We start from the raw sequence: 115,343 nt of genomic DNA on the forward strand, positions 1-115,343 counted from the left end.
AACTAGTGCAGGTATTCCTTATCCAGTTTATCGCCCTGTTTGTAATAGGGGCTGGCATTGGTCTGGCTGCTGGGTGGGCAGGGCAACTGATTATTTCATCCATGCTGGCGGGGCTAATGTCGACCGCTTTGCCCGAGCCTTCATTAAGTCGATTATGGCTGGGTGTGGCGACAGGGCTGGTTTCTATGCTGGCATTTTGTTTTCCATTGATACAGCGTCTGATTAAGGTGTCACCGATGTCAGTGTTGCAGCCAGGTTTTAAAGTAGAACAAAACACGGTCATTATTTATAGCATTGGTTTTGTCGGTATGTTTGGTTTGATGTGCCTGTATACAGGCGGATTAATTCTACCGAGCATTATGATGTTAGCCATTGTTGGCATTGGTCTTTTAGTCGCCTTACTGGGTTATGGCGTATTTAGCTTCGGCCGTTCACTGACCACAGGAGCGACCAGTGGCTGGCAGATAGGCTTTGCTGCTTTATATCGTCGATTGTTTCCCAACTTATTTCAGTTATTGGTGTTTACGCTGATTATTATGCTGGGGCTGATATTAGTCGGTGTGAAATCGAACCTGATTTCAGATTGGCAACAGCAGTTACCGGCAGATGCACCTAATCACTATTTGTTTAATGTTCAGGCCGATCAGATTGACCAAATCGATAAGGTTACAGACTCGCTGAATATCAAACGCTCTGACTGGTTCCCAATGGTTCGGGGGCGAGTTATCAACATCAATGGCACATCGGTACAGACTCTTTACCCTGAAGATAAACCCGAGCCCGAATTGTTTTCACGTGAATTGAATCTGACCTGGTCTGAGGAAATAGGTAAGGGTAGTAAGTTGATTGACGGTGACTTTAATGCGAATGGCCTGTCTATCGAGCAACGGGTGATGCAAGAAGCGAATTTGAAAATAGGTGACAAGCTCACCATTAATATTGGTGGTAATGACATTACCTTACCCATTACCTCAGTACGAGAGGTTGACTGGGGTTCAATGCAGCCAAATTTCTATCTGATTTTGCCCAAACAAGCTTTAGCAGATTATCCGGCTAACTTTGTCAGTAGTGTCTTTATCAGCCAGCAAAATGCACAACCTTTTTATAAGGCTATGTCTCAATTCCCTACGGTCTCGATGTTGAATGTCGGTGATTTATTAAAACAAGTGCAGACCGTAATCGGGCAGTTATCACAGGCGATTCAGCTGGTGTTGCTGTGCATATTAAGTGCTGGTGCGTTGGTATTACTGGCAAGCGTACGCTCAACATTAGAAGAGCGCCTGGAAGAGGGGGCTTTATTACGCGTGCTGGGTGCTAAAAAATCCTTGGTACAACAAGCCTTATTTGTCGAGTTTGGCGCACTGGGATTATTCTCAGGACTGATTGCCGCTGCTGGAGCCGAAGCCTGCCTGTATGGTTTACAGGTATTTGTCTTTAAAGCAGAAGCGAGTTGGCATCCTTTGTTGTGGAGTTTAGGACCACTAATTGGTGTCGTCGTTATTTCCGCAATCGGTTTATTTGCCAGCAGAAAAGTATCCAGCGTGCCACCGATGCATTTATTACGGGAAGTGTAATTAAGACCTAAGCAAAGTTAGATTGGTGATAGCGATACTAACGAGTTCATGCGTATAAACCAGTATCTAAAGATACTAAAGGGCTGGCACTATTTTTCATCATCAGTTCATGACTTTGGCCCCATAATTCCATGAGTAATAAATTACTTCCATTAATAATCAATGTGTTAAAGTCCTTGAAAAGGAATTATAAGGCGGCCTGTTTAATATTTATTATGAGGCCGGTGGCCTTATAAAATAGATTGTTAGATTTAGGAGATGGTCATGCACCTCGACTGTGTTTATCCCAAAGAAGAAATAGAGCAAAAATTTGAAAAGCCAGTCAGTATCGAGATGTACGGCATGAATCAGATTGATGCTATTGCGGAACTTGAACCAGGTTGCTTGCATGAAATTGGTGCCAACGCATGGATGCACTACGTTGAGTCCGGTGCGAAAGTCGATCCTCAGAAACTGTCACAGTATTTTGACAACAGCGATCCGTATCTATTCCGGCATGTTGAAAAGGTAATCAAGAGGAAGGTAATTCAGGATATTATTTTGGTTCATGCAAAAGTCGATGATGCTGAGTTAGAAAACAACATCTGCGGCAAGCTTCTTTTGGCCCGAACCTATCCCAATAATATGCATATTTCGGATGTAGAGTTCAGCAACATCTATGAGCCCGTGCCAGAGTCAGAGCAGCAATATACCTATCATGAGTATCGTAGTTTAGGACTGTTCTCGACTCTTCTGGATAATGTGTGTCGATTTAGTCGGGAAAACAAAATTTCAAGAATTACTCTCTCTGCTGCATCGTCTGATCAAGTGCACTACTTTGAAACCCATGGGTTTAAAGTCGAAGACACGGAATTCGCCCGGCAGGCTCAGGAGTATGGGATGAGCATACCGATGAGCCGGAAACCAATTTAACAATTCGCGTAAGGCGGATGTCCCTGACGGGCTGCCGCTTCGCTCCGTGTTAAGCATATGGAGAGACAATGGCTCAAGGAGTAGTTTCAGACAACTGGTCGCTACAGGATATAACAACGTTATTTACTGAGGGGTTTGAGAATTACGACGCCGGTGAAATTGTTTTTAATGGCGAAGTGCATTCTTATCAGCCAATATCTAGTGCCATCATCCAAACAGAGGCTCTATTTGATTTTATTTCGGACCTCATTCTTCGCGATGAAATTTTAGTCGAAGAAAAATTCACCTACTCATGGGAAAGAGTTCATAGCCCAATACTAGAAGCAAAGAATCTAGGTGTTGTACGAGCATATCCATTTTTGTCTGAGCCTGAAAAAATTGCAGCCCCCCGTGATCGTATTCTTGACCATATATGCTCTACGGAATCTTTGCGGCTTTCTCATCAGGAAAATGTTGATGGCTGGAATACTAATAGACAAATACCAGATCCTCTTTTATCAGCAACTTTATGGGGTGGAGCCGGCATGTGTGCCAGAAGCTTCGTATATGAAAAAGGTTATACACCCCACCCTTTGCGAAAAAGACTATTTTTAAACTCAGGTTTTTTGCTTCCTGCAGCTGATGCTCTTCATCAAATGACTACCTTTTTAGAAGACCAGAAAGTAAAAGTAACAAAGAAAATATATGGAAATGACTCACTATTTTCTGCATACGTTAATATCCCAGCATTGCCTATTAGAGTAATTCAAGAGGCGAGTTCAGCTGATCAACTGATCGTTACAGCATTACAAATGAGAGATGATTTTCAATCACTTCGTGATTGGTTAAAAATGTTCCAGAATGCAATGAGTGCAGACGACACAAAAAGTCTTTTGAATTACAGAAAGCAGCTTGACTCGGTAAACCAATATGTAGATAAAAAAATTGGGTTTGGTGCAAAAAATAAACCTGTAAAAATGGAAGCAGGGATGGGAATCTTCAAGATAGCCATGCAGGGCAACCCACTTGAAAACCTAAAAAATCAATTTGGAGTAAGAGCTACTCTTAATAAGTTAGTCTTTGGTGGTGCGGGAGCTGCCGAGTTAAAAAAATATGTCAGCATGTTTGGTGAGCGTGAATCAGGGGTAGGCTATGAAATTGAACGCTATTTCACTAAAAAAGCTTAACAATCGCATGTTGTCGGACTGGGTTTGCGCTTGAAGGCTCCCCCATAAAGTAGACACCTATTTTTAATAGAGGTACGTGATATATGCCCAAGATATTGAGCGATGAACGAGTTATTGAATACTCAATGGAATTCAAAATCAGAGTTGTCAGGCTAACATTTGAACTTGATGCCAAAGCCATTGATATTGCAAAAATCCTTAATCTTCACCCAGTGATGATTTATAGGTGGCGACAAGAATATAGAGAAGGTAAATTCATAGACAAACCTTCAAGAAGAATAAGCATGACAAAAGATTCTGAGCAACGAAAAGATGAGCAAGTTAAAGACGATGAAATCAATAGGGGCAGACTGTTTGATTTAACTTAATCAAGGGAGCCGTCAGTGCCTGACTCCTTGATTACCCTTTGTTTTCAGGACTGATAGCAGCCGCAGGCGCCTAAGACAGCCTTTTATATAGTTGGCTAATTAAACACACCACTTAACACAATAAACAAGAGAAAGAGAGTTGTCGCTAATGTCTAAAAACACATTTTCAGCCTTGCTAGTAGAGGATAAGGAGTCTCAAGCAAACCTCATCGAACTGGAAAATGTGGATGCTTTACCGAATCAAGGTGGGGATCTACTCATTCGTGTTACCCATTCTAGTTTGAATTACAAAGATGGGCTTGCTGTGACAGGTAAAGGCAAAGTCTTGAGGTCGTTTCCTATCGTGCCAGGAATCGATCTGGCTGGTGTAGTTGAAGACGCCGGTGAGAGCACAAAATTCAAAGCAGGTGACCAGGTTTTTGTCACTGGATGGGGTGTGGGTGAGCAGGTTTCCGGTGGCTATGCCGGATTTGCCAAGGTTAAGCCCGAATGGGCAGAGTTAATACCTGAAGGACTCAGCGCCATGCATTGCATGGCTTTAGGTACCGCTGGTTTTACGGCCATGCTAGCGACATTGTCGCTTGAAGATCACAAGGTACTTCCCGACTCTGGACCAGTATTAGTGACAGGTGCCTCTGGCGGGGTGGGGTCCATCGCTATTTCGTTACTCGCTAAACGCCAGTATAACGTTGTCGCATCGACTGGCAGAATCGAAGAACAGGGAGACTATCTAAAGCGTCTTGGCGCGTCTGAGATCATTCACAGAGAAGAATTATCGTCGCCAAGTGGCAGACCTCTGGACTCCGAACGTTGGGCTGGTGCGATTGATTCAGTGGGTGGGGAAACCCTCGCCAGTATTCTTCGTCAAACTCAGTACCGGGGCAGCGTTGCCGCCTGTGGTTTAGCCGGTGGAGCCAGTCTGCCGAGTACCGTGCTGCCATTCATACTGCGTGGTGTGAACCTGTTAGGCATTGATTCCGTAATGTGTCCGTCTTGGTTGCGGAAAAGAGCATGGAGTCGCATGTCAGAAGACATCGATCTGAAGACCTTAGAACAACTGATTCAAGTAATTCCGCTTGATGCAGTTCCCGATGCTGCTCAGCAGATTCTTGCCGGAAAAATTCGTGGCAGAATCGTAGTGGATATGAGCTTGTGAATGCGATGATGCATGCAATAAAACAGTGATACCAAAGGCTAACAGCCTGGTTGTTAGCCGCCGTTAAGTTCAGTGTTTCCAGGCCAGGATAAACCAAATTTCATAGCGAAATGAGGTCGTTTTCTAATTAACTCCAATGTCGGTTATTAAGCAGTGATGCTTCGTTTGTAGTCATAAATGCGTCAATGTATTTAAGGCTAACATCGTCAACAAATTTTAATGAGATAACGCTACACTTAGCTAGATTAGTGGTGTGCAAGCAGTTTAAATATTTGTAATACATTGGAGGTATTTCTATGCTTACTGAACAACAACGGGCTGTTATCCCTCATCAATTATTAGTCTTTAACCTATTGGTTTTTAACCTGCTTATCCCAATAGGTTCGTTGTTACTGGGGATGGAATTTTTATTGCTACCCATAGCCAGTGTCTGTTCCTTATCGGTCATTTTTTATATTTGGTATCGGTCGAAACATGTTCATCAAACACCGCTGATTAATGCTCACTGGTATATCGTGTGGAAACGCTGTCGTATTGTTTTAATTGCCTACTGTATTTCAATTTCTATCGGTTTGGTGTGTGGACTGATGGCGTCATTTCAACATGACACACAATTACGTTCCATCATGATGATCGCGTTTATACGCATCGCGATTGTGCCTTCATTGCTGGTGGTGACGCCATTACTGATATCATCAACCATTGCGATGAATAAGGTGAGAAGAGGTAAGCTGAAAGTCGCCGGTGTGGTGCCACAAGAAAGTGGTGTCTAACGTGAGAATCGTAAGATAGAGCCTTTATATTTCTCGCTGAGATAGTCTGTGTGTTCAGGCTTTATGTAATCGCTGGTGAAACCATAAGCTATCATTTCACGATCGAGTTTGTTTTTCCGGCCTCTGTCGGGATCTACCAAAATAACATCACAGTGCTGATTTGCATGGTTATGAATAAAGCTGGCTAAAAGCAGAACGTGCTCATCTTCATAAAGCAGATCGCTACCGATAATTAAATCAAACTTGCCGAGCTGACTGGTGTCATTTGCCCAGTCGACTTGTTCGAAAGCGATGCTCTTACCACTGTTCAGTTCTGTATTGCGATCAAGAAAGTGGCTGACTTGCGGGTGGTAGTCAGTGGCGGTGATATCTGCCAGGCGTTCATTGAGTAATAAACTTGATAATGCCATACCGCAGCCAATCTCAAGAATACGTTTATTTTTAATGTCGTAGTTCAGCATATGATTGGCAAGCACTATGCTCGAAGGCCAGACAACACCAAACAAAGGCCAGGTAGCTGAAGATATCCCCATGTCATTGGCTTCACCTTCTGGATCACTAAACTGCTGCTTATCCCGAAGCGTACAAAGGTGGATATCCATATCACCGACCTCAATGGTCTGGTAACGAACACGAATAGGCTTGGTCATCATTTATCCTGAAAAGCAATGGGTGCTTGGTCAGTTATGTGTGATAAATGACAAAACGAGAATGACTCAGAATATAGTATTTTCCGGTAACTGCAAGTTTCTTATTTTAATTCAGTGATCTATCGGTTTTTCTTGTAAGACGATTACTGCATATTAGGGGAAAGTGAGGAGACAATAAAAACAAACCCCATGACGCTATGTATTACGCGTACACAGGGTTTGTTTGACTGGATTAATGTTGGGCTTCGATAAGGTGTGACTCTGCATGTTCCAGTGCCAGGTCGTAATCAAATTTCGCACCGGCTTCGATCAGATCGTCTAATTGAGATTTTGCATGTTCTTTGTTGATATGGTCTGAATCAATGACAGCGAGATAGGCATAGGTGCCTGCCACTTCTTCTGGCGAGTCATGATGAGTGCCGCCACTATCAATCAGTTGAACCACATCGTGTATTGACCGAGCTTCTTTAATTTCAGTTGAAATCATCTCAACCTCCTATTTAATTAGCTGGTCTTTTAGTGAAACGCGATAGCGTTTATGAGTCAAGTTTACGCACTTGGGTTTACCCTTTTTTACAATGCGTGTGTATGAAAATACTGTTCTCAATCTGAAGTGAACTCGAGGTAGAGTGTGCAATTTACTGGTGGTGATTTATGTCGTTAGACGATATGGTTGAGACCTGTTTTTTTAGTATGAGTGCATGAGCGATTTGATATGTCCTATTTAGATGATCCCAGAGTATTATTTGCGGCAGAACGTACCTTGCTTGCCTGGAACCGTACCAGTCTGGCTTTGATTGCCTTTGGCTTTGTTGTCGAGAGAGCAGGGCTGCTACTCGCTGTCATCCAGGGACAGCAAACACCACACACCACCTCATCAACATTTATTCTGGGGCTGGCGTTTATTCTTCTCGGGGCTGTATGTGCGCTCGTTTCTTCCTATCAATACGGGATCGTGCTGAAACAATTAAGCGAATCAGAAATCCCTGAAGGTTACAAAGCACGTTGGGGGATCTTAGCCAATCTTATTGTGGCAATACTCAGCTTGGCTTTAGCCGTGTCCTTATTTAACGTGGCCGGCTCATGAAACAAGCTGCTTTTTATTGGCCGGGCACAATCCTCGGTCTCATGTTACTGCTTTTTTTATGTGGCGAGCTCAGTGCTGAGAATGACTGTGGTGAACAGGAGACGGTTTCCTTTAGCTGCGATATTAGAGCTAAATCAGTTTCAGTGTGTGTCACTAAACAGGACACATTAGTTTATCGTTATGGCAAACCAAATCAGATTGAGCTGGAACTTCACGCACCAGTGCAATTTAATTCAACAGCCTATAGTGGTGGTGGCGAAGGACGTTTACGATTCTCAAATGGACGTTATGACTATATTGTCTATTCCGGCATTACCAATGGCGAATGGTTAGATGCTGAGGCGGGTATCAGAGAGAAGGTGGAGTTAGGCGGTATTTATGTGGTGAAAGACCAGCGTCTTCTGGCTGACCTCAAGTGCACAGCTTATTCAGATGAGCATTATATTCATAACTTGCCTGAGCATGAAACAGAGCCCTTTATCTATTACGATTAGTTTTATTTGATCATTGTGTGCCTGGCGTAGTGGTATTAAAAAAGCCCTGCTCAGAGCGAGCAGGGCTTTTTTTATATGGCAGAAAAGTCGTGAGATTAGAGACCGATTTTTTTATGTTCACCCATCATGTCTGGCTCCACTTTGCCATCGGTGAATAGTTTAAATAGGCCTTTAATGCTTGGATCTGAAATCCAGACTTCCGCATCATCTAATTCAAAACGCATCATAAGTAGAGATGGATCCTCACGTCCTTGGTCATACCAGGATGCGGCCATTTTTGACCAGTATTTATCAATCACCGCCTCATCCGTTTCTGGCTTTAATACGCCACGGATGGATGCAAACACTTTGTTATCTTTACTCACAAAAGTCGCTTTCGCTGCTCCACCTTCTGCTATTCGATTAGTTTTAGTCGTGTAAAACCAGAACTCACTATCGGCATTTTCATCTAATTGCGCTGTCATGGGTTCACTGTGTTGCAGCGAGTGATCCAGCCCGATCATCAGAAAAGGACTGTCACTCATCGCTTTCCACATGGTTTTTCGAATATCGTTACTCATCTATATCTCCTTGACAGTGGTAAATTCAAATTCAACTAAAGATAGCAATGCACATGTTTGTATAGTGTGAAATGCTTTTTATTCATGTCATTTGATTTGCACACAGCTTATCTTTTTGATGAAAAAACGCATTGATCAGTGCGACAACTGACTACGGCTTTGATTCCAAGGAATGCTCAAATTTTTCAGAGAAGTAACTCACATGAGAAATGGCATTGTTTATGTGAGCTTAATTCTGGCTGCTATGAACAAATAATGCGTTCTGATGATGGAAAATGATATAGAGCCCCAGCGCGATATTGCTTGTCAGTCAGCATTCAAACTATTCAGTCTCGAACGTTTTCTATTACACGTATCAACACCAAGCTATAGGCCACGATTGAGTAGTTCTCTGGGAATTCATCGATGAAATACGTTACCAGTCTCAATATTTTTTAATCATTAAAGCTAGGACCACCTATCCATATATTCAGTAATGTATATAAGAATACGAATATTGATATGCAATATTGCATATGAAAGTCATGACGTATATCAGAGTGGCTCTAATATTACTGTTGATTTTTAGCCGTATTTATTGGGTTTTATCATGTATTTTTGGTATGTCATATTTTTTAAATATATATCGATTACCATATATTAAAAATTCGTTTATTGACCTTAATTAGGTCCAAGTTTGGAATAGAGTGATGAGCCCAGTAGATTTTTATAAATGTCTCTCCGATGAAACACGTTTACGTTGTATCTTATTGATTTTAAAACAGGAAGAATTATGTGTTTGTGAGTTAACGGAAGCATTAAATGAAATTCAACCTAAAATCTCCAGGCATTTAGCTCAACTCAGAAAATGTGGGCTTATACAGGATAGACGTCAGGGACAGTGGGTCTTTTATCGTATCAGTACTGACCTTCCTCTCTGGATGGTATCTGTCATTTCAAGCACCCAAATACATAATCAGCAACTTATCGATGAGGATCTGCAACGATTTCAACAAATGTCTGATCGTCCAGATAATCAAAAAAATTGCTGCGGATAACTTTTAAGAACGTTGTTAAATCATGAATACACATCCTATTACTTTTCTTCCCCTGCCAAGCGGCGGGCAATTTATTTTTACGCCATGTCCAGGCACTAAAGAGACTGACATAGAACAGGCTTTAGACGTTTTATATGATGCGGGAGCAACATCTGTCATAACGGCTTTACCCGATCATGAGATTGTGGATTTAGGTGTGCCTGACTTGGGAATGTTTATCCAGAAGAAGGGGGTGCACTGGTTTCAGTTACCCATCGAAGATGATATGTCTCCAGATGCACTTTTCTTAACGAGATTTTCTCAGGTCAAAACTGAGCTACTTAAACTGTTAGAGAATGCATCGACCATTGCTATTCATTGTCGTGGTGGTTCGGGTAGAACAGGACTGATCGCCGCCATACTTTTACTGGAAATGGGTATGGAGTGGAAAGAGGTTAAGGAGCTTGTTCAGTCTGTAAGACCCTGTGCTTTAACAGCAACGGCACATCTGAATTTCTTAGAAAAATACTACGCAATTAAGGATTAAATATGACAATCAAAGTCGGTATTAATGGGTTTGGTCGAATCGGTCGCTTAGCTTTAAGAGCTGCATTTGATTGGGATGATATTGAGTTTGTTCAGATTAATGATCCTGCTGCAAATGCAGACACATTGGCTCACTTACTCAACTTCGACTCAGTTCAAGGTACTTGGCATCATGAGGCGATGTCTGAAGATAATGTCATTCACATCAATGGTAAAAACATCATCTGCAGTCAGAATAAAAGCATCGCTGAGACTGACTGGTCATCCTGTGATGTTGTGATTGAAGCCAGTGGCAAAATGAAAAGCAAGGCCATCCTGCAAGATTATTTGAAACAAGGTGTAAAGCGTGTCGTTGTGACGGCGCCCGTGAAGGAAGAGGGCGTCTTAAATGTCGTGATGGGTGTCAATGATGATGGTTATGACAAAAACCAACATCAAATTGTGACAGCCGCTTCCTGCACAACAAACTCTCTTGCGCCTGTGGTAAAAGTTATTCACGATAAGTTAGGTATTAAACATGGTTCTATAACGACCATTCATAACATTACCAATACCCAGACGATCATTGATGCACCACATAAAGACTTACGTCGCGCACGGTCATGTGGCACTAGCTTGATTCCAACAACAACAGGTTCAGCAATGGCGATTACAGAAATTTTTCCTGAGTTAAAAGGGCGTCTTAATGGGCATGCTGTACGGGTGCCGCTAACCAATGCCTCGCTAACGGACTGCGTGTTTGAGGTTGAGCGTGCAACAACAGCTGATGAAGTCAACCGTTTATTAAAAGAAGCGGCTGATGGAGAGTTGAACGGTATTTTAGGTTTTGAACAGCGCCCTCTGGTATCGATAGATTACAAAGGTGACCCGCGTTCAAGCATTGTTGATGCCTTATCCACCATGGTCGTCAATCACACGCAGGTAAAGATTTACGCCTGGTATGACAACGAGTGGGGCTATGCTAACCGTACTGCTGAGTTAGTGCGTTTGGTCGGTCTACAGGATTCGGAGTAATCATCAATGACAGCCTTGGCTAAGCTATCTGACGAGATTCGCCAGTATCTTATTATCACCACAAACTACTGGGCTTTTACCTTAACTGACGGTGCATTACGCATGTTAGTGGTATTGCATTTTTATAGTTTGGGTTACAGCCCGTTGCAGATCGCCATGCTCTTCTTGTTCTACGAGATTTTTGGGGTGATCACTAATCTTGTTGGAGGCTGGCTAGGTGCACATATTGGCCTGAATAAAACCATGAATATCGGGCTGCTGCTGCAAGTTGTCGCCTTATCTATGCTACTTGTGCCGAGTGAATGGTTAACTGTTATCTGGGTCATGGCGGCACAGGCCTTATCCGGTGTCGCCAAAGACTTAAATAAAATGAGTGCCAAAAGTGCCATCAAGTTACTGGTGCCAAAAGAGGAAAATGGTCAGCTCTATAAATGGGTTGCCGCGTTAACCGGGTCAAAAAATGCATTAAAAGGGGTGGGCTTTTTTCTCGGAGGCGGTCTGCTCACGCTGATTGGATTTAAAGGGGCGGTCTTAGTGATGGCCCTTGGATTAATGATGGTTTGGATATTTAGTCTGTTTTCTCTTAAACAAGAGCTTGGTAGAGCTAAAAATAAGCCTAAATTTAGTCATGTTTTTTCTAAAAGCCAGTCAGTTAATGTGCTTTCTGCCGCCAGAATGTTTTTATTTGGTTCACGAGATGTCTGGTTTGTTGTGGCTTTACCTGTTTATTTATCCACCAGCTTTGGTTGGGATCACTGGTATGTAGGCGGTTTTTTGGCTTTATGGGTGATAGGTTACGGCGCGGTACAAGGTTTTACGCCTAGATTAACTACCCGCTCTAAAAAGAGACTTCCAGATGGCAAAGATGCCTTATTTTGGGCGCTCGCCTTAAGTTTAATTCCAGTAGTGATCGCAGTCGCATTGACCTATAACTGGCATAAAGAGCTGGTACTGATAGTGGGGCTGATGATTTTTGGTGTTTTATTTGCCATTAATTCAGCGTTGCATAGTTATCTGATTGTCAGTTATGCAGGTGAAGACGGCGTATCACTTGATGTCGGCTTTTATTACATGGCAAATGCCATGGGCAGGCTCATAGGTACGGTGCTTTCAGGCTGGCTCTACCAGTCTTATGGTTTAGGGTTTTGTTTATGGGTGTCTGCTTTATTTATCGTCATAACAGCCGTGATATCGCTGTATTTACCCAAACATAAACGAGCAAATGCCAGTATTTAACATCAGAGAACGCAAATCAGAATGTAGTAGTGTCATCGGGTAAGGATTACAAAGGACTTTTATTTCAGAGTGTCGTTTTATAGACGCTCAAGCTTATCTCTTCACATAGAAAAGACAGTTTCTCTCCTATAGTTAGCCAGCGAACTATTTGATGACTTTGTTATCAAACTGATCATCTGGACAACAAAGGAGGAAGTATATGAATGACTTATTCAGTCCTATGAAGATGGGCTCAGTGGAACTCAAAAACGGCATTTTTATGGCCCCACTAACACGAAACAGAGCCCATGATGATACGGATATCCCCAATGATCTCGCCATCACATACTATTCACAACGTGCCAGTGCTGGTCTCATCATTGCTGAAGGCACGCAAATCAGCAAGATGGGGAAAGGTTATATCAAGACCCCTGGTATTTACTCTGACGAACAAGTAGCTAAATGGAAAGAAATCACGGATGCCGTTCACGACAAAGGTGGAAAGATTTTCTTACAACTCTGGCATGTTGGCCGAATCAGTTATCAATCGGTACTCCCTGAAGGAGAGCAACCTCTAGCCCCATCAGCTATTCGCGCTGAAGCGCAAACATTTGTCGATGGGCAGATGGTGGATGTATCTGAGCCACGAGCCATGACCGCTGATGATATTGATAATCTGATTGAAGAATACAAAACAGCTGCTCGTAATGCAGACAAAGCAGGCTTTGATGGCGTGGAAATTCATGCTGCCAACGGATATCTGTTAAACCAGTTCATCTGTGACAGCAGTAACCAGCGTACCGATAATTATGGTGGTTCCGTCGAGAACCGTATTCGTCTGGTTAATCAGGTGGTTGAGGCTGTGCTTGAAGTGATGGATGCTGGCCGTGTTGGTATTCGATTGTCACCCACTGGTACTTTCAACGATGTTAGTGACAGTGAGCCACTCACTACATACAGTGCGCTGATCAAACAGCTTAACGAGCATAAGTTAGCTTATGTCCATATCGTTGAGCGTTTTCCCGGCATTGATGTGAGTAATGAGGACTTATACATCGTTGAACAGATAATCAAACAATGGCAAGGCTTTTACATTGCCAATGGTGACTACAATCTGCTGACAGCACAGGATGCGGTCAAAAGCCAACGTGCTAATGCCGTAGCATTTGGTCGTCAATATATTGCTAACCCGGATCTGGTGGAACGCCTCAAAGCCGGGGCTGCACTGAACACGCCCGATCAAAATACTTTCTATGGTGGTGGTGCCGAAGGCTACACCGATTACCCATTTCTGGAGGATGCTCGTTAATTTTCAATCTGCAATCAACGCGAATTTTCTTACTATCAAAGAGGATAAAACATGACTCAAGCAGAATTGAAAACAACCGATATTTCTCGTCAAACAATTGATACCTATAACCCTGCCACAGAAGAGGTGTATAAAACCTACTATCTGCATACCAAGCAGGAAGCAGAAGCGTTAATTGATGATTCTCATAAAGCCTTTCAGCGCTGGAGAAACACCTCACTTGAAGAGCGTGCCAGCATTATCAAAAAAATCGCTGAATTGCTGCGTCGTGACAAAGCCAAATTAGCTCAAATGATGGCTAAACAAATGGGTAAACCCTTAGCACTAGGCGAAGGTGAAGCCGAGCAATGTGCTGCTATCTGTGAATATACCGCTGAGCATGGCATTGACGCTCTGGCTGATGAAGAGCGTGACATCGCTGTGGGTAAGAAAGGCATTATTACCTATCAGCCTGAAGGCGTGATCTTAGGCATGCAGCCTTGGAATTTCCCGCTTTATCAATGTATTCGCTACAGCATTGCGGTGATTATGGCCGGTAATACGACAGTGTTTAAGCATGATGAGTCCTGCTTTGAAACAGCAGAAACCATTCAGAAGATTTATGAAGAAGCGGGTTTACCCAAGGGCGTATTTAGCTGCCTATTTGTTGATGGTGAAACGGCTGATGAATTGATTGCTCATCCTCATATTCGGGGTGTGACGTTTACTGGCAGTGCCCGTATCGGTCGACTGATTGCCAAAATTTCTGGTGAGCATCTGAAGAAAAATGTACTGGAACTGGGGGGAGTGACGCCTATATCGTTTTGAAAGATGCCGATATCGATCTGGCAGTCAAAACCTGCGTTCAGGGCCGTGTCATGAATAGTGGTCAAACCTGTATTGCAGCGAAACGGTTTATTATTGAAGCCCCTGTTTATGAAGAGTTCAGAGATAAATATGTCGCGGCAATGAAGCAACTGACCTTTGGTGACCCAACCAATAGTGATCATGATATGGGACCATTGGCACGTGTTGATCTGCGTGACAAGCTGCATCAGCAGGTTCAGGAGTCGGTGATGAAAGGGGCCACATGCTTATGTGGTGGTGAAGTACCTGATCAAAAAGGTGCCTATTACCCAGCCACGGTATTGGAAAACATCCAAGCTGGCAGTCCGGCGTATGACGATGAGTTATTTGGCCCGGTGGCTGCGTTATTCAAAGTCGCTGATGAAGCTGAAGCCATTGAGCTTGCTAATGACCACCGATATGGACTTGGTGGCGGCATTTTCTCTAAAGATGAGGAGCGTGCTATTCGTATTGCCCGTGAACAACTCGATACGGGCATGGTGAACATTAATGGTTACGCTGGTCCTCAAGCCAATATGCCCTTCGGCGGTGTAAAAGAAAGTGGTTATGGTCGTGAGCATGGTGGCTTTGGTATAAAAGAATTTGTGAATGCTAAATCGTTATTTGTTGCATAAACCACTGACTGCATTACATTGAAAGGAATGAATCCCGGACCAGCTTGCTGGTCCGGGATTTTTTTATCACACGATGTTGTTTGAGTTAATGCACAGTGGCTGGCGAACCCACCTCTGATTTTGCAGGTTTTTGAATTAACAGCACCATCGGTAACATGGCAAATGCCGCGAGTCCCGACAGAATAAAGGCATCCTGAAACGCTAGCATTGAGGCTTGAGCCATGACTTCATTCGCTAAAACCTTGGCCCCCATCCCTGTGTCAGGTGACAAGCCTAAAGGTGCTAAATACTGAGAGACAGCTGGGTTAAAAGGCGTGATCTGCTCTGTCAGAATGGCATAGTGAAGATTGGTTCTGCGAGCAAGTTGCCAGCCAATAATGGCGATACCGACTGATGAAGCAAGCGAACGCATCACACTATATATGCCAGAAGCTTCATCTTGTTTTTCTGAGGAAATATTCTGGAAAGCCAGTGTCGACATAGGCACGAAAAACAGTCCCATACCTAACCCTGAGATAACTCCAGGCCAGGCAAGCTGCCAAAAACTCACGTCCAGGTTCAGGTTGGCCAGCATGAAATTCCCCGTACCTGTGAGAATTAAACCGATGGCTAATAATAGACGCGGATCAAAGCGGTTCACCAGAAATGAACCGGTCACTACCATAGAAAAACCAGCCGCAATACCACGTGGAATAAACAATTGGCCTGATTCCAATACAGGGTAATCCAACAATCCCTGAACAAATAAAGGCAAAATAGCAATGGCCCCAAACATCGAGACACCAAAGCCAACGATGGCGACATTGCCCGCGGCAAAGCTTCTATCTTTCAGTAGTGAAAAGTCAATGATATTGAGCTTACGCCCCATGCCACGCACAAAGAAAATAAAGCCGGTGACAGCAGAGATAATGGCGGTCACCTGAATCAGATGAGAATCAAACCAATCTGTAGTGGTTTACTGATCCCGGACACCATTTTAGGAGGTACTATGACCTCCACAGAGGTGTTCAATGACAAAACAAAGAAGAAGTTTTACCCCAGAATTCAAGCTTGAAGCAGCCAGCTTGGTTGTTGATCAAAATTACAGTATCCCAGAAGCCTGCCGAGCATTGGACGTGGGTGCGTCAGCGATGCGTCGCTGGGTGAAGCAGTTGGAAGCCGAGCGTGGCGGCGTCACACCGGCATCTAAAGCGCTCACGCCCGAGCAACAACGGATTAAAGAACTTGAAGCTCGGATCAAACGGCTGGAGCAAGAGAAGTTCATATTAAAAAAGGCTACCGCTCTCTTGATGTCGGACGAACTCGGCTCTACACGCTGATAGACCAGTTAAGAGAGCATGGCACCGTGACGTTGATTTGCGCGTTGTTTGATGTGGGCCTGAGTAGCTTTTATGACCGGCAGCAACGCCTCAAACAGCCTGATATAGCACGGCTACAATTGCGGGCTAAGGTGAATGAGCTGTTCACCAAAAGTCGCAGCAGTGCGGGCAGCCGGACACTAGTCGACATGTTACGGGATGAGTCCATCAAGATTGGCCGCTTTAAAGTCACTCGCCTGATGAACGAGTTGGGATTGATATGTAAACAACCGGGACCGCATGCCTATAAGCAAGCCACCGTTGAGAGACCTGATATACCGAATGTATTGAATAGAGCGTTTGAACCAGAGAAAGTCAATCAAGTGTGGTGTGGTGACATCACCTATATCTGGACTGGCAGTCGCTGGCATTACCTTGCTGCGATATTGGACTTATATAGTCGCCGTGTTATCGGTTGGGCAACGTCGGCAAGGCCTGATGCAGACTTGGCCGTTAAAGCCTTGGACATGGCCTTTGAGTCACGAGGGAGGCCACAAAATGTTTTGTTCCATAGTGACCAGGGCAGCCAATACGGCTCACGGAAATATCGGCAGCGTTTATGGCGCTATCGAATGACGCAAAGCATGAGTCGTCGTGGTAATTGTTGGGATAACGCTCCAATGGAACGGTTATTTCGTAGCTTGAAGTCTGAATGGTTGCCAAGGCTCGGTTATAGAGGACTGAACGAAGCAATGCGTGATGTGAGTTACTACTTGATGGACTATTACAACTGGCAGCGACCACATCAATTTAATGATGGATTACCACCTGCAAAGGCGGAATATCTGTCTAATCCTGTGTCCGGAATTAGTTGACCACTACAGATTTTACCCCGATAGATTATTAAACCAGGATTGCTTAAGGTTATTTGGGGTCAGATTAAAGACTATTAATATCAGCCTTTTTAAACGAGGCTGAATAACGGGAGTAAGCTATTCTTACACTGACCTAAATACCTGAAGTCGAAAGAATATGTTTGAATTAATGGCATTTTTTGACTTGTGAAAGACGGTCTATCCCCTGACTATTTGATTGAAAATAACGGATATGTACTACAGAAGAAAACATGGCACGGGTTTTACCTACATTGATGAACAGAATGAAACGGTAAAAGATAAATCTATAAGAGAGTGGTTCACCAGCTTGGTCATACCGCCGGCATGGACTGATGTTGAAATATCAGAGGATAAAAAAGCCGATATCTTAGCGACAGGAAGGGATGCTAAAGATAGAAAACAATATATTTACAATCCTGATATTCAAGAAAAACATAACCAAGAAAAATTCGACCGTATCATTCGTTTTGCTGAGCAGTTAGAGCATATGCGGCGTGTCACAGGCCAACATTTACGAAAACGTAAGATGTCGAGAGAAAAAGTCTTATCCACCATGCTACGTCTAATGGATCAAGCCTATTTTCGACCCGGTAGCCCTAGATACACGGAAGAAAATAATACGTATGGTTTAACCACGTTACGAAAAAAGCATGTAGAAATTAATGACGACGAAATTATATTTTCGTATCTGGGTAAGTCTGGTCAGGAACAAGAACGTCATGTCGAAGATAAAAAATTAGCCAATGCTATTAAAAACTTAGACGATATTCCCGGTTATCGCCTGTTCAAATACTATGATGAAAATAACAATAAAAAAGAAGTTGAAGCCAGTGAGCTTAACGATTTTATTCATGAGTGTATGGGCGAGGAATTTTCAGCGAAAGATTTCAGGACATGGGCTGGTACTATGATCGCTGCATTGGCTTTTGATGAACTCGGTACAGTCAGCAAAGAAGACCAAGCGTCGCTTGATAAGAATATTAAATCCGTGGTCGTGAGTGTTTCAGAGCAGCTGGGTAATACTCCAGCTGTTGCAAAAAGTGCTTATATTGATCCCAGAGTCATTGATAATTATATTGAGGGTAAGACAGCACATTATTTCTTAGATCAAGTGAAACACTTAATAAAAGACAATCAAAATTTGTCAGAAGAAGAATTAAGTGTGTTGTGCATGCTAAGAGAGAGTTTAAAGCAAAAGTCTTAATCCATTAGAATCAACGTAGATAAGGAATCAATAGAATCATATCGTTTGATTTTATACATATAGATTAAATTAATTTTAATCGTCATTTAAGCAAGGATTGCTCATGATCAGATTACCAAGATTATTCAAAAAAGATTGTCCACAATATCTCATTCAACGTGACAATTTCCATCAAGCTGTTTTCTTTTCTGATGAAGATGACTCAGTCTATTTAGTTAAGCTCAAAGACTTCCCCGAGCGGTTTGAAGTAAAAATTCATCCTATAAAAATCAAACATTCTGACCGTATTGGTTCTTGAATTTCCTCATTAAAACTGCAATTCGAAGTAGACCCCATTGCATTTTTCATCAAGGTAATTAAATGCGTTTATTTAAAAATATCTGGCAGCAAATCATGGATATTAATCCATTTAAGGGTGATGTTTTACCGTCACGTGTATATCTATTTGAAAGAGGGCGGCCATGTCTCCCTTTTCCTCATCTTTTGAACTATAAAACGCCTTTGGCACTCTTCGATGCTTTTTATACAAATGCTAAATCACCTGATTTGTTTGAGCGTGATAACCGCTATTTATATGTGATGGGTATGCCACCGGTTTTCATTACGCGTGATCCAGCCGTCATTAGAGCTGTTCTTCTTGCTACAGGCGATAAGCCCGGACAATTTAATCGTGATACGACACCCATGACTGGAATTGCCCGTGTCACCGGAGTCAATTCTCTCCTATATGCAAACGGCAAAGTATGGCGAAAACAAAAACAGATGTCAGCGGGGCCTTTTGGAAAAGGCTCTCTGTTCCAACCTGAAGAGTTTCATGAGTTTGAGAAAACGTTTCGTAAAACGATAGAGAAACGATTAATCGTTTTACGTGATGCGCAGAAGATGAGTAAGAAAAACATTTATCGCGTCGAAATTGAACAGGAAATTCAACCTATCATGTTGGAAATGTTAGTGAATAATTTCTTTGGTGGTTCGGTTGACTATAAGGAGTTACGCGAATGTTATGTCCCTGCGTTACTTTCGTTAATTGATTACATGATTACTAATACCGTGGCACCTAACCTTTCGGCTATTCATCAATTTATTACGGGAAAAGGAGCTGATGTAAAGCGTTGGAGGGAAGCCCTTGAGGACTTAACTGACATTGCACTTTCTGGCAGAGGCGAAAAGTCAGGACATTGGAAAAACTTCATTGATAAAGTTGAAGATGAAGAGGCATTGCGGAGCAATATCAGAGTATTTTTAGCCGGGGCTTTAGAAGCGACTTCATCGTTTGCGACTTGGACGTTATCTCATTTGTCACGACAACCTGAGTTGCAAGAGATGATATATAGCGAAGTAAAAGACATTGATGTTTACGACCCCGAAAGCTTAACCGAAGCAAAATTGCTTAATCAGTGTTTGAATGAAACCTTACGTTTAACCCCCTCACTTTATTTTTTTCCCCGGAAAGCCACGGCCGATACATGGCTTAAATTAGACGATACAAGAAAAATCATGATTCCCAAAAATACCACCATCCGACTGGATATTTGGAATGCAAACCGCAACGAAGCTTTTTGGGGCAAAGAGGTTTCTGGATATCCGGCAGACGGTTTTTCACCTTTACGCTGGGATGAGCTGACGCGTCGAGGCATAACGCGTAAAAATTTAACCCATTTTGGATTTGGTTTAGGAGCTCGTGTATGCCCGGGTCAATTTCTTGGTCAATTAGAGGTAGGGCTAGTCGTCGGCGCCTTTATCAAGGTATTCAAATTTAAAGCTGTTAATAATGCATCTGGAGTGCGTGCTGGTGTTACAACCAAACCAGGTGATGGGACTTTAATGGATCTCGAACTGCGATAACGCTTATAGACCAAGATATTGATAACCTAGGATATTTGGACCAGATAAGACTATTAAGATTAACCTGACCCAATCGTGGCCGAATTTCGCAAAGTAAACTAATTGTAAATACTGCGCAGATTTTGTGTTGCTCCGCCGGAGTTTGCGACGATAGGCGCGTTAGTTGTACCTTGTTGCGCAACGCGCTACAATTACTTCATGATTAAGTCATTTAAACATAAAGGTCTGAAACTATTTTTCGAGAAAGGCAAGACATCAGGCATACAAGCAGTGCACGCAAAGAAACTTCGTATGCAGTTAGTTGCTATTCATACCGCACAAGAAATAGATGACGTTAATCTACCAGGTTTTTTTCTCCATCCTTTAAAAGGAGAAAGAGCCAATATCTGGTCTATATCAGTTAACGGTAACTGGAGAGTAACTTTCGAATTCAAGGATGGTAATGCTTACATCTTAAATTATGAGGATTATCACTAATGATTATGCATAACCCACCACACCCAGGTGAATTTATTGAATCCATCTACATGGAACCACATGGGATTAGTTGCAGAACACTTGCAACACATCTTGGTGTCGCGGCTTCAACACTCAACCGGATTGTTAAAGGCAAAAGTGCTGTAACGCCCGAAATGGCCTTACGTCTATCCAAAGTACTGGGGCGAAGCCCTGAAAGTTGGCTTAGCATGCAAGACAACTATGAACTCTGGCAAGCTAAGCAAAATATCAACTTAGATAATGTGCAGCCAATAGATGTGCATGTAGCCTAACAAGACAACCAAGTTTACACGCTACCGTTCAGGAATATTTGCGCGCAGGTTAAAAACGTATAAAAGTAGCCTTACAAAACTGTGGCCGAATGTCGGAAAGTAAGCTATTTCGATCTGGCTCAAAATACTACTTGATATCACTATCCTTGTGAGTGGTGTCACAAAACTGCAATATTTGTCCTCTTACGCAGTAGAAATCATTTTTTGATTTGATTAGATTGATCATGTTGTGCATGGATGCGCGCGAAAAAATATTTCTAAACCGTCATGGAGGACAGTCAGAATGAATCAATTTCCTTGTAAATTCCAATTTGATATTTATCGCGTTTAGGCGCGATGAAGACAATTACATGCTTGTGGCATATAGCTATATGCTGCTTTTCATTGATCCTGTCTTCCTTGAGTCTGCCTGTTTTCTCACAAACATTACCTGATATTGATGCAGCTAAAGAGCAGCGGCAACAAAAGCAATTAGAAGCGCTACGCCAGCATCAGGAACGGAAACCCGACATCAGACTTGAGCGTGATAATGTGGACAGTCCGGGCGATATACCTTTAGATGAAGACCCCTGTTTTATCATTGAAGAGATTTCATTAACAGGTGGTGAGTCATCGAGATTTCAGTTCGCTATTCAAGATGTCTTGCATCAATATCCAGAGATCATGGGGCGATGCTTGGGAATTCAGGCAATTAACCGAATCCGAGCAGAGCTACAAAACAGTGTCATAAAAAAAGGATTTATCACGACACGTATATTGATAGAGCCTCAGGATCTTAACTCTGGCGAGTTGGTATATAGCCTTATTCCTGGACGTATTAGTAATGTCGATCCTGATAATTTGGTGTCCAGGTTAACACTATGGTCAGCTTTACCGAGTAGTGAAGGCGACTTGCTCAATGTGAGAGATCTCGAGCAAGCAATGGAAAATATGAAGCGTATTCCTACTGTGGATACGAATATCGATATCAAACCGGATGATACGGAAAACAGTCAGCCTGGTGATAGTCAGCTGATATTTGAACACAAGCAGGCAAAGCCATTCAGGATGACACTGTCATTTGATGATAGTGGTTATGAATCAACAGGGCGTTTTCAGGGTTCCGCCACCTTATCTTTGGATAATGTGCTGGGAATCAATGACCTTATCTATCTTAGTAAAAATAAAGACTTTGGTGGCAAGGGGAACGTCGGCGGCAGTCAGGGTGAGACTGCTCATGTTTCTTTTCCTTTTGGTTACTGGTTAGTGGCATTTACAAATAGTGAATATGAATATGATCAACGCGTTGCTGGACTCAACCAGACCTATGTCTACAAAGGAGAGAGCGAGGGGCAGCAGCTTGCTCTAAGCCGAGTGTTATATCGTGATCAGTTGTCGAAATTAACCACTTCATTGACCGGCTATCATCGACGTTCAAATAACTTTATTGATGATACTGAAATTGAGGTTCAACGCCGGAAAAGCGCTGGCTGGATTGCCGGTGTGGATTACCGTCGCTATATCGGTACATCCACCATGGATGCAGGTATTTCATATCAGCGAGGAACAGGTGCTTTTCACGCTATTGCTGCACCAGAGGAAGCCTTTGGTGAAGGCACTTCCAGACCCAAAATTATTAAAGCCTACTTCAACTGGTTTATGCCAGTTCAATTAACAAACTATCAAATACAGTTGCAGTCAGAGTGGCAGGCTCAATGGAATAAAACGCCATTGGTGCCTCAGGACAGGTTCTCAATTGCAGGGCGATACACCGTCAGAGGATTTGATGGTGAGCAATCCTTATCTGCTGAACGTGGCTGGCTTAGTCGTAACACTATCACTTTTCCCATAGAGCGTCAGCAACAGTTGTATTTAGGGGCAGATGTGGGACATGTCAGCGGTTCATCAGCAGAATTTCTATTAGGACAAACGTTGGTGGGCGGCGTAGTCGGATTCAGAGGTCAATGGAAGGGCCTTTTTTATGATGTGTTTGCCGGAAAATCTTTTTCAAAACCAGATGGTTTTGAGGACGGGCGACATCTTGGATTTAATTTGACCTATCAATACTGAACGGATTCAGGGAGATATGATCATGGAAGATCGTTTCAATAAAAACTATTTAAGCTTATTGATTACAGCTGCTCTTTTTAGTTCATCACTTTATGGTGCTGATGCTCTGGCGGCTGGGATTGCTGTCGATCCATCTGCGCCGGCTAATCAACAGGCCATCATTACGCAAACAGCAAATGGTTTGCCACAAGTTAATATTCAGACGCCCAGTTCAGCAGGGGTATCAAGAAATAAATACAGCCAGTTTGATGTTAGCAAAAAAGGCGTCATTCTTAATAACAGCGCCGGTAACGTACAGACGCAACTGGCTGGCTGGGTACAGGGCAACAGTCTGCTTGCAGGTGGCACAGCCCGAATTATTCTGAATGAAGTGAATTCACAACATCCCAGTTATCTGAATGGACCAATGGAAATTGCTGGAAGCAAAGCACAGCTTGTTATTGCTAATCCTGCTGGTATCAGCTGCGATGGTTGTGGTTTTATTAATGCAGACAGAAGCACGTTAACAACTGGCCGAGCTTTGATGAATAATGGCCAATTGAATGGTTTTCTAGTGGAAGAAGGCAAAATCAGTATTCATGGCGCTGGACTAGATGACAGTGGTACAGCCTATACTGACCTGATGGCCAGAGCCGTGTCAGTCAATGCCGATATCTGGGCAAACAATCTCACTGTCACCACAGGGAAAAACCGGGTTAGTACCACTAACGACATCATAACTAAACTGGATACTGATGATGACCAGCCTAACTTTAGTGTCGATGTCAGTGAGCTCGGCGGTATGTATGCAGGCAAAATCCGTTTAATCGGCACAGAAGACGGCGTTGGTGTTAAACAATCTGGAGAGATAATCGCTGAGCAACGTTTAACGCTGACAATAGATGGGCGCCTAATAAATTCTGGTGCGATGAGAGCTGAAGGTGCTGGTTCTATCGCAACGGCTGAACTTCAAAATACCGATTCTGGCGAAATTATCTCAGACAATTTACAGATAGTGGCTGATTCGAGGATAGACAATGAAGGTCTAATCAATGTTGGTCAATTGCTTATAGAGTCTGAGACAGTAAACAATCAGCCAGACGCAAGTATTTATGCTGATAACGCCACGCTCAATACAACAACACTCAATAATAATTCTATCTTGGCTGCCAGAAACAATGTGTCGATATCTACCGAAACTCTCTTTAATAATGAGAATGCGGAAATAGTCAGTCAGGGCAATATACAGATTGCTGGCGTCTCTATCGGTGATGCATTGACATCAGCTCAACAGGTGATTAATTCAGGTGGGCGGATCGAGGCTTCAGGAGATATAGCGATAAATGCTGATGAGCTAAAAAATCTTAATGCTGGAATGAGTACTGAGTGGGTGACAGACAGTATTGAGCGAATCATTGAAGTGCAGCCTGAGGGTTGGGCACATAAATATGATGTGAGTCGTTTTCCATTGATCCATAACCATAATGTAGAAGGCCAGCCTTTTACCGATGAGAACGGCAATATCATTCGCTACTTCGAAGACTATACCTATTACGACTACACGGCTAAAACACAAAGCACACATATCATCAGTTCTGCACACGCCAAAATTATTGCGGCAGGTAATATTGAGATAAAAGGCGATGTACTCAATAGCGATAGCCAAATTGTGGCAGGTCAAAAGCTGAATATCTCAGGAGGAAGCCTACAAAATACTGCTACACCAGGACAAAAAAGAGTCAGTTATAACGGTACACGTCAGTTCAGGGATTGGGATGGAAATGATGAAGAGCTCGATTTTGGTGGAATAGCACCCTACAGTCCAGCTCCCAAAAACACCGAGTTTAATTTAGGGGTAAGCTTGTTCGAGGATAGTCATGCTGATATCAAAAGCCTGGCTAATACTCAAACGATAACGATTCCAGTCATCAATAGTGCCATGTTCAGCCTCGTCGCCAAACCGACGAAGTTTTATATTGAAACTGATCCACAGTTTCTGGATTACAGAGATTGGTTGAGCTCAGATTATATGTTGCAACGACTCGCCTTTGATCCTGCCAATACGATGAAACGTCTCGGTGATGGTTATATCGAGCAGCGCTTAGTCACCGAACAAGTTGCCCAGTTAACCGGGCATCTCTACCTGAGTGAATATAACGACCAGCAGACACAGTTTATGGCATTGATGAATGCAGGTGTGAGCGTGGCAGAAACACTTCAGTTAACACCGGGTGTGGCGATGACAGCGGAACAAATCGCCCAATTAACGACAGACATTGTTTGGTTAGTGAATACAGAGCTGACACTGGATAATGGCGAGGTAATCACTGCCTTGGTACCGAAAGTGTATATCAAGCCTGAAGCAGGTGACTTGGCTCCAGAAAGTGGTCTGCTGGCGGGGAATGAGGTGACCTTTGATGTACAAGGCCAAATATTTAACTCTGCCAGTATCAGAGGGCAAAAAAACGTTTCATTAGATAGTGAGAGTTACCAACAGCGTGGTGGAGATGTTCAAAGTCAGTCTATTGCTATCAATACGACAGATATTACGATGGACGGTGGCACTTTAGCAGCCAATCACTCACTTTCACTTGCTGCTGATAACGATATCAATATCAGCAGTTCAATGACTCACAGTAAGCAGGATCAAGCTAACAGCCATTTCGAACGAGATAATATTAAGCGATACGCCAATCTTTATGTGTCTGATGAAACGGGTCAATTAATCGTTGATGCCCAGCGTAATGTTGCACTTAATGCAGCGAATATCGATTTATCAGGAGAGCAGAGCCAGACGCAGATATCTGCTGGACAAAATTTAACATTGGGCACGGTCAATGAGTCAGAAACAAATCTGAGCATAGTTGATAGCCGTGATTTTAATAAGATGTCTGAGCAAAAAGATAGAGGCACATCACTCCGTACAAATGGTGATGTCAGTTTGATGGCTGGAAATACCCTGCAAATCACAGCTGCAGATATTAATTCTCAACAAGGTAAGCTCGAACTCACGGCAAGAGAGGTCAATATTGAAAATGGCGAAACCCATTATCAATCAGATATTGCCACTTACACTAATCGTTCGAGTGGCTTTAGTACTCGAAAAAAACAACAAAGAGATATATTCAGCCAGCAAACATCTGTGGCATCTTCATTAACTGCCAAAAATATTGCTGTTAACTCTGCAACGAATATCAATGTGAAGGGTAGTCAGGTTCTGGCTGATGAAGGCATTCAATTTAATGCGTCAAAAGATATTAATATCACGGCTACAAAGCAATCATTTAATGAGTCCCATTATATAAAAGAGAAAAAATCAGGTCTTTCAGGCACAGGTGGTGCAGGCATCAGTATCGGCACCCGAGAGATGAATACGGAAAATGACATCAAGCAACTGGTTCACAGTAAATCAACTATAGGGGCTTTAAATGGCGATATTTCCATGGTTGCAGGAGAAGCCTTTCACCAAAAAAACAGTGATTTGATTGCAGCGAAAAGTGATGTTGATGTTATGGCAAAAGATATCAATATCACGAGCCTATATGATAAGACCGAAACAAAACAGGTAACGGAGTTTTCGCAAAGCGGTTTGTCACTATCGCTAATGGCGCCGGCTATTTCAGTCGCCACCCAAGCGTATCATCATGCTTTGGGAAGTGTGGAAGAGGACAAAAAGAAAAATCGCGTCCTGAATGGCATTACGGCCTATGTTCAATCTAAGCAACTCATTGAGATGGGGGAGAACACGCTAGATCTTATCAATGAAGGCAAATCCGATGAAGCCTTATCCACCTCAGGGATAAAAATAAGTATCAGTATCGGTAAGTCAGAGAGTAAAACCCAGACGCAGACCCAATCACAAACTTCACAAGCGAGCACCATTCGGGCAGGTCAAAATGTGCGTTTAACGGCAACAGATAAGGATGTGGGAGTCATTGGTAGCGATATTTTGGCGGATGGTGATATCACCATTGATGCTGCTAAGGATATTCATATTTTAGCCAGTCAAAATACGCAACAGCAAAAAACCAAAATGACATCAAGTAGCGCCAGCATTGGTCTTTCTTTGGGTATTGGTGAGAATACAGGTTTGAGCCTTGATATGGCTATGAGCAAAGGAAAAGGCAAAACCGATAGTGATGGTGTGTTTTATCAAAATAGTCACATCTCTGCTGCAAAAGCGTTATCGCTAACGACTGGCAATGACCTTAGTTTGATTGGTGCACAAGCCAAAGGAGAGAAAGTTTCTATTGATGCCGGTAACAACTTAACTTTATCCAGCTTACAGGACAGTCATTATTTAAAAGGTAAAGAGTCCAATTCGGGGATGGGGGTCGGTATTGGAATAGGAACATCCATGTTTTCATTTAACCTTCATCATAATACTCAAAAATCGAATAGTGACTATCTTAGCGTGAATGAACAAACGGCCATTCTGGCTGGGCAAGAGGGATTTGATATTCATGTCGGTGCTCATACTGAATTAGATGCTGCACTTATTGATAGTCAAGCTTCAGCGGACAAAAATCAGATGATTACCGGCACCTTACATACGACAGATAAAGAAAATGCGATGAGTGCTGAAGTGAGTCAACAAGGGTTTAACGTTGGCTCCGATGCCTTGTCTGGAAAATATGGCGTGTTAAAAACGGCGTCTCAGAATTTAAGCAATAAAGGTGAAGCCAGTGTGGATGATGCCAGTTCAACATTAAGTGCAATCGCGCCTGCAGAGATCACATTAACCGATCCTGACAAACAACTGGCTGTATATGGCAAAACAGCAGAAGAAACGATCTCGGATATCAATAGAAATAATGATAATACCCATCGAAAACTCAACCTAGCAGATATAGAACTCCTCAAGGATAAGGCTGAAGCAGAGCAACTTTCTAAACAATTAGTCTATGAGGCCGCGACGGCGTTTAGCGATGAAGCATTCAGAAAAATGTTTCTTACCAAGATCGAGTTTTATGAAGTGATGCGTGATGAAAATGGTGAAGTGATCAAAGATGAAAATAATGAAGCGATATGGAAAAAATTAACGGATGAGGAAAAGCAAAGTTTAAAACCCGGTAAGGATAATAAGGTACATATTTTTAATAACGGCATGTTTAATTCAGTCGATGCGGCAAAAAAACTAGCACTGCAAAATCATCAATCAGACTATCTGATTCATTTCCCATTAACCAATAATGCCTTGTCGGAGCTAATGGTTGCAGGTTATCAGAAATTTCTTGAAAGCGAAGGTTTTGGACTTACGAATGCTGTTAAAGAAAATATTAAGGTGATGGGGACTTATGGTAAAGAAGGATTGATTATTGATGCTCATAGTCGAGGCGCGATGACTACAGGTAATGCTTTGGTAGTAATAGATAAAAGAAATGTTAACGAAAGTTCAACTCTTCAATATGTAAATATTTATACAGTCGGGTCAGCATTTAATAACCAACAGATGGCAGATTTATTAAATAAAAACTCTGAGCAGAATGGTAGGGTTTATGCTCAAGTTCACAAAGACGATTTTGTTGGTACTTTCATTGGTGGTAATGAAGCTACTGGTGGCACTACTCCTGATGGTAGTACCAGTTTTATCGAAGGACTGAAATCGATCTTTTTTGATGTCACCGTGCATAATAGTTACGGGGATGGAAAGCCTAATGGTGCCAGTAAGAAATATTGGCAAGATAGTCCCGATGGGAAAGCTAAATTTATCTTAATACCCGCAAGTAATAACAAGGAAGTTCTAAAGAAATGACAAAAAAACAACTAGTTACATTGATCTTTTATATGTTTGTCACTGCATGTAGCTCCGTATATCAACAACAAGATTGTGGAAAAGAAGGAAACAATGAATGCCAGAATGGAGCGGGCGGATATGTTCTTATAGAACCAAAGATTGATGAGGACTATGTCAGAAAATACAATATCCCATCACTACAGTTATATAAAAATAAACTAAGTATCTTAAATACTGGGAACTGGAAAAAGGTGATTTAACACGTCAAGAACGTGATGAGGCACTTTTAGAATGCGGCTCCAGTGATATCTGGATGTCAAAAAACTATGCCTTAATGAAGACATTAACTCCTGACGAATATAACGGTAAGCTTCTACTGATCAAACGTTGCATGCTTGATGATGGCTTTACTTTTCTTGGGGATTTCTCGCCATGTGAGAGTAAGTCGATACCCGCTTGTGATTTACCTGTGCCTAAACGAGAAACTGAAAAACGACTTAATAGTGAGTACTGTATAAAAAATGCTTACCTAACACGTTGTCAGCCACAGTCCCGAGAACGAATTATCAACACTGAACAATGCAAACGCTATCCCAAAGCGTATTTTTGTGACGTTTGAATATATTCAATCTACCCAAGCAGTTTATTTTCCAAAACTAAGATACATGGAGGTATCTAATGAACTATTTCTCTAGAATTATTATCACTATTTTTATCTGTAGTATGACGGGATGTTCCCTATATCAGGTCGTTCCAGACCCCCTCTGGGATGCTTGGCATAAACGAGGTAGTGATAAAGATTCAACCATAAAAGACATGAATGAGTGCGGATATAGTAAAGATTTAAGAAGAGGGGCGGATCTACCTAACAGCAAGATTGAACCTCTTCACCGCTGTATGGAAGAAAAGGGTTATAAGTTTGATTTTAGTAGTTTTCGAGCGAATAACTGTTACGGCACAAATGCGCCTTATCCGTGCCGTGTTTACTGGGGTGCTGGTGCAGCTAAATGGGAAAAAGTGACGCCAATAAACTAGATTAGGTCTATTCGGTAGGGGGCAGGCAGATGTCGAGAGCATTGGTGTTTGTCCCTTACTTTTTTTGTTTAACAGGAAATTCTTTCACCGCGTTTTTAACTCACGTTAAATCATAGAAGTCGATAGGGTGTTACTTTCACCTCAAAAACTGTGAACTTTATCTAAAAATGAAGTGACTTAATGTTACTTGATTGTCATAAGTTCAGTCAGGAGGTGCTTTTGTATTCCATTACTTATGTCAGTTCGGCTACCCATGCCTTTTCTCAGGAGCAATTATTTGAGCTGTTGGATGAATGTCGTGGTAATAACCTTAGAGAAAATCTTACCGGACAGCTCCTGTATAAAAACCAAGAGTTTATGCAAGTTCTGGAAGGTGAGGAAGAGCCACTGAAGTTTACTTTTGAGAAAATTTGCTGTGACAAGCGCCATAAAAATATTCTCATTTTAAACGAGGGGTCCATAGATCATCGGGAGTTCTGTGATTGGACCATGGGGTTTTACAATCTGGATAATGAATATGAACATCATATTCCCGGCTACAGTGACATTTTGAATTACCCACTGACAGGGAATGAATTTCAATCGCAGCCATCATTAGCCCAAATTCTACTTCTATCATTCAAAGATACTTATTAGTTTAAGTTAAATAGTGACCAAGAGAATGGTGACCGTTTTATATTAATTTCACCTGTCCATGTTAGGCTTGAGTAATTAAAGTCTATTCGAATCAAATACAGTCTGTTTTGGTTCAAGCATGCAGCACGGTTTTCAGAGAATCTTATTAATTAAGAAAGGAGAGACAACATGAGCACAAACAATAACAACAGAACAACGACTGATTCCGGGTTACCTGTATCCAGTGATGAACATTCCTTAACCGTTGGTCGTGATGGGCCGATTCTGCTTCACGATTTATATCTTATTGAGCAGATGGCTAACTTTAATCGCGAACGAATTCCAGAACGACAACCCCATGCTAAGGGCTCTGGTGCGTTTGGTCATTTCAAAGTGACACATGATGTCAGCCAGTTTACCAAGGCGGCCGTGTTTCAACCTGGTACTGAAACTGAAACATTAATGCGCTTTTCCAGTGTGGCTGGTGAACGAGGTAGCCCTGATACCTGGCGTGACCCACGTGGCTTTTCCATTAAGTTTTACACGACGGAAGGTAACTATGACATGGTGGGGAACAATACCCCCGTGTTTTTTATTCGTGACCCGTTAAAATTCCAACATTTTATCCGCTCTCAAAAACGTCGTGCTGATAATGGTATGCGTGACCATGATATGCAGTGGGACTTTTGGACCTTGTCTCCAGAGTCGGCGCATCAGGTGACGTGGTTGATGGGGGACCGTGGCATTCCCAAAACATGGCGTAATATGAATGGCTATTCCAGTCATACGTATTTATGGGTGAATGATAAGGGCGAAAAGTTTTGGGTGAAATATCACTTCAAAACCAATCAGGGCATTGATTTTCTGACTCAGGACGAAGCCGATACGCTGGCGGGTAAAGATGGCGATTATCACAGACGCGATTTGTTTAATGCGATCAAAGAAGGGAACAATCCTAGCTGGACCATGAACGTTCAGATTATGCCTTTTGAGGATGCGAAAACATACCGTCTGAATCCATTTGATTTAACGAAGGTCTGGCCTCACGATGATTATCCATTGCATGAAGTGGGGCAATTAACGCTGAATCGTAACCCGACAGATTTTCACACTGAGATTGAACAGGCCGCATTTGAGCCAAGCAATTTAGTACCAGGCATTGGGATTAGTCCTGACAAGATGTTACTGGGACGGATGTTTTCTTATGCTGATGCCCATCGCCACCGTTTAGGGGTGAACTATAAGCAGATTCCGGTGAATGCGCCGAAATGTCCTGTGAATAGTTATAGTAAAGATGGGGCCATGCGTGTACAAAATGTCACTGATCCTGTTTATGCGCCTAATTCTAAAGGTGGGCCGAAAGCTGATCCTGAAAACTATCCAGAAGACACCACATGGGCGGCCAGTGGTGAGTTCACACGCGAAGCTTACACGCTACGCGAAGATGATGACGACTTTGGTCAGGCCGGTATTTTAGTTCGGGAAGTGATGGATGATGCGCAGCGTGATCGTTTGGTCTCGAATGTGGTCGGCCACGTGAGTGACGGCGTTGAAGAGCCCGTATTATCACGCGTCATTGAGTACTGGAAAAACATTGATAGTGATATCGGTGAACGTATTGCGAAAGGCTTAGGTAAAGCGTAAACCAACACTTTGTCAGTGAAATAAAAAAGCCAGCTTTATGCTGGCTTTTTTTATGAATCGATATGTTTTTATCGGTGCAACGCGTCTTCATCACCTTTATGGTTTGGGTGTATGAAGTTGGACTCTTTCGCTGTCTGCGTATCCGGGCCATCTAAAAGCGCGCCAGCACGATCAGGCAATACACGCTGGTCAGTAAAGTTACCGAGTTCTTCATAACCATGAGAAAGATGATCAAACAGTTCTTTGTATGAACCTGCCATATCTTTAAAGGCTTGTGCTGTTTTGTCGTAATGGGCATGCACTTTTTGTTTATAGGCATCAAGTTCGGCTTGTTTATCGGCCAGTTGACGATCATATGACTCAGCGATTTCTTTCATTTGATGATCACTGCCAGGGGCTTGGCGACGTCCCAGAGCAAAGCCGAGCAATGCAGCAATGATAGCGATGATAATCGTGAGTGCCCAGATTTCCGTTGAGGTCATAGTTCTTCCCGTTAAAAGTGAATAAGCTCTAGTCTAGCCATTGAGTGTCTTCATGACAAACCGTTTTATTGAAAGGTTTTATTTTGTGATTTAATAAGCCATTGATATCACTTCTATCCCCATTGCTGAAAGGATACATCATGGTTTCACCTCTTTTCTTGGGTCAGTCAACACAGGCCGTCACCTTATTAGCTAATATGGCAAACCGTCATGGTCTGATTGCCGGTGCGACAGGGACAGGCAAAACCGTCACGCTTCAGGTGCTGGCAGAAAGCTTCAGTCAGATAGGTGTGCCTGTATTTGCAGCAGACATTAAAGGGGACTTATCGGGAATCAGTCAGCCAGGTAAACCGCATCCCAAAATTAATGAGCGTGTTGATCTGATGGAACTGTCAGATTTTGGCTTTACTGGAATGCCAGTCACGTGCTGGGATGTATTTGGCAAGCAGGGTCATCCACTTAGAGCAACGATTTCCGATATGGGGCCGTTGCTGTTATCCCGATTGATGAATTTGAATGAAACGCAGCAGGGCATTTTGAACTTGGTATTTCGCGTTGCCGATGACAATGGCTGGCTGGTTTTAGATTTAAAAGATCTCCGATCCATGCTGCAGTTTATTGCTGAGAATGCGGCAGAGTTCAGAACCTTATACGGCAATATTTCTGCTGCTAGTGTGGGCGCTATTCAACGTCGTTTATTAGGACTGGAAGAGCAGGGGGCTGACCAGTTATTTGGTGAGCCAATGTTGAATCTGGATGATCTGTTGCAAACAGATGAACATGGGCGAGGCATCATTAACTTGCTGGCCGCTGACAGTCTAATGCAGTCGCCTAATCTTTATAGTGCTTTTTTACTCTGGCTGTTATCTGAATTATTTGAGCAATTACCCGAAGTAGGCGATCCTGAAAAACCGAAGTTGGTGCTATTTTTTGATGAGGCTCATTTATTATTTGATGATGCGCCTAAAGTATTGTTGGATAAAATTGAGCAAGTCGTTCGACTTATTCGTTCAAAAGGCGTTGGCGTGTATTTTGTCACACAAAACCCGACAGATATTCCGGATAGTGTGTTGGGACAATTGGGCAACCGCATTCAACATGCTTTACGTGCATACACCGTAAAAGACCAAAAAGCGTTAAAAGCAGCTGCTGAAACGTTCCGTGATAACCCAGAATTTGATACCCGCGAAAAGCTGACGAGTTTAGGTGTGGGCGAAGCCCTGATCTCCACACTGGATGAAAAAGGTCGCCCGCAGGTGGTGCAGCAAACGCTTATCAAACCGCCACAGAGTCAGATTGGTCCCATTACTGAGCAGCAAAGACAGAGTCTGCTGAGCACGTCTTTAGTGGCCGGTGTTTATGACAAGACGCTGGATAGAGAGTCAGCCTATGAAGTGCTGGCAGAGCGTGCATTAAAAGCCCAGGAGGCTGAAAAGAATCAGCCTGAAGACGAACCCAAAACAATTAAGAGAAGGCGTGAAACCGTGCTGGAAGCCTTTGCAAAAAGTACGATGCGTGCAATTGGCAGTCAATTAGGTCGTCGAATTGTCAGAGGTATTTTGGGTTCCTTATTAGGCAAGAAATAACAAATTGAGTCTGTTTTTAAATGCCGTAGAATAGTCATGAAGATATAAGGGGAAAAATGATGATTGATACTAAGAAAATTGAAGAAGTCGTACAAAGCATCAGCAAAGCATTACCACCGGGTTTAGTGCAAATGCAGGAAGATGCTGAAAAGAATATTCGTTCAGCTCTCACCGCGACATTCACCAAGCTGGATTTAGTCACGCGTGAAGAGTTTGAAGTACAGGCGCAAGTATTGTTGCGTACCCGTGAAAAGTTGGAGGCACTGGAACGACGTGTCGCCGAGTTAGAAAACCCACCTAAATAAGAGAAACACTATGTCTGAATTTACTAATGTCACGGTCACACGTGAAGCAAACGTTTATTTCGATGGTAATGTGACCAGCCGTAAAGTGACATTTGCTGATGGCAGCTACAAAACATTAGGCATTATGATGCCTGGTGAGTTTACCTTTGGTACTGAAAAAGCCGAATTGATGGAAATTCTGGCAGGTAAACTGAGTTATCGATTGAAAGGTGATGCAGAGTGGATTGATGTGACAGCTGGCGAGTCCTTCAATGTGCCTGCTAACTCATCATTCGATATCCAGATTTTAGAGTTAGTGGATTACTGCTGTACTTACTTAGATTAATTTTATTTTTCTATCAGCAATAAAAAAGGCGCTTCAAGCGCCTTTTTTTATGTCTTTAAGAGAGACCTTTATTCCCAATCATAGACTAAGTTCATTTGATACGTGGTATCGGTTGTCTCAGCGTCTTCAGCAGGTTGACTGTTATATTTGCTACGCAGGCTAGCACGTAATTTCCAGTCTTCTTTTTCAGTAATAGGCATTTCTCCACCAAAATTGGTGACAATCAGATAATTGGTGCCAGGGCTGCTGAATGAGGGGTAGTAGGTCAGATCATGAAATAAACTGAGTTTACTGTTCATTTTGTATTTGATGTCATAGCCTAATACACCTGTTGGGTCTTTATCTTTTGTGCCATCGCTGTAGCTTTCAAAGCGATAACCCAGACCGGCGAAGCCTTTGAATTTGAGATCATCTTCACGAATGAAAAATCGACCTAAACTCGCTGCGGCAATGGCACGTAAGTCTAATTCTTCAAACTCATCAATTTCAAAGTCGGCTGAACCACGAGCAAACCACATTTCGCTGATATCACGTTCTAAAGATAGACCGGCCAGCTTTTGGTTGGCGGTTTGTTCGCCATCTTCTTTCTGGAAGTTAATTTCCATGTAGAGATTCATGCGTTCGGCATCTGTTTCTCGGTTCAGCTCACCTCGACCATGCGCGCCAAATCGATTTGTATTACCTGATGCACCCGTTACACCCATTGCAATGCTGCCGCTCCATGGATCACGCAGACGATTTCGTTCTTCACGTAGCGCGTTAATCGCTGTTTCATAAGACGTTTTTATGTCTTCAACTTCTTTTTCTTTGTCAGCTTTAATGGTTTCGATTTCGTCTTGATATTCTTGTTGTACAGCAAGAATTTGAGGTTTGGTGGCATCAGTAGCCCAAACGTTTTTGATGTTTTTTGGGTCAATATCCACATTACCGAATGCTGTATTAGTCAGTTGCGCTTGGCCGTTATTATCAACAGATAGTTGGCCGACTATTCTGTCGCGGCTGTCTAACTCAATCAGATATTTTTTATCGGTAGTGATTTGGCTGACACGAGCATAATCAATCGTGACTTCATTAGCAAAGGCTGTGTCCATAATTAATTGACCATTTGCGACTTGTTTTACTGTCCCTTTGAGCATACTGCCATCATCAAGAACGACTTGGTCAGCTACTGCGATATTGGTCAATGTGCTTGAAATTAATAAAAAAATAGTCCTCAAGCTAGGCTTGTACATATAAACTCCGGAGATTTGTATTAGATGAGTTGCGCGCTACTAAACTAACACAAGCAACCTCGCTCGTAAAAACGCAACGCCTTTTTTGTCCTTTATTTATTCGACAAGTTTCACGGCATCTCAAAAAAAGTTAGGCTAATATTTCTTTTTTTAAACTCAACCAAGGATGGAGTATGAGTATCGCAAAGGTTTACAGCCGTGCGGTGACAGGCATACATGCCCAAGAAGTCACGATTGAGGTACATCTGTCGAATGGTTTGCCTAGTTTGTCGATTGTAGGGATGCCAGAAACAGCGGTGAAAGAAAGCAAGGATAGAGTGCGTTCTGCCATATTGAACTCCCAGTTTACCTTCCCTCAGCAACGTATCACTATCAATCTGGCTCCTGCAGACTTACCCAAGGAAGGTGGACGGTTTGATTTACCCATAGCATTAGGCATCTTAGCCGCATCAAACCAGATTCCACTGCAGACAATTGCTGATAAGGAATTTATTGGTGAATTAGGATTGGCTGGCGAATGTCGTTCAGTGCGGGGCGTGTTACCAACCGCACTGGCCGCATCGGCAGCCAAACGTACATTGATTCTGCCAGAAATCAATGCCGGTGAAGCTGCCTTGATTGAACAATGCGAGAGTTTTGGGGCGGATAACTTGCTCGCCGTATGCGCGCATTTACATGGACAAAAACGACTTAACCTGGCGAGTTCACCAGATTTATCTGATGCAGCAGACTACCCAGATCTCATTGATATTCGAGGGCAGTCTCATGCAAGAAGAGCACTAGAGATTGCCGCAGCAGGCTCACACAGTATTTTATTTTGTGGACCGCCTGGTACAGGGAAAACCATGCTTGCCAGCCGATTACCCGGCATATTAACCACGATGTCTGAAGCTGAAGCAGTAGAAACGGCAGCCATACATTCTATTGCTTCTAACGGTTTTGATCCTGGTCATTGGCGTCAGCGTCCATTTCGTTCACCTCATCACACAGCATCTGCTGTGGCTTTAGTGGGGGAGGCAGTCATCCGAGACCGGGAGAAATATCATTAGCGCATAATGGCGTACTTTTTCTTGATGAACTCCCTGAGTTTGACCGGCGTGTGTTGGAAGTGCTGCGCGAGCCAATAGAATCTGGCAAAATCTCGGTGTCGAGAGCAGCTCATCAGGCGGAGTTTCCAGCCCGCTTTCAACTGGTGGCAGCCATGAATCCGTGTCCATGTGGTTATCTGGGCGAGTCTCGCTGTCGGTGCACAGAAGAGCAAGTTCGTCGCTATCGTGCTAAAGTCTCCGGCCCATTGCTGGACAGAATTGATATGTTGGTTGACGTGCCTGCGGTAGATAAAAGCTTATTAAGACATCAACATGTCGATGTGACAGCCGAATATTCAGAACAGGTTCGGCATCGAGTAGAAAAAGCCCGCAAGAGACAGCTCGATCGACAGCGTAAAGCCAATAATTTGTTAGACCAAAAAGAAATTGAGGATGTGTGTCTGTTGAGTGAAGACGATTATCAGCTAGTGGAAAAGGCGATTGTCCGCCTTGGACTATCAGCACGGGCCTACCATCGAATTCTAAAAGTGGCGAGAACGATTGCTGATCTTGCAGGAAGTCGTCAAATACAAACTGAACATCTCAGCGAAGCCATTAGCTATCGTCGGCTTGATGTAGGTCACTAATGTTGCCGCTTTTTACCTTATTTGTTGAGTGGAAACACTCGTTTGATCATGTAGTTTTCAGAGGCGTTAATGCTCAATGATCTTAACCCGCAGCAGCAGGAAGCTGCGCGTCATATAGATGGACCCCTCCTAGTTTTAGCTGGTGCCGGTAGTGGTAAGACGCGGGTAATAACCCGAAAGATTGCCTATCTGATTGAGCAATGTGGTATTCCAGCCAAAAATATTGCTGCAGTCACTTTCACCAATAAAGCGGCGCGTGAGATGAAAACCCGTGTGTCTGAATTGATGGCCAGTCGTCAAAATTCGGCGGCAGCACGTGGTTTGATGGTCTCAACTTTCCACACACTTGGTTTGAATATTCTACGCCGTGAATATAAATCACTCGGATATCGCAGTGGTTTTTCTATTTTTGATGCTCAAGACAGTCTGGCGGTATTACGTGATCTGATGGGACGTGATTTTGCTGCAGATAGTGAGCATGCTGAACAGGTGCAGTGGCAAATATCAGAGTGGAAGAATCAGCTGATTCTGCCTGACAAGGCCATGCAAATTGCTGAAGCAGGTACGCAAATGGCTGCAGCGAAAGTGTATCCACTCTATACCGCTGCGTTACAAGCCTATAACGCCGTTGATTTTGATGATTTGATACTCAAACCGGTGGTGTTGTTTCGTGAAAACCCTGAAGTATTAAAAAAGTGGCAAGCGCGTATTCACTATTTGTTAGTGGATGAGTATCAGGATACCAATGGCTGCCAGTATGAGCTGGTCAAGCAGCTGGTCGGCATTCGTGAAGCACTGACAGTGGTAGGTGATGATGATCAGTCTGTCTATTCATGGCGTGGTGCCCGACCGGAAAATCTGGCACAACTACAGACCGACTATCCTCGTCTGAAACTGATTAAACTCGAACAAAATTACCGTTCCATGAGCCGCATTCTACGAGTGGCTAATACTCTGATACGCAATAATCCTCACGTATTTGAAAAGCAATTATGGAGTGCACTGGGAGAGGGTGATCCGATACGGGTGATCGGCTGTCGAGATGATGATCATGAATCAGAAAAAGTGGTGTCTGAGCTGCTTTATCACAAGCTGAAACATCAGGCCAGTTTCAAAGATTATGCGATCCTCTATCGCAGTAATCATCAGTCCAGACCGATTGAACGCGTATTACGTGAACATAATGTGCCTTACTTCTTAACTGGCGGCACATCGTTTTTCTCACGGATCGAAGTGAAAGACATCATGGCCTATCTGAGATTGCTAGCGAATCAGGATGATGACAATGCCTTCCTTCGGGTTATTAATACGCCGCGCCGTGGGATAGGTTCAAGCACTCTACAAGCTCTCGGTAATTATGCTACTGAGCGTAAAACCAGTTTGTTTGGTGCCTGCTTTGAGATGGGCCTGGCTGAAAAATTGCCTGAAAAAGCGATTCTGAATCTGACCCATTTTGCTAACTGGTTGGTTGATATTGCAGATAGAGCTAAACGTGGTGACTTAATGAGTGCGATCCGCGATATGGTCGAAGAAATCGAATATCGTGGTTGGCTGGAAGAGACCAGTGGTGATCCGAATAAAGCAGAGCGGCGCATGGACAACGTGCTCGAGCTGTTGAGCTGGATTGAACGTATCATCGAAAATGATACCGAAGAGAAAAGTATTGGCGATATTGCAGCCAGACTGACATTGATGGACATTCTGGATCGTCAGGAAGACGAAAACCAAGCTGATGCCGTGCATTTGATGACCTTACATGCTGCAAAAGGTCTGGAGTTTCCACATGTATTCATGATTGGCATGGAAGAAGAAATTCTGCCTCACCGAACTAGTATCGAAGAAGGCACCATCGAAGAAGAACGTCGCCTGACCTATGTCGGTATTACCCGAGCCCAACGCAGTCTGGTCATGACGATGGCCAATACGCGTAAGCGTTATGGGGAGAAGATGGAGTGTGAGGAAAGCCGTTTTCTTCGTGAGTTACCATCAGATGATCTGATTTGGATGTCTGAAAAAACACAGGCTGATCCGGAAGAACGCAAAGAGCGTGGTAAGGCGCATCTCTCTAATATTCGGCAAATGCTGAAATAAAAAAAGCCCGGTGACTGAAGTGACCGGGCTTTTTTATGCTAAACCATGCGGCGAAGCGTGTCGTCTTTGCGTATAAAGTGATGGTAGAGTGCAGCGCCAATATGGCCGACCACCAAAATAACCAGTACGATAGCTAATACTGAGTGTAACTCGCCGATATCATGGGCCCATTGCACTTTATCTGCTGGTTTTTCAACGAGCACCTGACCAAATACTTTGACTGGATACCCATGTCCATGGATATATAGTGCACCCAGTGGTGGCATAGCAATCAGGCAAAAATACATGATGCTATGTACCGTTTTTACCAGTTTGCTGTTAGCACCTTCAATAATCGGACGTTGATTTTTTTGTTTCATACTCCACAATAAACGCACTATGGCGAGAATCATAATGATTGCGCCTATCGACACATGATAGGGACCGAACGTGTCGCCTAACCAGTGTTTACCATCGTTAATCCGATCAGCAAATTTAAAAAATTGTTGGAAAACAAGTACGGCTACTAACCAGTGGAAAAAACGCGTCACACTGCCATATCGGTCTATCGAATCATTTATCATTTCTCTCTCCTTTGTGAAAACCATCGCTGAGACAGAATTATCAATACAATTGTTCCGGTTATTCGGTTTTTATTAAAATGATGATTGAATAATTTTGTCGAGTTGATTGGCAAACTGCATTCTGTCACGGTGATTAAAGGCATTCTGTCCACCTGTATCCACACCGCTTGAACGCATGGTATCCATAAAATTACGCATGGTTAAACGTGCAGCAATATTGCTTTTATCCATTAGTTCACCACGTGGGCTGAGGCAGATGCCGCCACGATCAATCACATCGTTGGCAAGTGGAATGTCAGCAGTGATAACTAAATCTTTCATTTGAACACGGCGGGCTATCTCATCATCTGCCATGTCAAAACCTGAGGCGACTTGAATAAACTGAATTTGATTATCTGCCGGCACCTTAATCGCGTGGTTTGCAATAAAGGTCAGCGGCAGGGAGGTGCGTCTTGAAGCCCGAATCAGGATTTCTTTAATAACAGCCGGACAAGCGTCGGCATCGACCCAGATATGCATTATTCTTCCTGGTCAGATTTATTCAACGTACGTTTTTCTTGCCTGACTTTTATATGAAGTGCAGCCTTTGCCATCAAATGTGCACTGACTGGAGCGGTGATAAATAAAAATAAAGTCACCAGTATTTCATGCAAGCTGATACCGTCAGTTTTGGTACTGAAATGAATGGCAGATGCCACCAGAACAGCACCGACACCTAAAGTACTGGCTTTGGTGGGACCATGTAAACGCATATAAAAGTCAGGCAGTTTGAATAAGCCTAGGGAACCGACCAGCGTAAAGAAACCACCCAGAATAATCAGAATAGATAATAAAATTTCTAACATGATTTATTCCATTATGTCGCCGCGCAGCAGGTATTTGCTTAGCGCGAGTGTACCCATAAACCCCATCAACGCAATCAATAGAGCAGCTTCGTAATAAAGATTGCTTCGCAGGAAAATACCCAGCAGGATAAGTAGGGCAATTGAATTAATATACAGTGTATCGAGGGCCAGAATTCTATCCGGCACACTAGGACCGATAAGTAGTCGATAAAGGCTCAATAGCAGGGCCGTACACACCATAACGCAGGCTGTAATGATGGCGATATTCAGCATTAGTTGAAAATCTCCTTTAACGGTTTTTCAAACAGCTGTTTGATTTCATCAATGGTTGTTTGGGCATCATCGATATGCAGGGCATGAATCAACAGCTTTTTCTGGTCTTTAGACAAGTCACAGGTGACAGTCCCGGGAGTCAGTGAAATGGTATTGGCAAGAATACTGATCGCCAATGGTGAGGTTAAATCCAATGGTATCTCAACAAAACCGGGTCGCAGTTTATCTGAGGACATGAGAATAAGACGCGCCACATGAATATTGGCAATCACTATCTGCCAGAGCACAGAGCTGAAAAACTTAATCAGCAACCATGGCCGACGTACCATGACGCGCTCCTCCCAGAATCCAGCACTGAACCAAGGAATAAATATTGCGAGTAAGCCACCTAAAATCATATGGCCAGCCGATAAGGTGTTATTCAATAAAAGCCAGATAGCCCATAAGGCCAGAGTGAGAAATGGATGAGGAAAGCATTTTCGCCACATATTATTCTCCTCCCTGATAAGCAGGTTGGCCCATTACCGCATCGATATAAGCTTGATGATCATTCAGTTGTGAAGCCACACTCTGGGTAAAATCAGATATAGGACCGGCTGCAATGACTAATATCGGACTGGCTAGCACTAAAACTAAAGCCAGAGCCAATGCACGTATATTCAGCTTCTCACTGTCATCATCGAGAGAGGTATCCGTTTGATAGAAAATGATTGAGCCTGACCGTGCCATCGCCATAATCATTAATAAGCTGCCTATTAAAATGATGGCATAGATCCAGGTACTTAATGTGCTGCTCAGCGCGGCTTCCAAAATCATTACTTTACCGATAAACCCTGACAATGGTGGCATGCCTACAATAGCAATAGCGGTAATGAAAAACACAGAGCCTAAAACAACGGCATGTTTCATTGGGGCGCCAGGACGTAACCTATCAGAGTATGAGCCTCTGGCACGAGCAATGATGTCGGCTACCAGAAATAATCCGGCACCAATCAGCGTGGAATGAATTAGATAATACAAGGTAGCCGCTAAGGCTTCGGTTGTATTAATCCCGATACCAATCAAAAGCGTGGCGACGGAAGCCAGTATCAGAAAAGCGGTTTGTTCTTTTAAGGCACGGGATGCAAATACACCAAGGACGGCCATTGCTAACGTGACCAAGCCAAGACTTAACACTACCTCAGCATGTAAGCCAGCTAGCGCGCTTGCCTGTTCTGAGAATAACGTGCCATGAACACGAATAATCGCGTAGAGACCCACTTTGGTCATGATCGCAAATAAAGCAGCCACGGCAGCAGAGGTATTGGCATAGGCACTAGGTAGCCACAAATAGAGCGGGAAAATAGCCGCTTTGATACCAAACACCACTAAAAGAAGCAGTCCAGCTGCTGCCACAATACCTTGATGAGCACTGTCCAGCTGAGCAATGTGCGTAGACATATCAGCGATATTTAATGTGCCCAAAATGCCATAGAGTGTGCCCACAGCGAATAAAAACAAGCTGGAGCCGACCAGATTAATGACGACATAATGCAGTCCGCCTTTAGTGCGAAGGCGACCGCCGCCATGGAGTAATAATCCATATGATGCGAGTAGCAGCACTTCGAAGAAGACAAACAGATTAAACAAGTCACCAGTCAGGAAGGCACCATTCAGACCAAAAAGCTGGATTTGATAGAGCACATGAAAATGTTGACCTTTTTTATCGGTACCCTGAGAAATGGCATAAGCCAATGCAATAACTGCCAGTATGGATGTCAGCAGTATCATCAAGGAAGATAACTTATCCAACACCATCACGATGCCAAATGGCGCTGTCCAGTTACCAAGTAAGTAAACAGAATAATCACCACTATTGGCGATAGTGACGGTGTAGATACTCAGCAGCAGCAGAGCCATAGTGAATATCAGGCTAACTACACGCTGCAGCGGGATACCTTTGGGCCGAGAAAATAATGTCAGTATGCCACCCAATAAAGGTAACAAAATGAGCAGAATAGGCAGCTGTGACAGTGTCATTTGGCATCTCCTCCTGCTACTTTATTCTCCTGTTCTTCAGCCACATAACTCATGCCATCGACATGATCGTTACCTAGTTCACTACGTGCTTTTAAAGCCAGAACAATCAAAAATGCCGTCATGCCAAATGCGATGACGATGGCGGTTAATACCAGCGCCTGAGGAAGAGGATCGGTATATTTGGTTGTTTCCGCAGAGATAATGGCAGCCTTACCAATTTGTAAGCGACCCATAACGAATAAAAATACATTCACTGCATAGGAAATCAGCGTTAACCCCAGTACCAGAGGAAAGGTACGAGCCCGAAGCACAAGGTAGACACCACTTGATGTCATGACACCTATCGCGATGGCAACTAACCACTCCATCTATTTTTTCTCCTGTTGAGCTAAACCATGAGATGCGTGACTGAGCTTACCCAGTTCGACCAGAATAAGTACGGTTGCACCAACGACCACCAGAAATACACCTAAATCAAATATCATGGCACTGGCAATTTCAAATTTGCCAACAATCGGCCATGTCAGATAGGTGAATGTCGTCGTTAGGAACGGATAAGACAGGAACATGGCTGCTAACCCGGTGACAAAAGCTGCTGTTAAACCAACCGCAATGACTTTATGCATATCCACTTTGATTCTGGCGTTTGTCCAGGCAATACCGTTTGCAAGATACTGTGAAATGAGTGCTACTGCAGCAATCAATCCTGCGATAAAGCCACCACCAGGTAAGTTGTGACCTCGCAAGAAGATAAAGACGGCAACCATTAACATTAATGGGAATAGCAGTCTTGTCAGTGTTTGCATAATCGGCGGGTGAGGGTCATGACTCCACTCACGTCCCTCTATGTCACGTTGCGGTGCAGGTAATTTCAGATCTTTGAGTAGCGCAAAAATACCCAGACCAGCTAAGGCTAGTACAACAATTTCGCCCAATGTATCAAAGCCACGGAAATCCACTAGAATAACATTCACCACGTTAGTACCACCGCCACCAGGCTTGCTGTTCTCAAGGAAGAATCCAGAAATACTCGCGTAATCCCGGCTCATTACAGCCATGGCTAATAACATCACCGTGACACCTGCAGAAATGGATAAAACCAGGTCGCGAAACAGTCGTCTATGACTTCTTTCCTGAGGACTGTGCTGTGGTAAGAAGAACAGAGCCAATAACAGCAGCACAATCGTGACGACTTCAACGGATAATTGCGTCAAAGCCAAATCAGGTGCTGAGAATTTCACAAAGCCCAGGGAGACGATCAAACCAATCACACCGATAATAATCAGTGAAACAAGTCTTTGATGATGCAATAACGCCGTTAATATACTGGCAATCACAAGAATACCCACTTGCACCATGGTGAGCAGGTTCGCATCCAGTAAAGTACGGTCACCAAACAGTGGGCTATCAAACTGTAAAAATCCATACAACGTTGCCGCGACACCAGATAGCAATACCCAACTAATGGCATTTTGCAAAGAGCCACGATCAAATAATCGACTGATTCTGCCACTCAGCACTAACAAGCCGTGTGTGATTCTGTTAAACAGTGTTTTCGCATCCAGACGAGGTAAATTTGTATCGTGCCAGCGGAATAATTTTTCCCGATAGAAATAGACAATAACGCCGAATAACAGAGCAATAAAACTCATTAATAAAGGGATATTGAAACCATGCCAGATAGCAAGACTATAATCAGGTGGTACAGATTGTATGCTCGCCGCGACAGCCACACTTAGAATCGGGGCGACAATCAGCATGGGTACCATACCCACCCCAAGACACAGCAATACCAGAATATCGACAGGTATCTTCATAAACCGTGGTGGTTCATGTGGTGTTTTGCTTAAGCCCTGAGGTTCACCATTAAAAAATACATCGTGGATAAATCTTAGCGAGTAAGCAACAGAAAAAACGGCGCCGAATGTCACAATGACGGGAATCGCCCAACTAAGAGTATGGTGATCCGTTGCGGTTAAAGCTTGTTGGAAAAACATTTCCTTACTCAGGAAGCCATTCAGAAGGGGAACACCTGCCATGGCAGAGGCCGCGATCATGGCGAGTACAGCGGTATGTGGCATGTATTTTAATAGGCCATTTACTTTGCGCATATCGCGGGTACCACATTCATGATCGATAATTCCAGCCACCATGAATAACGATGCTTTGAAGGTCGCATGATTAATGATGTGGAAGATGGCCGCCACAGCGGCTAATTTGGTGCTAAAACCAAACAACAGCGTGATTAATCCCAGATGACTTATGGTGGAATAGGCTAACAAGCCTTTTAAATCATGCTTAAAGAGTGCGGTATAGGCGCCCAGCACCATGGTTATCATACCTGCACCGCCCACTAACCAACCCCAGGCCTCAGTACCTGAAAGAACGGGAAATAGTCGAGCAAGAATAAAAATACCGGCTTTCACCATTGTGGCTGAATGTAAGTAGGCCGATACAGGGGTCGGTGCTGCCATGGCGTGAGGCAGCCAGAAGTGAAAAGGGAATTGAGCTGATTTCGTAAAGACGCCCAATAAAATTAATACTAATGCCGTCAGATAGTGTTCATTTTGGCGAATAAGATCGCCTGATGCTAACACGTCGGTGAGGTTAAAGCTGCCAACCATATTGCCAATCATTAATACGCCAGCCAGCATAGCTAAACCACCGGCACCAGTGATGGTCAGTGCCATTCTTGCACCATCGCGGGCATCTTGGCTGTACTGCCAGTAACTGATCAATAAAAATGACGTTAAGGATGTTAATTCCCAGAATATAACAAGCTGGATTAAATTTTCTGAAAGCACAATGCCTAACATTGAGCCCATAAACATCAATAAATACGCAAAAAAACGGCCCATTGAGTCCTGAGCCGATAAATAATAGCGTGCATACAGAATGACAAGTAGTCCAATCAGTAAGATCAGAAAACTAAAGAGTAGCGACAGGCCATCAAGTCGAAACGCGAAATCTAAACCCAGTGCAGGTAGCCATGACCAGCTCTGAATCAGTGTTTCATTATCGAAAGGAATATGAACAGCTGGCATCAAGATCAATAGTGCTAAAAGGGTGACAATGCCCGCCACCCAGGCTGAGGCAACACGATTAAATCTTGCAGCCCATGCGGCAATAGGTGCGCCCAGAAAAGGGATTAGAGCAACTAAAGGTAAGTTGAACGCCAATAAATTCATTGATTTTCCTGTTATCTAACGGGTGCTCATATTCTATATTTATACATGAAAAAGCACTGTAGAGCAGCGCTCTACAGTGCTTTTTTGTTCATTTCAGACTTTACGCTATTGTGATTGAGCAACCATGTAGTCTACCGCTTCCATTATTGCTTCATCACTCAGATCAGAGCGACCACCTTTAGCTGGCATCATATTAAAGCCTTCAATAGCATGCTTATGCAGGGTGTCGATACCTTTTTCAATACGTGGAGCCCAGTCTGCAGCATTACCAATTTTTGGTGAATTCATCAGTCCAGCACCATGGCAGGCAGCACAGACTTGCGTCACGATTTGTTCACCGGCGCCACCAGTATTGGTATCTTCTTCTGCAGGTGCTGCTTGTACAGCAGGTGGCTCACCAATATTGACTTCTGCAACGGGTTTAATACGTTCAGCGACCGCTTCTTCATCCATGCTGGCTGGAGCCGTTGCGTTCTTACCTAATTCAAGTGCGTTATCCAGCACAACTAATATCAAACCGAAAAGTATTAATACGGTGACAATACTACCAATTAGAAATTGACCAGAATTATTATTATTCACTGAAAACCTCTGCTTATTTTAATAATGGCGATGATTATACGGTTAACCAACTTTCTGTGCCACGAAAAGCAACAGAAAGGATTAGTTCTCTATTGCTGATAAACATATTTTCCCTATAGTACGACCGGATAGTAAACGTTGGTGGGCTTGTTCAATATTGCTGGCAGAAATCGGCCCCAATGTCTGTTTGTGAGTACATTTTAGCGTTTCTATATCCAGCATTTCTGAGATGCTATTCAATATGTGATGTTGCTCGATCATATCGGCTGTTTTGTACATAGGTCTGGCAAACATAAACTCCCAGACGATGCCTGCACTTTTATTTTTGAGCTTGTCTATATTGTGAGTTTGCTGGCTTGTGACAACAAAACAAATCATGCCTTGAGGGGCTAGCAAATCGGTCAGTTCATCGTAGTATGGGTCAGTATCTGCTAAGCATAAAATATAATCGGGAGCAGCAATATTTAATGCTGAGTAATGATCCGTTAATTGTTGATGGTTGATGACGTGATCTGCACCCATTGCATAGCACCAATCGATAGACTCTTTACGAGATGCTGTTGCCACGACATTGAGCTTTGCAACCTGTTTAGCCAGTTGTATAGCAATTGAGCCTACACCGCCGGCACCGCCAACAATCAGGATGGTTTTACCTTTATCCTGATCGGGCTGAATGCGCATTCTTGAGAACAGGGCTTCCCACGCAGTAATACTGGTAAGCGGCATGGCAGCAGCTTGTTCAGCAGTGAAATTTTGTGGGGCCTTGCCGACAATGCGTTCATCAACTAATTGATGTGAGGCATAACAGCCATCACGCGTGACATCACCAGCGTAGAAAACTTTATCACCCACGTTAAATAATTCACAGTCATCACCTGTCTCGACAACAGTGCCAGAGGCATCCCAACCAATAATTTTGGCCTTGTCATTATTGTCACCCAGGCTGGCTTTAATTTTTGTATCAACAGGGTTAACAGCAATCGCTTCTATTTTGATAAGAAGATCATGTCCTTTGGGTGAGGGTGTCTCGCGCTCGAGTTCTTGTGCTTGTCCATTGGCTTGAAAAAATCCATAGGCTTTCATTCACTTTGCTCCGCTTGTGGCTATTTGATGTTAATGACCCAATAGTATGAATTAAGTTGCTGTGATTTATGGCAAAAGCTGCTTCAAAGCGTTTAGGTACTCGTCTTCTGATGGTGGCATGCCATCACGTTGTGCTTGCCATATAGATTGCGCCAGACAGTCCATCATCATGTGATCACAGTGATGTGGGTCTTGTTTGGAATGAAGTAATTGCTGATAGATGTCACGAATACCCTGGGGTCTATTTGTTTGAATCTGTTCGTGCAGAGCCAGATGTAACCCCATATGTAAATAAGGGTTGGTTTCGCCAGCTTCAACGAAGTAGTCTTGATCGATTTTATCTGGTTGATTAAATAAGGCGTGATATTCGGGATGAAGCTCAATGATATGAGCGATGTGTTTTTCGAGCTCGGTGAGGGGGGCGCTAGTATGGAATTTCTTCCAAACATCGAAATAGACTTGTCTGATTTCTTGTCGGTTTTGACCAAACATTATGATGCAGTTCGTGACTGACGACGTTGCTGGTCACGGTAATAGTCACAATATTGGGTGACAGAGCAGGTGTCACATTTTGGTTTACGCGCCAGACACACATAGCGGCCATGTAATATTAGCCAGTGATGCGCATCTAACAGATAGTCTTTCGGGACAACTTTCATAAGTTTGTCTTCGACCGCCTTAACCGTTTTTCCTTTTGCCAGCCCTGTTCTGTTAGATAAACGAAAGATATGCGTGTCTACGGCAATGACAGGGTGTTTAAAAACGGTGTTTAAGATAACGTTAGCGGTCTTGCGACCAACACCAGGTAAGGCTTCCAGTGCTTCCCTATCTTCTGGGACCTGACTGTTATGTTGCTCAATTAAAATTCGACAGGTCTTGATGACATTTTCAGCCTTGCTGTTGAATAAACCAATCGTTTTGATGTATTGCTTTAAGCCATCCACTCCCAAGGCGAGAATTTGCTCAGGCGTATTCGCTATTGGGTATAGTTTGTCCGTGGCTTTGTTCACCCCCACATCCGTCGCTTGAGCTGACAGAATCACTGCAATCAGTAACTCAAAAGGAGAAGAGTAATGAAGCTCCGTTGTAGGTGCCGGGTTATGTGCTTTTAAAGTAGCAAAAAAGTCACGCCGTTGAGCCTGGTTCATCTTAGCTGCTCGTAGCGACTTCGGCTGTGGTTTCAACTTTTACTGTTTGTTGCTTACTTAGTCTGGCATCAATCACATTTTTTAAGGCAACAATTAATCCCAAGCCGATAAAAGCACCCGGTGGTAACAAAGCCAACAAAAAGCCACGATAATCATCAATAACGGTAATAGTGAAGTTTTTTGCGATATCACCAAACATCAACTCTGCCTGACTGAATAAGGTGCCTTGACCAATCAGTTCACGCATGCCGCCAAGCACAACCAGGACAGCAGTAAAGCCAATTCCCATCATTAGCCCATCCAGCAACGCTGGTCCAACTGAATTTCTAGCGGCGAAAGCCTCTGCACGGCCAATGATGGAGCAGTTGGTGACAATCAGCGGGATAAAAATACCCAAAATAATGTAGAGATCATGGAACCAGGCATTCATCGATAATTCAATAATGGTCACAATTGAGGCAATGATCATGACAAAAACGGGTAATCTTGCTTCATCAGGAATCTGGTTTCTGAGTAGCGAAATCAAACCATTTGATGCCACTAAGGTCAGGATGGTTGCTAATCCCAGTCCCAGTCCATTAATGACGGTGTTCGTTACGGCGAGGAGGGGGCATAAACCCAGAAGTTGAACAAGGGCGGGGTTATTCTTCCACAGACCTTCTTTTACAATCTGATAATAAGCATTCATGATTTTTCCTCATTGATAGCAAATAATGCTTCACGATGATTTTTGAAATACTCAAGCGAGCCTTTTACCGCTCTCACCACAGCTCTTGGTGTAATGGTTGCCCCAGTAAACTGGTCAAAAGCACCACCATCTTTTTTGACCTTCCATTTGGCTGATGATGGATTTTCTAATGATAAACTTTCGAATTGTTTAATCCAGTCAGAACGGCTGGCATCAATTTTATCACCCAGTCCAGGGGTCTCTTTGTGATTGATAACACGTACGCCTGCCAGCGTACCATCGTTATAAATCCCAACCAGCATTTTAATACGTCCCGAATAACCGTTGGGCGCGACAACGGTCAGGATGACAGCGACTGGTTGATCCTGTTTGCGAGCACGGAAAACTTGAGTGGGTTCTTCAGTACCTAAGCTTTCAGTGGCTGGCAGTAAGATGGTGTCTTGTAAAATCGCATTATCGTATTGTTCATGCGGTATCAGAATATTGATGGCATCCAATAATGCTTGACGTTCGTTTTCTTTAATTTGTTGACGTGTATTTTGTTCTGTGTAGGCCACCATGGTGGTAGCGACGATAGCAAAAATGCCCAAAACCACGCCTACGCGTAAGATGTGCTTTTTTAGGTCCGCCATTATTTCGTGGCCCCGTAGACTTTAGGTTGCGTGTAATAATCAATTAGCGGTGCCAGCATATTCATTAACAGCACAGCAAAGGCGACACCATCAGGATAGCCACCCCACACTCGAATGATGTACGTTAAAGCGCCTACACCAGCACCAAATACCAGACGACCTTTCACCGTTGTCGAACCTGAAACCGGATCAGTGGCAATAAAAAACGCACCTATCATCGTGCCGCCACTTGTCAGGTGGAATAGAGGGGAGCCCGTGATTTCAGGGGCGAACAAATAAGTGACACCACTCATGACAAACAATGTGCCGATCATGGCAACCGGGACATGCCAGCTAATGACACGACGATAAAGTAAATAAAGACCACCAATGGCAAACCAGATGTTAATCCATTCCCAACCTAAACCACCTAAACTGCCAAATAGGTTTTGATTAACGATATAGACAGGCGCAATTGATTGTCCTATCTGAGTTTTCATTGTATCGAGTGGCGTTGCCCCAGAAACAGTATCTGCAGTCCAACCAGCGCTGGTTTCACCGTAAAAAATTAATTGAAAAGCCGAATGTAAATCGAGAGATTTGTCTGTCAGCGAGTCAACAGGTAACCAGGTTGTCATTTCAAGCGGGAAGGATACTAATAACAATACATACCCAACCATGGCAGGATTAAATGGGTTGTAGCCCAGACCTCCGTACAAATGCTTGGCAAAAATGATGGCAAATAAAATCCCGGTGACCGTTAACCACCAAGGCGCGAGCGGCGGTATGGCGACAGCCAACAATACGGCTGTTACTGCCGCACTGCCATCGGTGATGAAAGGTTTAATCGGTCTTTTACGAAGTGTCAGCATGACTGCTTCTGCGAGCAGGGCGACGATTAATGCCAGTGTAATATTGATTAAGACCGCAGGGCCAAAGAAATAAACCATCGCGGCTACTGCAGGAATCATCGCTAAAATGACTTGCAGCATTTGCAGCGTCACGCGGTTGGTACCTGCCAGAAATGGCGGGCTCATTCGAAATATCGCCATTATTTACTCCGTTTCCTTACTATCCGCTTCGGCTGTCACGGCAGCTTTTTCTTGTTGTTCTTTTTTGGCTTTAGAGGCTGCTAAGGCTGCTTTACGCTGACGCTGACGCTCTTCTTTTTCACGCTGTTCCCGTTCTAAACGTGCCTGACGTGTTTCGAAACGGTCGCGAGCGAGATCTGATTTCTTACGTTCACGTTCTTGGTTCATGATTTCCGTTTTAGCAAAGCGGAAATAGGAAACTAACGGAATTTTGCTTGGGCAGACATAATCACAACAACCACATTCAATACAATCGAATAAGTTGTAATCTCGAGTTTGATCAAAATCTTTAGCTCGTGAATGCCAGTAAAGTTGTTGCGGTAATAAACTGGCAGGGCAGGCGCTTGCACAGTCGCCACAGCGGATGCATGGCAAAGGTTCCTGTGCTGGGGCGGCATCTTCCACACCGGCGAGAATACAGTTTGCTGTTTTTGTCACAGGTAAGTTATCGCCAGACAGGTTAAAGCCCATCATGGGGCCACCAAGAATGAAGGCTTCATCAGGTTCGCGCTGAGTTTCTGCGTACGCTAATAATTCTGAGATGGGTGTGCCAAAAAGGGTTTCAAAGTTGCCTGCATGTGTGACGTCTTTTCCGGTCACCGTTACGATTCTGGAAATCAAAGGTTCCCCATGAAAAATGGCACGGCCCACTGCATGGGCTGTGCCCATATTGTGACTCACAATACCCAAATCAATCGGCAAGCCATCACTTGGCACTTCTTTACCCGTCACAACTTGAATAAGTTGTTTTTCACCACCCGTTGGGTAACGAGTGGGTACAACAACCAAGCGTGTATTATGCATATCAGGGCGAGAAGCCAGAGCTAACTCCATAGCTGAAATGGCTTGCGGTTTGTTATCTTCAATTGCCACAATAACTTCACGAGCCCGAAGTGCGTACTGCATGATTTCAATACCATCCAATATGCCGTCAGCACGTTCGCGCATGAGCATGTCATCACAGCTGATGTAAGGTTCACACTCAGCACCATTTAGCAAAAGTGTTTCAACAGTGTGATGAACGCCGGGGTTCAATTTGATGAAGCTTGGGAAACCCGCGCCTCCGAGGCCAACGATACCTGCATCGCGTACGATTTGACGAATTTCATGAGTCGAAAGTGAACGGTAGTCTTTTACGGGTTCACGCTCAATCCAGCGATCTTCACCATCGGTTTCGATAGTGATGCACGGCGCTGTCAGACCGGATGGATGGGGAATAGGCTGCTCATTAATGGCGGCAATGGTACCTGAACTGGGGGCGTGCAGGCAGACTGAAACATGGCCATCCGCACGAGCAATTCGTTGTCCCTTAAGTACCTTATCACCCACTTCAACAATAGGAATAGCTGCACTACCAATATGTTGTTGCAGCGGTAGAATCAGCCGTTTTGCGAGTGGTGTTTTCCGTATGGGAGTTTGAGTTGACCGCTTCTTATGACCGGGCAACTTGAGTCCACCTGGAAATGAGCCTAATGTTTTTGTCATGTTCTTTCTCCACGTTCTAGTTGGACGTGAGAAGGATCTGGCCAGCGCCAGGTGTTTGGATTAGGTGCCATTTCAACCATATCAATACAATCTACCGGACAAGGTTCTAAGCAGAGCTCACAGCCTGTGCATTCATCAGCAATAACTGTGTGCATATGTTTTGCCGCACCCAGGATTGCGTCGACAGGGCAAGCCTGAATACACAAAGTGCAGCCGATACAACGTTGTTCATCGATGACTGCAAGCATTTTGGGTTTTTCAACACCGCACTCTTCATCGAGTGGTTTAGGTTCAACATCGAGCAAATCCGCCAGTGCTTGAATGGTTGATTCGCCGCCGGGAGGGCAACGGTTTATATCAACTTCACCTGCTGCAATAGCTTCAGCGTAAGGACGGCAACCTGCAAAACTACATTGACCGCATTGTGTTTGAGGAAGAATTTTATCGATCTGATCGACGATAGGATCGCCTTCAACTTTGAACTTGACGGAAGCAAAGCCTAATAGCAAACCGAGAATTAACGCCAGAAGCGTTAAAGCAATAACCGCTGTCAACATGGGCTTATCCTTTCACTAGTCCGGTGAAGCCCATAAAGGCCATTGACATCAGGCCGGCAGTAATCAGGCCGATCGCAGCACCTTGAAATGGAACAGGTACATCGGCTGCAGCAAGACGTTCACGCATGCCAGCGAAAATAATCAATACCATTGAGAAACCCAGAGCAGCACCAAAGCCATACAGTGCTGACTCAATAAAGCCATGTTTTTCTTGTACATTTAGCAGAGCAACACCCAGTACCGCACAGTTGGTAGTAATGAGGGGTAAGAAAATGCCTAATACCTGATAGAGCAGTGGACTGGTTTTGTGAACGACCATTTCTGTGAATTGCACAACTACAGCAATGACAAAGATGAAACTGATAGTGCGAAGAAACTCAATACCAAAAGGGGCCAGCAAATATTCATTGATCAAATAACTGCTGATAGAAGACAGCGTTAAGACAAAGGTGGTCGCCAGAGCCATCCCCATGGCTGTTTCCAATTTACGAGACACACCCATAAAAGGGCACAGCCCCAGGAATTTGACCAAGACAATGTTATTGACCAGTATCGTACTTATAAGAATGAGGGCATAATCTGCCATTTAATAACCTACTGATTTTCTCAGGAATTAGTTGTCATTTCAGCACGGAATCAATTCTGCTGTAAACGGTAATCAGTAATTATAGCTTAAAAAGCATTAATATCGAAGCTGTTAGAGTGATATTAATGCTTTATTTGTGAGCTACTTATCCGTTATCTGGACACGGAGGATTTGACGTCAGTGATGTTTATTTTTGTCGGCGTTGCTGTACAGCTTCAGCCAGTTCTCTTAATAAATCTTCAGTATTGTCCCAAGCCATACAAGCATCGGTAATACTTTGACCATAAACTAACTCTTTTCCAGACTCTGCATTCTGACGACCAGCAATCAGGTTGCTTTCCAACATGAGGCCGATAATACGATTTTCACCTGTCGCAATCTGGGCAGCGACTTCGCGACAAACCGTTTCTTGCTGGATGTGGTTTTTTCCACTATTGGCGTGGCTGCAATCAATCATGATTCTGACATCTTGACCAGATCGGCTAATGACCTCTGCTGCAGCATTGATGCTGTCACTATCAAAGTTGGGCTCACGTCCACCACGTAAGATGATGTGACAATCAGGGTTGCCCGTGGTGGAGAAAATAGCCGAGCGTCCTGCTTTAGTCAAAGACATGAAATGATGAGGTTTAGAGGCTGACAGACATGCATCGACAGCGATTTGAACGCCTCCATCTGTTGCGTTTTTGAAGCCAACAGGACACGATAAACCTGAAGCCAGTTCACGGTGAGCTTGACTCTCTGTTGTTCTGGCGCCGATTGCTCCCCAAGACACCAGATCTGCAATATATTGTGGACTGATTAAGTCCAGGTATTCAGTAGCAGAAGGCACGCCCATTTCAGCTAAATCAAGCAATAGTTTACGGGCAATGTGTAGTCCATCATTGATTTTAAAGCTGCCATCCAGATAAGGATCGTTGATTAACCCTTTCCAGCCAACCACAGACCGTGGTTTTTCAAAGTACACCCGCATAATAATTTGCAAGTCATCTTGAAGTTCTTCAATTAATGGTTGCAGTCTTGTGGCATACTCTCGAGCAGCAAGAGGATCATGAATAGAGCACGGACCTACAATAACTGTTAAGCGATCATCGCGTTTATGCAGAATATCCTGCGTCGCTTTACGCGCATTAAACACCGTTTCAGATGCTTGATCAGTAATCGGCAATTCTTCATGAAGTTGCGCCGGGGGATGACTTCTTGAATCCCCGTGATTCGTAGGTCGTCTGTGCTATAGAGCATGGTGTGTCTGTTATCAATATGGAAACAGAGGATTGTAACCGCTGAGGGCTTTTTGTGCTATCTCAAGCGTGTAACAAATCAGAATGTGATCTGCCCAACGACAAGTCACATCCTATGGCACACTATATGCACAAAAACTAATGACTAGGGAATAAGTCAAAAATTCGGCGTTCAAGTTTGAAAAAAGGATCAACTATGCGGCTGGTAGAGTCATTTAAACAGGGCCAAGAGAAGCTCGAATCGATCAACTCAGAAATAAAAAGTCGCGTAGAGACTACCCTGAGAAGCTGGCCTGAGACGATCAATAAAAAAGTCTCTGATATTCGCAATTTTTCTCTGCCATGGACGCAATATTTTCACTTTTTCCATGACAGTGAAGAAACCATTGCTCACGAATCAGAACCTGTTTTAAAACTCAGTGATAAGTTTGCTGCTTTACATCAACGCATTGAAGCTGATCTAGGCGTTGAAAATTTCGTGGGGGAGTGGTTCTTGGTGGATCAAGCCTGTATTGATCAATTTGCTCAGGCAACCGGCGATCATCAATGGATTCACACCGATCCTGTCAAAGCTGAAAATGAGTCTCCATTTAAAACAACCATTGCTCATGGGTTTTTGACACTGTCTCTGATTCCAAAATTAACGGATACAGTTAACCCCGAAAAGAATGATTATCCTGAAGCCAGAATGTTGGTGAATTACGGGATGAATAAAGTTGTTTTTCCTGCGCCGGTGAGGGTTGGAAAACGTATTCGTGCTCGGACTCGGATTATTGCTGTAACACCGCTTAGAAAAGGGCTTGAATTAGTTCGTGAAGTGACGATTGAGGTGGAAAACAGCAAACGACCCGCCTGTGTCGCGGAAATGTTATTACGCTTATATGACTGATAAAAAAGGCGGTTTCATGACCGCCTTTTTTATTGAGAAGATGTGTTTTGTTTTATTAAAACATGGCACTATTCAGCCAGAGATGAACATAGATGCTGGCTGCATAACCAAGGGCAATCGCCCAGATCCATTTGATGTGTGAGAAGAAAGTGTAAATGCCTCGCGCTTGCCCCATCACAGCGACACCCGCTGCTGAGCCAATCGATAGTAAAGAACCACCGACACCCGCTGTCAGCGTGACTAATAACCATTGTCCCTGGCTCATGTCCGGATTCATTGAAAGCACAGCAAACATCACAGGAATATTATCGACAATGGCTGACACAATACCGACTAGAATGTTAGCGGTTGTTGGGCCCAAGTCTCCGTACATCAGCTGCGAACCCAGGTTGAGATAACCAATGGTGCCAAGTCCACCTACGCACAAAATAATGCCGTAGAAAAACATCAATGTGTCCCATTCTGCACGCTCAACCTGTTGAAATATATTGAACGGTTTGCGTCGATCTAATCCTTCAACTTCAACCCCTGGTAATCCTTCTTCATCAGATGTTGTGTTGATAAATGTTTTTCTATCACGCATTTTTAAGGTGTAACCGTAGAGCTTTAATAAGCCTAGTCCAGTCATCATGCCAATGACAGGTGGTAAATGCAGGAAATTATGGGCAGACACAGCCATGGCGATAGTGACTAAAAATAAGCCAACCACAACAAAAGCGCCTTCTTTGAGTTCTGCTTGGTCTGAGTTTGCTTGGGGTTGTCCATTCTTAATGGCTACTGACATTAAAAGTGCAGGAACAAACCAGTTCACAACAGATGGAACAAACAATTTAAAGAATTCTTGAAATTCTACGACCCCTTTTTGCCAAACCATCAATGTGGTGATGTCGCCAAATGGACTGAACGCACCACCTGCGTTTGCAGCAACAACTATATTTATACAGGCCAGAGACACAAACTTGACATTTGTGCCGCCAACCGCCATTACAACGGTGGCCATCAATAATGCCGTGGTTAAGTTATCCGCTACGGGGGATATAAAGAAGGCGAATAACCCTGTGATCCAAAAATACTGCGCAGCGAAAAGCCTTTATTGATTAACCAGGCTCGTAGACTATTGAATACGCCTCGTTCTCCCATGGTATTGATATAAGTCATCGCCGCTAGTAAGAACAAAAGCAACTCACCATACTCTTCTAGGTTGTGTCGAATCATCAGCCCTGCAGTGTGGTGATATTCAGAGTCTGGTTGTTGTGCATAAATGAGTGCAATCAAGCCCCATATTACGCCAGCCGCGACCATGACAGGCTTAGACTTGCGCATATGGATTTCTTCTTCAAGGATAACCAAAGCATAGGCCACCACAAACAACAAGATTGAGACATAACCGACCCAGTGAGTGGTTAAATCAAGTAATTTCGCATTTTCTGCAGCCATGGCGGGGTAAGGCAGAGCTAACAGTGCGGCGAAACTAAATAGGAGCCATGGGCGTCCTTGAAGAATTGATTTCACGACAATAATCCTTATGAATGACGAGACCGGGCAATAATACGCCGGAATTTAAGCTGAACAAATAAATATCAGTTAACGACGCTATCATGAAATCCTTTAGAGGCGTCTGCAACAAGATCAAACACATGATTAAAGCCATTCTGCCCGCCGTAGTAGGGATCCGGTACATCGCTTTCTTCACGTTGCGGCGCATAGTCCAGAAACATTTTGACTTTGTGTTTGTATGCATCAGGACAAGCGTTGATTAAAATTTCATAATTACTGGTATCCATGGCCAGTATGTAATCAAACTCTTCAAAATCAGCTTGGCTGAATTTACGGGCACGGATGTAGGATAAATCGATACCACGCTGTTTTGCGGTCTGTTGAGCACGGCTATCAGGTTCTTCGCCAACGTGATAAGCATGGGTGCCAGCAGAATCAATGAGAAAACGATCGCGTGTGCCCATATCTTCGGTTAACTTGGTAAACACACCCTCAGCCGTAGGTGAACGACAAATATTACCCATACAGACAAACAGTACTTTTATTTGATTCATTGTTGATTTCTTTTATTTCAATACTAATTATAAAAAATGAGATTAAATATAATAAAGCCAATATCTCAGCGGTTATATTTCTGAAAGCAGTTGGTCAATCATTGACTCAGCCTGGCCCATATAACCACCCCCGAATAAGTTAAGATGATTGAGAATATGGTAAAGGTTATATAAGGTTTTGCGCGTTGAATAGCCGGAATCTACAGGATAGATAGCATTGTAAGCAGCAAAAAAATCTCGGCCAAATCCACCGAATAATTCTGTCATCGCTAAGTCCGTTTCACGATCGCCGTAATAGCAGGCAGGGTCATAAATAACGGGCTGCCCGTTCTCATCTGCTGCCGCATTTCCCCCATAAATCACCGTGTAGTATGGATGGATGGGGCTGATGGTTTTCGAGCAGTTTATCCAGCTCATCCATCAGTTTTTCACCTCTGGATTGTATTCGACCAGAATAACCATTTTGTGCAGCAAACTTGAGTTGTTGACCCAAGCGTTGCTCTCGCCAGAATGTCAGCCAGTCGTGTGTTTGGTCATTGATTTGAGGGGTACTGCCTATAGTGTTATCCATCTGCCAACCAAAATAAGGTTGCTTGACTTTATGCATGTGCGCTAACTGTTCCCCTAACGCAATATTGCTATTACCCCTTAAGCCTTTGAGAGAAATATATTCCAGCACTAAATAGCTGTGTTCATGAGTGGTCCCTTGGCATATGACGCCGGGAACGCGCACGCTTTTAGTGGCCGCCATTTCTTGTAAACCAAGCGCTTCCGCTTCGAACATCAAAGACAAAGAAGGTTGGTTGAGTTTTATGAAATAAGTGTGTTGATCAGTCTTCAGTTGATAGGCGCTATTGATACAACCGCCACCAATGCTGCTCAATTGGTATGGCTGAAGACTCTGATGGATAGTTGATTCGATATGTTCAACAATGGAGTCAAGTTGTGCCATTATTTTTCCTTAATGAGATTTGAGAAAAACGAGTGAAGTGTTGCCGTTAAGGATATGAGCTATAGAGAAAGGCATCAAGTTTCTGCATCATATTTGGGCACGGAATTCACCGAAGAACCATCAACCACAAGGATTGTCCGTTTTTTTATACGTGTTGGCTATGTAAGCTGATGATTATTTATGATGGCATAAGGAGTTTGTCTATGGCTATTAATCCTAAACAACGAGTGGCACTGCATGCTGCCAATCTGGTTGAGCAGAATATGGTAGTTGGCTTAGGAACCGGTTCGACAGCTAACTTTTTCATTGAAGCGCTGGCTAAGCGTTGTAAGGCCGAAAAATTAAATATTCAAACTGTCAGTAGCTCTGCTATCAGTGCAGTCAAAGCACGTGAGGCGGGTTTACCTGTCGTATCGATAGCGGATCTTGATTCACTAGATATCTATGTTGATGGTGCAGATGAGGTCACGCCGGATCTCACCTTATTGAAAGGGCGCGGTCAGGATTTGGTGAATGAAAAGTTATTGGCCTCTGCGGCTGATCAGTTCTTTGTATTAGTAGATGAATCAAAACTGGTTGAACATATTGGAGATAATTTTCCTATTCCAGTTGAAGTGATGCCGCAAGCATGGCGTTTAGTGTTAACCCAGCTAAAACATCAGGGCGGAGAAGGGCAGCTCAGGCTAAATGCATCAGGTGATAATGTTGCTGTCACGGCAAGTGGTAGTCTGGTGCTGGATATGCAGTTTAAGGATATGGATAGTCTAGAATTGACGATGATTTTAGATACGATTCCCGGTATTGTTGAGCACGGAATTTTCAGTGATATCGCCTCCGCTATTTTTATTGGTGGAGAAAGTGAAGTAGAAGAACACTGGCGTTAAAACTATTTTTCATTGGCGTGATGACATGATGGTACATGGAGGAGTTGAGCTCCCCCATGTACTCAGAGTCTAAGACATTAGCCTTTTTTGAGTTCTTCCAGAATGGTTTCTGCTTTGGATTTACCAAACTCACCCGAGCCTTCAACACCAATATATGTCACTTCGCCATCTTTCAGAATGCAGGCAAAACGATAGCAGCGTACGCCCATGCCACCGGCCGTTAAGTCACGGTCTAAGCCCATAGCCTTGGTCAGTTCAGCACTACCATCAGCCAACATTCTAACTTTACCTTCATTGTTGACTTGTCTACCCCACGCCCCCATGACAAAGGCATCATTCACGGCCATACACCAGATTTCATCTGCTCCTGCTGCTTTGATGTCATCTGCAAGGCGTATAAAACCAGGTAAATGCTCCTCAGAGCAAAGCGGAGTAAATGCACCAGGTACACCAAAAAGAACGATGGTTTTGCCTTCTGTGAGTGATTGCACATTTTGTGGTTGAGGGTTAACAGGGCAGCCACTGCTTGCTGAAAAGTCTACACATTCTGAGAGTGTCGCCGCGGGAATTTTCTGTCCAACTTCGATTGTCATACTTGCTCCTTAATCCATTATTTTTATTTACAGGTTAACTAGCATAAGACAATCGCTATGAGATAAAAACACTATGAAACATGAGGTTTTATCAGTTTGGAATTGTGAAGGTGAGTCGATATGATGTTAGTAACTTACTCGAATCAAAAGGATATAAACACATGGCTGAAAAACAATTACGCTGGGGAATTTTAGGTGCTGCTCGTGTAAACGAAAAATTACTGCCCGCTATTGTTGAAGCAGCTAATGCGAAATTGGTCGCCATTGCTAGTCGTCGTCCTGGTGCTGCAGCAGAAGTTTTGCAAAAACTAGCGCCAGAACAAACTGAGGTAGAGACTTTGGACGATCCTGAAGCACTGCTTTCTCATTCACAGATCGATGCTATCTATTTACCCATGTCGAATGAAGAGCATGCGGAATGGGCTTTGAAAGCCATAAACCACGGTAAACACGTGTTGATTGAAAAACCGATGGCACTAACGGTGGCGGATATTGATGCGATTGAAGCAGCTGCGAAAGCAAACAATGTCACGGTGATGGAGGGCTTTATGTATATCTTCCATCCCCAACATGATTATGTAAAACAGTTGATTGATGATGGCAAGATTGGTGATGTGCGCACGATGAAAACGGCGTTTGCCTTTCCAATGAAACCCGCTCGACTGTATAGGATCAATCGCGATATAAACGATGGTGGTGGCGCCATGTGGGATATTGGTCCTTATGCTATTCATACAGCAAGACTATGGTTTGATAACGAGCCTGTTGCAGCCATGGCGATGGCCAAGCTCAATGACAGTGGAGCGGATGTCAGCTTGAGTGGTGTATTTGATTTTACGGATGGTAAGTTTGCTCATTTTGAAATGAGTTTTGAGCATGCCAGACGCAGCGAGTATGAAATCATCGGGACTAAAGGCGGTATTAAATGTCATACCGTTTGGCAACCGGAAACGGAAGAGGCCACAATTAGCTGGTGGAATGATGAGGAAGAACAAACCGTCTCTATTCCAAAGGCCAATCATTTCAATCTGGAAATAGAGCATTTCTCTGAGTGCATACTGCAAAATAAGGCTCCCAAGCTCACGATGACAGATGCAAGAAATAATTGTGCTGCTATTTGTGCTGCTCTGGCTTCAGTCCGACAATCAAAAAAAGTTGATATTGATTGAAAGTCAGCAACACTGATAGTCATAATTGATACAAACAAACGGATCTTTAAGTAGAAAAGCCGAAATGTGCACCCTTTAATTTGAGAACTATCAATGTTAGGGTAGAAGCAACAACAAACTAGTTGTTGTTGGTACCCGTTAGTAAGGTATTTATTTACATTCATAGCGGGTATGTTCGGCTCAACACGTTCGTGATGGGCTGTTATAGCCAAACTCGTCGTGAGGCGAGGACGGAAAGCTACAGATCTTGATGAAGAGCGAGATGGCTGGGCTGCATTGCTTTGTAACAAATCAAGGAGTATTTGATATGAAACAAGCGATGCTATTTGCAATTGCTTTATTTACCACAGTGTCAGCCCATGCTGCGACACTCACCATCAATCCAACAGGTTCAACTAATGCCACACAGACCACATCAGTAGACACTGGAAGTACAGTGTTAGGTAGTGGAACCGTCACTAACGGTGACGAGCCATGGAGTTCAACTTACGATGTGACCACAACAGAAGATACCTCAACCATTATTGAGTGGTCATTTAATCCTGTAGCCGCACTGACAGAAGCCACTATTTCTTTTGATAATGGGGTTGATCCGGTTCAGTTGTTTGATATTTCAGGTGATTTCAGATTTACAGGTTTGATTTACGCAGGCACAGTTGCCTCTGTTAACCTGCTTAATGGTAACAGAAACACCTTTAAATATGACGTATCACTGCAATCAGTTTCTGAAGTGCCTGTTCCTGCAGCATTTTTTCTTTTAGCCCCAGCCCTGTTAGGGTTCCTTGGTCTACGTAGAAAAAACGTGCTTTAGCTCGGGAAATTTAAATTTTCTGAGACACTTCAATTATCTGACAAGATATTGAGTATTGTGAAAAAGCCGTGGTAAAGAACCACGGCTTTTTTATTGCTGGATATTATTTCGCTTTACGGCGCAGGCCGATAAAGCCTAACAGAGCAGGAGCAAACATTAATAATGCACCAGGAACAGGAACTGCAGATGGTACATCAACTTCTTCAATTCCAGCATAAAGCACACTTTGCTGGCTGTAGTTATAAAAACCGAAAGCCCCATTACTGAATGCACCAGTAATACTTAACTCTTTTATACCATTGACAAAGACTTCAACTAAAGAGGATGTAAAGGTAATATCAAAGTCATATGTTGTATTATCCAGCCAACCTGTATCGCCCAAGTTAGTTGCACGGGCTAATTCGGTCACATTTTTGCTTGGATCATGAGACCAAGCACCAGAGTTATCACCCAATACGTCCCTGACCTGTGAGATGGCCAGTCCTTTTTGACCAGCACCGTAATAGGTCTGATCTCCTTGTTTCCAGTCGATGAGTAAATAATCAGCAGATGAGTTGGTTAGATCGTTATTGTTATAACCTAAGACAAACCCGATATAATCATCGTCAGCAGTCGTCTTTACTGTTATCTGACCTGATAATGCCGTGCCCTGGCTATTTTTATTGTTGTGAAAGACGGTTGGAGTACCGTTGATTCCTTGTTGAACAGCATTATTACCCGACTGTAATACCCAGTTACCGTTACCATTTGCCTTCCATGAAGACAAATCAACGGGCTGAGGTGCAGCCATAGCTGTTGTGGATATTGCTCCAAGAATGAAGCCACCCAAGAGAAGGTTTTGTAACGTTTTTTTCATGCCATTTTCCTTATTCGCAAAGTGAAAATGCAACTCAGCCATCTCATTTTTATTAGTAGAATTGAGACCTGTAGCTTTCCGTGCTTGGCTCACACCAAGGTTGGCTTTGAAATTGAGCGCTGGGTTTTACCAGCAAGGAAATTCTAACCCAACCAGACGCGATAGAAAATAACGTGTTTTGTATTTTCTTTACAAAAGTTAACTTTTGTAAAGTGACATGCGTTCGCTGCTATCTAGCGATAACGCAATGAAGCTGATAGTGCAACTCCATATTCCCGGTGTATAGAAAGTCTCATTGTTAATTCTTGCAATAATTCACAACCAGTTCACAGTTTTTTTGTGATCATTATCACGCGATCAAGCAAATGCTGTGCGTTACATCCCAGATTTAACTAACTGGTGTGGTTCTGAAATTCAGTGATTTGTACCATCGATTCATCTGAAATAGTTCAGATGGTCACATCATTAGTTATTTGTGATGTGTTTTTTATAAAGCCAAACTCGTCGTGAGGCGGGGTCGGAAAGCCACGGATCTCTAATGTAATTGGAGATGGCCGGGTTGCATTGCTTCATAGATTAAATAGGAATTTATTATGAAAAAAGCGATGCTATTTGCTGTAGCTCTTTTGTTTTCGGTTGGTGTTAATGCCGCTACGTTAAATTTGACTGGAATTGGTTCATCAGGTGCTTCTCAAAGCGTTGATGTAAACAACAACAGTACAGTTTTAGCAGGTGGTACTGTAGGTGAATCAAGCAGTTGGTCTTCAGGCTTCGATTTAACCTCAGACACTGATACTGCAGTAAAGGTTGAATGGTCATTTAACCCATTTACTGCTCTTGATAGTGCAGTACTTGTATTCAGTGAAATCACAGGTCCATCAGGTGGTTACACTGGTAGTACACAGTACTTCAACATCACTGGCGACTTTAGCTTTACAGCATTTTTAACTGCTGGTGTGTACTACGCTGTTGATATTATCGACGCTACATCTAGTATTTTGAAATATGATGTATCAGTATCTGCAGTACCTGTACCAGCTGCATTATTTTTATTCGCACCAGCCTTATTAGGATTATTGGGCATGCGTAGAAAAACTGCAGTAGCAGCATAAAACTTGAAATCAAAAATCAAGTTAACAATTGTTAGTTAGATTGAAAGGGGAACTTCGGTTCCCCTTTTTTATGTTTAATAAAGATGCTCTTTTCTAAAACAAATCCATTTGCTTTGATGGTTTGTGAAATAAGTCGGTTCGTAGAACCAATGAAGATTGGTTTTTGGGGTATTTCTTGACCGCGACGTTGAATCGTTTTTTGATCATATCTGCATAGAACCCCTGACCTTCAAGTCTAAAACCAAATCGTGGGTCATTGGTTTTGCCATTCCTGGAGTCTTTAATGCGATTCATGACATGTTCAGCCTTATCTGGATAATGACTGTGTAACCAATCATTGAAGAGGGGGCTGACTTCTCTTGGTAATCTCACAAAAATATAGTCAATATTGCTAGCGCCTGCTTTTGCAGAAGCATCAATAATCGCTTCTAACTCTGTATCTGTAAGAACAGGAATGACAGGGGCAATCAGAACAGAAACAGGGATGCCATTACCCTTTAATGTGCTAATCGTTTGCAGGCGTCTTTGTGGACTGCTGGCTCTTGGCTCAAGTTTTCTGGCAAGTGTTTTATCCAAGGTCGTGATAGACAATTGCACATGTACCAGTTGTTTTTCTGCAAGTTGTTTAAGTATGTCGATATCACGTTCTATCATAGATGACTTTGTGACAATATTAACTGGATGGCTAAATTCGAGCATCACCTTGAATATCTGTCGTGTGATTTTATGATCACGTTCTATTGGCTGATAAGGATCAGTGTTAGCGCCAAGAGATAGTATTGAGCACTGGTAATTCTTTGCCATTAACTCATGCCGAAGTAAGTCAGCAGCGTTGGGTTTTACCGTGAGTTTTGTTTCAAAATCCAGGCCTGGAGACAATCCCAGATAAGCGTGGGTAGGTCTGGCGTAACAATAAATGCAGCCATGCTCACAGCCACGGTAAGGGTTAATCGTTTGCTGAAATGGTAGATCAGGTGATTGGTTTCGACTGATAATTTTACGAGGTGTTTCTTCACTTACCTCTGTCGAAAGAGGACTGACTTCACTATGAAACCAGCCATCATCAACCTCAGTGCGTTGAAACTCATTAAAACGACCATCGATGTTATTTACTGAGCCACGGCCCTTGTGTCGTTTATTGTGTTCTGACATTAATCAGATAAGTAATACTCTATGGTAGAAACAACGCGTACCTTTTTTATTTGTGGATTATTGTTGTCGCGTGAACTGATGCTGAATTGGCCTTGGCGCGCCTTACGAATTTTACCCAAGGTGCTGTCTGAGTCTTGAGCAAATTTTTCTGCCACTTCTCGGGCTTTACGTGTCGCTTCTTCAATCATCTGAGGCTTAATTGAATTAAGACGTGTAAATAAATACTCTGGTTGAGCCGCGTAATTATTGCCAGTTAACACAATGCCTTGCTTGCCAAGTTCAGAGAGTTGCCCCATCACTTCTCTGACGGTGTCAATGGCCTCTGAATATACAGTGACGGTCTGTACAGCCGTATATCGAAATTCAGCACGTTGATTGCCACCATATTGCTGTGCAGATTTGTCGGTGATGGCTGGCGCGCTGATGGTGACATCATCACGTTTTATACCTTGTTGGGTCAGAAACGAAATAATGGTGTTGGTATTGCTATCAACATCATTGTATAAGCCTTGTAAATTATTACTTGCCAGAGTGAACTGGATTGGCCAGATGACGATATCTGCAGTGAACTCTTGTTCAGCTAGCCCTTTTACTGTAACTGTTCGTTCGTATTCTTTATATTCGATTGCAGCATTAGATAGAAACCAACCCAGGGTACTAAGACCGAGAAATAAAGCGACACCAAGAATCAGACTACTGCTTTTATTGACCGATGACATAAGTCACTCCTATAGCAAACGCATGAATGTCCCAGCAGTGTAAAACAATTGTTGATTATGATCGACGAGAAAAATGCTCTTTTGAAAACGCGATGCGTTGTTCAAGCGTCATTTTCTTCACATTGGTTAAAGATTCAATTTTCTTGAGTCGTGGCAGTAAACCCACACCATTAGCCACTTGTATACTCAAACCGGGACGGGCGTTTAGTTCAAGTAGCATAGGGCCTTTTTTCTATCCAAAACGATATCAGTACCTAAATAACCCAAGCCCGACATTTCATAACAGGATGCAGCCAGGTGCAGTAATTGATCCCAATGTGGCACCTGAAGATCAAGCAGGTTTCTACCTGTGTCAGGATGCAGCATAACGGGGCGGTCAAATTGAACAGCACGCACCGCACTACCATTACCAATATCCAAACCCACACCGACAGCACCCTGATGAAGGTTCGCCTTACCGTTAGAATCAGATGTGGATAAGCGCATCATGGCCATCACAGGAAAGCCTTTGAAGACAATCACCCGTGTGTCAGGCACACCTTCGAATGTATATCCATTAAAGCAATCATCGAACTGAATCAGCGCTTCAATGATGGCGACATCAGTTCGACCACCCAGCGAAAATAGTCCCGCCAGGATATTAGAGACATGACGCTCAAGGTCGGCGAGCTTAAGAATTTGCCCATTTGCTTTGTGGTATCCGAAATCATCTGACCCCGTCACCACCAAAATACCTTTACCTCCTGAACCATGTGCCGGTTTAATACAAAAACCTGCAGTATTTTTAATAATATCGAGCAGATCATCGACCTGGTGTTGTTCTGTGATAGTGCCTATGAGGTCCGGCGCATTAACTCCCGCTTCCAGAACGATTTCTTTTGTTTGTAATTTATCATCAACAAGCGGGTAGAGACGTCTTGGGTTGTAACGGCTTATGTAAGCAATATTTCGTTCGTTCATACCAAGCACACCAATCTTGGCTAGCTTGTTTGGGTGAACGTACCGAGACTTGACCTCTTTCAGCCAATTCAGCACATTCAGGCTCATAGGTGATCCTCGGTTAAAGGTTTAAAGCGTTTTAATTCGAGCAAGCGATAACCGGTGTAATTACCTGCCATCAATACCAGTCCCATTAAAATCAGCTGGATGCCGAGGAAATTGAAGGTCAAATGACGAATTAATTCGTTATTCATTGCTAAGTAGGCTAGTACAGCTACTAACAAAGAGCCTCCACCTTGAATAACTACCTGATGTGGACCTTCTTCTTCCCATAAAACTGACATCCGTTCAATGGTCCATGCCAGAATGATCATCGGGAAGAACGTCACTTTCATACCTTCTGTTAAGCCAAGCTTATAGGCAAGAATGGAGAATATCGCAATGATACCTATCACCATGATGATAACCGCGGATATTCGGGCGACGAGCAGCAGGTTGAGATAGGAAAGATAAGAGCGAATCAACAAGCCTGTACCCACGATCAGTAAGAAACCGACTAAGCCCGTTACAAGACTTGTTTGAATAAAGGCCAAGGCAATCAAAACCGGCATAAACGTACCGGATGTCTTTAAGCCCACCAGAATTCGCATTAAGACAACCACTAAAACACCAACAGGTATTAATAAAATACCTTTAAACAGTGCTTGTTCCTCAAGTGGTAGGGTATAGAGTGAAAAATTTATCAAAGCTTCATCAGCAAACTTCTGATTCAAGGCGACACCAAACGGGAGCTCTTGCTGAATCATAGAGAAAGTGACGTGTGAATTGGTTCCGCCAATCAGTTCAAGAACGGGTCCTGAATGATATTCCCAGAGTAAGACATTTTCAGGCCTGCCTTGCTCACCTGTTTCCGGGTTGAACAATTGATAGTCACTGTCATCAAATACCTGAATATAGGTGACTAACTCTTGTCTGCGACGACCGTCTTCAAGAAATAGTGCATGTACTTGGCGAGCAGGTACACCAGCTTGTTGCAGTAATTGAACAATCCACTGCGTTTGCGGTTTCAACTGAGCTAAGAGTTCAGCGTTTTGTGATTGATTTTTAAACTCCTGAATCAATTCTCTAGCAAGAGTGTATGGCGTGGAGGAACGCTCTTGTGCTCGATCAAGGAGTTGATTAGCGGATGTCGCGTAAGGCTCTTTTTCTATGCTGACTTTTAACGCCGGTGGCTGGCTGGGTTCTGGCGGAACAGCGTAAGGGTCTAACAACATATCCACTTTGTAATAGAGGGCTTGTTCGCCTGTAGCTTGCCGGATTGACCATTCGGCGCGCTGACCGCCGTTTTCACGTTTAGTGTAAGACAAGCCATAGCCGGGGCTGGCAGTTTGTTGGCTTAGTTGCGTAAAGCCGGGTTGTGTTCCAGGTATGGCAAGTGATGCCAGCACTTCTTTATCTTGAGCATCAAACTCAACCTTGGCTTCGATAGACCAGGTTTGACGCTGCTCTCCCGGAAGCCAGGGAATATCAAAGGTGTAATGTCTATGTAAGGTTAATCCCAGGCCTGTGACAATCAGTAAGCCCACTATCAGATAAAATGCTTTACGAGATGTCATGGCCTGATTTCCTTATTTTTTCTTACTTTTACTGACTGAAGGTGCTTGCGGCTGGTTTTTAACAATTTCAGGTTTGGGTTGATTATTGTCTTTTGCCACATCTACCACAGCTACATCACGTAAGAACTCACGTCCCAACAGGATAGGGTAGGTCATATGGGTGCGGTCATTTAATGTAAATTCAGCTACTTCGGTCATCTTACCCAAGCGTACAGTTAGTGAGGCTACTGGACGTTTGTCGAGTGTATCTGTCGAGGCCTGACGGATTTTGACGTAACGCACTAAGGGAGCTTCAATTTCAAAGCTATCGTCACCATCATCTGGTGCTAAACGGAAACGTACCCAGTTCTTGCCATCTTTCTCAAAGGGAGTGATATCCAGCGCACTGATAGATGATGTGGTAGCGCCGGTATCGACACGAGCCTCGTAAACACGATTGATAGCCTCAATCCACAGCCATTCTGTTTTACCGACTACTAGTTTATTACCGATATTGTTTGTATTTACCGCAGCAGGTTTGGGGCAAAGTGGGGGAGCAGCATCACCTTTGTGTTGTTTGACGATGACAGTATCCAGTTTGCCTTCAATCACATCAAAACGTCCATCAAACTGACGTTGTGCTTTACTGATCTTTTGCAGTTCATCAGCTTGTACTGTCTCTTGCTTGTTCAAACTTTCACATTGCTGCTGAATTTGTTGAATGAGGCGAGATTCGGTCTCTTGCAGAGATTGAGCTAACTCAGTAGATGAGACAGGAGGTGTTTGTGGACCCTGTTGAATACAGGCGCTTAAAAATACAGTAGAAGAAGCAATCAGAACTAATAGTTTAGACATAATAACCTTGTAAGGATAATTGATTGGATTCACTAAAAAATAGCGGCTATTGTAGCAGAGACAATACGCTTGATAAGCAGCGTATTAAAAATTCTTATGTATTTTCACGTTTCGCTAATAAATGAATGTATCGGCCCATATCACGATAAACCGGCATGCGACAATATTGATGCTCTAGCTCGAACAATACGGACTCATCACTGTTGTCTCTGGCTTGTTGGCTCATGTAGTCATTAAACACTCGAATCCCTGTATGTTTCTCAATGGAAAACCCAGCATGGCGCATTTCATCAAGAATAATGTGTGGAAACTGTGGGTTTGGCGGCGTTAATTTATTACCTTTACCAATGTAACTATCATTAAGTATGGGGGTAATCTCCAGCCGCCTTTTAAAACATTGCTGTAGACCATGGCATTTCTGTTGTAGAACAGCAGGGATAAATAGCCACCAGGCCTGACTTTGTCCATGATTGTCTTGAGCGATGCAAGTGGTTCGCTTAACCACTCCAGCACAGCATGACACAACACTAAATCAAATTGTGGTAGCTGTTTAGCGAGACTTTGTGCTGACTCATGATAAAACGTGGCTTTGATATTGGCCTGTTCAAAATGAGTTTTAGCCGTATTAAGCATCTTTTCTGACAGATCACACAGCGTCAGTTGGTGAGCATGCTCTGCCAGCCAGAGACTGATTTGCCCCTGGCCACAGCCTGCATCCCACACAGTCATGGGCGATGCGGCAACGAACCTTGCCAGGTCTTCTTTTAATAAACGTAACCGCCATTCGCCTTTAACGGTTTCGTAGATTTTACTTTCAAACCTATCGAATAAGTCATCGAAATTACGATCGTGTTGAATGGTCATGCGCTTTTAGTCAATAAGGCATCTAATAAGCTATCGAGAGCAACAATGCGATCATCAGCTTCTGGCATGTCTTCAACAAAGCGCAATTTGTCCTGACCATCTAATTTGAATTTTTTAGGCTGTTTTTGAATGAGATTAATAATAGTCATCGGATCCACATTGGGCGACTCTTCAAATAATAAACGCCCGCCTTGGTCATAGACATCAATTTTTCGAATACCAATTTGTTTCGCTTTAAAACGAAGCTCATGAACAGCAAACAAGGTTTTGACCTGATCCGGTAACAAGCCAAAACGATCAATCATTTCGACCTGTAGCTCATGCAATGCCTCATTATCAGCCGCTGCAGAGATACGTTTATACAAAACCAAACGTGTATGCACATCAGGTAAATAGTCAGAAGGAATAAGAGCAGGAACGTGTAAATCGATTTCAACAAAGTGGCGGTCTGATTGATTCAGACTGGGTTCTTTACCCGATTTCAATGCTCTGACAGCACGTTCTAATAACTCGTTGTACAGATTAAAACCAATTTCCTGCATCTGGCCGCTTTGCTCGTCACCTAATAACTCGCCAGCCCCGCGGATTTCCATATCATGAGTTGCTAGAGTAAAGCCTGCGCCTAAGTCTTCAATAGACTCGATGGCTTCCAGACGTTTCACCGCGTCTTTCGTCATGGCTTTTTGTGGCGGTGTGATGAGATAAGCATAGGCCCGATGATGTGAACGACCAACACGGCCACGGATTTGGTACAACTGAGCCAGACCAAGCTTATCTGCACGATCGATAAAAATAGTATTGGCGGTTGGGACGTCAATGCCCGTTTCGATGATGGTGGTACAAACCAACACATTAAAGCGTTGATGATAAAAGTCGAGCATGACCTGTTCCAGCTCACGCTCACGCATTTGTCCATGGGCGACGGCCACTTTGGCCTCTGGCAGAATGGCTTCAATTTCACGGGCGACGCGATCGATATCTTCGACTTTGTTGTGAAGGAAATAAACCTGACCACCACGTTTGATTTCACGCAGCATACCTTCGCGAATTTTCTCTGCATCCCACTGTAAAACAAACGTTTTTATCGCCAAGCGGCGTGCCGGTGCTGTGGCAATAATCGACAAATCACGAATACCGGAAATCGACATATTTAAAGTGCGTGGTATTGGTGTTGCTGTCAGCGTGAGTACGTCTATATGAGCACGGTATTTTTTTATCTGCTCTTTCTGAGTCACACCAAACCGATGTTCCTCATCCAGAATAAACAGGCCAAGACGTTTAGGATCAATATCTTGCTGAAGTAATTTGTGAGTACCGATAATGATGTCAGCGTTACCTTCACTGATACCAGCTTTGACTTTGTCCAAGGATTTTTTTGATTGGAAACGCGATAACACTTCGACTTTCACCGGCCAGTCAGCAAAGCGATCTTTAAAGTTTTCATAATGTTGTTGTGCAAGCAAGGTAGTGGGTACCAACACCATAACCTGTTTACCGGAATGTACGGCCATAAACGCGGCTCGCATAGCGACTTCTGTTTTGCCAAAGCCCACGTCACCACATACCAGTCTGTCCATGGGCTGTTCCGATAACATGTCTTTGATAACGGCATCAATGGCATCTTGTTGATCAGGTGTTGGCTCAAAAGGGAAGGCCGCAGCGAAAGCCGCATAGTCTTCATCTGGCATACCCATGGGCTGTTTTTTATTCGCAGCACGACGAGCGTAGATATCAAGTAGTTCTGCTGCCACATCCCGTGCTTTTTCTGCTGCACGTTTACGGGCTTTTTCCCATTGACCTGTGCCAAGTTTGTGTAATGGGGCTAATTCAGGTGCCGCGCCAGAATAACGACTGATTAAATCTAGAGAAGCGACAGGTACATAAAGCTTATCGCCTTTGGCATATTCCAAAGTCACATACTCAGCGGTGACATCCCCAATATCCAATGTTTGCAGACCAAGGTACCGACCCACCCCATGATCTTCATGGACAACAGCATCACCGATAGAGAGTTCGGCAAGGTTACGGATAATGGCATCGGTGTCTCGTTTTTTACGACTACGCCGCCGACGCTGCATGACCTGCTGGCCAAACAGCTGTGTTTCAGCAATAACAGCCAGGTTTTCATTACCCAGCAATAAACCTTGCTCAAGCGGAGCGACGGTCATGGCTAAATTGTCATCACCTTGGATAAACGCATCCCAGTTACTGACAGGCTGACATTTGATATCGTGCTGTCGCAGCATATCCAGTAATGTTTCACGACGCCCGGCACTCTCTGCGGCAAATAATATTCGTCCATCGAACTGACCAATAAATTGTTGTAACGCCTCACAAGGTTTGTCCTTACGCGCATTCATCGTCAGTTGTGGCGGCATGCCTGAACCATAATTGATATGACCTGCTTTGTCCTGATGCTCAAAGCTTTGCAAATGAAGACGTTGATAGGCCTTGAAAGAGCTGAATAATTCTTCAACTGGAATGAATACATGTTGAGGCTCGAGCAGCGGTCGTTCTGGATTCACACGATGCTGACGATAGCGCTCGCTGATTTCCTGCCAGTATCGGTCAGCACAGACATGTGGGTCTGCAATACTAACAATTAAGGTGTTATCCGGAAGGTAGTCGAGCAGGCTGTTAGTTTTTTCAAAAAATAAAGGCAGGTAAAACTCGATACCTCCCGGCACATTGCCATCACTGATTTCACGATAAATAAAACTACGTTGGGGATCGCCCTCGAAATGCCGGCGGAATTGTTGCCGAAATAACTGAATACCGTCTTCGGTCATCGGGAATTCACGTGCGGGCAATAGCTGAATGTTATCGATAGTATCTATCGAACGCTGTGTTTCCGGATCAAAGGTTCTTAGAGTATCAATTTCATCATCAAACAGATCTATACGATAAGGGAGTTTGCTCCCCATGGGATACAAATCAATGATGGCACCTCGTACCGTAAATTCCCCATGCTCCATGACTTGAGATACGTTACGATAACCTGCTTTTTCGAGTTTTAAACGCCAGCTTTCAATATCGAATTGATCGCCCGTTTTCAGAATCAGCGTGTTGCCTTCGAGGAATGCACGGGGCGCAATACGTTGCATCAATGTCGCTATGGGCACCATCAGCAGACCTTGCTTAAAGTCGGGTAACTGATGCAGTGTTTCTAATCGTTCTGAAACGATATCCTGATGCGGAGAAAAGGTGTCGTAAGGTAGCGTTTCCCAATCTGGAAAATGTAAAACAGGCCTTTTGTCTTCCCCTAAGAAAAATTTTGCTTCTAATTCCAGACGATGTGCGCTATTCATGTCATCGGTAATGACCAGCAGCGGACCATCATGTTGCTGCGCTGCTTTCGCTAATAAAAGACCTTGCGCGCTGCCATAAAGCTGGCCTGCATAAAGGGCTTCTTTATTAGATGACGGTAGCTTGGGATTGAGCAGATTAGGCTGAGTATGATTCACTAGACTGATTCGTTACAAAACGTCTATTTTCACATAAAACGAAGAAGTCTTGTCACAAAGACCTGAATAAGGCACATTATCCCTTATAATTTATAAGTGATTATATGCTTGAATAAACTTGCAAAGGTGCGGGAGAATAATAATGAAACGAATTGAAAATGTCGTACTGTTAAAAACGATAGGCAGTGCTGAGTTAATAGCAGCTTTAGCGATGTTTTATTTTTTACACTGACGTCCCAGCGTTAATCGGTGGCTTTATTTTGCTTGGCTTATCAGCCAACAGCTTTTATCAGGCACATAAATGTTACCAACGTCAGTACGCACCCAAACAAAACGACCACACTTGAAATGAGACATGGCTGAAGCAGTTAAGCAAACAAAAACGAGCGAATTTGATTCAGCCTCCTTCCTAAAAACCTGACTAGCCGGCCCGGTGTGTATCGCATGATCGATGACACCGGAACGGTGATTTATGTTGGTAAGGCCAAAAACCTTAAGAAACGTGTTTCCAGTTATTTTCGCAAAACCGGTTTAACAGCCAAAACACGTGTCATGGTCGCTCAGATCGCAACCATTGAAACTACCGTCACCCACACTGAAAACGAAGCATTAATCCTTGAAAACAATTTAATTAAGGAATTAATGCCACGTTACAACATTCTGCTGCGTGATGATAAAAGCTATCCTTATTTATTAATATCAGGCGATAAATTTCCCCGGTTAAGCTATCACCGCGGTGCTAAACGCAAAGCAGGGCGTTATTTCGGCCCATATCCCAGTGCCGGGGCTGTAAGGGATAGTCTCAACTTGCTGCAAAAACTCTTTCCTGTCAGACAATGCGAAGACAGTTATTACCAAAACCGCTCGCGCCCATGCCTGCAATATCAGATTAAACGCTGTACAGCACCCTGTGTTGGTCTAATCAGTGAAGAAGAATATAAAAAAGATGTCGAACACACGATTATGTTTTTGGAAGGCAAAAACAAACAGGTCATGGATGATTTGAGTGCCGAAATGGATGCTGCATCACAACGGCTCGACTTTGAACAGGCTGCGGCTATTCGCGATAAAGTGATTGCTCTACGTCGGGTACAGGAACGCCAATATGTCAGCTCAGACCAAGGTGAGTTTGATGTGTTGGCAGCGATTGTCAAAGATGGCATGGCTGTTGTTGAAGTCTGTTTTATCCGTGGTGGACGTAACCTCGGTAGTAAAAGTTATTTTCCAAAAGGCTCAGGTGACAGCAGCCCTGAAGAATTATTATCGGCTTTCGTTCCTCAGTATTATCTGGGCAAAAATGTACCCACAGAAATCTTAGTTAGCCATGAGCCAGAATACAGAGATTTAATTCAGGATGTGCTGCAAACTGAATCTGGTCACAAGGTCAGCCTAAGAAAACCTCAACGAGGTCAGGGCGTTCGCTGGATGCAGATGGCCTCTACCAATGCGGATATCAGCCTGACTCAACGGTTAAGTAGCCGTTCCAATTTACTACAGCGATTTGAGATGTTGCAGGATGCGTTAAGCCTGGATGAATTACCCAAACGTATCGAGTGTTTTGATATTAGTCATACTCGCGGTGAACGAACTGTTGCTTCATGTGTGGTGTTTGGGCTGGAAGGCGCGATTAAGGCGGATTATCGCAAGTTTAATATCGAGGGTATTACCGGTGGCGATGATTACGCAGCGATGAATCAGGCATTAACACGCCGTTTCACGCGTTTGCAGAAAGGCGAAGGTAAGCGGCCTGATCTCTTATTAATAGATGGTGGTAAAGGTCAAATCAAAGAAGCACAAGAAGTGCTCGAAGAACTCAATTTATCTGACTTACCTATATTAGGTATCGCAAAAGGGCCAGAACGCCGACCAGGTGAGGAAACATTATTCCTGGTGGGTAGAGAAGGAGAAGTCACGCTGACAGCCGATTCGCCAGCACTGCATTTATTGCAACAAGTGCGGGATGAAGCTCATCGCTTTGCGATTACGGGTCACCGACAGCGACGCGCTAAGGCACGTAAAACTTCCACACTTGAACATATTGAAGGCTTAGGGCCCAAACGCAGACAAAAGTTGTTACAGCAGTTTGGTGGACTTCAGGAAGTGCAACGCGCTGGTGTGGAAGATTTAGCCAAGGTGGACGGTATCAGTAAATCCCTTGCTCAAAAAATCTATGATGTCTTTCACGGCGATCATTAAGCACGCATAGTGATACCATAAACATGATTTTAATTTTAAGTGACACAAGATGTTGAATTTACCAAATATTTTAAGCTGCTTACGGATTCTGTTAGTTCCTATTCTGATTCTGTTCTATTTTTTACCTATACCTTCTGCATCAGTCTGGGCTGCTTTGATATTTGCCATTGCCGCGTTTACTGACTGGCTGGATGGTTATCTCGCAAGAAAGTGGGAACAAACCTCGGCGTTTGGTGCCTTTCTCGACCCGGTCGCCGATAAACTGATTGTGGTGATGGCGCTGATTATGGTCCTGTTTAAAAGTCCTGTCTGGTACATCCTGATACCGGTGACATTAATCATCGCACGTGAATTAATTGTTTCCGCATTACGTGAATGGATGGCCGAATTAGGGCAGAGAAATGCCGTTAAGGTATCTCAAATGGGTAAGTGGAAAACCACCTTCCAGATGCTGGCCATTGCCTGCCTGATTTACTATAAGCCCTTATTTGGATTACCAGTTTTTGAAATTGGTGTAGCACTCCTGTATGCGGCAGCGTGGTTAACGATGCAGTCAATGTACTACTATCTTTTAGCGGCTTGGCCAATGATGCGAAATAAGGGTTGACATAAAAAATGAAGTGCCTATAATGCACGTCTTCCTCAGCGGGAATAGCTCAGCTGGTAGAGCACAACCTTGCCAAGGTTGGGGTCGCGAGTTCGAATCTCGTTTCCCGCTCCAAGAATATAAAAAGCCGCGGTCAGTCAAGTCACTATCGCGGCTTTTTAGTCTTAGACTCAATGAAAAATGGCTGGGTGGCAGAGTGGTCATGCAGCGGACTGCAACTCCGTTAACGCCGGTTCGATTCCGACCCCAGCCTCCATTTTCAAGCTCACACAAAGACATCAGTATCAGGCGCTTTTAAGCGCTTTTTTTATGCCTGTTATTCTAAATAGGCACGGCTAGAGTGAGTTTGTCTCTGCCATTGGCTTTCGATTCGTACAATGCTTTATCGATAACACAAAATAAATCTCTTGTGTTGGCAATGGGGAACAGATCCGTGTGGTATAGACCTGCGCTGATTGTGGCGTTGATGTGTTGACCTTCGAAGTTAAAGTGATGTGACCGGGTTTGGTTGATTAACTCTTGTATGATGTCTTGTGCTCTTTCAGATGGTAACCGGTTTAATATAACAACAAACTCCTCACCACCTACTCGATAGGCTTTGTCGCTATCACGCCCTTGGGATTGTAAAATCTCTGCAAACTCTTTTAAGACATGATCCCCTGCTAAATGCCCATAGGCATCATTAATCTTTTTGAAAAAGTCGATATCGATAAGCGCGATACCAAAAGGACACTGGTTTGCATGAAAGCCTTTTATTAAGGCTTCTATTTCGAACTCTAATGTAAGCCGGTTATTTAAGTTAGTGAGTGGATCTTTACTGGCGAGATCTTTGAGTTGTTTATTAGCTGCTTCCAGTTTGTACGTGCGTAATTCTATCTGTTCTTCGAGACTATTCAGCAGCCGCTGTTCAGCTTCACGTGATTTGATAACTTCTTTTGCCATCGGTCTAAAGATAAAAATCACTTCAAGGACAAGCGTGAGCAGGGTGATTAACCAGAGTCCAACTTCCAGGTTCTTGATGATACGGAGTCTTTCATCACCTTCGAATTGATATTGATTGACAGCTTTATCTAAATCAATAAGTAAATCTTCGGAGACATTGTCGATTTGATTCATTAATGTCAGGAAGGTGTGTTCGTCCTCAGTGTCGATAAGCTGTGTGGCTGTATTCAAGTATTGATTGACACGATCATAGAGGTTGATATCACCAAAATAGAGGTGTCGGATAGCTTCTGACTGTTCGAGTGTTTGATTATTTTTCAGTTGGCCTGAGGCAAGTTGTTGATTAGCCTCACCCATCTTGTTTATATGCTGAGTTAAGGCATCCTCGGTGGTGTCTTGCTCTGAGTTTGTTATGAAGCGTTGTTGATATAAACGGTGGATGTCGAGTGCAATATGTTGACTCAACATGCGTTGACTGCCTGAGATATTGACGACATAGGCCGTATTATCGACATCGGATATGGCAGATTTTAATGTGTAGGCAGCGAAACTGGACAGTATGGCAATAAGCACAACAGCCAGCATGTAGCGCTTGGTGATAAGTCTATGCAGTGCGGGCTGTGTATTATCTGCCATAATATCTATTCATTTATATTATCGCTCATGAGATATCTCTCACTCATATATACCTTGCCTGTGAGCACATGGCTAGTCTAATTCACATATTAAACTATAACCATAAGTTTTCTAAGGATTTGAAATCCCAATCAGCAGGTTCTTCTGGTCCTTCGATGCTCTCTTTACAGCTTTTTGCTGCCAAATCGATCACTTGTATAGGAATGGGGGCGTTTGAACGCGTTGAGAAGAACACTTTCACTTTGGGTTTGAGTAAAGACTCTGTTCCGGGTTCAACCACCACAGCTAGGCGCTGTGAGGTGAGACGAACCAGTGAACCAATGGGATAAATCCCTACAGATTTAACAAAACTATTAAAAATTTGTTTATCAAAATGACCTTCCCATTTCGACATTTCTCGTATGGTATTGGCGGGTTCCCATGGTTTTTTATAGGCTCGCTCCGATGTTACGGCATCGTAGACGTCACAAATAGCCGCCATTCGGGCTAAAACCGAGATTTCATCAGCAGGCAGTCGGTTTGGATAACCGGTACCGTTCATTTTTTCGTGGTGATTTAAAGCAATATCGATGACTTCAGCTTCGGCTCCACCATCTTGCAGAATTTTGGCGCCAACGATGGTGTGCTTTTTCATCACGTCATATTCAGAATCAGTGAGTTTGCCGGGCTTGTTTAATATATCGAGCGGCATGGCTGCTTTGCCTAAGTCATGCATCAGCCCGCCGATGCCAGCAAGACGTGTTTGTTCTTTATCTAGACCCATTTGATTGGCAAGTGCAAGCATGAGTGCACAAACCGCCACAGAGTGCATATAGGTGTAATCATCATGCGTTTTTAAGCGGGCAACACTAAGGATGGCGGCTGAATTACGTTGAACCAGAGAATCAATCTCGCCCACTAAGGGAAGGGTGGTGTGAGGATCAATGGCTTTGCCCAAGCGAATGTCATTAAACATGGACATGATTTGGGGTTTGGCATCCTGACACAGTTTTCTTGCACGCTCTATTTCATTCTCTATTGATGAAGAACTAGGCACCGGTTTGGTTTCTGCTGACTTGCTCTCTTCAACTGCCTCTGTCGATGCTTTTTGCTCGACTTTGTTTTCAACTGTTGCTGGGGCGGACGTATCGTCTCCCTTGTCAGTATCTATCCAAAGATCTTTTATGCCAGCGTCATGGATGCGTTTAATGTCATTGGGATCAGTAACAAGAAAGCTGCTGCGAATGAACGGATGCTGGATCCAGGAACCACCAAGCTTCTGAATATACATACCAATGCGTAATTCAGAACTGTTAATACGCTTTATCAAGACTGTTCTCCCTCAAATCAACATGTTTTTTATAGTTATGAGTCAAACATACCTTGCATTGACCGGGGCATCAATAGCTATTTCTATCATCTTGGTCTGAGCAGTTTAATGCTGAGATCATTAGTCTATGACACCTTGTTAATGTTGCTATATCCAGCGATAAGCCATAAGCCGGGAGAATGGCGATGGACTTTGTGTTGGCTAAAAAATGATCATTTAATAAGAGGATGTTAATCGATGTATAGAAGGGTGGTGTGATTGATATGTTATTCTCAGTGGCACTATTTTCACCACAAGATTAGGAATGAAGTGTGACCAAAGCACCCATATTGAATGAAGGCAGCAATTGTTGGCAAAAAAAGCAGGCAAAACAAGTTGCAGTGTTAATTGATGGGGAGAATTATTTTGGTGCATTGCATGCCGCGATCCAGCAAGCGAAACATACCGTCTACATACTTTCCTGGGATATCGACAGCCGTATGCAGCTTATCAGAAATGATGAGCAAACTAGTGATTTGCCAGCAGAGCTGGGCGCATTTATCAGTGAAGTGCTCAACCGCAATCCAGATCTTGATATCTATATTCTCAATTGGGATTGGGCGATGGTTTATACCATGGAACGTGAATGGTTACCCATGTATAAGCCTGCTTGGAAGTCTCAAAAAAGACTGCATTTCAAGTTAGATGGAGAATGTCCTTTAGGGGCATCGCAACATCAGAAAGTGGTGGTTATCGATGATGATATTGCCTTCTCAGGTGGCTTTGATATTGGCAAAAGCCGTTGGGATAGCTCTGCACATAAAGCGGATGATGCCAGACGTACCGATCCTGATGGGCATCGATATCCTCCTTTTCATGATGTGCAAATGCTGGTTCAGGGTGAGGCGGCAGCCGCTTTGGGCGACCTGGCTAGAGAACGCTGGCTTAAAGCCACGGGAGAACAGCTGCAAAAACCGCCACAAAGAACAGGGACTGCCTGGCCGGATTATATTGAGCCGTGGTTTGAAAATATTGAGGTGGCCATCAGTCGAACCATACCTGAATATCACGAACAAAAAGAGGTTCGTGAGGTAGAGCAGCTGTATATGGACAGCTTAAAAGCGGCTGAAAACTTGATCTACATGGAGAATCAGTATTTTACGTCCTGGAAGATCGCAGATTTACTAGCTGAGCGACTTCAAGAACGAAATGGTCCCGATATTGTTTTAGTTCTTCCATTGATGACGGGCGGCTGGCTGGAACAGGCTACCATGGATGTTTTGCGTTTTCGTGTGGCTTGTAAGCTGAAAGAAGCAGATACGCATAATCGCCTGAGAATTTGTTACCCACATCGCGATGAACTGGGTGACTCTTACATCAGTGTGCATGGCAAAATCACAGTGATAGATGATCGACTTATGAGAGTGGGGTCTGCCAATCTGAGTAACCGCTCTATGGGGCTTGATAGCGAATGTGATCTCGTTATCGAAGCCGATACAGAAGAGAATAAAGCGACTATCAGCCGTTTTCGAGAGCGTTTACTGAGTGAACACTTTGGCATAACAGAAGACCAACTTAGACAAAATCTTTCTCAGGAAACCTCTTTGATTCGTTTAATTGATGCTGGCCAGGATGACGCACATACACTGCGTGAACTTGACTGCCGTGTATCCGATTATGCTAACCAGATGTTACCGACATCTGCGGTGGTGGATCCTGAAAGACCAATCGATTCTGAAGAGTTGACCAAAATGTTTATCCCTGTTGATGAGCCAACATCCGCCAAAAAACAATGGTGGAAAATTGTGGCCGTGTTGGCTGTTGTGCTCATCATGACCGCCATCTGGCGGTGGACACCACTGAGTGAATGGTTAAATCCCGAGACGCTGCAACATGCAGCAGAGGGCATAAAATCACATCCATTAACACCACTGATTGTTGTGGGTATTTTTGCCGTAGCCGGACTGATTGCTTTTCCTGTAACACTATTGATAATTACGACGGCACTGACTTTTGGGCCGCTATGGGGAAGTGTGTATTCAATCATTGGTTCATTAGTGAGTGGTTTGATGGGCTATGCCGTTGGTCATTACCTGGGACGAAATACCATTCAGAAACTTGCTGGTTCCAGTATAAACAAACTAAGTCGTCGTTTAGCTAAGCATGGCGTTTTAGCTATCATTACTGTCAGAATTATTCCCGTGGCTCCGTTTACGGTCATCAACATGGTGGCAGGTGGCTCACATATTAAAACCCGCGATTTTATTTTAGGAACAGTCATCGGTATGCTGCCCGGTATTTTAGGCATCACCGTTTTTGCTGATTCTTTGATGCGAACTATCCAAAACCCAGACCCCACTCAGATTGGAATTTTCATTGCTGTAGTGGTTGCCGTTGGCAGCATTATGTATGGATTAAAACGTCTGATTAACCGAAAAGAAGACAAATAAAACACTGAATGGAGATTAGCTTAGCAACCTACAATATTCACGCCTGCATCGGAACTGACGGACATTTCGACCCGTTCAGAATTGTTGACGTGATACGTGAAATGGATGCCGACATCATTGCTTTGCAAGAAGTCGAACATCATATGGTCAATGATATCGATCTGCTTGATTTTCTTGCTCAGCAGACCGGCATGATTGGCATTGCAGGCCCAACCATGTTTCGGGAGAGTCGACACTATGGCAATGCCGTTTTAAGTAAATTTCCATTAACGTCTCATGAGCTGATTGACTTAAGTCTTGAACCCCATGAGCCCAGAGGGGCAATTCAACTCAGGCTGGAAATCGAGCAACATCAGCTTGTGATAATGACGACACATTTTGGTTTAAAACCAAAAGAACGTCAGTTTCAGGTTGAAAAACTCATGAGTCGCCTTGCTGAACATGAGGTCGATACGGCGGTCTTGATGGGCGATTTAAACGAATGGTTCTTATGGGGACGGACATTACGTCGCTTAAAAGCCTATTTTGATACCACACCATCCAAAAAAGTTTCCCCAGTTTTTTCCCCGTATTTGCATTAGATCGTATCTGGGTACATCCACGTAAACACCTACTTTCCTTGAGTGTTCATCGAACAATGCTAGCTAAGAAAGCATCTGATCATTTGCCTGTTGTGGCAAAAATCCTGTTTTGACAATTTGAAGTCAATGTCTCAAATTGTTAGGGTAAAAAGAGTTTTAGAAAACAAAAGTATCTCCATATTCACTCTGGTGAATAACATTTCATGCACATACCCGCAGTCAACTCGGAAAAATAAATGATGAAAATAAGGGCCAGCTTGTCCACGAGGAGCATGATCTTTAGTCAATGCATTGTGGCGTCTATGGCAGCATTACCAATGCAGTCAGTTACTGCTGAGGAACAGACGGTCGAGCAGTTACAATCTCGACTGAAAGCGCTTCAGGCAGAGTTACAATCAACACAGGCGGCTCTTGCAAAAGCAGAACAAGAAAAACAACTTTCGAATGCGAAACTGGAAGAACTCTCCCGAGCTGAACCAACATTAGAACCTGACAATAAAATTCGTTTTGGTCATCTCAAAGTGGGCGGTGCTATCAGAGCAAATTATGCCGTCGGTGATTACCCCGAAACAGGAGGTGCCTCGCGTTCTTTTGATGATGGCGGTAATTTCGCCTTGGATACTTTTCGTATCAATTTGGATTATGAAAATGGACCATATCTCGGTAAGCTAGAATACCGCTGGTACAACGGGTATAACTTTCTTCATACAGGATGGTTGGGATACCAATTTGACGAGAATCGGCAAATACAAGTTGGGGTAAATAGAGTGCCATTCGGCCCAGGTCCATACGGTGTTTCACAAAGTTGGTTTTTTGATCAACACTACTATCTTGGTTTGTCCGATGACATGGATTTGGGTGTCAAATATCATCAATCAACAGATAACTGGGATTGGGATGTTGCCTATTACGTCTCAGATGAAGGTTCATATACCGGGTCCTCTCATCAGAGTGCTCGCTATTCTTATGATGTGGTAAATGAATCGGGTGATGGTTACGAAGAACGAAATCAATTTAACCTGCGTGGCATAAGACATTTTCAACATGGCGAAATAGGGACTGATTTAGGCTTTTCTCTTCAATATTCACAGTTAAAAAGCCGTGGCTCGCAGGATGATGGGCACCATTACGCATTATCAGGCCATATGTTGAATAAATGGCAGGCATTCACATTGGCTACACAACTGACTTATTACCGTTTTGATGTCGATCGTAATCAACCTTTAGGTACCAACAAATTAGTCCAAATGGGCGCTTACGACTTCCCCAGTACCACAGCGGCTGAAGCCTGGTTACCAGCTATCTCTCTAAGTTATCGTTACGATACTGACCAACTGCCTTGGTTGGACTATGTCATGCCTTACGTCGAGTACAGTGTCCTTCTCAAACAAGAGCATGATTTTAACGATAGTGCCTTAGCAACAGTTGGTGCAGCTTGGGCGAGTGGTAATTGGTACATCTACACAGATCTAAGCGCCTCGAACGGTAATGAATTTATCGGGGGGATGACCCATTTGGTGATCGTCTCGGTGCTAATCAGAATGATGATTGGCAGACACGTTTTAATATCAATTTTGGCTACTACTTCTAGGTGCTGAATATTCGTACTTACAATAATAATCATAGAGAGAGTCCGTAATGACCGAGCAGACGATAGATAATAAAAAACCTCGCAAAGCAGAAATCAATCCTCCCGTATTTTTTGGTTCGGCCATTTTAATTATCGCTTTTGTTATTTTTGCTGCTTTCTTTTCTGATACAGCATCAGCCGTATTTAAAGATACTCAAAGCTGGATAGTCGATACTTTTGGTTGGTTCTATTTATTGGCTGTCGGTTTTTTTCTAGTGTTCAGTATTGGTCTGGCTATGACTTCATATGGCGCCATTAAGCTTGGGCCTGATCATTCCGAGCCTGATTATGGCTATTTGTCATGGTTCGCCATGTTATTTAGCGCTGGTATGGGGATAGGCTTACTCTTCTTCGGTGTTGCAGAGCCCATTATGCATTTTTCGGCTCCCCCGTAGGTGAAGGCGGTGATATAGCGGCAGCACGTGAAGCCATGTCGATTACCTTCTTCCACTGGGGACTGCATGCCTGGGCAATCTATGCCGTCGTGGGTTTATCTTTAGCTTACTTTGGATTTAGACATAACCTGCCATTGACCATTCGTTCATCACTTTACCCTTTAATCGGCGAGCGTATTTACGGACCAATAGGTCACGCCGTTGATATCTTTGCTGTACTGGGCACCATGTTCGGTGTTGCAACCTCACTGGGATTGGGCGTGTTACAGGTCAATGCTGGTCTCACCTATATGTTCGATTTACCAGCTGAATCTGTCTCGCTGCAAATAGGCCTGATTGCTGCCATCACCGTACTCGCTACGATTTCAGTTATTGCTGGTTTAGACTCGGGTATCAAACGTTTATCAGAGCTAAATCTGGGCTTGGCTATTCTATTGATGTTGTTTGTTCTATTTGCTGGACCAACGCTTTTTTTACTACAAACGTTTGTGCAAAATACCGGTAATTATCTCAGTGAAGTGGTGAATAAAACTTTCAATTTATATGCCTATGATCCTAACGGTTGGATAGGTGGCTGGACATTATTCTATTGGGGCTGGTGGATTGCTTGGTCACCCTTTGTCGGTATGTTTATCGCACGAGTTTCAAGAGGCAGAACCATTCGGCAGTTCATTTTAGGTGTGTTATTTGTGCCGGTAGGCTTCACCTTCATGTGGATGACATTCTTTGGCGGAACAGCCATCAATATGGAATTAGGGGAGCTGTCTGGTGTTATATCTAATGCTGTAAGTGAAAATAATGCCATTGCCATTTATGCCATGTTCGAACAAATGCCTTTTAGTATGATCTCGGCTGGCTTAGCGACGATATTGGTTGTTACGTTTTTTGTCACCTCTTCGGATTCGGGCTCTTTGGTGATTGATATGATCACATCCAATGGTCATCCGAAACCTCCGGTTTGGCAGCGTATTTTCTGGGCCTTAACTGAAGGCTGTGTTGCTGCAGCGTTGTTGTTAGCTGGTGGTTTAAAAGCATTGCAAACAGCTTCGATTGCTGGCGCGTTACCCTTTGTCGTCATCATGTTGCTGATGTGCTTTGGTTTGATGAAAGGACTCAGAATGGAAGGCATAAAACGCCTTATTATTGGTGTTCCCCAAACACCTGTTAGCACAGGTAGACAAGTGAGTTGGAAGCAACGCCTGAAGAACTTGAGTGAATATCCTGACAAAGCAGCTATGCAAACTTTTCTGCTTGAAGTTGTGAAGCCTGCTTTGAAAAAAGTATCAGCTGAGTTAAAAACAACGGGTGTGGATGCTGATATTGTCAGTAAAAAAGACTCTATTGAGTTAGTTGTATCGTATGGCGGTGAAAGAGATTTTGTCTATGGTGTTCACAGCGTCAGACATTTAATGCCTAGTTTTGCTTTGGATGCATTGGAAGATGATGACGATGAGACTAAGCGCTATTACCGTGGAGAGGTATACCTGGCTGAGGGTAGTCAGCATTATGATTTATATGGATACAATCAAGAGCAAGTGATTGATGACATTCTGATACAGTACGAAAAACATATGCATTTCCTGCATATCGTTGGGGACAGTTAAATCAGATTATAAACAGTAGCAAGATTTTCCTGTTATTTCATGGTATTGTCCCGAAAATAAACAAGAGTGGAGAGAGAAAATGCGTTTATTTTGGTTCAGTTTAGCCGCCTTAGGCCTTGGTTTTTCGGGTGTTTCTCATGCCGGTAGCAGTGAGTATCTGGATAGTTACTCCTGTGGTAAAAGCGCCATTGAAATAGGTATGAATATTGATGAAATCAAACTGATGTGTGGCCAAACCTGGCAACCCAGTAATGTTGTAAAATCGGTTAGACCCGCATTAGAAGTAGGTAAAGATGGTGAAAGACTCCAGGATAATTTTGAAAAGTGGATGTTTAAGACCGTCAGGGATGGCAGTACCCACGTCTTGTTAAAAAATGGTGAGGTCATTCGAATTTTTACTACGCAATAAGCCGGGTTTATTCAGTTTGATTTAAGTTTGAATCGCTATATTCGTTACTGATAAACCAAGTAAAAAGCGGTGTATAAGATGAAATCCTTTCTGACATTGTCACTGTGTTCATGTCTGATGCTTATAGCTATGCTCAGCCTTTCAACTGTGCGGGCAGAAGAAAGCGCCACTGTGGCCAGACAATTATTGAAAGAAGGTAAAATCATGCCACTCCAGGAAATACTGACAAAGGCGGCCATGATAAAGCCAGGCCAAGTCATTGAAACGGATTTGGAAAAAGAAAATGAACGTTATGTCTATGAATTAGAAATTCTCGACAAAGACGGTCAGGTTTGGGAACTGGAGCTGGATGCGCAGACAGGTGAATTCGTTGATCTGGAAAATGAGGATGATTAATGCGCCTGTTATTAGTAGAGGATGACCCTTCATTGGGGCCCAATCTTCAAGATTCTCTCAACAAAGCAGGCTTTGCTACGGATTTGTCGACGGACGGTATTGATGGCGAAGCCATGGGACAAATCGAACCTTATGACCTGATCGTTCTGGACTTGGGCTTGCCTGGAAAGTCCGGCCTGGAAGTACTCGAAAACTGGCGAAGTCAGGCTAATTCAGTCCCGGTGATTATTCTCACCGCACGAGATGCATGGGAAGATAAAGTCTTAGGCTTTAAAGCAGGCGCCGATGATTACCTCGCCAAACCGTTTCAGACAGAAGAGTTGATTGTTCGAATCAATGCCGTTTTACGTCGATGTACGGGGCAAAATCCAGGTGCCCTGAGCTATGGGGATTTATCATTGGATGAGGCTGAGCAAGCTGTCATAGTAAAAAATGGTGACAAACATAGCCTGACAGGTACTGAATTTAAACTGTTACGTTACTTTATGTTGCATCCAAAGCAGTTACTTTCCAAAACAACCCTCACAGAACATGTCTATCAATTAGATAGTGATAAAGATAGTAATGTAATGGAAGTGTATGTTAACCGCTTACGGCAAAAGATCGGAGCAGACTGGATAATGACACGTCGCGGTCAGGGGTATATTTTTGGTCAGCAAGACTGATGCGATCAGTCCGTAGCCGTCTCTCCATTGGCTTGGCTGTTTTTTTAGCAGCATTGTTATTAGGTCAGTGGCTATGGCTGACCTTCACCATAGACCGCTTGATTGAAAAACAGGTTATTACGCGTTTACAAGAAGAGACGGAAACCGTACTCGCACATATTCATATTCAATCTGATGGTGAAATCGTCTTAGATAGCAGACGTTTGAGCAGCAGCTATCAACGAGCCTTTTCTGGTTTATATTTTTCTATACAGTCCATCGACCATCAGATTTTTTCACGATCTTTATGGGACTTTGATCTCACTACACCTGCTCTAAGTATCGGCTCCAAAGCGACACTTTATCTTCAAGGCCCTGGTGAACAACCGCTAATGGCCGTTTCTGCTGGCTATCTAAAACAAGGGAAACAGATCACCATTACAGTGGCAGAAGATATCGCTTGGATGTTGGAGGATAAGTCTCATTTTCAGTGGACCTTTACGGTGTTATCTCTGCTTGGTGTTTTAGCTTTATTAGCTTTTCAATTCTGGATCGTTAGGCTTGCTCTGAAACCTCTCAATAAAGCCAAGCAAGAATTAAAGTTGTTGGGGCAGGGTGAAATTGAAAAAATTGATGAACATGCACCGGATGAAATTCGGCCATTGCTGGTTGAGTTAAACCGTTTAATGTCGAGTATGGTAATTAAAACCCGTCGTTCGAGGCAATCACTTGGTAATCTCGCGCACCGATTAAAAACGCAATTGACGTTATTGAATCAGATTGCTGATACAGAAGCGATGCAACATAATTCTGAAGGCAAGCAGGCAATCTATTCGCAGACAAATGAAATTAAACAAATTATCGACCGAGAGTTAAAGCGTGCTCGTGTTTCCGGTATGACGTTGCCCGGTAAAGGTGTCGATATAAATGAAATGGTGACCAACCTTATCGATACATTGAAACGTATCTATCAAGATAAAGAATTAAATATCAGCTGGCGAGTCGATAAACAACTGCGCTTTCATGGTGACAGGGAAGACTTGCTAGAACTATTGGGTAATATTCTTGATAATGCTTGTAAGTGGTGTGACAGTAGAATAGAGCTCAATATATATAGCGATAATGGTATTCGTATCTGTGTTAAAGATGATGGTCCAGGTTGCCATGGGGATGACTTAGCTGTACTGACTCAACGCGGCTTCAGAGCGGATGAGACCACACCTGGAAGTGGGCTTGGTTTAGCAATCGTGTTTGATATCGTCGAGAGTTATGACGGGTCAATGCATTTTTCTGAATCCCCGAAATGGGGAGGACTACAGGTAGATATTCACCTGCAGTCCTCAGTTTCGGCTTAGAACCAGTCTTGAGTTGTTTTACGAACTTCACCGGTTTTGGCGTCGATTAATACTTCCCATTCGCCACCATCGGCGTCGACGATTTCAAATTCATAATCCCAACCTTTATCAAAGGCACGATCTTCCAGGTCAGCATCTTCAACAATCCCTGGTTTGGCTTCAAGGGCTTTTGCTTGGGCTTCTTCTAAAGAGATAAGTCCAAAACCTTCAGAGATTTTTCTGATTTCACGAAGATCATCAGCATCCATATCAGCGTGAGCAACACCCACTTGCATCATCATAGTAGCTGCACCGATTAAACTAATTGTTTTCAAGTTTTTCATTTTTGTGCTCCTTTCGTTGAGGTACGGTTCACATATTAGTGGCCCAAACTTAAACGAAGCTGAATTTATTTCAGATAAAGGTTTACTTTCAGTTAGGGAGCTAACTATAATGAGATATGCTTCAAGTCAAAGACTTGCCAGATAAGGCAATATTAGAAAAGTTTGCTTCACGTTACCCCAATGCGGATGTTGATGCAGTGATGCAGTTTCTTCATCTGTTAGGAGTGGCTTCTGAGCTTTCTATTGGTTTGGATGAATTTCTCAGTCGCTATCAACTACTTCAAGGCCGGTGGTGGGTCCTCATCCTATTGATGCGTGAAGATAACTTTGTTTCTTCACCATCTAAGCTCGCTGAAAAAGCGGGTGTCAGTCGTGCGACCATGACTGGCCTGCTTGATGGTCTGTCACGAGAAAAGTTGATAGAACGAATTGTTGATGAAAAAGATAAGCGACAAACGCAGATTAAACTCACGTCAAAAGGTCAGAAACAGCTAGATGATGTGATGCCTGATTATTACCAGCGTTTAGGCAAACTAATGTCGGTGATCGATAAAAATGAAGGCGAAACTTTAATGAGAGTACTGGGCAAGTTAAAACAAAACTTAACTATTTTTGATTAAGTTTATCCGTTTAGTAATACGTTTATATCTATGAGGAGTATGTAATGAAGAAGTTTTTAGTTTTTTTATTCAGTATGTTTTCTGTTCAACTACCAGTGGTAGCTGAGGAGCTATCTGTAAACAATCAAGTTGATTTTGCAAATGCTCAATGGAATAAAGCATTTAATGCTGGCGATGTAGATGCGCTGACACAGTTGTATAAAAATGATGCCACCTTATCACCGGGTAATGGCGCTATATTAAAAGGTAGAGATGCCATCGGTCAGTTATTCCAGAGCTTTGTCGATAATGGCGTCACAAATCATCGTATTGATACGGATAGTATCTATGTGTCGGATAATCAAATAACACAAATAGGCTATTGGCAAGCTGATGGTAAAAATGCTGAAGGTGAAAAGATTAGCTTCGGCGGTGTTCTATCATTAGTTCTGGCTAAAACAGAAGAGGGTGAATGGGTCATTCAGTCTCATATCTGGAATATGCAGCCATAAATTAACACCATTAATTCCCAAAAAAGCCCTTCACCGAAGGGCTTTTTTTGCTCTGAACTCAAATGGTGCAAGTTATTTCATATTGGTGCGAAATAAGTATATAAATTACTTAATTAAAGGCGTCTCAGTTATCTCTCTTAATAAAATCAATGGCTTAGTGTTTTGGCACAGTGTTTGCCATAGTAAGCGGACAATGATTTACGGAGAGATCCATGAGAGAGAAGTTAGTCCTAATTGGTAATGGTATGGCTGGGGTGCGAACACTGGAAGAGTTGCTCAAACTCGCACCTGATAAATATGACATTACTGTTTTCGGTGAAGAACCTTACGGTAATTACAACCGCATTATGCTTTCACCTGTATTGGCAGGTGAAAAAACGATTGATGAGATCATGATTAATGATCTGCAGTGGTATGAAGATAACAACATCAAGCTGTTATCTGGTAAAAAAGTGACCAGAATTGATCGTTTAAATCGAGTCGTGACAGCTGATGATGGTAGCACTGAAAACTATGATCGTCTTTTGTTAGCCACAGGTTCACGCCCATTTATGTTGCCTATTCCGGGCTCTGATTTAAAGGGGGTGATCAGTTTCCGTGATATTGCCGATGTCGATACGATGTTGGAAACGGCTAAAATCCATAAAAAAGCCGTGGTTATCGGTGGCGGCTTATTGGGTCTGGAAGCAGCCAATGGGCTAATGATTCAAGGTATGGATGTCAGCGTTGTTCATATTAGTGATGTGTTAATGAATCAGCAGCTGGATAAACCCGCTTCTGATTTAATGCTGGAAGAACTTAGGGGCAAAGGGCTGACGTTTTTGATGGAACATCAGACTGAAGCCATCATTGGTCGTGACCGTGTCGAAAAACTTCGCTTTAAAGATGGCTCTGAAATTGACGCAGACCTGGTTGTGATGGCCGTGGGTATCCGACCAAACATCGAACTAGCCAGCTCAGCCGGTATTCATTGTGACCGTGGTATCGTGGTAGATGACACCATGCAGACCTTTGATCCACGAATTTATGCCGTAGGTGAGTGTGTTCAACATCGAAGCCAAACCTTTGGTCTGGTGGCACCTTTATTTGAGCAAGCCAAAGTGTGTTCAAACCATTTGGCCCAAATGGGGATTGCACGGTATATCAGTTCAGTGACCTCAACTAAATTAAAAGTGACGGGCATCGATCTGTTTTCTGCGGGTGACTTTCTTGGTGATGATGATACTGAAGATTTGGTATTTAAAGATGCAGCCAGAAAGGTTTATAAAAAGCTGGTAATAAAAGATAACCAATTGGTTGGTGCCGTACTTTATGGCGATACAGTAGATGGGGCCTGGTACTTCCAATTGATGCGTGATGGCACAGATATTTCAGATATTCGTGAAAATATGTTGTTTGGACAACATCATCTGGGTGATTCTGGGCATGGCCCGTCTAACTCGGTTGATGGTTTGCCTGATGATGCTGAAATTTGTGGCTGTAATGGCGTCTGTAAAGGTGACATTGTGCAGGCGATTTCAAAACATGGCTTGTTTACTTTGGATGAAGTTAAAGCCCATACCAAAGCATCAGCGTCTTGTGGATCATGTACAGGTTTAGTTGAACAGTTACTGGCATCTACTCTGGGCAGTGACTTTAATGACACACCCAGCAAGAAGCCAATGTGTGGCTGCACGGATTTGTCGCATGCTGAAGTCAAAGCCGCGATTATTGAAAAATCACTGAAAAACATTCCAGATTTGATGTCTGCACTTGAGTGGAAAACAGAAGATGGCTGCCACTCCTGTCGTCCTGCCTTGAATTACTACATGTTAAGTAGCTGGCCAAATGAGTATCAGGATGATCCTCAGTCACGTTTCATTAATGAACGTGTGCATGCCAATATTCAGAAAGACGGCACCTATTCGGTAGTACCCAGAATTTGGGGTGGGGTAACCAATCCAAGAGAGTTGCGTGCCATTGCAGATATTTCCGAAAAATACAATGTACCCACAGTCAAAATAACCGGTGGTCAACGAATCGATCTTCTCGGTATAAAGAAAGAAGACTTACCCAAAATGTGGGCAGATCTGAGTGATGCTGGTTTTGTTTCTGGTCATGCCTACGGTAAGTCCCTGCGGACAGTCAAAACCTGTGTTGGATCAGAATGGTGTCGTTTCGGCACGCAAGATTCTACCGGCCTGGGTATTAAAGCTGAAAAAATGACATGGGGAAGCTGGACACCTCATAAATTCAAGATTGCCGTATCTGGCTGTCCACGTAACTGTGCAGAAGCAACTATCAAAGACTTCGGTATTGTCTGTGTTGATTCTGGCTACGAACTTCATGTTGGTGGTAACGGTGGGATTAAAGTCCGGGCAACAGACTTTCTCACCAAAGTTGCCACCGAAGAAGAAGCCTTGGAATATTGCGCGGCCTTTATGCAGTTATATCGTGAAGAAGCTCACTATTTAGAACGTACCGCACCTTGGATTGAGCGTGTTGGTTTGAAACATGTGACTTCAGCTGTGGTGGATGATGAAGTGAATCGTAAGCGGTTGGCTGAGCGTTTCCATGAATCACAAAAGAATGCACAGGTCGATCCTTGGGCTGAGCACGCTGCCAAATACAAAGATAACTATATCCCGATTAAACAAGTAGTGTAGAGGTAACTATGAGCTGGACTGAAGTTGGCCCCTTGGTCGATATTCCGAAAAAAGGATCACGTGTACTCGTGACAGCCGAGGGTGATGTGGCGGTATTTCGCACCTCAGGTGATCAGATATTTGCCTTATTTGATCAGTGCCCCCATAAAAAAGGGCCGTTATCTCAGGGGATTGTTTACGATAACCGTGTGGCCTGTCCTTTGCATAACTGGGTTATTGATATGAATAGTGGCGAAGCTACTGGTCCTGATGAAGGCTGTACCCGCACATTTGAGACAAAAATTGAAAACGGTACGGTTTTTATTTCTCTGTAATCTGATAAAGAGTCTCTAATTTTGGCTGAACAACAAACGACAACAAAGACGACTTGTCCTTACTGCGGTGTGGGGTGTGGTGTTTTAGCAACCCCACTTGAAACTGGCACAGTACAAATTGAAGGTGATGCAGAACATCCTGCCAATTTAGGCCGTTTATGTTCTAAGGGATCGGCACTAGGCGACACTCTCGATTTGGGTAACCGTTTGCTACACCCCAAAGTTGATGGCAAGCGAGTCTCGTGGGAGCAAGCCATAACATCAGTGGCTAGAGGCTTTAGTGAGATCATTGCTAAACACGGTCCAGAGTCTGTGGCGTTTTATGTGTCGGGCCAAGTGTTAACAGAAGATTACTATACGGCGAATAAATTGATGAAAGGGTTTATTGGTGGCGCGAACATCGACACCAATTCACGGCTGTGTATGTCATCAGCGGTGGCGGCTTACAAGCGAGCCTTTGGCAGTGACACAGTGCCCTGTAGTTATGAAGATATTGAATTAGCTGATCTTGTCGTGTTGACTGGTTCTAACTTAGCCTGGTGTCATCCTGTGATTTATCAGCGGTTGAAGCAAGCGAAAGAAGATCGCCCAGAAATGAAAGTTGTGGTGATTGACCCTCGTAAAACAGCCACTTGTGATATTGCTGATTTACATTTGCCAGTGCGGCCAGGCTCTGATGCCACATTGTTTAATGGTTTGTTGCACTATCTAAAAAAGAAGATTATCTGGATCTTGAGTTTCTTGAAGCGCATACCGAAGGCTTTGCCTCGGCAACGTCAGTAGCAAAAGCATCCGCTGGCTCCATTCCTCAAGTGGCCGCTGTCACAGAGTTACAAGAGCAGGACATCGTTAAGTTTTATCAGTTGTTTGCCTCAACCGAAAAAGTCGTGACAGTGTATTCCCAAGGGATCAATCAGTCGACGACAGGAACTGACAAATGTAACAGTATTATCAACTGTCATCTTGCCACTGGGCGTATTGGTCAGCCAGGCATGGGGCCGTTTTCGTTTACAGGTCAGCCCAATGCTATGGGCGGGCGAGAAGTGGGCGGCTTAAGTAATCAGTTAGCCGCGCATATGGAAATTACTAATCCTGAACATCATGATCGAGTGGCACGCTTCTGGAAAGCAGATAATTTAGCCACAGAAAATGGCGCCAAAGCCATTGATATGTTTGAGCAGATTGCCAGTGGCAAAATCAAAGCTATCTGGATTATGGCGACGAATCCCGTTGTGAGTCTGCCTGATGCCGATAAGGTCAAAGACGCATTGAAAAAATGTGAATTGGTGGTCGTGTCTGAATGTGAGGAGAATACCGATACCACAGCGTTAGCTGATATTTTGTTACCCGCCGCAGCCTGGGGTGAGAAAGACGGTGTGGTAACCAATTCAGAAAGACGAATTAGCCGTCAGCGCTCATTCTTGCCCTTGCCGGGGGAAGCGAAACCTGACTGGTGGATTATTACTCAGCTCGCCAGGAAAATGGGATTTGAGACTGCTTTTCCATTTGAAAAATCGGCCGATGTGTTTAGAGAACATGCCCAACTGTCAGCCTTTGAAAATAATGGTGTACGTGACTTTAATATTGCCGGGCTAGCCGATATAAGTGATGAGGGCTACGACAATCTGATTCCCATACAGTGGCCAGTCATCAATAAAGCTGATAAAGGTACTGCCAGATTATTTAGCGATAAGCAGTTTTTTACCCCTTCAGGCAAAGCCAGAATGATCAGTGTTGAACCTAAGCTGCCTTATCATCAGGTATCAGATGAATATCCCTTAGTTTTAAATACGGGTCGTATTCGTGATCAATGGCATACCATGACACGGACAGGTAGAGCCGTCAGATTGAACGCCCATATTCCGGAGCCGATGGTTCAGGTTCATCCGCTGGATGCAGCGAATTTCCATCTAGTGGATGGTTCACTGGCAGAAATAAAGAGTCGTTGGGGGAGATGATAGTCCGGGTTGTGGTAACCGATGAGCAACGGCCGGGCAGTATTTTTGTCCCCATCCATTGGAGTGATCAGTACGCTTCAATGGCACGGGTTGATGCGTTAGTTGCTGCTGTTTATGACCCTATCTCTGGTCAGCCTGAGTCGAAACATACCCCTGTCAGCATACGCGCCTATAAACCTGTTTGGCATGGCTTTATTTTGTCGCGGCACCCCATCACGGTCAAAGATGCCAACTACTGGGTGAAAGTGCGTGGTGCTGAATTCTGGCGTTATGAGATTGCTGGTCAGCATGCATTAGATGAGCCGGCTAAATGGGCACAACGACACTTAGGGGAAGAGGGCGAATGGCTTGATTTTATTGATGCCAAAGCGGGACGTTATCGAGCTGGACAAATTAAACGTAACAGGCTGGAAGGCGTTGTTTTCATCGCGCCAAGTCATGATTTGCCTGCGCGTTCCTGGTTATCCCAGTTATTTAGTTTAAGCAGTCTGTCGGATGCTGACAGATACAGTTTGCTGGTCGGCCAACCCAGCCAGGGACAAAAAGATGCAGGACAAATTGTTTGCTCATGTTTTGGTGTAGGTCAGAATACCATCAATGAAGCTATTCATTCCGGTCATGTTAATTCTGTGGATGAGATTGGTAAAAAACTGAAAGCCGGCACAAATTGTGGGTCTTGTGTGCCTGAGTTAAAACAATTATTAGCGCGCTAATGGTGAGTACTACCTTATTTAGAATACTGTCTGTCTGCAATGAAGCAGCTGAGGTGAAGTCGTTACATGGTTGATTTTAAAGCCAGTTATTTATCAATAGTGGCTTAATTTGCAGAGGAAAAAAGAATGCCAAAACTAAAAAAGCTAAGCGTGATGTCGTTACTGAGTACAGGACTGGCGAGTATCGCTTTGCTACCTGCTACAGTCGTGGCAAATGACAGCTTTTACGAAGCTTTAACGGGGGGCAAGGTCAGTTTTTCAGCCCGCTTACGGTATGAGTCGGTTGATCAGGATAATAGTTTAAAAGATACCGATGCTGTCACCTTACGTACAACTTTAGGTTACAAGACAGGTGATTTCCATGGCTTTGGTGCCTTTCTTGAACTCGAAGATGTGTCGGATTTGGCAGGCAATTATGAAGAGTACCCACAAACAGCAGTTAAAAAGTACTCAGTTATAGCCGATCCGAATGGCACAGAAGTCAACCAGGCTTATCTGAGTTATAACGGTTTTAATACAGAGGTGAAGTTAGGTAGACAAGAGCTGACCTATCGCGATGCACCATTTCATCGTTTTATCGGTAATGTGCTTTGGCGTCAAAATCATCAATCCTTTGATGCTGTGAGTCTAAGCAATACATCTATTCAAGATTTTAAATTAAGTTATGCCTATATCAACAAGGTGAATACGATCTTTGGCGATGATTTGACGGCTGGTTTGATAGATGATGGGGTGATTGATATGGATAGTCACCTGTTTAATGTGCAATATTCAGGCTTATCCATTGGCAAATTAGAAGCCTACAGTTATTTGCTGGATTATGAAGATGCGGCTAAAGATAACGCCAACGCAACAGCAACTTATGGTGTGAGATTATCCGGTGCTAAACCAGTTAATGAAGATTTTGCAGCTATTTATACAGCGGAGTATGCAACACAACATGACTATGCCGATGGCAAAATGGACCCTCAGGATTACTACTTATTCGAACTCGGTGGTAAATATCAAGGTTGGTTAGCAAAGCTATCTTATGAAGTGCAAGAGGGTGATGGCACCTATAGTTTTAAAACACCTTTAGGGACGAACCATGCTTTTCAAGGCTGGGCTGATGTCTTTTTAACCACGCCAAACGCAGGTCTTATTGATACTTATTTCACCGTCGTGGGTAATGTGGCAGGTGCAAAACTGATTGCGGTGTACCATGATTTTGAAACGTATAAAGGCAGCCTTGATGCGGGTAATGAGTTTGATGTGATGTTGCAAAAAACCTTTATGGAACATTACACGCTAGGTATCTCTTATGCCGACTACAATGCCGACAAAGAATTCGGTGGGATGGATACGGATAAATTCTGGTTATACGGACAGCTAAAGTTCTAAAAAATACTCCTCATTGAGCCGGGCACTGCCCGGCTTTTTTTGCCTGTTTAATCTGCACCAGAATTGTTCATCAGTCCTATCAATAACACCATTTTGAAGCAGTTTATGTACCACTTAAATTTCTAAGTGTCTGTATTTGAATAAGTATTTTTTTGGCACACCTTATGCAGTTTATTACCTGAGTCCACTAATGCAAGGAGCATGTCATGGGATATTTTGTTGACTTAATGATGGTAGTGAAAGAAGTAGTGAAGTTGATTTTTATGGTAATGATTTCGCCTTTAGGGATTATGGCAGGCTATCTCGCAACCTGGGAATGACACCGTTCTAGCTAATTTCACTGGAGAACAAAGATGTATCCATTGATCATCGGTGGCGTAGTTGTCACTGGCATGCTTTTTATCGTTTATAAACTGCTGTCTGAGCGTTATCAGCTCAGACAGCGAGTTAAACGAGGCATATTACTAACCAACCATTTACGGTTGGTGGTTGAACATTGCCAAAAACATCGTGGCACAAGCAATGCGGTAGTCAGTGGGAATGAGAAATTATTGCCACAAATGATTCAGTTACAGAATGATATCGACAATCTGATTGGTAGTGATATGAGTCAATCACTATCAGATTTTCCTCAATGGCAATCTTTCATAGAGCATTGGCCAAGGCTTAAACAGCACGCTTTGGCTAGGGATCTGACGCCACAGAATATTGTCAGACAGCATAGTCTGATGATCGATGGTCAGCTCATGCTGCTGGATGAGGTCATGAGAGCATACGATTTACATCGATTGATGCTCGACTCATGTACACGGGTTTCCGAAATTTGTATTGATACTTTACGAGTTGCAGAGACTCTCGGCTACACAAGAGCAATCGGATCAGGTGTTTGTGCTCGAGGTACGTGCTTGGCCGCTGACCGAATCTTGCTTGAGTTTTTACGTATTTCAGTCAAAACCACATCTGAACGATTACTGTCTGAAGTTAAATTAATAAACAACACTGATCTGACTTCTTCCTTGGAAACATCCTCTACCGCCATTCGCCAGCAAATAGATGCTTTGCTGGAAATGGTTGATAAACGCGTGCTTCAGCGAGGTCAGTTGAAGCTTGATAGTCATGAATATTTTACTCTCTCTACGCGGGCAATTGATGAAGTGCTGAAGATTTTCAGCATCATTATTCAATATGCCTCCAAACAACACACCAGAATGATATGAGCAATGCTGCTATGAATACAGTCACGAAAACGATTAACACGGTAGTTATCAGTGAATTTACGGAATTTATGAATACACTGCAAAGAGTCTTTGAAAACACTGATTATAAAGTGATTTTCGAAGCCACCAATTTGCAACAGTTACTTAACCTGAAGTGGACTATCGAGCCCGATTTGATTATTGCCATTATGAATACCAGCGATAGTCAGCTTCTGAGTAAATTTAAGATCATTAATGAACGCTTTCCATTGCCCATCGTGATATTTACATACGATGACCGTGATGAAGCGATTGAAGAAGCCATTGAGGCTGGGGTGAGTGCTTATATAGTTGATGGTTTTCATGAAAATCGTATCCATGCCATCTTGCGAACGGCAATGGCTCGGTTTAAACAAGTACAAAGTATGCAGAAACAGCTGAAAGATTTAAAAACGTCTTTGGCTGATAGGAAAATTATTGATAGAGCAAAAGGCCTCATTATGGAGCAACGTAAATGCACCGAGAACGAAGCCTATAGTCTGATGCGAACTTCAGCCATGAACCAGAATATGAGATTAGGCCAATTAGCTCAGAATATTTTAGCGGCGGCTAACTTACTTGAGCCACAAAAAAATGCATAAGTTCTGATGAAATAGTAATAGAACGTCACAGCCACTTCAGTGATGAAGTGGCTGTTTTGTTTTATGGTTATTTTGTTAGCGGATGTCGGTCGTTATTCTATTTTGGTTTTTGATTGGCTTCATGAGGGTATGAGGAAGGGTGAGGATGGCCAATTAATGGTTGAGTTTGATGATGGTAGTAATTGAAAACTATACCTATTAAGATTAAGGCTACGGTAATGCTTAAACGCCATTACAGACAAACAAGAAAGGTACAAACAGGTATGACGGAATTGTCATTCAAGGAGGATCATTATGAAGCGGCTTATGAGTCTCTCTGCCTGAGGTCAGTTTTTCAGCCAATCTTTAGCATCGCTCATCGAAAAGCTGTGGGATACGAAGGACTGGTTCGTGCCGCGGATGTCTCTGGGAACCCCGTGACACCACAAGAATTGATGAGAAAAAACACGGCATCCGATCAACAGCTGATTCTTGATAGGACCTGTCGTCTATTACATGCCTGTAATTTTTCTCAACACCCCGCCAATGATGCTTGGTTATTTTTAAATCTTAATTCCCAATGTTTAATTTCGGAACGTCCCGATATTGGATTTATGCAAACGCTGATGCGCGAGAGTGACTTACCATCAAGGCGCATTGTGATTGAAATTTTAGAAAGTGAAATTGATAACCGCGATTACTTACGGGAGTTGATTACGCATTTTCGTCAAATGGGCTGTTTGATTGCGATTGATGATTTTGGTGCTGGCCACTCTAATTTTGATCGTATTTGGGATTTACAGCCTGATATTGTCAAGATTGACCGTAGCTTAGTAAAAAAAGCAGGCCACTCAATGAAAGTGGAAAGGATTCTGACCGGCATTGTCTCGCTCATTCATGAGACCGGAAGTTTGGTGGTTATTGAGGGTGTTGAGACTGAAAAAGAAGCCTTGGTTGCGATTTCCAGTAACGCAGATATGGTTCAGGGGTTTTATTTTGCTAAGCCAAAGCCTGATCTCCAGCAGGAGATTGATTTCGGTCAAGCTATGGATAAGTTACTTCATCAACATCAGAATGTACGAAGCCAATATAATCGAAAGCTTCAACAACATTTCCGCACCTTTGAGTTGATATTTGAAAAAGAGCTCGACGCGTTTAAACAAGGGGCATCTTTTGAAGACTGTGGTCACGCCCTATTTGATGATGCCAGAGCTGTACGTTGTTACCTGCTTGATGAGTCTGGCTACCAGATTGGCCGAAGTCTGAACTCACCCAAATATACAGCCAAACTGGATATTCGTTTTACACCGCTACTTTCTGGTGTCAATGCTAACTGGTCACATCGACATTACCATTTCAGAGCCATACAAAATCCGAATATGACTCAGATAAGTCGTCCATACCTGTCGGTAGCCGGTTCTCATATGTGTATCACCGTTTCACAAGCAGTGGTTGTTAGTGGCAAGACATATGTTTTCTGCTGTGATTTAGACTGGCCCGACGAAGATCAGCCCATCAGTTGAGATAACGCACTTATACTGTGCGCAATGCACCAAATTAGCAGCTAAATATGCATTCAGGATGCGCATTTGTTTTTCTAAGTATATATAAATCAATAGGTTATGTTTTGGCATGATTCCCGCTATTCGAACATGGACCCATTCCGGTATGTTCAAAAGAGAGCTGAATTTATGTCCAATAACAAACTCAATTTATTATCTTTCAAAGATAATATTCGTACCCTTCATCTTACCTGGATAGCCTTTTTCATCAGTTTTGTGGTGTGGTTTAATCATGCACCATTGTTGATGGCTATCAAAGATACGCTTGGCCTCGATAGTCAGCAGATAAAAACGTTACTGATACTCAATGTCGCCTTGACTATCCCTGCTCGAATAGTGGTTGGTATGCTAGTGGATAAGTACGGTCCTAAGATCATGTACTCACTACTGCTCGGCATTTCAAGCATGATTTGTTTTTTCTTTGCACTTGCAGATAGTTTTGAACAACTCGCTCTTGCCCGTTTTCTACTGGGCTTTGTCGGTGCCGGGTTTGTTATTGGCATACGCATGATTTCTGAATGGTTTCCAGCCAAGCAAGTGGGATTAGCGGAAGGTATTTATGGTGGTTGGGGTAATTTCGGTTCAGCCGCAGCGGCAATGTCACTGCCCACCATTGTATTATTATTTGGTGGTGAGGATGGCTGGCGTTATGCCATTGGCCTGACTGGTGCCATTGCGCTTGTTTATGCTTTTATTTATTACAATACTGTGTCTGACACGCCTCAGGGATCGACATATTTCAAACCGAAAAAAACGGGTGCGATGGAAGTAACCAGTAAAGGCGATTTCTTTCTCTATATCGTTATGAATATTCCCATGTATGCGGCCTTGGCCTTATTAGCATGGAAGTTGTCACCCAGTGGGGTCAGTTTGCTCTCCAGCGAAATCACCCTCGCGATTTATGTCGGTTTAGTGGTGTTATTTTTCTATCAGGTGTATCACATTTATCAAATTAACAAAGATGTGTTTGTTAAAGAAACACCAGAAATTCACCGTTACAAATTCAAACAAGTGGCCGTGTTGGATTTAGCCTATCTGGCGACATTTGGTTCTGAATTAGCCGTTGTGTCAATGTTGCCTCTGTTTTTCAGTGAAACGTTTGATATTAGTGCTGTTCAGGCTGGTTTACTCGCCTCTGGCTTTGCTTTTATGAATCTGGTATCTAGACCTATCGGTGGTTTGTTTAGTGATCGTCTGGGTCGTAAGAAAACACTGACCATTTGTATCAGCGGTCTGGCGGTAGGCTATTTTGTGATGGGTATGATTACACCAGAGTGGTTCATTGTGTTGGCTGTATTGGCAACCATGGCATGCTCGTTCTTTGTGCAAGCGGGAGAGGGCGCTGTGTTCGCGGTAGTACCACTGGTTCAACGTCGATTGACCGGACAAGTAGCCGGTATGGCGGGTGCTTATGGTAATGTGGGCGCTGTCACGTTTCTGACCGTGCTGTCACTTGTTTCTGCACAAACCTTCTTCTTTGTGATTTGTGCGACAGCGGTTGTGACCTTGATCGCGGTGCAGTTTATGGATGAGCCTCGCGGACAAATGGCCGAGGTCTTACCAGACGGGTCGATTCAAATGATAGATGTGCATTAATCGTCAGGACGGATATGACAGCAAAGTTAAAAGTATTAGTTGGGCAGTGTTCAACACAAGGGGTGAAAGCCGATAATCAGGATACCGTCGGCTTTTTCATTCCGTCCAACTTGGCTTTGCTTGAAACGAAAGGTGTCGCCTGTGCTATTGCGGATGGGCTGAGTTCGAGTAATGAAGCAAAACAAGCCAGTCAGGCATGCGTGACTGGTTTTATGAGTGACTACTTTAGTACACCTGACTCCTGGTCTGTGAAACAGTCTGGCAGCAAAGTGCTTGCCGCTATCAACACCTGGTTGCATGGACAAAGTCAGCAGTTTCAGCAAGCAGGGAGAGGAATGGCCTCTACCTTCAGTGCTGTTGTTGTGAAATCAACAACAGCACATATTTTTCATGTCGGTGATTCACGTATTTATCTATTACGTGATGGTGAGTTTGAACCATTGACCACCGATCATCGTATTCGTATTGATGAAAATAAAGAGTATCTGGGAAGAGCGTTTGGTGTCGATTATTGTCTGGATATTGACTATAAAACACTTGCTGTTCAGGAAAAGGATGTGTTTCTGTTAACCACCGATGGCGTGCATGATGTTTTGCCCGATAAGGTGCTTAAACAGTTTTTATTAGAAGCTGGTCCGGCTGATTTATCTGATTTAACAGAGCGAATTTGTGATGCAGCACTGAAGGCTGGCAGCCAAGACAATATAAGTTGCCAGCTAATGTGCATTGAACAATTACCGACTCAAGCACCTGATGAGGTTTTTGCCCAACTCACCGTATTACCTTTTCCACCTGATTTATATGAGGGTGTCATTCTTGACGGCTATCGCATCAGTCGTGAGTTACACGCTAGTTCTACCAGTCAGCTTTATTTAGCGGTGGATACTGAAACGGGCGAGAAAGTGGTGATTAAAACCCCTTCGGTCAACTTCGAAGATGACCCGGCCTACCTGGAAAGATTCCATTTGGAGGAGTGGGTAGGACGCCGAATAAATAATGCACATGTAGTCAGGACAGTAGAGCAGAAGCGCCCCCGTCGTTTTCTTTACTATGTGATGGAGTACGTGGACGGTAAAACGTTGCAGCAGTGGCTGGATGACGTTGGACGTTTGGATTTAAAAACTGTACGTGATCTTGTGCCTCAGCTTGTATCAGCACTGAGAGCTTTTCACCGACTCGATATGTTGCATCAGGATTTAAAGCCTGGAAATATCATGATCTCCAGAGATGGCGTGCTGAAGATTATTGATTTTGGTTCAACCAAAATTGCCGGCATTGCTGATATCTCTTCGCCCATAGAACGCAGTGAGTTATTGGGGACAAAACACTACACGGCGCCTGAGTATTTATTGCGGCGAGCAGGTCAGCCGCAGTCTGATCAATTCTCTCTAGCGTGTATTGTCTATGAAATGCTCACAGGCCATCTGCCATATGGTGAAAAACTGGCAAAAGTTCATACCAGACAAGATCTTCATCGTATTGAATACCAATCCATCGCTTTGTTTATTCAGGATATGCCAAGCTGGGTTGATAAAACCTTGCAGAAAGCCTTGCAACTTTATCCTGAAAAGCGCTATCAGGCATTGTCTGAGTTTGCGACAGACTTGATAAAGCCGAATCCAGCTTATTTAAGCGATGACAATCGCCCGCTGATGTACCGTTATCCGGTTAAGTTCTGGCAAGCGTGCTCACTTCTTTTGTTCATCAGCAATTGTTTGCTTGCCTATTTTTTGCTCCGATAAGCTTGTATAGCGTGGTCTTTTAATATCAGAAAAACCGGATTATCGACAATTTTGTCTCAACGACTATTCCTGTATTTACACTATAGTCATACTAAGAGTATGGTTATTATAAATACTAAAAAAGTGATAGCTGGTTGAAATGTCAATGGAAACAAACCCAAGGTTAAAAGAAGAAAACGTAACAGATTTGTTCAGTATGGAGAGTATCGAATCTGCATGGTCTTTTTTAGATATTTTGCCTTTTCCAGTCACGGTTATTGATGATGACTATAGGGTGATTCGAGCCAATCAGGAAGCCATTCATGAATACAGTCAGATTGATGAGCCTTGCTACAAAATGAGTCATGGTTACGATAGTCCCTGCCATGAAAATGGTGAGGCCTGCCCTAAGCTCGATGCACAGACCCTCAGAACAACAATTAGTCATTTACATATTCATCAAACCAACAGCGGTCCTCAGAAATTCAAAGTGATGGCGCTACCTCTAGAGAAGGGTGGAGCTATGGAGCTGCACATTCCGCTGGATGATGTCACTTCTCTTGATGGTGTCACAGGTCTGACCAATCGCACAGAAGGCGAACAAGGTGCGCGTCGATTAGTGGCTCTGATGCAGCGATTATCGACCCCCTATAGCATCATTATGCTTGACCTCGACTACTTCAAACAGATTAATGACCAACATGGCCATCATGTGGGCGATATTGTGCTGAGACGAACAGCAGAGGTCATGGCTGACAGTATTCGTGCTTCCGATATTCTGGTTCGATGGGGTGGTGAAGAGTTTTTGTTTGTCTTATCAGGCGCACAGGCTGCTCATGCAGCTAAGTTCACCGAGAAACTGTTACAGCATTTGCGTGAGATAAGAATTGCACTACGTGATGACACAATTTCGGTCTCTGCCAGTGCCGGTATTCGAGCCGTGAGTACAGCTGAATTAGCCACAATAAATTTTGATAAAGCTTTGCAACAAGCTGATGTGATGCTCTACTCTGCAAAAAAAGCAGGAAGAGATCAGTTCATGATGTATGACGCTGCACCATAACTAATCAGAAAATGCTTGTTTCACTTTCAGAATGTCTGGCAGGTGCTCAATTAAGATGGGGGGCAAAGCGGGATCAATGTGTTTACCACTCTGTTCATTAATGAATTCTATGGCTTCCTCAACTGGCCAGGCTTCTTTATATGGTCTGGCGCTGGTTAATGCATCAAAAATATCAGCTATGGCAACGATTCGACCTGCAAGCGGAATCTCATCACCTTTTAATCCATTTGGGTAACCCGTGCCATCCCATTTTTCATGATGGGTCAGGGCAACAGTATGGGCTAGTTGAATCAATCTTGATGTTGAGTTGGCTAAGATCTCGGCCCCGATTAAAGTATGTGTTTTCATTTCTGAAAACTCTTCTAACGTTAACTTATCTGGTTTTAATAATATTTTGTCAGCAATACCAATTTTTCCAATGTCATGCATGGGAGCCGCCATCATGAGTTCGTTTGCGGTACTCTCGTCAAATCCATAACCCAGAGCAATAATTTTTGCATAGCGACTCATCCGCTGAACATGTAAGCCCGTTTCGTTATCTTTGTATTCTGCAGCTCTACCTAAACGTTCAATCAAGTCGATATGGGTGGCACGAAGCTCATCTGCTTTGACAAGAGAGATATGTGTTTTTACTCTGGCAAGTACAGTGGAGGGCACGATGGGTTTAATGATGTAATCTACTGCACCAATGTCAAAACCTCGTGCTTCATCATCCGGATCTTGTAAGGCTGTCACAAATATAATCGGTATGTGTGAGGTGTCTGATCTGGCTTTTAATTGCTGGCAAACTTCTAAGCCTGTCATTTCTGGCATCATGATATCGAGTAAGATCAGATCCGGCATTTCCTTATCAATCAATGCCAGAGCACCTTTTCCTGAGCGGGCGAACGAAAGCGCATAATCGTTCTGCAGAATCTGACGAAGCACTCTCAAGTTGGTTGGCTCGTCATCGACAATAAGGATTCTAGGCTGGTATTTCTTTATCGTAGTCATAATGTGGTGTTCGTTATATGTTGCTTGATAGCGTTTAAGTGTTGTTGGGCGACCAAAAAGTCAAAGTCGAGTACAGACTGTTTAACATCTAAAGCAAGTCGATGTAAGTCAGCTTCAACCCCATTGACTAGCTCGTCTACTCTCTCTTCGTTAAGTTCTCCATGCTCGCTAAGCTCGATAAGTTCATCGACGATAGTCAATATACGGTCGTTAGCTAGCAGGACTTGTGATGTTACAGTTGCCTCACTGTTTGAATCAGCCAATGAGGCTTTTATCCATTTTTCCTCTTTTGATAACGTGGAAAAGGCATTGTCGAGCTTAGCAATCTCTATCGCTACTTCGACTTTATGTTCATTATTTGACTTATTTTCTATCAAAGAAGTTGATTGATGGATTTTCAAAAGGCCCAGGTTGCCTGACACACCTTTGAGCTTATGTGCCAGCTTTTTCAGTTCACTGTAATTCGATGTTTCATTCAATTCAGATAGCTGTTTACTGATATCGCTATACGCTTTTATAAAACGGGCCAATTCAGCTAAATAAACAGGGTAGCTACCCCATAACGTTAATGCTTTATCAATATTGATCTGCGTGAATGTATGTTCATCAATACCAAGCACTTCTGGAGCTGTTGTAATGAAGTGTGGCTCAATACCGAGAACCCGTGCCATTTCAGCTGTGAGCAGCTGTATATCAATAGGTTTGTGGGAAAAGCCATTCATGCCGGCATTAGTCGCTTGCAGTCGGTCTTCAGATAAGACACTCGCTGTTAAAGCGACGACAGGTGTCGTTTCAAGTTGATGAGCTGACTCATACTCACGAATTTTCTTGGTAGCGGTAAACCCATCCATCACTGGCATTTGTAAATCCATCAAAACAATGTCAGGTTTTTCTATGATGAATTTATGGAACGCATCTTCGCCATTTACCGAATTAATAACAGTATGATTTTGTCGTTCAAGTAAAAGCGAGAGTAAGGTCAAGTTCTGAGAAATATCATCAGCAATTAATACTTTTTTGGGTGGAATCGACAAGGCTTGGTTCGCTACAGTTGCGTTAATGATGTCATCGGTTTTTTGTAGTGGCAGATCAAAGAAAAATGTACTGCCTACACCTGCCTCACTACTGGCGCTTAATTCTCCTCCCATCAAATCCACTAGCTGTTTGGAAATTGTTGTACCCAGTCCAGTACCACCAAAGCGCCGGCTCATTGAAGCATCAGCCTGGGAGAAGGGTTCAAAAATGGTATTGAGCGTCGTTTCATCCATCCCAATACCGGTGTCCTCAACGGTAAAACGAAGAGTGGACTCATTAAGAGGGTGTACCGAAACGGTGACACCACCATTTTCAGTAAACTTCACGGCATTACCAATAATGTTATATAACACTTGCCTAATTCTGTTTTCATCTCCTAAATACGAGGTATGAATGTCGTCAGGTATACTGCAGTTAAGGTATAGGTTTTTATTTTTTGCTTGAAGCCATAATGTAGATATGACTGAATCAATCAGCCTGGTTAAATCGAACGTGGACTCTTCGAGTTCGAGTTTATTCTTTTCTAGTTTGGCACTGTCGAGAATATCATTTAACAGGTGAAGCAATGATCGGGCTGATTGGCTAATGGTTTGCAGATGTTTTTTATTGTTGCCACTGATATCTTTGGCATCAAGAAGCAGATCTGAAAAACCGATGATGGCATTCATCGGTGTTCTTATTTCATGACTCATATTCGCCATGAATCTGGCTTTACTCTCTGCTGAAAGTTCAGCTCTCTCTTTCGCCTGACGAAGATCGTCTTCCATCTCTATGCGGTGTGTAATATCCAGAATCAAACCATCTATCCAAACGGGTTGGTCGTTCTCGTAAATAATAGAGCCTTTTTCAAATACCCAGATATAGTGGCCATCTCTGTGTTTCCAGCGAAACTCAACTGAGTAACTGGTTTTACTTTCAAGTGCTGATTGAACAGCATCATTGGTTAAATCCACATCATCGTGATGAATCAGTTCTGAGAGATGAATTCGCTGCTTATAAAAGTCTTCAGCAGCCCAGCCTGTCATATCAAAAATGGCATCGCTGACAAAAATGACCGACCAGTGTTCATCCAGCAAACAACGAAAACTGGCGCCAGGAATATTTCTAATTAATGAACTATATTGCTCCTCACTCTTACGCAACTTTTCTTCAATTTCCCAACGTTGAGAAATATCGGTAGCAAAACCCACAAATAATGAACCGATGTCTTCTACTTCAACACGACCTACACCAAGTCGTATTGGAAATGAGTGACCGTCTTTATGTTTAGCAAAAACTTCTCTGGCTTGACCGGTCAGTTGGGTTTGTCCTGTTTTAAGAAAGTTAAATAAATATTCTTGGTATTCATTTTTGGCTTCATCAGGCACCAGAACTAAGAAAGATTTGCCAATAACCTCTGTGTTTTTCCAGCCAAAGATAGTTGATGCTGATGAGTTAAAGTCTTGGATGATTCCGTTTTGATCGATGGTGATGATGCCATCAACGGCTGTTTCGAGGGTAGTTTTTAAACGTAGTTCACTGATGGTTTTTTCAGTCAGTAACTGGCGATATCTGAGCTGAGAAGCAATAGTGATGGCCAAGGCAATCAATAATAATGTGATAGAAGTAATAATATAAGATAACTGAACGTGATCTTCTGTGATGCGATGCGTCATCAGAGTGTTGTCGCTCATGAGATATCTTGCCCCAGCCATACCAGTGTAATGCATGCCTGAAATAGCCAGTCCCATCACAACAGCGCTGATGATATTGATGAGGTGGACAGAGTGTTGTTTCCAGACTATTGATAGATAATGGCGAGCTGACAGTGCGATGAAAGCCAGTACAACAGCAACAATAATAGAAGCAGCGAACCAACTAGGCACATAACGAAGCTCCGCGTCCATCTCCATGGCTTCCATACCAACGTAATGCATCATCCCTATACCGGCACCTACGGAGAAGCTACTCATAATCAGTTGCCATAGAGTCATTGAAGGATTTATAAGCATTCTCAAAGTGATATAGGAAGAAAGCAAACTAGGAAGGATAGAGATAAGTGTGAGAGGGATATTGTAGGTCGTTTGTTCAGACATCTCGTAAGCTAACATGCCCACGAAATGCATACTCCAGACACCACCAGCAAAAATGATGGTGCCAGTAATAATAGCAATATGGCGGTGGCGATTGTTTTTGATTAGTTTTGCCATTGAAGCAAAATGTAACGCCACAAAAGCCGCTGTTGTAGCTAAAATGATTGATAGAACGACAAGAAAGAAATCATATGAACCGACAATGAGTGTCTGTTTGGGGGCTGATGTTATAAAAAAATTATCAGGGTTGAACATTAAGAACCTATTCAAGTCGGTTTGGGTAGATAGCTAAAGTTCGCTATTTCTATATAGCATAATTCTTTAGCGGAACTTGAAGTAGTTAATTTAGAAAAACTTTGAGATAAAGTTCACCATATTGAAATACGGTGAGATTAATGTTGCTTGTAGAGGTCAAATTGAGATTGGAACAGACGGGGTTGATTAATGCTTAGACCAAAAAAAAGCCTCGTTATTTTAACGAGGCTTTTTTTCTTGTTCTGGAGCCGGAGATAGGACTTGAACCTACGACCCGCTGATTACAAATCAGTTAAACAAGTTAGTATTTATGCGGGTTTTCGGCGATTATTTGTCCGGAACTTCCTTGTTTTACCCCTTTTTTAATCAGTTACTTAGACTTTATTGTCCGGAGGTTTTGGAGCTAAAATACCGGTTTTACTACCGGTGTCGATTTGTCATAGCGATCAACAACGCTTGCCGACTTCCATCCACCAGCTTCTTGTTTTTCTGCTCGGGTACCTTTCGTGTCTGTGGTGCCTTTGCGTTTTAGATCGTGCAAGCTGAAACGTTCTTCGGGTGTGATAACTGGATTGTCACATTCCAAAGCAAAGGTGATCATCCGTTGCCATGCTGTATCGAGTGATGATTTTTGAAGAGGCTTTCCAGTTTTAGAAATAAATACCGGTCTATCAGCTGGATTGAGTGGCACGGGTATGTTTTTTGCTGACCAGATTCTGTCTCGTCTGGCGATAGCTGCATCCCACGCCTTGCGTAAACGTGGCGACCATTCGACGGCATTTGTTCGACTGCCTTTTCTACGATTGCAAACAAGGTGTTCATCTTTTGCTCTATTTTCTGTCATGTCGATAACTTCAATGCCACGAAGACGACATAAATAAGCAATCTCCATTACCGGCCATAAATATTCAGGACAGGCACCTTTTACGTTATTACCTAGACGGCTAGCCTTTAATACGTGAGAAAGGACGCGATGATAGACCTCATCACTAACCAATTGCTGTACTGGTTTTTCTTTGGCTTGTTCTATGCCGGTGGCAAAGTTGGTATCAATATAGCCTCTGGCACGCCCCCATTTAAACAGTCGTCTTGTGTAACGCAATGCATGGTTAGCAGCTGACGCTCCTTTTTCGCTGGCTAGTTTATCAATCAGCTTTTGCACCATAGGCGTTGACCATTTAGACATTGATACTGTGCCAAGTGGCTTGCCTGATAGGGTGGGGAAGTTTTCAACGAGTGCGCTGCAGTAACGATAATCGCGTTTTGTATTGTCAGAGAGATCGTTAAAAGTGGGGGACTTTTGAAACTCTCTTGTTAATAGGTTAAATGTGTTTTGATCTTCTGCGTGAAAGTCAGCGATTGCTTGGTGTAATTCTGGGAGTGTGGCAAACCGGCCAGCGATCCGGCTTCGTCTACGCCTGCCTGTTTGGGGATCTTTATATTTAGTGTACCAGTGCCCTTGCCCTGAATTATCCCAATGACAATTATCGGGTAGCTGTTCCTGGTTAATGTGTTTAGGTATGTCGATATTAAACTGGCGTTTAGGTCCTCGCTTCATTCACCTATCACCTCGTGATTATATATTAGTAAGCTAGATTAAGACGGTGGCTATTTTTACTATTGCAATATAAATATTATCACATATTGTGATCTTACGGTGGAGGGAGCTAAAAACCTCATCAGTCGTTAATGAAGCCAATTTAACAAGAAATCGTATACGGCGATATTTTCTTTATTCTGTCTTAAATGCCGCTACAAGCTTGAGGAAAAGGGACTTCTCTGGGGCGGTCAGGTTTCGGTATGTTTCAATTATTGTTTGTTCGTCATCATCAATTAGCAGTTTCTCGTCTTCATTTATTAATTCTGACAGGGACACACCTAATATAGCTGCAATATTGATTGCCTCGTCAAGTGATGTTTCTCTTTTTCCAATTAATTTCATGGATATAGAGCTTTGTGCAAACCCAAGTTTTTCACCCAGTTCTGACATTGTTATTTTTTTTTGTTTCAACAGCTTTTTGGTTTTTTTGTGCCATGTCTGTTCAGTCATATGAAAATCCAAAATATATAATTGATAAATATTATATCACTAAAAGTGATATTTTTCGGTTGTGCTTATATGCTCCATACACAGACACCAACTCAATAGTAATTCCGTTATATTATTGCTTCACTTATTAAATAGATTATCTAACGGGAACCTAGTAGGGTATTCAGTCTTTCATATTGAACGGTAGCTAGAACACAAATATGGCAATCAAGAAAAATGCACTTTATTCATCACTTTGGGCAAGCTGCGACGAATTACGTGGCGGCATGGATGCTTCGCAATACAAAGACTATGTGCTAACCATGCTGTTTATGAAGTATGTTTCAGATAAGGCCAAGGCTAATCCGTACTCTATGATTGAAGTACCACTTGGTGCTAGATATGAAGATATGGTGGCATTGAAAGGTGACAAAGAAATCGGCGATAAAATTAATAAAATTATCGCTGCATTAGCTGAGAAGAATGACCTCAAAGGCGTTATTGATATTGCTGACTTTAATGATGAAGATAAGCTCGGCAAAGGCAAAGAGATGCAGGATCGGCTATCAAAGTTGGTGGGCATCTTCGAAGGATTGAATCTGACAGGTAATCGTGCTGATGGTGATGACCTCTTGGGTGATGCGTATGAATACTTAATGCGTCATTTCGCCACTGAATCGGGTAAAAGCAAAGGACAGTTCTATACGCCATCTGAAGTGTCTCGTATTCTGGCTAAGGTTATCGGTATTCATAGCGATACACCACAAGATTGCACAGTATATGATCCGACGTGCGGATCGGGGTCCCTGTTGTTAAAAGTTAACGATCAAGCGCCACGTGGCTTATCTATCTTCGGTCAGGAGAACGATAATGCCACAAGCGCACTGGCTCGGATGAACATGATCCTGCATGACAGCTCTACGGCAAAAATCTGGAAGGGAAATACACTAACTGACCCGCAGTGGAAAGAGGCCAATGGCAAACTGAAAACTTTTGACTTCGCGGTAGCTAATCCACCGTTCTCGAACAAAAACTGGACAAGTGGGTTAAACGCAGAAAAAGATGAGTTTGACCGGTTTACATGGGGCATACCACCAGAAAAGAATGGTGACTATGCGTTTCTGTTACATATCATTAAATCGTTAAAAAGCAATGGCAAAGGTGCGGTAATCCTTCCCCATGGTGTTTTATTCCGAGGTAATGCTGAAGCGCGTATTCGTGAAAACCTTATCAAGCAAGGTTACATCAAAGGCATTATTGGTTTACCTGCCAACCTGTTTTACGGCACGGGCATTCCTGCCTGTATTATCGTCATTGACAAAGAATATGCTCAAGCTCGCAGTGGTATCTTTATGGTCGATGCCAGCAAAAGTTTTGCCAAAGACGGCAATAAAAATCGTCTGCGCAGCCAAGATATTCACAAAATTGTTGATGTTTTTACCAAGCAGCTAGAACTACCGTGCTACTCGCGCATGGTGCTGCTCAGTGAAATCGCCGGTAACGACTACAACCTTAATATTCCGCGTTATATCGACTCTAGCGAACCAGAGGACATACACGATTTAAGTGCACATCTACAAGGCGGTATTCCAAACCGCGACATCGATGCTCTAGCGCGCTTCTGGCAAGTATTCCCGAGTATTCGTGCGACCTTGTTTGCTGAGTGTAAAAAGCAAGCTGCCCGTGAAGGTTATAGCGAAGCCTTGGTTAAGTCTTCCGATGTGAAAAGTACCATCCTTAACCATGACGAGTTCAAAACTTTTGCTGCACAAAGCCTAGTGGCGTTTACCGAGTGGGCGCAGCGCTCAAACCTAAAAGCTATTGAGCAAGCTGAACTGCCAAAACAGATCATTCATCGCATCAGTGAAGATCTACTGCAAAGCTATTCGCAAACGCCATTGCTGAGTAAATACGATATCTACCAAATTCTGATGGATTACTGGGCAGAGGTGATGCAAGACGATGTCTATGTATTGGTGCAAGATGGCTGGTTAGCGGGCAAGGTGTTGCGTGAGTTAGTCGTTAAAAAAGGTGAAAAGCTCAAAGAAACGCCTGATCTAGTGATTGGTAAAGCCAAATACAAAGCCGAACTCATTCCACCGGCGTTAATCGTGGCGCGCTTTTTTACCGCTGAACAAGCTCAAGTGGATAACCTGCATTCGCTACTTGATAGCGCCAGCCAAGAGTTAGAAACCTATCTGGAAGAAAACTCGGGCGACGAAGGTTTGCTGAATGATGCGCTGAACGATAAAGACAAAGTCACCAAAGCTACGGTCACAGCGCGTTTGAAACTTGCCACCGACCCGGATGAAAAAGCCGCGCTGAAACAAGCCAAAAAGCTGTTTGATTTTGAGGCCGATGCTAAAAAAGCCCTAAAAGAAGCGCAAGACGCGCTTGATTTAGCAGTATTTAAGCAATACCCCAAACTCAGCATCGATGAGATCAAATCTCTGATTGTGGACGACAAATGGCTGGCAACGCTTGAAAGCAATATCATCGCCGAAATAGAGCGTGTCACCCAGCAACTGGCCAATCGTGTCAAAGAATTGGAAGAGCGTTATAACGAGCCACTGCCTGCCCTTACCCAATCGGTAGAAAACCTCAGTTATAAAGTAGCAGGACACTTAAAAACCATGGGCTTGGAGTGGGCGCTATGAGTGGTATGGCTGAGGTGAGCCCTAAGTATCTAGC

At 43.4% G+C, this 115,343-nt stretch carries 99 protein-coding genes, 2 tRNA genes, 9 pseudogenes and 3 riboswitches (2 of these 113 running past the window's edge); of the genes and pseudogenes, 65 read left to right on the forward strand and 45 right to left on the reverse strand.

Annotated elements, in window-relative coordinates:
* The 6 genes from QUE24_RS12415 to QUE24_RS12440 all read left to right on the forward strand — a co-directional run.
* Positions 1 to 1,574, forward strand: partial view of an ABC transporter permease gene (locus QUE24_RS12415; protein WP_286304139.1) — the 3' portion only. 886 nt of this gene lie to the left of the window's left edge; 1,574 of the gene's 2,460 nt are visible here — the last part of the coding sequence; the start codon falls outside the window, past its left edge; the stop codon is at positions 1,572 to 1,574.
* A gap of 264 nt (positions 1,575 to 1,838) precedes the next feature.
* On the forward strand, positions 1,839 to 2,486 hold the full coding sequence (locus tag QUE24_RS12420) for a GNAT family N-acetyltransferase (protein WP_286304140.1): 648 nt from the start codon (positions 1,839 to 1,841) through the stop codon (positions 2,484 to 2,486).
* 68 nt (positions 2,487 to 2,554) lie between these two features.
* Positions 2,555 to 3,652 carry a hypothetical protein gene (locus QUE24_RS12425; RefSeq protein WP_286304141.1) on the forward strand — a complete coding sequence of 366 codons (1,098 nt, stop codon included), beginning with the start codon at positions 2,555 to 2,557 and terminating at the stop codon, positions 3,650 to 3,652.
* Positions 3,653 to 3,735: 83 nt separating this feature from the next.
* Positions 3,736 to 4,020: a transposase gene (locus QUE24_RS12430; protein WP_286304142.1), complete on the forward strand. Its 285-nt coding sequence runs from the start codon at positions 3,736 to 3,738 to the stop codon at positions 4,018 to 4,020.
* 148 nt (positions 4,021 to 4,168) lie between these two features.
* Positions 4,169 to 5,176 carry an MDR family oxidoreductase gene (locus QUE24_RS12435; RefSeq protein ID WP_286304143.1) on the forward strand — a complete coding sequence of 336 codons (1,008 nt, stop codon included), beginning with the start codon at positions 4,169 to 4,171 and terminating at the stop codon, positions 5,174 to 5,176.
* 296 nt (positions 5,177 to 5,472) lie between these two features.
* Positions 5,473 to 5,949 carry a hypothetical protein gene (locus QUE24_RS12440; RefSeq protein ID WP_286304144.1) on the forward strand — a complete coding sequence of 159 codons (477 nt, stop codon included), beginning with the start codon at positions 5,473 to 5,475 and terminating at the stop codon, positions 5,947 to 5,949.
* On the opposite strand, the gene QUE24_RS12445 is transcribed toward QUE24_RS12440, so the two are convergent.
* Both QUE24_RS12445 and QUE24_RS12450 read right to left on the reverse strand, forming a co-directional pair.
* A complete protein-coding gene (locus QUE24_RS12445; protein WP_286304145.1) occupies positions 5,946 to 6,602 on the reverse strand; it encodes a class I SAM-dependent methyltransferase in 657 nt (218 codons plus the stop codon). The two genes, QUE24_RS12440 and QUE24_RS12445, sit on opposite strands and share 4 nt — an antisense overlap.
* A gap of 229 nt (positions 6,603 to 6,831) precedes the next feature.
* Complete coding sequence (locus tag QUE24_RS12450; RefSeq protein ID WP_286304146.1) at positions 6,832 to 7,086, reverse strand: hypothetical protein; 255 nt, start codon at positions 7,084 to 7,086, stop codon at positions 6,832 to 6,834.
* A 228-nt stretch (positions 7,087 to 7,314) separates the two neighbouring features.
* Here QUE24_RS12450 and QUE24_RS12455 point away from each other — a divergent pair, with 228 nt between their 5' ends.
* Complete coding sequence (locus QUE24_RS12455) at positions 7,315 to 7,686, forward strand: YidH family protein (RefSeq protein ID WP_286304147.1); 372 nt, start codon at positions 7,315 to 7,317, stop codon at positions 7,684 to 7,686.
* Positions 7,683 to 8,180, forward strand: a complete 498-nt coding sequence (locus QUE24_RS12460) for a hypothetical protein (protein WP_286304148.1) — start codon at positions 7,683 to 7,685, stop codon at positions 8,178 to 8,180. Before QUE24_RS12455 ends, QUE24_RS12460 begins: the two co-directional genes overlap by 4 nt.
* Before the next feature lie 95 nt (positions 8,181 to 8,275).
* On the opposite strand, the gene QUE24_RS12465 is transcribed toward QUE24_RS12460, so the two are convergent.
* A complete protein-coding gene (locus tag QUE24_RS12465; RefSeq protein WP_286304149.1) occupies positions 8,276 to 8,740 on the reverse strand; it encodes a pyridoxamine 5'-phosphate oxidase family protein in 465 nt (154 codons plus the stop codon).
* A 689-nt stretch (positions 8,741 to 9,429) separates the two neighbouring features.
* Between QUE24_RS12465 and QUE24_RS12470 the strand changes: the two genes are divergently transcribed.
* The 6 genes and pseudogenes from QUE24_RS12470 (at position 9,430) to QUE24_RS12495 (ending at position 15,300) form a co-directional block, all read left to right on the forward strand.
* On the forward strand, positions 9,430 to 9,777 hold the full coding sequence (locus QUE24_RS12470) for a metalloregulator ArsR/SmtB family transcription factor (RefSeq protein WP_286304150.1): 348 nt from the start codon (positions 9,430 to 9,432) through the stop codon (positions 9,775 to 9,777).
* Between the two features lie 22 nt (positions 9,778 to 9,799).
* The gene (locus QUE24_RS12475) at positions 9,800 to 10,303 is read left to right on the forward strand and encodes a phosphatase domain-containing protein (protein WP_286304151.1); all 504 of its coding nucleotides are present in this window, start codon (positions 9,800 to 9,802) and stop codon (positions 10,301 to 10,303) included.
* 2 nt (positions 10,304 to 10,305) lie between these two features.
* Positions 10,306 to 11,316 (forward strand): ArsJ-associated glyceraldehyde-3-phosphate dehydrogenase, encoded by a 1,011-nt coding sequence (locus tag QUE24_RS12480; RefSeq protein WP_286304152.1) that lies wholly within the window; start codon positions 10,306 to 10,308, stop codon positions 11,314 to 11,316.
* A gap of 6 nt (positions 11,317 to 11,322) precedes the next feature.
* Positions 11,323 to 12,552 carry an organoarsenical effux MFS transporter ArsJ gene (arsJ, locus tag QUE24_RS12485; RefSeq protein ID WP_286304153.1) on the forward strand — a complete coding sequence of 410 codons (1,230 nt, stop codon included), beginning with the start codon at positions 11,323 to 11,325 and terminating at the stop codon, positions 12,550 to 12,552.
* Positions 12,553 to 12,751: 199 nt separating this feature from the next.
* On the forward strand, positions 12,752 to 13,840 hold the full coding sequence (locus QUE24_RS12490) for an alkene reductase (protein ID WP_286304154.1): 1,089 nt from the start codon (positions 12,752 to 12,754) through the stop codon (positions 13,838 to 13,840).
* Positions 13,841 to 13,891: 51 nt separating this feature from the next.
* Positions 13,892 to 15,300: pseudogene (locus tag QUE24_RS12495) on the forward strand (NAD-dependent succinate-semialdehyde dehydrogenase).
* Between the two features lie 85 nt (positions 15,301 to 15,385).
* Here the strand turns inward: QUE24_RS12495 and QUE24_RS12500 are convergent.
* Positions 15,386 to 16,219 carry an MFS transporter gene (locus tag QUE24_RS12500; RefSeq protein WP_286304155.1) on the reverse strand — a complete coding sequence of 278 codons (834 nt, stop codon included), beginning with the start codon at positions 16,217 to 16,219 and terminating at the stop codon, positions 15,386 to 15,388.
* Positions 16,220 to 16,310: 91 nt separating this feature from the next.
* Between QUE24_RS12500 and QUE24_RS12505 the strand changes: the two genes are divergently transcribed.
* The 13 genes from QUE24_RS12505 to QUE24_RS12565 all read left to right on the forward strand — a co-directional run bounded on the left by QUE24_RS12505 (position 16,311) and on the right by QUE24_RS12565 (position 32,372).
* Positions 16,311 to 17,473, forward strand: a protein-coding gene (locus QUE24_RS12505) for an IS3 family transposase (RefSeq protein WP_286304156.1) whose coding sequence is annotated in 2 segments (ribosomal slippage) — positions 16,311 to 16,566 and positions 16,566 to 17,473 — 1,164 coding nt in all. Because the reading frame shifts where the segments join, the coding sequence is not laid out codon by codon here.
* Between the two features lie 217 nt (positions 17,474 to 17,690).
* A complete protein-coding gene (locus QUE24_RS12510) occupies positions 17,691 to 18,698 on the forward strand; it encodes a DNA topoisomerase IB (RefSeq protein ID WP_286304157.1) in 1,008 nt (335 codons plus the stop codon).
* A 103-nt stretch (positions 18,699 to 18,801) separates the two neighbouring features.
* Entirely contained in the window at positions 18,802 to 18,996 is a 195-nt protein-coding gene (locus QUE24_RS12515; protein ID WP_286304158.1) for a hypothetical protein, read from the forward strand.
* 62 nt (positions 18,997 to 19,058) lie between these two features.
* Positions 19,059 to 20,543: a cytochrome P450 gene (locus QUE24_RS12520; RefSeq protein ID WP_286304159.1), complete on the forward strand. Its 1,485-nt coding sequence runs from the start codon at positions 19,059 to 19,061 to the stop codon at positions 20,541 to 20,543.
* A gap of 198 nt (positions 20,544 to 20,741) precedes the next feature.
* A complete protein-coding gene (locus tag QUE24_RS12525; protein ID WP_286304160.1) occupies positions 20,742 to 21,020 on the forward strand; it encodes a type II toxin-antitoxin system RelE/ParE family toxin in 279 nt (92 codons plus the stop codon).
* Positions 21,020 to 21,313 (forward strand): HigA family addiction module antitoxin, encoded by a 294-nt coding sequence (locus QUE24_RS12530; RefSeq protein ID WP_286304161.1) that lies wholly within the window; start codon positions 21,020 to 21,022, stop codon positions 21,311 to 21,313. The genes QUE24_RS12525 and QUE24_RS12530 overlap by 1 nt, the downstream gene beginning before the upstream one ends.
* A 336-nt stretch (positions 21,314 to 21,649) precedes the next feature.
* Complete coding sequence (locus QUE24_RS12535; RefSeq protein ID WP_286304162.1) at positions 21,650 to 23,362, forward strand: ShlB/FhaC/HecB family hemolysin secretion/activation protein; 1,713 nt, start codon at positions 21,650 to 21,652, stop codon at positions 23,360 to 23,362.
* Positions 23,363 to 23,384: 22 nt separating this feature from the next.
* Entirely contained in the window at positions 23,385 to 29,096 is a 5,712-nt protein-coding gene (locus tag QUE24_RS12540) for a two-partner secretion domain-containing protein (protein WP_286304163.1), read from the forward strand.
* On the forward strand, positions 29,093 to 29,338 hold the full coding sequence (locus tag QUE24_RS12545; RefSeq protein ID WP_286304164.1) for a hypothetical protein: 246 nt from the start codon (positions 29,093 to 29,095) through the stop codon (positions 29,336 to 29,338). Before QUE24_RS12540 ends, QUE24_RS12545 begins: the two co-directional genes overlap by 4 nt.
* 53 nt (positions 29,339 to 29,391) lie before the next feature.
* A complete protein-coding gene (locus tag QUE24_RS12550; RefSeq protein WP_286304165.1) occupies positions 29,392 to 29,697 on the forward strand; it encodes a hypothetical protein in 306 nt (101 codons plus the stop codon).
* Positions 29,698 to 29,756: 59 nt separating this feature from the next.
* Positions 29,757 to 30,113: a hypothetical protein gene (locus tag QUE24_RS12555; protein ID WP_286304166.1), complete on the forward strand. Its 357-nt coding sequence runs from the start codon at positions 29,757 to 29,759 to the stop codon at positions 30,111 to 30,113.
* A 180-nt stretch (positions 30,114 to 30,293) separates the two neighbouring features.
* Positions 30,294 to 30,749 carry a BLUF domain-containing protein gene (locus tag QUE24_RS12560; RefSeq protein WP_286304167.1) on the forward strand — a complete coding sequence of 152 codons (456 nt, stop codon included), beginning with the start codon at positions 30,294 to 30,296 and terminating at the stop codon, positions 30,747 to 30,749.
* Between the two features lie 168 nt (positions 30,750 to 30,917).
* A complete protein-coding gene (locus QUE24_RS12565) occupies positions 30,918 to 32,372 on the forward strand; it encodes a catalase (RefSeq protein ID WP_286304168.1) in 1,455 nt (484 codons plus the stop codon).
* Between the two features lie 68 nt (positions 32,373 to 32,440).
* Here the strand turns inward: QUE24_RS12565 and QUE24_RS12570 are convergent, their stop codons facing one another.
* The gene (locus tag QUE24_RS12570) at positions 32,441 to 32,854 is read right to left on the reverse strand and encodes a ZapG family protein (RefSeq protein WP_286304169.1); all 414 of its coding nucleotides are present in this window, start codon (positions 32,852 to 32,854) and stop codon (positions 32,441 to 32,443) included.
* Positions 32,855 to 32,994: 140 nt separating this feature from the next.
* Here QUE24_RS12570 and QUE24_RS12575 point away from each other — a divergent pair, with 140 nt between their 5' ends.
* From QUE24_RS12575 to ppnP, 3 genes are read left to right on the forward strand one after another with little or no spacing between them, the layout of a single operon-like run.
* Positions 32,995 to 34,440, forward strand: coding sequence for a helicase HerA-like C-terminal domain-containing protein (locus QUE24_RS12575; RefSeq protein WP_286304170.1), 1,446 nt, complete (start codon positions 32,995 to 32,997; stop codon positions 34,438 to 34,440).
* 59 nt (positions 34,441 to 34,499) lie between these two features.
* Positions 34,500 to 34,745 (forward strand): ubiquinone biosynthesis accessory factor UbiK, encoded by a 246-nt coding sequence (gene ubiK, locus QUE24_RS12580; RefSeq protein ID WP_286306118.1) that lies wholly within the window; start codon positions 34,500 to 34,502, stop codon positions 34,743 to 34,745.
* 10 nt (positions 34,746 to 34,755) lie between these two features.
* Entirely contained in the window at positions 34,756 to 35,070 is a 315-nt protein-coding gene (gene ppnP / locus QUE24_RS12585) for a pyrimidine/purine nucleoside phosphorylase (protein ID WP_286304171.1), read from the forward strand.
* A gap of 68 nt (positions 35,071 to 35,138) precedes the next feature.
* Here the strand turns inward: ppnP and QUE24_RS12590 are convergent, their stop codons facing one another.
* On the reverse strand, positions 35,139 to 36,302 hold the full coding sequence (locus tag QUE24_RS12590; RefSeq protein WP_286304172.1) for a DUF481 domain-containing protein: 1,164 nt from the start codon (positions 36,300 to 36,302) through the stop codon (positions 35,139 to 35,141).
* A 173-nt stretch (positions 36,303 to 36,475) separates the two neighbouring features.
* Between QUE24_RS12590 and QUE24_RS12595 the strand changes: the two are divergent.
* Positions 36,476 to 37,977, forward strand: a pseudogene (locus QUE24_RS12595) (YifB family Mg chelatase-like AAA ATPase).
* Positions 37,978 to 38,046: 69 nt separating this feature from the next.
* Positions 38,047 to 40,068, forward strand: a complete 2,022-nt coding sequence (gene rep, locus QUE24_RS12600) for a DNA helicase Rep (RefSeq protein ID WP_286304173.1) — start codon at positions 38,047 to 38,049, stop codon at positions 40,066 to 40,068.
* Positions 40,069 to 40,106: 38 nt separating this feature from the next.
* Here the strand turns inward: rep and QUE24_RS12605 are convergent, their stop codons facing one another.
* The 19 genes and pseudogenes from QUE24_RS12605 to QUE24_RS12695 form a co-directional block, all read right to left on the reverse strand.
* Positions 40,107 to 40,631, reverse strand: a complete 525-nt coding sequence (locus tag QUE24_RS12605) for a cytochrome b (protein ID WP_286304174.1) — start codon at positions 40,629 to 40,631, stop codon at positions 40,107 to 40,109.
* 72 nt (positions 40,632 to 40,703) lie between these two features.
* Positions 40,704 to 41,150 (reverse strand): YaiI/YqxD family protein, encoded by a 447-nt coding sequence (locus tag QUE24_RS12610; RefSeq protein ID WP_286304175.1) that lies wholly within the window; start codon positions 41,148 to 41,150, stop codon positions 40,704 to 40,706.
* Positions 41,150 to 41,476, reverse strand: coding sequence for a Na+/H+ antiporter subunit G (locus tag QUE24_RS12615; protein WP_286304176.1), 327 nt, complete (start codon positions 41,474 to 41,476; stop codon positions 41,150 to 41,152). The genes QUE24_RS12610 and QUE24_RS12615 overlap by 1 nt, the downstream gene beginning before the upstream one ends.
* A 3-nt stretch (positions 41,477 to 41,479) precedes the next feature.
* Positions 41,480 to 41,749, reverse strand: a complete 270-nt coding sequence (locus QUE24_RS12620; RefSeq protein ID WP_007146389.1) for a K+/H+ antiporter subunit F — start codon at positions 41,747 to 41,749, stop codon at positions 41,480 to 41,482.
* The gene (locus QUE24_RS12625; RefSeq protein WP_286304177.1) at positions 41,749 to 42,237 is read right to left on the reverse strand and encodes a Na+/H+ antiporter subunit E; all 489 of its coding nucleotides are present in this window, start codon (positions 42,235 to 42,237) and stop codon (positions 41,749 to 41,751) included. The genes QUE24_RS12620 and QUE24_RS12625 overlap by 1 nt, the downstream gene beginning before the upstream one ends.
* A gap of 1 nt (position 42,238) precedes the next feature.
* Complete coding sequence (locus tag QUE24_RS12630; protein ID WP_286304178.1) at positions 42,239 to 43,768, reverse strand: monovalent cation/H+ antiporter subunit D; 1,530 nt, start codon at positions 43,766 to 43,768, stop codon at positions 42,239 to 42,241.
* Positions 43,765 to 44,136, reverse strand: coding sequence for a Na+/H+ antiporter subunit C (locus QUE24_RS12635; RefSeq protein ID WP_286304179.1), 372 nt, complete (start codon positions 44,134 to 44,136; stop codon positions 43,765 to 43,767). The genes QUE24_RS12630 and QUE24_RS12635 overlap by 4 nt, the downstream gene beginning before the upstream one ends.
* Positions 44,137 to 46,956 (reverse strand): monovalent cation/H+ antiporter subunit A, encoded by a 2,820-nt coding sequence (locus QUE24_RS12640; protein ID WP_286304180.1) that lies wholly within the window; start codon positions 46,954 to 46,956, stop codon positions 44,137 to 44,139.
* Between the two features lie 105 nt (positions 46,957 to 47,061).
* Positions 47,062 to 47,538 carry a c-type cytochrome gene (locus tag QUE24_RS12645; protein WP_286304181.1) on the reverse strand — a complete coding sequence of 159 codons (477 nt, stop codon included), beginning with the start codon at positions 47,536 to 47,538 and terminating at the stop codon, positions 47,062 to 47,064.
* 81 nt (positions 47,539 to 47,619) lie between these two features.
* Entirely contained in the window at positions 47,620 to 48,621 is a 1,002-nt protein-coding gene (locus QUE24_RS12650) for a zinc-binding alcohol dehydrogenase family protein (RefSeq protein ID WP_286304182.1), read from the reverse strand.
* A 66-nt stretch (positions 48,622 to 48,687) separates the two neighbouring features.
* Positions 48,688 to 49,113: a DUF1841 family protein gene (locus QUE24_RS12655; protein ID WP_286304183.1), complete on the reverse strand. Its 426-nt coding sequence runs from the start codon at positions 49,111 to 49,113 to the stop codon at positions 48,688 to 48,690.
* Positions 49,113 to 49,769: an endonuclease III gene (gene nth / locus QUE24_RS12660; RefSeq protein ID WP_286304184.1), complete on the reverse strand. Its 657-nt coding sequence runs from the start codon at positions 49,767 to 49,769 to the stop codon at positions 49,113 to 49,115. Before nth ends, QUE24_RS12655 begins: the two co-directional genes overlap by 1 nt.
* Before the next feature lies 1 nt (position 49,770).
* A complete protein-coding gene (locus QUE24_RS12665) occupies positions 49,771 to 50,457 on the reverse strand; it encodes an electron transport complex subunit E (RefSeq protein ID WP_286304185.1) in 687 nt (228 codons plus the stop codon).
* Positions 50,454 to 51,089, reverse strand: a complete 636-nt coding sequence (gene rsxG / locus QUE24_RS12670) for an electron transport complex subunit RsxG (protein WP_286304186.1) — start codon at positions 51,087 to 51,089, stop codon at positions 50,454 to 50,456. The genes QUE24_RS12665 and rsxG overlap by 4 nt, the downstream gene beginning before the upstream one ends.
* A complete protein-coding gene (gene rsxD, locus QUE24_RS12675) occupies positions 51,089 to 52,120 on the reverse strand; it encodes an electron transport complex subunit RsxD (protein ID WP_286304187.1) in 1,032 nt (343 codons plus the stop codon). Before rsxD ends, rsxG begins: the two co-directional genes overlap by 1 nt.
* A 3-nt stretch (positions 52,121 to 52,123) precedes the next feature.
* Positions 52,124 to 53,644 carry an electron transport complex subunit RsxC gene (rsxC, locus tag QUE24_RS12680; protein ID WP_286304188.1) on the reverse strand — a complete coding sequence of 507 codons (1,521 nt, stop codon included), beginning with the start codon at positions 53,642 to 53,644 and terminating at the stop codon, positions 52,124 to 52,126.
* Positions 53,641 to 54,201 carry an electron transport complex subunit RsxB gene (rsxB, locus tag QUE24_RS12685; protein ID WP_286304189.1) on the reverse strand — a complete coding sequence of 187 codons (561 nt, stop codon included), beginning with the start codon at positions 54,199 to 54,201 and terminating at the stop codon, positions 53,641 to 53,643. The genes rsxC and rsxB overlap by 4 nt, the downstream gene beginning before the upstream one ends.
* A gap of 4 nt (positions 54,202 to 54,205) precedes the next feature.
* Positions 54,206 to 54,787, reverse strand: a complete 582-nt coding sequence (gene rsxA, locus QUE24_RS12690; protein ID WP_040576593.1) for an electron transport complex subunit RsxA — start codon at positions 54,785 to 54,787, stop codon at positions 54,206 to 54,208.
* A gap of 187 nt (positions 54,788 to 54,974) precedes the next feature.
* A pseudogene (locus tag QUE24_RS12695) lies at positions 54,975 to 56,029 on the reverse strand (3-deoxy-7-phosphoheptulonate synthase).
* A 195-nt stretch (positions 56,030 to 56,224) separates the two neighbouring features.
* Here QUE24_RS12695 and QUE24_RS12700 point away from each other — a divergent pair.
* Positions 56,225 to 56,917 (forward strand): MaoC family dehydratase, encoded by a 693-nt coding sequence (locus tag QUE24_RS12700; RefSeq protein WP_286304190.1) that lies wholly within the window; start codon positions 56,225 to 56,227, stop codon positions 56,915 to 56,917.
* A gap of 55 nt (positions 56,918 to 56,972) precedes the next feature.
* Here the strand turns inward: QUE24_RS12700 and nhaD are convergent.
* The 3 genes and pseudogenes from nhaD to QUE24_RS12720 all read right to left on the reverse strand — a co-directional run bounded on the left by nhaD (position 56,973) and on the right by QUE24_RS12720 (position 59,920).
* A pseudogene (gene nhaD / locus QUE24_RS12705) lies at positions 56,973 to 58,354 on the reverse strand (sodium:proton antiporter NhaD).
* A gap of 143 nt (positions 58,355 to 58,497) precedes the next feature.
* Positions 58,498 to 58,968, reverse strand: coding sequence for a low molecular weight protein-tyrosine-phosphatase (locus QUE24_RS12710; protein ID WP_286304191.1), 471 nt, complete (start codon positions 58,966 to 58,968; stop codon positions 58,498 to 58,500).
* Between the two features lie 72 nt (positions 58,969 to 59,040).
* Positions 59,041 to 59,920: pseudogene (locus tag QUE24_RS12720) on the reverse strand (fructosamine kinase family protein).
* A gap of 203 nt (positions 59,921 to 60,123) precedes the next feature.
* Between QUE24_RS12720 and rpiA the strand changes: the two are divergent.
* Positions 60,124 to 60,804 (forward strand): ribose-5-phosphate isomerase RpiA, encoded by a 681-nt coding sequence (gene rpiA / locus QUE24_RS12725; protein WP_286304194.1) that lies wholly within the window; start codon positions 60,124 to 60,126, stop codon positions 60,802 to 60,804.
* 77 nt (positions 60,805 to 60,881) lie between these two features.
* Here the strand turns inward: rpiA and QUE24_RS12730 are convergent, their stop codons facing one another.
* Entirely contained in the window at positions 60,882 to 61,397 is a 516-nt protein-coding gene (locus QUE24_RS12730) for a peroxiredoxin (RefSeq protein ID WP_286304195.1), read from the reverse strand.
* A 161-nt stretch (positions 61,398 to 61,558) separates the two neighbouring features.
* Here QUE24_RS12730 and QUE24_RS12735 point away from each other — a divergent pair, with 161 nt between their 5' ends.
* Positions 61,559 to 62,566: a Gfo/Idh/MocA family protein gene (locus QUE24_RS12735; RefSeq protein WP_286304196.1), complete on the forward strand. Its 1,008-nt coding sequence runs from the start codon at positions 61,559 to 61,561 to the stop codon at positions 62,564 to 62,566.
* Positions 62,567 to 62,763: 197 nt separating this feature from the next.
* Positions 62,764 to 62,845: riboswitch (cyclic di-GMP riboswitch) on the forward strand.
* A 28-nt stretch (positions 62,846 to 62,873) separates the two neighbouring features.
* The gene (locus QUE24_RS12740) at positions 62,874 to 63,377 is read left to right on the forward strand and encodes a hypothetical protein (protein ID WP_286304197.1); all 504 of its coding nucleotides are present in this window, start codon (positions 62,874 to 62,876) and stop codon (positions 63,375 to 63,377) included.
* 103 nt (positions 63,378 to 63,480) lie between these two features.
* Here the strand turns inward: QUE24_RS12740 and QUE24_RS12745 are convergent, their stop codons facing one another.
* On the reverse strand, positions 63,481 to 64,233 hold the full coding sequence (locus tag QUE24_RS12745; RefSeq protein WP_286304198.1) for a PEP-CTERM sorting domain-containing protein: 753 nt from the start codon (positions 64,231 to 64,233) through the stop codon (positions 63,481 to 63,483).
* Positions 64,234 to 64,258: 25 nt separating this feature from the next.
* Positions 64,259 to 64,348, reverse strand: a riboswitch (cyclic di-GMP riboswitch).
* A gap of 369 nt (positions 64,349 to 64,717) precedes the next feature.
* A riboswitch (cyclic di-GMP riboswitch) is annotated at positions 64,718 to 64,800 on the forward strand.
* Between the two features lie 26 nt (positions 64,801 to 64,826).
* Here QUE24_RS12745 and QUE24_RS12750 point away from each other — a divergent pair.
* On the forward strand, positions 64,827 to 65,345 hold the full coding sequence (locus tag QUE24_RS12750; protein WP_286304199.1) for a hypothetical protein: 519 nt from the start codon (positions 64,827 to 64,829) through the stop codon (positions 65,343 to 65,345).
* A gap of 93 nt (positions 65,346 to 65,438) precedes the next feature.
* Here QUE24_RS12750 and QUE24_RS12755 read toward each other — a convergent pair whose 3' ends face one another.
* From QUE24_RS12755 to mfd, 8 genes and pseudogenes are all read right to left on the reverse strand, one after another.
* Positions 65,439 to 66,497, reverse strand: coding sequence for a PA0069 family radical SAM protein (locus QUE24_RS12755; protein ID WP_286304200.1), 1,059 nt, complete (start codon positions 66,495 to 66,497; stop codon positions 65,439 to 65,441).
* A complete protein-coding gene (locus tag QUE24_RS12760; protein WP_286304201.1) occupies positions 66,497 to 67,216 on the reverse strand; it encodes an SIMPL domain-containing protein in 720 nt (239 codons plus the stop codon). Before QUE24_RS12760 ends, QUE24_RS12755 begins: the two co-directional genes overlap by 1 nt.
* 55 nt (positions 67,217 to 67,271) lie before the next feature.
* Positions 67,272 to 68,263 (reverse strand): annotated as a pseudogene (locus QUE24_RS12765) (alpha-L-glutamate ligase-like protein).
* Positions 68,260 to 69,771, reverse strand: a complete 1,512-nt coding sequence (locus tag QUE24_RS12770) for an inactive transglutaminase family protein (protein WP_286304202.1) — start codon at positions 69,769 to 69,771, stop codon at positions 68,260 to 68,262. The pseudogene QUE24_RS12765 and the gene QUE24_RS12770 overlap by 4 nt, the downstream one beginning before the upstream one ends.
* Positions 69,772 to 69,783: 12 nt before the next feature.
* A complete protein-coding gene (locus QUE24_RS12775; protein WP_286304203.1) occupies positions 69,784 to 70,605 on the reverse strand; it encodes an ATP-dependent zinc protease family protein in 822 nt (273 codons plus the stop codon).
* A 94-nt stretch (positions 70,606 to 70,699) separates the two neighbouring features.
* Complete coding sequence (locus QUE24_RS15850) at positions 70,700 to 70,891, reverse strand: class I SAM-dependent methyltransferase (RefSeq protein WP_350226585.1); 192 nt, start codon at positions 70,889 to 70,891, stop codon at positions 70,700 to 70,702.
* A gap of 41 nt (positions 70,892 to 70,932) precedes the next feature.
* A complete protein-coding gene (locus QUE24_RS12780; protein WP_350226586.1) occupies positions 70,933 to 71,469 on the reverse strand; it encodes a methyltransferase domain-containing protein in 537 nt (178 codons plus the stop codon).
* On the reverse strand, positions 71,466 to 74,933 hold the full coding sequence (gene mfd / locus QUE24_RS12785) for a transcription-repair coupling factor (protein WP_286304204.1): 3,468 nt from the start codon (positions 74,931 to 74,933) through the stop codon (positions 71,466 to 71,468). The genes QUE24_RS12780 and mfd overlap by 4 nt, the downstream gene beginning before the upstream one ends.
* Before the next feature lie 355 nt (positions 74,934 to 75,288).
* On the opposite strand from mfd, the pseudogene uvrC reads away from it, so the two are divergent.
* The 4 genes and pseudogenes from uvrC (at position 75,289) to QUE24_RS12805 (ending at position 77,992) form a co-directional block, all read left to right on the forward strand.
* A pseudogene (uvrC, locus tag QUE24_RS12790) lies at positions 75,289 to 77,129 on the forward strand (excinuclease ABC subunit UvrC).
* Positions 77,130 to 77,178: 49 nt separating this feature from the next.
* Positions 77,179 to 77,736: a CDP-diacylglycerol--glycerol-3-phosphate 3-phosphatidyltransferase gene (gene pgsA, locus QUE24_RS12795; RefSeq protein ID WP_286304205.1), complete on the forward strand. Its 558-nt coding sequence runs from the start codon at positions 77,179 to 77,181 to the stop codon at positions 77,734 to 77,736.
* Between the two features lie 38 nt (positions 77,737 to 77,774).
* Positions 77,775 to 77,850, forward strand: a tRNA-Gly gene (locus QUE24_RS12800).
* A 68-nt stretch (positions 77,851 to 77,918) separates the two neighbouring features.
* Positions 77,919 to 77,992: transfer RNA gene (locus QUE24_RS12805), tRNA-Cys, on the forward strand.
* A gap of 65 nt (positions 77,993 to 78,057) precedes the next feature.
* On the opposite strand, the gene QUE24_RS12810 is transcribed toward QUE24_RS12805, so the two are convergent.
* Both QUE24_RS12810 and QUE24_RS12815 read right to left on the reverse strand, forming a co-directional pair.
* Positions 78,058 to 79,314, reverse strand: a complete 1,257-nt coding sequence (locus QUE24_RS12810) for a diguanylate cyclase (RefSeq protein WP_286304206.1) — start codon at positions 79,312 to 79,314, stop codon at positions 78,058 to 78,060.
* A 94-nt stretch (positions 79,315 to 79,408) separates the two neighbouring features.
* Complete coding sequence (locus tag QUE24_RS12815; protein ID WP_286304207.1) at positions 79,409 to 80,623, reverse strand: cyclic di-GMP phosphodiesterase; 1,215 nt, start codon at positions 80,621 to 80,623, stop codon at positions 79,409 to 79,411.
* A gap of 311 nt (positions 80,624 to 80,934) precedes the next feature.
* Between QUE24_RS12815 and QUE24_RS12820 the strand changes: the two genes are divergently transcribed.
* The 8 genes and pseudogenes from QUE24_RS12820 (at position 80,935) to QUE24_RS12855 (ending at position 90,066) form a co-directional block, all read left to right on the forward strand.
* The gene (locus QUE24_RS12820; protein WP_286304208.1) at positions 80,935 to 83,052 is read left to right on the forward strand and encodes a VTT domain-containing protein; all 2,118 of its coding nucleotides are present in this window, start codon (positions 80,935 to 80,937) and stop codon (positions 83,050 to 83,052) included.
* Between the two features lie 8 nt (positions 83,053 to 83,060).
* Complete coding sequence (locus tag QUE24_RS12825; RefSeq protein ID WP_286304209.1) at positions 83,061 to 83,633, forward strand: endonuclease/exonuclease/phosphatase family protein; 573 nt, start codon at positions 83,061 to 83,063, stop codon at positions 83,631 to 83,633.
* A 302-nt stretch (positions 83,634 to 83,935) separates the two neighbouring features.
* Complete coding sequence (locus QUE24_RS12830) at positions 83,936 to 85,231, forward strand: TonB-dependent receptor (RefSeq protein WP_286304210.1); 1,296 nt, start codon at positions 83,936 to 83,938, stop codon at positions 85,229 to 85,231.
* A 40-nt stretch (positions 85,232 to 85,271) separates the two neighbouring features.
* A pseudogene (locus tag QUE24_RS12835) lies at positions 85,272 to 87,262 on the forward strand (BCCT family transporter).
* A 79-nt stretch (positions 87,263 to 87,341) separates the two neighbouring features.
* Positions 87,342 to 87,671, forward strand: coding sequence for a DUF2845 domain-containing protein (locus tag QUE24_RS12840; RefSeq protein ID WP_286304211.1), 330 nt, complete (start codon positions 87,342 to 87,344; stop codon positions 87,669 to 87,671).
* A gap of 78 nt (positions 87,672 to 87,749) precedes the next feature.
* Positions 87,750 to 88,067, forward strand: a complete 318-nt coding sequence (locus tag QUE24_RS12845; protein ID WP_286304212.1) for a PepSY domain-containing protein — start codon at positions 87,750 to 87,752, stop codon at positions 88,065 to 88,067.
* Positions 88,067 to 88,732, forward strand: a complete 666-nt coding sequence (locus QUE24_RS12850) for a response regulator transcription factor (RefSeq protein ID WP_286304213.1) — start codon at positions 88,067 to 88,069, stop codon at positions 88,730 to 88,732. Before QUE24_RS12845 ends, QUE24_RS12850 begins: the two co-directional genes overlap by 1 nt.
* Positions 88,732 to 90,066, forward strand: a complete 1,335-nt coding sequence (locus QUE24_RS12855; protein WP_286304214.1) for an ATP-binding protein — start codon at positions 88,732 to 88,734, stop codon at positions 90,064 to 90,066. Before QUE24_RS12850 ends, QUE24_RS12855 begins: the two co-directional genes overlap by 1 nt.
* On the opposite strand, the gene QUE24_RS12860 is transcribed toward QUE24_RS12855, so the two are convergent.
* Positions 90,063 to 90,389 carry a PepSY domain-containing protein gene (locus tag QUE24_RS12860; protein ID WP_286304215.1) on the reverse strand — a complete coding sequence of 109 codons (327 nt, stop codon included), beginning with the start codon at positions 90,387 to 90,389 and terminating at the stop codon, positions 90,063 to 90,065. The genes QUE24_RS12855 and QUE24_RS12860 overlap by 4 nt on opposite strands.
* A gap of 116 nt (positions 90,390 to 90,505) precedes the next feature.
* Here QUE24_RS12860 and QUE24_RS12865 point away from each other — a divergent pair, with 116 nt between their 5' ends.
* The 14 genes and pseudogenes from QUE24_RS12865 to QUE24_RS12920 all read left to right on the forward strand — a co-directional run bounded on the left by QUE24_RS12865 (position 90,506) and on the right by QUE24_RS12920 (position 106,268).
* Positions 90,506 to 91,009: a MarR family winged helix-turn-helix transcriptional regulator gene (locus tag QUE24_RS12865; protein WP_286304216.1), complete on the forward strand. Its 504-nt coding sequence runs from the start codon at positions 90,506 to 90,508 to the stop codon at positions 91,007 to 91,009.
* 44 nt (positions 91,010 to 91,053) lie between these two features.
* Positions 91,054 to 91,500 carry a YybH family protein gene (locus tag QUE24_RS12870; RefSeq protein WP_286304217.1) on the forward strand — a complete coding sequence of 149 codons (447 nt, stop codon included), beginning with the start codon at positions 91,054 to 91,056 and terminating at the stop codon, positions 91,498 to 91,500.
* A 212-nt stretch (positions 91,501 to 91,712) separates the two neighbouring features.
* Positions 91,713 to 94,145 (forward strand): nitrite reductase large subunit NirB, encoded by a 2,433-nt coding sequence (gene nirB / locus QUE24_RS12875; RefSeq protein ID WP_286304218.1) that lies wholly within the window; start codon positions 91,713 to 91,715, stop codon positions 94,143 to 94,145.
* Between the two features lie 8 nt (positions 94,146 to 94,153).
* Entirely contained in the window at positions 94,154 to 94,459 is a 306-nt protein-coding gene (nirD, locus tag QUE24_RS12880) for a nitrite reductase small subunit NirD (RefSeq protein ID WP_286304219.1), read from the forward strand.
* 21 nt (positions 94,460 to 94,480) lie between these two features.
* Complete coding sequence (locus tag QUE24_RS15855) at positions 94,481 to 95,242, forward strand: molybdopterin-dependent oxidoreductase (protein ID WP_350226587.1); 762 nt, start codon at positions 94,481 to 94,483, stop codon at positions 95,240 to 95,242.
* 110 nt (positions 95,243 to 95,352) lie between these two features.
* A pseudogene (locus QUE24_RS15860) lies at positions 95,353 to 96,512 on the forward strand (molybdopterin oxidoreductase family protein); the annotation flags it as partial.
* Positions 96,498 to 97,130 carry a (2Fe-2S)-binding protein gene (locus QUE24_RS15865; protein ID WP_350226617.1) on the forward strand — a complete coding sequence of 211 codons (633 nt, stop codon included), beginning with the start codon at positions 96,498 to 96,500 and terminating at the stop codon, positions 97,128 to 97,130. The pseudogene QUE24_RS15860 and the gene QUE24_RS15865, both read left to right, overlap by 15 nt.
* 126 nt (positions 97,131 to 97,256) lie before the next feature.
* Positions 97,257 to 98,510 carry an alginate export family protein gene (locus QUE24_RS12890; RefSeq protein ID WP_286304220.1) on the forward strand — a complete coding sequence of 418 codons (1,254 nt, stop codon included), beginning with the start codon at positions 97,257 to 97,259 and terminating at the stop codon, positions 98,508 to 98,510.
* A 353-nt stretch (positions 98,511 to 98,863) separates the two neighbouring features.
* A complete protein-coding gene (locus QUE24_RS12895) occupies positions 98,864 to 99,727 on the forward strand; it encodes a nitrate- and nitrite sensing domain-containing protein (RefSeq protein WP_286304221.1) in 864 nt (287 codons plus the stop codon).
* 11 nt (positions 99,728 to 99,738) lie between these two features.
* The gene (locus QUE24_RS12900) at positions 99,739 to 100,347 is read left to right on the forward strand and encodes an ANTAR domain-containing response regulator (RefSeq protein WP_286304222.1); all 609 of its coding nucleotides are present in this window, start codon (positions 99,739 to 99,741) and stop codon (positions 100,345 to 100,347) included.
* 218 nt (positions 100,348 to 100,565) lie between these two features.
* Positions 100,566 to 101,849 (forward strand): EAL domain-containing protein, encoded by a 1,284-nt coding sequence (locus QUE24_RS12905; RefSeq protein WP_286304223.1) that lies wholly within the window; start codon positions 100,566 to 100,568, stop codon positions 101,847 to 101,849.
* A 168-nt stretch (positions 101,850 to 102,017) separates the two neighbouring features.
* Positions 102,018 to 103,484 carry a NarK family nitrate/nitrite MFS transporter gene (locus tag QUE24_RS12910; RefSeq protein ID WP_286304224.1) on the forward strand — a complete coding sequence of 489 codons (1,467 nt, stop codon included), beginning with the start codon at positions 102,018 to 102,020 and terminating at the stop codon, positions 103,482 to 103,484.
* A gap of 14 nt (positions 103,485 to 103,498) precedes the next feature.
* Complete coding sequence (locus QUE24_RS12915) at positions 103,499 to 105,226, forward strand: bifunctional protein-serine/threonine kinase/phosphatase (RefSeq protein WP_286304225.1); 1,728 nt, start codon at positions 103,499 to 103,501, stop codon at positions 105,224 to 105,226.
* Positions 105,227 to 105,365: 139 nt separating this feature from the next.
* Complete coding sequence (locus tag QUE24_RS12920) at positions 105,366 to 106,268, forward strand: GGDEF domain-containing protein (protein ID WP_286304226.1); 903 nt, start codon at positions 105,366 to 105,368, stop codon at positions 106,266 to 106,268.
* On the opposite strand, the gene QUE24_RS12925 is transcribed toward QUE24_RS12920, so the two are convergent.
* From QUE24_RS12925 to QUE24_RS12940, 4 genes are all read right to left on the reverse strand, one after another.
* A complete protein-coding gene (locus tag QUE24_RS12925; RefSeq protein WP_286304227.1) occupies positions 106,269 to 107,261 on the reverse strand; it encodes a response regulator in 993 nt (330 codons plus the stop codon).
* Entirely contained in the window at positions 107,258 to 110,506 is a 3,249-nt protein-coding gene (locus QUE24_RS12930; RefSeq protein WP_286304228.1) for a PAS domain S-box protein, read from the reverse strand. The genes QUE24_RS12925 and QUE24_RS12930 overlap by 4 nt, the downstream gene beginning before the upstream one ends.
* 520 nt (positions 110,507 to 111,026) lie before the next feature.
* Positions 111,027 to 112,181 carry a site-specific integrase gene (locus tag QUE24_RS12935; protein WP_286304229.1) on the reverse strand — a complete coding sequence of 385 codons (1,155 nt, stop codon included), beginning with the start codon at positions 112,179 to 112,181 and terminating at the stop codon, positions 111,027 to 111,029.
* A 174-nt stretch (positions 112,182 to 112,355) separates the two neighbouring features.
* On the reverse strand, positions 112,356 to 112,673 hold the full coding sequence (locus QUE24_RS12940; RefSeq protein ID WP_286304230.1) for a helix-turn-helix transcriptional regulator: 318 nt from the start codon (positions 112,671 to 112,673) through the stop codon (positions 112,356 to 112,358).
* A gap of 200 nt (positions 112,674 to 112,873) precedes the next feature.
* On the opposite strand from QUE24_RS12940, the gene QUE24_RS12945 reads away from it, so the two are divergent.
* Both QUE24_RS12945 and QUE24_RS12950 read left to right on the forward strand, forming a co-directional pair.
* Positions 112,874 to 115,309 carry a type I restriction-modification system subunit M gene (locus QUE24_RS12945; RefSeq protein WP_286304231.1) on the forward strand — a complete coding sequence of 812 codons (2,436 nt, stop codon included), beginning with the start codon at positions 112,874 to 112,876 and terminating at the stop codon, positions 115,307 to 115,309.
* Positions 115,306 to 115,343 carry the 5' end (the start) of a restriction endonuclease subunit S gene (locus QUE24_RS12950; RefSeq protein ID WP_286304232.1) on the forward strand. It continues 1,345 nt past the right edge of the window, so the window shows 38 of its 1,383 coding nt (coding positions 1–38); its start codon is at positions 115,306 to 115,308; the stop codon falls past the right edge of the window. The genes QUE24_RS12945 and QUE24_RS12950 overlap by 4 nt, the downstream gene beginning before the upstream one ends.

It is taken from the genome of Methylophaga marina, from assembly GCF_030296755.1.
Classification (GTDB): Bacteria; Pseudomonadota; Gammaproteobacteria; order Nitrosococcales; family Methylophagaceae; genus Methylophaga; species Methylophaga marina.

What these genes read in the sequence shown, in the direction of transcription:
- QUE24_RS12420 (WP_286304140.1), top strand. Translation starts at nt 1,839, where the DNA reads ATGCACCTCGACTGTGTTTATCCCAAAGAAGAAATAGAGCAAAAATTT.
- QUE24_RS12425 (WP_286304141.1), top strand. Translation starts at nt 2,555, where the DNA reads ATGGCTCAAGGAGTAGTTTCAGACAACTGGTCGCTACAGGATATAACA.
- QUE24_RS12430 (WP_286304142.1), top strand. Translation starts at nt 3,736, where the DNA reads ATGCCCAAGATATTGAGCGATGAACGAGTTATTGAATACTCAATGGAA.
- QUE24_RS12435 (WP_286304143.1), top strand. Translation starts at nt 4,169, where the DNA reads ATGTCTAAAAACACATTTTCAGCCTTGCTAGTAGAGGATAAGGAGTCT.
- QUE24_RS12440 (WP_286304144.1), top strand. Translation starts at nt 5,473, where the DNA reads ATGCTTACTGAACAACAACGGGCTGTTATCCCTCATCAATTATTAGTC.
- QUE24_RS12445 (WP_286304145.1), bottom strand. Translation starts at nt 6,602, where the DNA reads ATGATGACCAAGCCTATTCGTGTTCGTTACCAGACCATTGAGGTCGGT.
- QUE24_RS12450 (WP_286304146.1), bottom strand. Translation starts at nt 7,086, where the DNA reads ATGATTTCAACTGAAATTAAAGAAGCTCGGTCAATACACGATGTGGTT.
- QUE24_RS12455 (WP_286304147.1), top strand. Translation starts at nt 7,315, where the DNA reads ATGTCCTATTTAGATGATCCCAGAGTATTATTTGCGGCAGAACGTACC.
- QUE24_RS12460 (WP_286304148.1), top strand. Translation starts at nt 7,683, where the DNA reads ATGAAACAAGCTGCTTTTTATTGGCCGGGCACAATCCTCGGTCTCATG.
- QUE24_RS12465 (WP_286304149.1), bottom strand. Translation starts at nt 8,740, where the DNA reads ATGAGTAACGATATTCGAAAAACCATGTGGAAAGCGATGAGTGACAGT.
- QUE24_RS12470 (WP_286304150.1), top strand. Translation starts at nt 9,430, where the DNA reads ATGAGCCCAGTAGATTTTTATAAATGTCTCTCCGATGAAACACGTTTA.
- QUE24_RS12475 (WP_286304151.1), top strand. Translation starts at nt 9,800, where the DNA reads ATGAATACACATCCTATTACTTTTCTTCCCCTGCCAAGCGGCGGGCAA.
- QUE24_RS12480 (WP_286304152.1), top strand. Translation starts at nt 10,306, where the DNA reads ATGACAATCAAAGTCGGTATTAATGGGTTTGGTCGAATCGGTCGCTTA.
- arsJ (WP_286304153.1), top strand. Translation starts at nt 11,323, where the DNA reads ATGACAGCCTTGGCTAAGCTATCTGACGAGATTCGCCAGTATCTTATT.
- QUE24_RS12490 (WP_286304154.1), top strand. Translation starts at nt 12,752, where the DNA reads ATGAATGACTTATTCAGTCCTATGAAGATGGGCTCAGTGGAACTCAAA.
- QUE24_RS12515 (WP_286304158.1), top strand. Translation starts at nt 18,802, where the DNA reads ATGATCAGATTACCAAGATTATTCAAAAAAGATTGTCCACAATATCTC.
- QUE24_RS12520 (WP_286304159.1), top strand. Translation starts at nt 19,059, where the DNA reads ATGCGTTTATTTAAAAATATCTGGCAGCAAATCATGGATATTAATCCA.
- QUE24_RS12525 (WP_286304160.1), top strand. Translation starts at nt 20,742, where the DNA reads ATGATTAAGTCATTTAAACATAAAGGTCTGAAACTATTTTTCGAGAAA.
- QUE24_RS12530 (WP_286304161.1), top strand. Translation starts at nt 21,020, where the DNA reads ATGATTATGCATAACCCACCACACCCAGGTGAATTTATTGAATCCATC.
- QUE24_RS12535 (WP_286304162.1), top strand. Translation starts at nt 21,650, where the DNA reads ATGAAGACAATTACATGCTTGTGGCATATAGCTATATGCTGCTTTTCA.
- QUE24_RS12540 (WP_286304163.1), top strand. Translation starts at nt 23,385, where the DNA reads ATGGAAGATCGTTTCAATAAAAACTATTTAAGCTTATTGATTACAGCT.
- QUE24_RS12545 (WP_286304164.1), top strand. Translation starts at nt 29,093, where the DNA reads ATGACAAAAAAACAACTAGTTACATTGATCTTTTATATGTTTGTCACT.
- QUE24_RS12550 (WP_286304165.1), top strand. Translation starts at nt 29,392, where the DNA reads ATGTCAAAAAACTATGCCTTAATGAAGACATTAACTCCTGACGAATAT.
- QUE24_RS12555 (WP_286304166.1), top strand. Translation starts at nt 29,757, where the DNA reads ATGAACTATTTCTCTAGAATTATTATCACTATTTTTATCTGTAGTATG.
- QUE24_RS12560 (WP_286304167.1), top strand. Translation starts at nt 30,294, where the DNA reads ATGTTACTTGATTGTCATAAGTTCAGTCAGGAGGTGCTTTTGTATTCC.
- QUE24_RS12565 (WP_286304168.1), top strand. Translation starts at nt 30,918, where the DNA reads ATGAGCACAAACAATAACAACAGAACAACGACTGATTCCGGGTTACCT.
- QUE24_RS12570 (WP_286304169.1), bottom strand. Translation starts at nt 32,854, where the DNA reads ATGACCTCAACGGAAATCTGGGCACTCACGATTATCATCGCTATCATT.
- QUE24_RS12575 (WP_286304170.1), top strand. Translation starts at nt 32,995, where the DNA reads ATGGTTTCACCTCTTTTCTTGGGTCAGTCAACACAGGCCGTCACCTTA.
- ubiK (WP_286306118.1), top strand. Translation starts at nt 34,500, where the DNA reads ATGATTGATACTAAGAAAATTGAAGAAGTCGTACAAAGCATCAGCAAA.
- ppnP (WP_286304171.1), top strand. Translation starts at nt 34,756, where the DNA reads ATGTCTGAATTTACTAATGTCACGGTCACACGTGAAGCAAACGTTTAT.
- QUE24_RS12590 (WP_286304172.1), bottom strand. Translation starts at nt 36,302, where the DNA reads ATGTACAAGCCTAGCTTGAGGACTATTTTTTTATTAATTTCAAGCACA.
- rep (WP_286304173.1), top strand. Translation starts at nt 38,047, where the DNA reads ATGCTCAATGATCTTAACCCGCAGCAGCAGGAAGCTGCGCGTCATATA.
- QUE24_RS12605 (WP_286304174.1), bottom strand. Translation starts at nt 40,631, where the DNA reads ATGATAAATGATTCGATAGACCGATATGGCAGTGTGACGCGTTTTTTC.
- QUE24_RS12610 (WP_286304175.1), bottom strand. Translation starts at nt 41,150, where the DNA reads ATGCATATCTGGGTCGATGCCGACGCTTGTCCGGCTGTTATTAAAGAA.
- QUE24_RS12615 (WP_286304176.1), bottom strand. Translation starts at nt 41,476, where the DNA reads ATGTTAGAAATTTTATTATCTATTCTGATTATTCTGGGTGGTTTCTTT.
- QUE24_RS12620 (WP_007146389.1), bottom strand. Translation starts at nt 41,749, where the DNA reads ATGCTGAATATCGCCATCATTACAGCCTGCGTTATGGTGTGTACGGCC.
- QUE24_RS12625 (WP_286304177.1), bottom strand. Translation starts at nt 42,237, where the DNA reads ATGTGGCGAAAATGCTTTCCTCATCCATTTCTCACTCTGGCCTTATGG.
- QUE24_RS12630 (WP_286304178.1), bottom strand. Translation starts at nt 43,768, where the DNA reads ATGACACTGTCACAGCTGCCTATTCTGCTCATTTTGTTACCTTTATTG.
- QUE24_RS12635 (WP_286304179.1), bottom strand. Translation starts at nt 44,136, where the DNA reads ATGGAGTGGTTAGTTGCCATCGCGATAGGTGTCATGACATCAAGTGGT.
- QUE24_RS12640 (WP_286304180.1), bottom strand. Translation starts at nt 46,956, where the DNA reads ATGAATTTATTGGCGTTCAACTTACCTTTAGTTGCTCTAATCCCTTTT.
- QUE24_RS12650 (WP_286304182.1), bottom strand. Translation starts at nt 48,621, where the DNA reads ATGAAAGCCTATGGATTTTTTCAAGCCAATGGACAAGCACAAGAACTC.
- QUE24_RS12655 (WP_286304183.1), bottom strand. Translation starts at nt 49,113, where the DNA reads ATGTTTGGTCAAAACCGACAAGAAATCAGACAAGTCTATTTCGATGTT.
- nth (WP_286304184.1), bottom strand. Translation starts at nt 49,769, where the DNA reads ATGAACCAGGCTCAACGGCGTGACTTTTTTGCTACTTTAAAAGCACAT.
- QUE24_RS12665 (WP_286304185.1), bottom strand. Translation starts at nt 50,457, where the DNA reads ATGAATGCTTATTATCAGATTGTAAAAGAAGGTCTGTGGAAGAATAAC.
- rsxG (WP_286304186.1), bottom strand. Translation starts at nt 51,089, where the DNA reads ATGGCGGACCTAAAAAAGCACATCTTACGCGTAGGCGTGGTTTTGGGC.
- rsxD (WP_286304187.1), bottom strand. Translation starts at nt 52,120, where the DNA reads ATGGCGATATTTCGAATGAGCCCGCCATTTCTGGCAGGTACCAACCGC.
- rsxC (WP_286304188.1), bottom strand. Translation starts at nt 53,644, where the DNA reads ATGACAAAAACATTAGGCTCATTTCCAGGTGGACTCAAGTTGCCCGGT.
- rsxB (WP_286304189.1), bottom strand. Translation starts at nt 54,201, where the DNA reads ATGTTGACAGCGGTTATTGCTTTAACGCTTCTGGCGTTAATTCTCGGT.
- rsxA (WP_040576593.1), bottom strand. Translation starts at nt 54,787, where the DNA reads ATGGCAGATTATGCCCTCATTCTTATAAGTACGATACTGGTCAATAAC.
- QUE24_RS12700 (WP_286304190.1), top strand. Translation starts at nt 56,225, where the DNA reads ATGCGGCTGGTAGAGTCATTTAAACAGGGCCAAGAGAAGCTCGAATCG.
- QUE24_RS12710 (WP_286304191.1), bottom strand. Translation starts at nt 58,968, where the DNA reads ATGAATCAAATAAAAGTACTGTTTGTCTGTATGGGTAATATTTGTCGT.
- rpiA (WP_286304194.1), top strand. Translation starts at nt 60,124, where the DNA reads ATGGCTATTAATCCTAAACAACGAGTGGCACTGCATGCTGCCAATCTG.
- QUE24_RS12730 (WP_286304195.1), bottom strand. Translation starts at nt 61,397, where the DNA reads ATGACAATCGAAGTTGGACAGAAAATTCCCGCGGCGACACTCTCAGAA.
- QUE24_RS12735 (WP_286304196.1), top strand. Translation starts at nt 61,559, where the DNA reads ATGGCTGAAAAACAATTACGCTGGGGAATTTTAGGTGCTGCTCGTGTA.
- QUE24_RS12740 (WP_286304197.1), top strand. Translation starts at nt 62,874, where the DNA reads ATGAAACAAGCGATGCTATTTGCAATTGCTTTATTTACCACAGTGTCA.
- QUE24_RS12745 (WP_286304198.1), bottom strand. Translation starts at nt 64,233, where the DNA reads ATGAAAAAAACGTTACAAAACCTTCTCTTGGGTGGCTTCATTCTTGGA.
- QUE24_RS12750 (WP_286304199.1), top strand. Translation starts at nt 64,827, where the DNA reads ATGAAAAAAGCGATGCTATTTGCTGTAGCTCTTTTGTTTTCGGTTGGT.
- QUE24_RS12755 (WP_286304200.1), bottom strand. Translation starts at nt 66,497, where the DNA reads ATGTCAGAACACAATAAACGACACAAGGGCCGTGGCTCAGTAAATAAC.
- QUE24_RS12760 (WP_286304201.1), bottom strand. Translation starts at nt 67,216, where the DNA reads ATGTCATCGGTCAATAAAAGCAGTAGTCTGATTCTTGGTGTCGCTTTA.
- QUE24_RS12770 (WP_286304202.1), bottom strand. Translation starts at nt 69,771, where the DNA reads ATGACATCTCGTAAAGCATTTTATCTGATAGTGGGCTTACTGATTGTC.
- QUE24_RS12775 (WP_286304203.1), bottom strand. Translation starts at nt 70,605, where the DNA reads ATGTCTAAACTATTAGTTCTGATTGCTTCTTCTACTGTATTTTTAAGC.
- QUE24_RS15850 (WP_350226585.1), bottom strand. Translation starts at nt 70,891, where the DNA reads ATGCGCCATGCTGGGTTTTCCATTGAGAAACATACAGGGATTCGAGTG.
- QUE24_RS12780 (WP_350226586.1), bottom strand. Translation starts at nt 71,469, where the DNA reads ATGACCATTCAACACGATCGTAATTTCGATGACTTATTCGATAGGTTT.
- pgsA (WP_286304205.1), top strand. Translation starts at nt 77,179, where the DNA reads ATGTTGAATTTACCAAATATTTTAAGCTGCTTACGGATTCTGTTAGTT.
- QUE24_RS12810 (WP_286304206.1), bottom strand. Translation starts at nt 79,314, where the DNA reads ATGGCAGATAATACACAGCCCGCACTGCATAGACTTATCACCAAGCGC.
- QUE24_RS12825 (WP_286304209.1), top strand. Translation starts at nt 83,061, where the DNA reads ATGGAGATTAGCTTAGCAACCTACAATATTCACGCCTGCATCGGAACT.
- QUE24_RS12830 (WP_286304210.1), top strand. Translation starts at nt 83,936, where the DNA reads ATGGCAGCATTACCAATGCAGTCAGTTACTGCTGAGGAACAGACGGTC.
- QUE24_RS12840 (WP_286304211.1), top strand. Translation starts at nt 87,342, where the DNA reads ATGCGTTTATTTTGGTTCAGTTTAGCCGCCTTAGGCCTTGGTTTTTCG.
- QUE24_RS12845 (WP_286304212.1), top strand. Translation starts at nt 87,750, where the DNA reads ATGAAATCCTTTCTGACATTGTCACTGTGTTCATGTCTGATGCTTATA.
- QUE24_RS12850 (WP_286304213.1), top strand. Translation starts at nt 88,067, where the DNA reads ATGCGCCTGTTATTAGTAGAGGATGACCCTTCATTGGGGCCCAATCTT.
- QUE24_RS12855 (WP_286304214.1), top strand. Translation starts at nt 88,732, where the DNA reads ATGCGATCAGTCCGTAGCCGTCTCTCCATTGGCTTGGCTGTTTTTTTA.
- QUE24_RS12860 (WP_286304215.1), bottom strand. Translation starts at nt 90,389, where the DNA reads ATGAAAAACTTGAAAACAATTAGTTTAATCGGTGCAGCTACTATGATG.
- QUE24_RS12865 (WP_286304216.1), top strand. Translation starts at nt 90,506, where the DNA reads ATGCTTCAAGTCAAAGACTTGCCAGATAAGGCAATATTAGAAAAGTTT.
- QUE24_RS12870 (WP_286304217.1), top strand. Translation starts at nt 91,054, where the DNA reads ATGAAGAAGTTTTTAGTTTTTTTATTCAGTATGTTTTCTGTTCAACTA.
- nirB (WP_286304218.1), top strand. Translation starts at nt 91,713, where the DNA reads ATGAGAGAGAAGTTAGTCCTAATTGGTAATGGTATGGCTGGGGTGCGA.
- nirD (WP_286304219.1), top strand. Translation starts at nt 94,154, where the DNA reads ATGAGCTGGACTGAAGTTGGCCCCTTGGTCGATATTCCGAAAAAAGGA.
- QUE24_RS15865 (WP_350226617.1), top strand. Translation starts at nt 96,498, where the DNA reads ATGGCACGGGTTGATGCGTTAGTTGCTGCTGTTTATGACCCTATCTCT.
- QUE24_RS12890 (WP_286304220.1), top strand. Translation starts at nt 97,257, where the DNA reads ATGCCAAAACTAAAAAAGCTAAGCGTGATGTCGTTACTGAGTACAGGA.
- QUE24_RS12895 (WP_286304221.1), top strand. Translation starts at nt 98,864, where the DNA reads ATGTATCCATTGATCATCGGTGGCGTAGTTGTCACTGGCATGCTTTTT.
- QUE24_RS12900 (WP_286304222.1), top strand. Translation starts at nt 99,739, where the DNA reads ATGAATACAGTCACGAAAACGATTAACACGGTAGTTATCAGTGAATTT.
- QUE24_RS12905 (WP_286304223.1), top strand. Translation starts at nt 100,566, where the DNA reads ATGCTTAAACGCCATTACAGACAAACAAGAAAGGTACAAACAGGTATG.
- QUE24_RS12910 (WP_286304224.1), top strand. Translation starts at nt 102,018, where the DNA reads ATGTCCAATAACAAACTCAATTTATTATCTTTCAAAGATAATATTCGT.
- QUE24_RS12915 (WP_286304225.1), top strand. Translation starts at nt 103,499, where the DNA reads ATGACAGCAAAGTTAAAAGTATTAGTTGGGCAGTGTTCAACACAAGGG.
- QUE24_RS12920 (WP_286304226.1), top strand. Translation starts at nt 105,366, where the DNA reads ATGTCAATGGAAACAAACCCAAGGTTAAAAGAAGAAAACGTAACAGAT.
- QUE24_RS12925 (WP_286304227.1), bottom strand. Translation starts at nt 107,261, where the DNA reads ATGACTACGATAAAGAAATACCAGCCTAGAATCCTTATTGTCGATGAC.
- QUE24_RS12935 (WP_286304229.1), bottom strand. Translation starts at nt 112,181, where the DNA reads ATGAAGCGAGGACCTAAACGCCAGTTTAATATCGACATACCTAAACAC.
- QUE24_RS12940 (WP_286304230.1), bottom strand. Translation starts at nt 112,673, where the DNA reads ATGACTGAACAGACATGGCACAAAAAAACCAAAAAGCTGTTGAAACAA.
- QUE24_RS12945 (WP_286304231.1), top strand. Translation starts at nt 112,874, where the DNA reads ATGGCAATCAAGAAAAATGCACTTTATTCATCACTTTGGGCAAGCTGC.